The following is a 115,343-nucleotide window of genomic DNA, read 5'->3' as shown; positions in this document are numbered from 1 at the left end:
CTGGGCTCGTTCGCCCGCGGTTTCGTGGACGACCCGAGCGCCTACGATCCGGCCGACTACCCGCACCTGGGCCAGGCCCATCTGCTGGCGGAGCATCAGCGCCGGGTGGACGAGGGGGCGTTCGAAGCCGGTCTGCGCGCCCTGGTGGACGGGCTCGCGCTGCACCACCCGGAACTCGTACCGCCGCACGGCCGGGGCGCGCCGTCGCAGTGACGCCCGCCCCGTGGTGCCCGGCCCCGCCGGCCCCCGGAATCCAGCGATCCGCATTCCCGGGCGACACCTCTTGCCTGCACTCCAATCAGTAGATGTAAAGTGCATCCGTCCCTGACCAGCAGGGACCTGACGCGTGGTACGGAGGCGGCGTGCGCGAACTCGGCACAGCCCATGACAACCGGTTCACGGCGCGTGGCGCGCGCTTCGCCGTCCAGGTCCTGCGCGGCCAGGCCCAGGTCGACTTCCTGCCGAGCGCGCTGACCGGTCTGGTGTTCGCCGTCGCGCTGTTCGCGTCGGGCTGGGAGTACGGCCTCTACGGGCTGGCCGGCACCGCCGTCGGTACCGCCACCGCCGCCCTGCTGGGCGTGGACCGGGACCGGGTCACCTCGGGGCTCGAAGGGTTCAACGCCTGTCTGGTATCGGTCGGCTTCGCGGTGTTCCTCGGCGCCGATCAGGTCTCCACCGTGGTGCTGGCCCTCGCCGGCAGCGCGGTGGTCACGATCGTCACCGGCGGCACGGCGCGCATCATGGCCACCTGGGAGCTGCCGACCTTCACGCTGCCGTTCTGCCTGATGGCGAGCGCGATGACGATCGCCGCGCCCGGATTCGAGCGGGTCTGGCACCACAGTGCCGGGCTGGCCGAGCTGACCCGCCCCGCGGGCGGGTCCACCGCGCTCGGCTGGACCGATCTGTGGCACGCCTTCTTCGCCAACTTCGGCGAGATCTTCTTCATGCCGCAGTGGTACGTCGGCCTGATCTTCCTGGCCGGCATCTTCCTCGCCAGCCGCCGGGTGGGTGTGATGGCCTGCCTCGGCAGCGCCGTCGGCATCCTCACCGCCTGGGCCCTCGGCGCGCCCGCCGAGCAGATCGCCTCGGGCACGATGGGCTACAACGCGGTGCTGGTCGCGATGGGGCTGTGCGGGGTCTTCCTCGTCGCGGACGCCTGGAGCCTGGGGTACGCGCTGGTCGGCGCGGCCGCCGCGACCGCCCTGACGTCGGCGATGGGCGCTCTCTTCGCCCCGTCCGGCGGCCACACCTTCACCTGGCCGTTCGTCCTCGTCGCGGCGGTCTTCCTGGCCGCGGCCCCGGCCTTCCCCCGGCTGCGCCGGGTGGGCGCGGCCGACCCGGCGGACACCGCGGCGGACACCCCGCACCACGCCGCCGAGGCCGGCGCCCCGGGCGAGGACACCTCGGCTCCCGGCAGCACGGAACCGGACCGGGCCGCCGGCCGGCCGCGGCACCGGCCGACCGTCCCGGCCTCGTAGCCCGTCCGGCCCGCCCGGCTCCCCGTCCGGCCCGTCCCGCTCCCCGTTGCCGCCGTCCGAGAACGGCCGGATCTCACCTTCCGCACACGATCGGCTCGTGACCTCAGAAGACGATCAGCGCGCGCCCGCCCCGGCCCGCCAGCATCGCCTCGAACGCGGCCGGGATGCCCTCCAGCCCGATGCGGTCGGTGACCAGCGCGCCGAGATCGAACGCGCCGGAGCGGACATGTCCGGCGATCACCGGGAGGTCCCGCGCGGGGTCGCTGTTGCCGTAGACGCAGCCGGAGAGCGTACGGCCGAAGTAGAAGAGCTCCAGCGCGTGGAAGGTCACCTGCTGCTCCTGGCCGCCGATCCCGACGACGGTGGTGCGTCCGCCGCGCCGGGTGGACGACCAGGCCGTCCGGATCGTGTCGGCGCGGCCCACGCACTCCACCGCGACATCGACGCCGTGGCCGCCGGTGAGCTCGCGGACGCGCTTGGCGGTGCGGTCGCCGGAGAGCACGAACTCGGTGGCGCCGGCGGCGCGGGCCAGCTCCTCCTTCTCCGGTGAGACGTCCACCGCCACGATCGGGCCCGCCCCCGCGATCCGCGCCGCCTGGAGCGTGGCCAGCCCGACCCCGCCGGCCCCGTAGACCGCGACGGACTCCCCCGCCCGCACCCGGGCGCTGTGGTGGACCGCGCCCCAGCCGGTGAGCACCGCGCAGCCGAGCAGTGCCGCGTCGGTGAGCGGCACCCCGGCGGGCAGCGGCAGCACGGCGTGCGCGGGCACCACGGTCTCCTCGGCGAAGGCGGCGGTGCCCACGCCGGGGTAGAGCGCGCTGCCGTCGGCGGCGAGGGTGGCGTACGGAACGTTCGCGGCGGCCCCGGAGCGGTCGCACAGCCAGGGCTCCGCCAGCCCGCAGAAGTGGCAGTCGCCGCAGGCCGGTGCCCAGTTGAGGACGACCTGGTCGCCGGGGGCCACCGTCGCCACCTCCGGGCCGACGGCGGTGACGGTGCCCGCACCCTCGTGACCGAGGACGGCCGGGGCGGGCTGGCGCAGGGTGCCGTTGGACAGCGACAGATCCGAGTGGCAGACACCGGCGGCGGCGAGGCGGACGCGGACCTGGCCGGGCCCCGGCTCCGGCAGTTCGATCTCGGCGATCCGGAGCGGGGCATTGACGGCGGGCAGTACGACGGCGCGGACCACGGAAGGGATCTCCTCGGTGTGGCGGACGGAAGGGTGACGAACGGCGCGGAAGGGCTGGGCGCGGGCGGGGCAGGCGCGCCCTCCCGCCCGCGCCCGCCCCGCTCAGAACTGGAGCGACTTGGTCTGTAGGTACTCGGTCAGGCCGTGCCGGCCCAGCTCGCGGCCGACCCCGGACTGCTTGTAACCGCCGAACGGGGCGAGGGGGTTGAAGCCGCCGCCGTTGATGTCGACCTGCCCGGCGTCCAGCCGGCGGGCGAAGGCGACCGCCGTGGCCTCGTCACCGGCCCAGACCGCGCCCGCGAGTCCGTAGACGGTGCCGTTGGCGATCCGGGCGGCGTCCGCCTCGTCCTCGTACCGCAGGAGTGACAGCACCGGGCCGAAGATCTCCTCCTGGGCGATGGTCATCTCCGGGGTGACCTCCGCGAAGACGGTCGGGGTGACGTAGTAGCCCGCCTCCAGGGGCGCCTGCGGGCCGCCCGCCACGATCTTCGCGCCCTCGGCGACGCCCTGCTCGATGTAGCCGCGCACCCGGTCCCGCTGCCGGGCGCTGACGAGCGGGCCGATCCGCTCCCCGGGGACGTACTTGGCGGCGGCGGTGGCGGCGAGTTCGACGGCCTCGGCGTACTGGTCGGTGTGGACCAGCATCCGGGTCCACGCGCTGCACGTCTGGCCGGAGTTGGCCATCACGTTGGCGACGCCGACGGCCACCGCCCTGGCGAGATCCGCGCCGGGCAGGATGACATTGGCGGATTTGCCGCCGAGTTCCAGGGCCACCCGCTTGACGGCGGCGCCCGCGATCGCGCCGATCTTCTTGCCGACGGCCGTCGAGCCGGTGAAGGAGACCAGGTCCACGCCCGGGTGCTCGGCGAGCGCCTGCCCGGCGACCGGGCCGAGGCCGGTGACGAGGTTGAAGACACCGGCCGGGATCCCGGCCGCGTCCACGCACTCGGCGAACAGCTGGGCCACCAGCGGGGTGTCCTCGGCGGGCTTGAGCACGACCGTGCAGCCCGCCGCGAGCGCCGGGGCGACCTTGGCGACGATCTGGTGCAGCGGGTAGTTCCAGGGCGTGATCGCGCCCACCACGCCGACCGGTTCGTGCAGCACGGTGGAGTTGCCGATCCGCTCCTCGAAGGGGTAAGAGGCGGCCAGTTCCGCGTACGAGCCGCAGACCGCGACCGGCATCCCGACCTGCACCTTCGTGCTGAACGCGAGGGGCGCGCCCAGTTCGGCGGTGACGGTCTCGGCCAGCTCCTCGCCGCGCGCCGCGAGCTGGTCGCGCAGCGCGGTCAGCCGGGCGGCGCGCTCGGCCGGCGCGGTGGCGGCCCAGCCCGGCAGGGCGGCGCGGGCGGCCCGTACGGCGGCGTCCACATCCGGTGCGGAACCGGCCGGGACGGCGGCGATGACCCGCCCGTCGGCCGGGTTGACGACATCGATCGTGCCGCTCCCCTCGGCGGGCCGCCAGGTTCCGTCGATGTACATCGCGTCATGCTGCTTCACGTCGTGGTCCTCCCGGGGCCGCTGTGGTCGAGCGTCCCCAAACTAGCACCGGTAGTTTTCCGTCGCCGGAAACCTCGGCAATTCCCTCGGCCCGCCCGGAGGCGGGGTGTCGGGCGCCTTCCGCACGGCCCGGCGTCTCGCCCGCCGGGCCCCGGCGACATCTCTCTCCCTCCCCCGGACGGCACCGCCGTACCCACGAACCGCCGGCCCTCCCGCCGCCGGCCCCACGGCCGCTTCTTCGCCCCGGCGGCTCCCGCCCCGGCGGCTCCCACGGCGGCCGACGGATGCCGAAGGCGGTGCGCGGCCGGCCGCGGCCCGGCGCCGCCCGCTTCCCCCGGGGCCGCCGCCCGCCCCTTTCCCGCCCGGCGGCGGGTCGGCGGGCCGGTGCGGTGCGGGCGGCGCACAGTGGACCGGACCGGCCAGGAGCGGGAGTGGGGCACGGCGATCCGGCCACGGCGGCCGGGAGTTTCCGTTGACGGACCCCGGCAGCAATCCTAAGGTCCTCCATAGGATTCCTTGAGCGGCGGGAGCGCGCGATGACAGGCACGGGCAACGAGCGGGCGGGGAAGACGGCCGAGGGGCCGGCGTACTCCCCGGGATTCGGCAACGAGCACAGTTCGGAGGCGGTGCCCGGCGCGCTGCCCCTGGGCCGCAACTCCCCGCAGCGCGCCCCGCTGGGCCTGTACGCGGAGCAGCTCAGCGGCAGCGCGTTCACCGAGCCGCGCGGCCACAACCGCCGCTCCTGGCTCTACCGCATCCGCCCCTCGGCCGCGCACCCGCCGTTCGTCCGTGCCGGGCAGGGCGCGCTCCGCTCGGCGCCGTTCACCGACTGCGTCCCCGACCCCAACCGGCTGCGCTGGAACCCGCTCCCCGAGCCGGCCGGTCCGGTCGACTTCCTGGACGGTCTGTGGACGCTGGGCGGCAACGGCGACGCCACCCAGCGCACCGGGATGGCCGTCCACCTCTACTACGCCAACGACTCGATGTCCGAGCGGGTGTTCAGCGACGCGGACGGCGAGCTGCTGATCGTGCCGGAGCACGGCGGGCTGCTGCTGCGCACCGAGTTCGGCCTGCTGCGGGCCCTGCCGGGCGAGGTGGCGCTGATTCCGCGCGGGGTGCGCTTCCGCGTCGAGCTGTTGGACGCGACCGCCCGCGGCTATGTCTGCGAGAACTACGGCCGGCCCTTCCAGCTCCCCGATCTCGGCCCGATCGGCGCCAACGGCCTGGCCAACGCCCGGGACTTCCGCGCCCCGGTCGCCGCCTACGAGGACATCGAGGGCCCGTTCGAGGTCGTCAACAAGTTCTGCGGGCACCTCTGGAAGGCGGTCTACGACCACTCGCCGCTGGATGTCGTCGCCTGGCACGGCAACCACGTCCCGTACGTCTACGACCTGCACCGCTTCAACGTCATCGGGTCGATCAGCTACGACCACCCGGACCCGTCAATCTTCACCGTCCTCACCTCCCCGTCGGACACCCCGGGGCTGGCGGGTGTGGACTTCGTGGTCTTCGCGCCGCGCTGGCTGGTCGGCGAGGACACCTTCCGGCCGCCGTACTTCCACCGCAACGTGATGACCGAGTACATGGGGCTGATCGAGGGCGCCTACGACGCGAAGACGGCCGGTCCGGGGGGCTTCGTACCGGGCGGCGGTTCACTGCACAACATGATGTCGGCGCACGGCCCCGACCGGGAGACCTTCGATCGCGCCAGTGCGGCCGAGCTGGCACCGCAGAAGATCACGGACGGTCTGGCCTTCATGTTCGAGACCCGCTGGCCGCTGACGCTCACCGAGCAGGCCCGTGACGCCGGACACCTGCAACACGGCTATGACGACGTATGGCAGGGTCTCCAGCGCCACTTCCGCCCGTGACTCCGGGGACCCCTCTGTGACGACCTTCGCTCCCGACTCGCTCGCCCTGAACCGCAAGCTGCCGCTGTGGTACCAGGTTTCGCAGTCACTGCGCGCCTCCATACTGGGCCGCTCCCCCGAGGCCCCGCTGCGGCTGCCCACCGAGGAGACGCTCGCCACGCACTACGGCGTGAGCGTGCTGACCATGCGCCAGGCCCTCAAGGAACTGGAGACCGAGGGGCTGATCAGCCGGCACCGGCGCCGCGGCACCTTCATCGAACCGGACGCGCGGCGCGGCGCTCCGGTGCGGCTGCTCGGTTCCGTGGACGCGATCGTGGCCCAGCAGTCCGGGATGAGCAGCGTCCTGCTGGCGCACGGGAGCTGCGCCCCGCCGACCGAGCTGGCCGAGTACTTCCCGGGCTGCCCGGAGGTCGCCCGCTTCCGCCGGCTGCGCAGCGACGAGAAGACCGGCGAGCCGACCAACCACGCGTGCAACTACGTACGGCCCGACGTCGCCGCCCGTATCGACCCGGCGGATCTGGCGCGCTGGCCGATGACGAAGGTGCTGCGGGACGCGGTGGGCGTGCGGATCAGCCGGATCACCGACACCGTCGAGGCGCGGCTGGCCGATCCGGAGACCGCCCGGCTGCTCCAGGTCCCGCTGGTCAGCCCGATCCTGCACCACACGGGCATCACCTACGACGAGGAGGGCCGGGTGGTCGACGTGGCCCGTATCCACTACCGCGGCGACCGTTTCTCCTTCACGGTCACCCTGGACGCGCACTGAGGGCGGCCGGCGCGGACGGCACACCGGACGGGGGCCGGGCCGCCGCGCCGGCCGCACCCGGTTCAGATGCGCTCCAGGCTCCGGCCCGTGCTGCGCGGCCCCAGCAGCACCACGTCCAGGCACAGCAGCACCATCAGCACCGCGGAACCGGCGAAGACCGCGACCGCTCCGAAGCGGGCCAGCACCGCCAGCGCGAGGAACGGCAGCACCACCGAGGTGAGCCTGGAGAGCGAGTAGGCGATCCCGATGGCGCTGCTGCGCACGCCGGTCGGGAAGATCTCGGTCTGGTAGACGTGGAAGGTGTTGGAGAAGACGTTGCTGCACAGCGTCAGCGCGAAGCCGGAGCCGACGATGAGCCAGGGGGCGTCGGCGAGACCGAAGACGAGGCCGCAGGCGGCGATGGCGAGCGCCGCGGCGGCGATCAGCGTACGGCGCTCGATCCGGTCGATGAGCGGGACGGACAGCGCCGAGCCGATCGGATAGCCGCAGAAGCTCAGCGCCGCGTAGAGCAGCGAATCGGTGACGGTGTGTCCCTTCGCCGTGAGCACCACCGGCGCCAGCGACCCGAAGCCGTAGTAGCCGACGGTCTGGAGCACCTGGAAGACGCACCACATGACGGTGCGCCGCCGGTGGTCGCCGCGGAGCAGCGCGCCGAGCGGCACCTTCCGCTCCGGCGGGGTCCCGGCCGCCGGGACCAGCGGCAGGCTGCCGCCGGTCTCGTGCGCCACCCTCGCCTCGATGTCCGCCACGATCCGCTCGGCCTCGGCCTCGCGCCCCTGCACCATCAGCCAGCGGGGCGACTCGGGTAACTGACGCCGTATCAGCTGGAGGAAACCGGCCCCCAGCCCGCCCGCCACCAGCAGCCAGCGCCAGCCGTCGACGCCCAGCAGCTGATGCGCGGCCACCAGCCGGGCGCCGAGCAGTGCGACGACCGGTACGCCGAGGAAGCCGAAGGTGTACGCCCAGGCGATGTAGCGGCCGCGTACCGCGCGCGGCAGGAACTCCGCGAGATAGGTGTCCACCAGGACGAGTTCGGCGCCGAGCCCGATCCCCGACAGGAAGCGCAGCGCGAGCAGCCACGGCAGATTCGGGGCGAAGGCGCAGAGCAGCGAGCACCCTGCGTACGCGCCCAGGTTCACCAGGAACATCCGGCGCCGCCCCACCCGGTCGGCGAGCACCGACAGCACGTTCGCGCCGACGAACATGCCGAGGAACGCGGCGGCGATCACCCAGGCTCTGGCGGTGTGACCGAGCTGCCACCGTTCGGCGAGGGCGGCCCCGAGCACCCCGCCGAGGAAGACCTCGTACAGGTCGAAGAAGGAGCCGATGCCGACGATGAGGGTGATCTTGCGGTGCCACCGGGACACCGGCAGCCGGTCGAGCCGGGCGGCGGTGAACGCGCCGGCGACAGTGGTGTCCGTCAAGTCGGTCCCCCCTGGGCAGGTCCCGGCGCGCGGGGCGCGGTGGCGTGCGCAGCGCGCTCGCCGGGCGTACGGCGAGGACCGTACTCCGCCAAGATCGGACCCGGTAGACCGCCGTCGCACGCCCGTCCCCGGACGCCCGTGGCCGGTGCCGGGCCCGGCCACGGTGTCCGGCCGGTGGATACGATGCCGGGGTCAACCGAACGGTCCGGGAGGGGCTCCGCGTGACGGCGAAGCAGGACGCGCCACGGCTGTCCGATCTGCTGCCGTGGTCCGTGGCGCCACTGCGGCCCGGCCGTTCCTGGGTCATGGGGCCGGACCCGGCGGTACTGCGGGCCCGTTGGAACGCCCTGGCGGGCGCCGCGGACCCGGCGGCCCGCGAGCGGCTGTTCCGGCCGTCCCGGGCCCGGACCCTGCACTCCGCCGTCGGGCAGCTGCCCGGACAGCCGACGCCCACCGGGCGGCTGTCCCGGGCGGCGGGACCGTGCCCCGAGCCGGTGCGGCTGCTGCACGGCCCCTTCGACCAGCAGTGGCTGCTGCCCGACCACCGGCTGCTCGACACCGCGCGGCCGGAGCTGTGGCGGGTGGCCGGCGCCCGGCAGCTGTTCGCGGTCGCATGGGGTCCGGCGCCGCAGCTCCCGGGCCCCGCGGTGGTGTGCTCCGCGGTGCTGCCGGACGGGCGTTCGCCGGCCGGCCGCCCGGGGCGGATCCATCCGCTCTACCGGCGGCCGGGCGGCCGGGAGCCGAATCTCGCGCCGGGCCTGCGGGCGCTCCTCACCCGGCGGCTCGGCCGCCCGGCCGCGCCCACGGACGTCCTCGCCTGGATCACCGCGAGCGCCCGCCACTCCCCCGACGGCTGCCTGGTGCCGCTCACCGCCGACCCCGCGGTCTGGGACGCCGGTGTCGCGCTCGGCGAGCGGCTGCTGTGGCTGCACACCCGGGGCGCGTACGCACCCGGTGGCGGCCCCGGCGGCGAACGGCCGCGGCTGCCGGGCGGCCGCCGCCCGTACGTGCGGGCCGCACTGCCCTCCCGCGGCCTGCCGGGGACCCTCGCGTACGACCCGGCCGAGGAGGCGCTGCTGCTCGGCAGTGGCCGGATCTCACCGGTTCCACCCGGTGCCTGGGAGTTCCACGCGGGCGGGGTCCGTGTCCTGACGTCGTGGTTCGAGCAGCGCACCGCCGCGGGCCCGGAACCGGCCGAGGCCGGTTCGCTGGCCGCGCTGCGCCCCGCGGCGTGGCCGCAGGAGTGGACCTCGGAGCTGCTCGAACTGATCACGGTGCTGGCGCTGCTGGCCGAACTGGAGCCGCGCCGGGAGGAGCTGGCGCGCCGGACGGCGGACGGGCCCCGGCTGGACGCGGCCGGGCTACGGGCCGCCGGCGTCCTTCCGCCGCCTCCCACCGCGCGCCGCCCGGCGTCCGTGCTCGACCATCACGAGGAGGGCCCGGAGGGGCAGTTCACCCTGCTGTGAGGCGCTGGCGGCCCGGGGAGGTACGGCCCCGGGGTGCGCGGCCGTACGGCGCCCGGCGCCACGGCCGGGCGGCGGGCCGGGGAACTGCTCGCGCCGCGCGCCGGCTGAGGCCGCGGACCGGCCGTCGCGTGGCCCGCTCCGGCGGGACGCACCGCCGACCGGACCGGGCCACGGGCCTGCGCACCGATCCGCCGGCGCGCTTCCTGGACGAGCCGGCCACCGGTCCGGCCCCGGGTCACGCGGCGCACGGCCGGAAACGCAGGAAAACCACCCGTCACAACAGGACGGGTGGTGCGGATGGGGCGCCGACCGGGTGGGACGGGCGGCGGAACGGGCCGTGCGCCGTACGACGGGCGGGGATTCCTGCCCCGGCGAACACACCGACGCGCTGCCGACGCCCCGGGCCTGACGAGCGGTCGGATCGCAGCGCTGCGCCGGGGCGGTGTGGTCGCCCGAGGTGCCGCGTCAGGGACGCGTCAGCTGTGCCCGCCGAGCAGCGATCGCCGCAGCCTGCGCAGCGGGGCGAACAACAGCACCTTGGCACCGCGGCTCGTCGTGCGTGAGCGGTCACGCGTGGTGAGCTCCCGCATCAGTGACGTCGCGCCCTCCGCCTCCCGCTGCGGGACGGCGGGACCGCCCAGCACCGCGAGATGGCGGTCCAGCCGCGCGCTGGACGCGCTGCTTCCGCAGCTGACGGCAGGGACTCGCGCCCTGCGCATTGCTATCTGTTCCATGACTCTCCCCACCCTTACGAGGGCACCCGGCCCCGGGCAGGGTAACCCTATCTCCCCCGGAGGACACGTGCGCAGACCGGTCGACGGCATCACCTGCCCCGCCTCGGCGTTGACGAATACCGACGAAACGCCGCGTACAGGGCTGTGACCAGGCCGAGTTGATGCCCCGTCGGACACCACAGCGGCGCCGGGACGCACGAGGAGGGCCGGCACCCCGCGGGCCCTCCTCGCCGTCCCGAGGTGCGGCGGCTTACGCGGCGGAGGAGAGCGTGGGCAGGTAGCCCTTGGCCTGGCCGGTGGCGGTGGGGTGGTAGGACTCGTCGACGGGCAGGGTCACGCTGTGCAGCCAGGGGTCGCCCGAGCACAGCTCATGTCCGGAGAAATGGGTGTTGACGTCGGCGAAGCCGAAACCGTGGTCGGCGGCGCGCTTGGCGGTGACACCGTTGATCTCGTCGGCCGCCCCGTTGATGGCGCTGCGGGACTTCTCGGAGAGGCCGGCGAGGCAGCTGCCGCCGACCTTGTAGAAGTGCGGATAGCCCAGGACCACGACGTGCGCGGCCGGGGCCTTCTGGCTGATGGCGTTGTACACCCCGTCGAGCTGACCGGGCAGCGTGTTCTTGACATAGCTGACGGCCTGGGCGACGCGCGCCAGACACGTGCTCTCGGAGTTGAGCGCACAGGTGGACATGGTGTCGGCGAACCCGGCGTCGTTGCCGCCGATGGTGATGCTCACCAGACCGGTGGAGGAGCTGAGCGGCGCCAGCTGACCGTTGATGACATCACCCGTACGGGCGCCGGAGCAGGCGGTCGATTGATAGGAGGACGGCGAGTTCGCGGCGGCCCACAGGGCCGAATACGCCTTGGTGCTGCGTTTGCAGGAGCCGCTGGAGCTGTCGTAGCTGCCGGCCCCCACACCCGCCGAATAGGAGTCTCCGAGGGCTACATAGCCGGTGGGGGCGGCTTGTTGGGCGGCCGCGGTCGCCACCGGACCGGTGAGGACGAGCGCGGCGGCGGCGAAGAAGGCGGACGTCATGGCCGCAAGTCGGGGCAGTCTCATAGAACCTCCCATAGCAGGAACTCGGCCTCACATGTAGTAGCAGCAGGGCCAGGCAACGGGAAGTGTCCATGCCAAAGATCAGCGAGAGTTCACGGCACATCTGCGGACCCGTGAAGATCTTCACCGCCGGACCATTGCGCGCGGTGACATGCATATGGCATTGCCTCAGAATCCTTGCTGCGCCCCCGACGCCACCCCCGAACCAGGTGACGGGCGGTCAACGGAACCCTCCGTACCGCCTGCTGCGTACACCCCCGGGCGACGCATCGCCCGCGGCCCTCCGCCGCACCCGGCACCGGGCCGCCGCTGCCCGGATTCGCGTCTTGACGGGGGTCGGGCGCTGCGCGACATTGAGGCCCGGCATCCGGCGCTTACAGGGGGCAAGCGGCCAATGCAGACCACGGCCATCAACGACAGCGGCTCGCGCGACGGGCCGCCACCCGGTCACCGGCCACCCGATGACCGGCACTCAGACGTACGGCGGTCCGACGGGCATCCGACCGGCGGCCACCGGTGGACCGGAGCGGTGCCGCTCCGCGCGGGCGCGGCGGTCGGCGTCGGCGCGGTGGGGGCCGTACTGGCGTTCGCCGACCTCGCCTCGCCGCTGCGCGCGCCGTTCACGCTCTTCTTCCTCCTGCTGGCACCGGCCACCGCGATCGGCGCGGCGCTGGGCCGGCTGGATCCGCTCGGCCGCGCCGTCGTCGCGGGAGCCGGCGCGCTCGCCGCCGATCTGCTGGTGGCCGAGGCCATGCTCGCGCTGCATCTGTGGTCGGTGCGCGGCGGAGTGGTCGCGGTGGCGGTCCTCAGCGGTACCGCGCTGCTGCTGACGGCCCTGCGCCGACGGGCCGGCCGGGCCCGCCGAAGCCGGACACCCTGACGTGGACATCGCCGTATGCCGCCCCGGCGAGCTGACCGCGGCCGACCGGACCGCCTGGACCGCCGTCCAGTCCCAGGCACGGGCGCTGGGGTCGCCGCAGCTGGCGAACCCCTTTCTCGCCCCCGAGTTCGCGCTGGCCGTCGGCCGGTGCCGGCGCGGTGTGCGGCTGGCGGTGATCCGGGAGGACGGCGCCCCGACGGCGTTCCTGCCCTTCCAGCGCTCGGCGCTGGGCGTGGGGCGCGCCATCGGCCTCGGCATCTCCGACGCCCAGGGGCTGGTGCACCGGCCCGGCTTCCAGTGGGACGCCCAGGAGCTGCTGCGCGCCTGCGGACTGTCGGTGCTGGAGTTCGACCACCTGGTGGACGGCCAGAAGCCCTTCGACTGCGGGGCGCTGATCGCGCACCCCTCCCCCGTCATCGACGTGGACCGGGGCTTCGCCGCGTATCTGGAGCAACTGCGCGGCCGGTCCCCGAAGTTCCTCCGCACCACCCTCGCCAAGGAGCGCCGGCTCGGCCGCGACCTCGGCCCGGTGCGCTATGTCCACGACGAGCGCGATCCGGCGGTGCTGCGCACCCTCATCGGCTGGAAGTCCGCGCAGTACCGCAGGACGGGGCGCCGCGACCGGTTCGCGCACCCCTGGATCGTCCGGCTGGTGGAGCAACTCTTCCACACCCGTACCGAGGCTTTCGCCGGTCTGCTGTCGGTGCTGTACGCCGGTGAGCGGCCGGTCGCGGCGCACTTCGGGCTGCGCTCGGAGTCCGTACTGGCCTGCTGGTTCCCCGCGTACGACCCGCGGTACGCGAAGTTCTCGCCGGGCCTGGTGCTGCATCTGCGGATGGCCGAGGCGGCGGCCGCGGCCTCGATGGCCTACCTCGATCTGGGGCGCGGCGCGAAGGACTACAAGAACTCTTTCAAGACCCGGGAACTCCCGGTGTCCGAGGGCTGGGTGGCGCGACGCCATCCGGTGGCGCTGGGGCACCGGGCGCGGCGCGCTCCGGTGCGGGCGCTGCGCGACACCGTGCTGGCCCGGCCGGAGCTCTTCGAGCCGGCCGATCGCCTGCTCAAACGTATGGGCCAGTTCCGGTCGGGCCGGTGAGCCGCTCATCGGCGCGTACCGGCCAATAACATGGAAAGAGATTTGGAGTCCGTCATCTTGCCTTAGAGTCGCCGTTATCCATATCGTCATGCATTCACTCATCCACTCGCATCGGGCGATCATTACCGAGCGCTCTTGGGGAGAGCCGAAGCCAGCACGATGAATATCCGGTGCGAGGCACGGCGGGGGGTCTTGGTGCACCCGGAATTCGCTTATTGATCGCCGTTCACCGATGACCGGGACACGAGCCGCGCAACCGGTGACACGCTTGCCGGCCAGCTCTGTTCGCATGGCGGTCCAGGCCGTCCCGAATGGGGTGCGAACCCCCCTTTCGAACCGGATACACAGCAGGACCGCCCGGGGGTGGGCGGCCCACCGGACGGGAGGGAATTCAACCCATGAGCTCGTTCCTTCGCCCCGTCGGCGCGGTTCGACCGCCGCAGACACTACTGCCCGGCCACGCCGTCTACCGGCCCGTTTCCTCCTATCTCGCCATCGCACCGCCGGTCAGCGTCGTCATACCGGCGATGAATGAGGCGGAGAATCTCCCGTACGTCTTCACGACCCTGCCGGACTGGATTCATGAAGTGATCCTGGTCGACGGGAATTCGACCGATGACACGGTCCGGGTCGCCCGTGAGCTGTGGCCCTCCGTCGTCGTCGTGCGGCAGCGCGGCAAAGGCAAGGGCGATGCGCTGATCGCCGGATTCGCGGCCTGCACCGGCGACATCATCGTGATGATCGACGCCGATGGATCGGCCGACGGCCGCGAGATCGTCAGCTATGTGTCGGCGCTGGTCTCCGGGGCCGATGTCGCCAAGGGCTCACGCTTCGCCAACGGCGGCGGCACGGACGATATGACGCCGGTCCGCAGGCTCGGCAACCGGGTGCTGACCACCGTCGTCAACGTCAAGTTCGGCGCCCGCTACACCGATCTGTGTTACGGCTACAACGCGTTCTGGCGGCGCTGCCTGGCCCAGATCTCCCTGGACTGCGCCGGGTTCGAGGTCGAGACGCTGCTGAACATCCGGGTGGTCAAGGCCGGGCTGCGGGTGCAGGAGATCCCCAGCCACGAGTACCACCGCATCCACGGCGTCAGCAAGCTGCGGGCGGTGCACGACGGTTTACGGGTCCTGCGGGTGATCCTGCGGGAGCGCGGCACCCGGCGGAGACGGACCGCCCGGCGCGGGCCGGGCACCGGAGACACGCGGTGACCGGCCCGGCCCTGCCGGACCGCGGCGGACCGGGCCGTACCGGGGCGGACCGCACCGGGGCCGGTATCCGGATCTCCGTCGTGATCTGCGTCCACACCGAGGACCGCTGGGACGAGCTGCTCGCCGCCGTGGCCTCGGTGCGCGAGCAGTCCCGGCCCGCCCACGAAGTGCTGCTCGTGGTCGACCATCACACCGCTCTGCTGGACCGGCTGCACCGGCACTTCGGGACCGCGGGCGCCCCCGCGCCCCCGATCCCGTCAACTCCCCTGCGGATCATGGCCAATTCAGGGCCCCGGGGACTGTCCGCCGGGCGCAACACCGGTATCGCGGCGGCGCGCGGCGAGGTGATCGCCTTCCTCGACGACGACGCGGTGGCCGAGCGGGACTGGCTGCGGTACTTCGCCGAGGGGTACGCGGACCCGGCGGTGCTGGCGGTCGGCGGGCGCACCGAACCGGCCTGGGCGGCGGGCCGCCGGCCCGCCTGGTTCCCCGCCGAGTTCGACTGGGTGGTGGGCTGTACGTACCGGGGTCTGCCGCCGGGCAGGGTGCGGGTCCGCAACGTACTGGGCGGCAACGCCTCGTTCCGCAGGTCGGTGTTCGAGGCCGTCGGCGGCTTCGCGCACGGTATCGGCCGGACCGCCGGCGGGCGGCCGCTGGGCGGCGAGGAGACGGACCTGTGCATCCGGCTCGCCCGCGCCCTGCCGGACGCGGTGCTGCTGATCGACGACCGGGCGGTGATCCACCACCGGGTACCGGCCGCCCGGCAGCGCTTCGGCTACTTCGGCAGCCGGGCGTACGCGGAGGGCCTGTCCAAGGCGCTGGTGACGCGGCGCGTCGGGACCCGGGCCGGGCTGGCGGCCGAACGGCGCCAGCTGACCCGGGTGCTGCCCGCGGGGGTGCTGCGCGGGGTGCGGGACGCACTGCTGGGCCGGGTGGGCGGCGCCGGCCGGGCGGGCGCGATCGTGGCGGGCACGGCGGCCGCGGCGGGCGGCTATCTGGTGGGGACGGTACGGGTACGCCTCAGGGGCGCGCCGACAGCTTCTGACGGTCCGGGCGGCCCGGACGGCGGCCCGGACGGCGCCTCGGAGTCCGCCACCGCCACCGCTGCCGCTGGCGTCTCCGCCTCCGGGTGCGCGGGGGCGACCGCATGAGCGGCCCGTCCCCCGTACCGGTCCTGATGTATCACGCGGTCACCGGGACGCCCGCGCCCGCCGTACGGGAACTGTCCGTGACGCCCGCGGCGTTCACCGGGCAGCTCGCGGTGCTGGCCGACCGTGGCTTCACGCCGCTGACCACGGCCGCACTCGCGGCGGCCTGGCGGGACGGCGGCCCGCTGCCCGCCAAGCCGGTGCTGATCACCTTCGACGACGGATACGAGGGCGTGCACCGGCACGCGCTGCCCGCCCTCGTCCGGCACGGCTTCCCGGCCACCCTCTTCGTCACCACGGGCTGGCTGCGCGGCCCGTACGGCACCGGGGGCGGCCCGGACACCATGCTCGACTGGGACCAGGTGCGCCGGCTGGCCGCGGCCGGTGTGGAGATCGGCGGACACAGCCACCGCCATCCGCCGCTGGACGGGCTCACCGACGACCGGCTGCGGCGGGAGGTGCTGCGCTGCAAGGAGATCGTCACCGCCGAGACCGGCGTGGCCCCGGAGTCCTTCGCGTATCCCTACGGCCACTCCAGCCGGCGGGTGCGGCAGCTGGTCCGCGGGCTGGGCTTCCGGCAGGCGCTCGCGGTGCGCAACGCGCTCGCGGACCGCCGCCAGGGGCCGTACGCGCTGGCCCGGCTGACGGTGCGGCGCGGCACCGGCCCCGAGGAGTTCGCGCGGCTCGTGGAAGGCCACGGCATCACCCGCGCGTTCGCCCGGGACCGGGCGCTCACCAAGGGGTACGCGGTGGTGCGCCGGACCCGGCAGGCGGCCCGGCGGATGAGACCTGACGGACGACGAGACCCGAGGGACGGCAACTGACCACGTATATCGGGCAGTTCAGACCCGGTGGCCGCGACGGACCGGGTCCGCCGGCGGCGGGAGGAAGGACGGCCTGGCCCGTGCCCGACACGACCGCCCGGACCGCGGCGCGCACCGGACCGGGACCGGGGACCGTCGCCCCGTCCCGCCGGCCGCCCCCGGCGGGACGGGGCGACGGCGGTCCGTTGTTCCGCAACGCCTACGCGCTGATGCTCAACACCGGTGTCTCCGGGCTGCTCGGGCTGGGGTTCTGGCTGGTCGCGGCCCGTTACTACACGGAGGCCGCGGTCGGCCAGGGCTCGGCGGCCATCGCCGCGATGAAGCTGCTGGCGGGGCTGACGGCGGTGACGCTGACCGGCGCACTGGCCCGTTTCCTCCCTGTCGCGGGGCGCGCCACCGGCCGGCTGGTCTTCCGCACCTACGCGGGCGGTTCGGCCGTGGTGGCCGTCGCCGCGACCGTCTTTCTGCTCACCCTCGACCTGTGGGGCCCCTCCTACGGCTTTCTGCACGGCCCGCTGAACGGCCTCGGCTTCATCCTGGCCGTCGCCGCCTGGTCACTGCTCACCCTCCAGGACGGGGTGCTGACGGGGCTGCGCAGCGCGCTGTGGGTACCGGCCGGCAACCTCGCCTTCTCGGCGGTGAAGCTGGGGCTGCTGGTGGTGTGCGCCGCCGCGCTGCCCACCGCCGGGGTCTTCGTCTCCTGGGTGGCGGCCATCGCGGTGTCCGTCCTGCCGCTCGGCTGGCTGGTGTTCCGGCGGCTGATCCCCCGGCACATCCGGGCGACGGACCGGACCACCCGGCCGCCGTCCCTCCGGGAGATGGGCCGCTTCCTGGCGGGCGACTACACCGGGTCGCTGTTCTCGCTCGCGGTCGTCTACCTCGTACCGGTGCTGGTCGCCTCGCAGGTCAGCGCGGTGGACAACGCGTACTTCTACATCACCACCACCATCGGCGGCACGGTGAACCTGCTCGCCGTCAACATGGGCGCCTCGCTGACCGTCGAAGGGGCGCACGATCCGGCGCGGCTCGCCCAGCACACCCGGGCCGCGCTGCGGCGGATGGCCCGCATCATGATCCCGGTCTGCTGCCTGCTGTTCGTCCTCGCGCCGTACGTCCTCGGTGTCTTCGGGGCCGGCTACGCGGACGCGGCGACGCCACTGCTGCGCTGGCTCGCGGTGGGGGCGGCGCTACGCGTGGTGCTGGAGGTCTACTTCGCGGTACTGCGCGCACAGAGCCGCACCTCGGGACTGGCGTACCTCCAGGGGTTGTTGTGCGTCCTGGTGCTGGGGCTGACACTGCTCCTGCTGCCGCGGATGGGGCTGACGGGGGCCGGCGTCGCCGAGATCTCCAGCCTCGCGCTGGTCGTCTCCCTCGCCGCCCGCCGGCTCCACCGGGTTCTGCGCGGCCACCAGTCCCCGCCCCTCACCCGGGCCCCGGCGGACAGCCTCGCCCCGGACGGCGATCTCGCGGACCTGGCCGTCTACGGCGACCGCGGCGACGCCGTCGGGGCGTACCGGTGGACGGGCAGCACCACGGAGGCGGATGGGGAGGCGGATGACGACGCCCCTGCGGATACGGATACGGACGCGGTCACCGGCGTGCGCACGAGCGCGGGGGCGGAGACAGGGACGGGCACGGGGACAGATACGGGCACGGACACCGTACGGCCGCCCCGGCGCCGGGCGGTTCCGTCCTGGGCCGAGACCGCCGCCGACCCGCCCGCCCCCGGTCCCACCCGCCCCCGCGGCCCCTCCCCCGTCCCCCTCTCCGTCCGCCTCCGGCGCCGTCCCGATCTCGCGGTCTGGGGGCTGCTGGCCGTCGCGCTCACGCTGTTCTGGCTGCCGCTGCGCGGCATGGGAGACGCCGACCTGGACCGGATGAACGGACTCGGCCTGGTCTCCGTGCTGCCCCCGGCGACCCTGGCCGGTGCCGCCCTGCTCGTCACGGCGTACGGCTGCGCCCTGTGGCTGGTCCGGCCGCGGCGCGTCCTGCTGGCCGCCGTACTGCTGCTGACGGTGGTGGCGCTGCACGCGCTGCCCGCCGTCCTGGAGACCGAACCGCGCTTCGCGACGGCCTGGCAGCATCTGGGTTTCCTGGACCAGCTCGGCAGAACGGGCGTCGCGGCGCCGGATCTGGACGCCCGCTGGAGCTGGCCGGGGTTCTTCGCCATGGCGCAGTTCCTCGCCCAGGCGTGCGGGGTCACCGACTTCACCGAGGTCCTCCGCTGGTGGCCGCTGACTCTTGAACTCCTCTGTCTGGCCCCGCTGTTCCTGCTGCTGACGGCGGTACGCGCGAGCTGGCGGGCGAAATGGTGCGCGGCCTGGCTGTTCGCACTGTGCGGCTGGGTGGGCCAGGACTATTTCTCCCCGCAGGGTTTCACCTACCTCCTGTACCTCGCGTTCACGGCGATCCTGCTGGTGTGGTTCCGCACGCCGCACCCGCCGTCCGGTACGCCGCACCGGTTGTCCGGGACGCCGCACCCGCCGTCCGGCGGTCGGCAGCCCGGCGAGGCGGCGGTGGCGCCGGCCGGGCGGGGGCCGCGCGCGGTGCTGCTGGCCGTGCTGATCGCGCTGTTCGCGGCGTCGGTGGCGGGTCATCAGCTGACCCCGTTCGTGATGCTCGGCGTCCTGACCGTGCTGGTCCTGGCCCGCCGCTCCAGCTTGCGCGGGCTGCCGCTGCTGCTCGGTGTCATGGTGGCGGCCTGGCTGGGGTTCCTGGCCGAGCCGTACTGGTCGGGCCACTTCGACGAGCTGTTCGGGGGGCTCGGCGGCTTCGGCGGCAACGTCGCCTCCTCCGTCACGGACCGGATCGGCGGCGGCGACGACACCCACAAGCTCGTGCTGTACACCCGGGTGGCGCTGGCCGGCGGGGTGCTCGCGCTGGCCGGCTGGGGAGTGCTGCGCCGACGGCTCGCGGGCTTCACCGAACGTGCGCTGCCGGTACTGGCCTGCGTCCCGTTCCTGGCCTTCGGGATGCAGTCCTACGGCGGCGAGATGGCCCTGCGCGTCTTCCTGTTCGCGCTGCCCGGCGCCTGTGTGCTGGCGGCGCTGGCGCTCTTCCCGCACGGTACGGACGCCCGCCGGGGCCTGGGCCCGCTCGCCGCGCTGCTGGCGGGCCTGATCCTCACCGGCGGCTTCCTCGTCGCCCGCTGGGGCAACGAACAGTTCGAACGGATCCGGCCGGGCGAGGTCGCCGCGATGGAGTACGTCTACGCTCATGACCGGCCCACGGCGCGGCTGCTGTGGTTCAGCGACGACCCCGTCAACAGCGTCACCCCCGCGATGCCCTGGGGCGCCAAGGACATGGCCCGGGTGCGGTACCAGCCGGTCCTGGCCCCGCGCGACCCGGCCCGCCTCGACCCGGTCGTCACGGCGCTGCGGGACGCCGGACCGCAGTCGTACCTCGTCGTCAGCCACGGCCAGTCGGAGGCGCTGCGACTGAACGCGGGCTACCGCGACCACTGGGAACGGCGGCTGCGCACCTCCCTGGACCGGCGGCCCGAGCTGCGCCGGGTGCTGTCCAACGCGCACGCGGCGGTGTACGAGCTGACGCGACGGCCGCCCGGCGAGGTCCCGCAGCCGCGGCCTGGCCCGGCCGGGCCGCGGGTGACCTGGACGCCGTGGACGGTGGCCGGCGCGTCGGCCGCGGTGCCGCTGATCCTGCTGCTGACCGCCCGTGAGGTGCTACGGGTGGCGGCCGTGCCGGGCACCCGCCGGGGGCGGTGGCTGCGCGGCTCGTTCTGGTGCGCGATGCCGCTGCTGGCGGTCTTGCTGGCGTCGCTGGTGCAGCGGTTCCTGACGCTGTCGTGAACCGCTGCACCGGCGGTGCGGTGAACTGCTGCTGTGCACTGCTGCCGCCTCGGACGGACAACCACCTGACCGCCGCCTCACCGCCGCTCGATCCAGCGCACCCCGTAGCCCGCCAGCGGCACGGCCCGCCCGTCGACCGTCGCCGTGATGCGGCGGTCCGTGGTGTTGACGACCAGCGTCGTGCGGCCGTCGGCGAGGGCACGGACCCGCGCGCGGTCGTCCGCCGCGAGCGCGGGTTCGCGCGGCCGGGTGCCGGGCGGGAAGGCGCGCGCGAACCGCGACAGCAGCTCCATCATCGGCAACGCCCCTCCGCCGTCCGCCAGTTCGGTGCTGCGCCAGAGGCAGCCGGGACAGTCGGCACCCTCGTTCTGCGGGTTCCAGTAGAAGCCGCTGGTGGCACCGCCGGCCGCCATCTCGATGAGGGCCGCCGCCTGCACGGCGGTGCGTTCACGCTCGCTCCAGCCGCTCCGGTCGTCGGCGGCGTCGGCGATCTCGACGTACCACTCGGCCCACCACAGCGGCAGCCCGGTCTCCTTGCGCAGCCGGCGCCCCACATCGGCGAACTTCCGGGTGGCGGCGAACGGGTCCGGTGCGTAGCGGTCGTCCTTGCTGTAACTGGAGCCGTCGACGACGACGAAGTCCGCGCCCGCCTTGTGCCGGTTCCAGTACCGGAAGGCGTCGAGGGTGCGCTGATCGACACTGCCCCAGGGGCCCTTCAGCGCGGAGGGGTAGGTCTCGTCACCCGGAACATGGCTGTCCATCACCAGATAGGGCCCGCCCACCTGATTGGCCGGGTTCGCCTTTTTCAGTTCCCGGTGGACCAGGTTGTACAGGCGGGTGTATCCCTCGCTGTCCCAGCGTCCGCGGGAATCGTCGAAGAATCCCTTGAATTCGTTCCAGACGACGAAGTGCCGCACGTCCGGATAGCGCCGGGCGATCTTCCCGGCGAGCGCCGCGAAGTCCGCGTAATGCTCCGGCGTGGGGGCCTTCTCCAGCGCGCTCCAGTCGGTGCGGCCGGCCGGCCCGCCCTTCATCCAGTCCGGCGAGCAGCACAGCGTCAGTACGGGGGTGCCGCCGGTGCGGCGGATCAGCGCGATACGACGGTCCAGATCGGTGAAGTCGTAACGGCCGGGGCTCGGTTCGGGGTTCCGGGCGCCCCAGCCCATGATGTGCTGGTTCTGCGGCATCGGGTCGGCGGACAGCAGCCTGGCGGCCCGCCCGGTGGCCCGGTCCGTGCCCCGGTCCGCGCTGTACTGGGTGTGGGTGAAACCCCAGCCGACGGCGGCCTTCGCCGCGCCGGACGGCGGCGGTGGGGGCACGTCCGGCGACCGTCCGCACCCCGCCAGCAGCACCGCCGACACCACCACCCCGGCCACGGCCACCAGGGCGGCCCAGCGGCGCACCGGCCAACTCCCCCGCTTCGCCCGGCCCCTCTCCGCTCCGTCACCCCCCGGACGTCCCTGACATGCCCCGGCCCGACGTCCCTGACGCCCCTGACGCCCCTGACGTCCTCGATGTGCCCCACCATGGCGTCGCACAACAGGCAACAGTAGCCAGCCGGCCGGCCGCCCGGTACACCCGGTTTCTTCGTCACGGGTGGCTTCCGGTGCGGGGAGAACGCCGGAATATCGCGGGTACGCGGGATATTCCGTGTACGTGGCGGGGCCGGGTGGCAGATCATGACCGCATGAGTGCCGATCACGTCCAGCCGACCGCCGCCGAGGAGTCCCTCCCGATCCGTCTGACCCTGGACGACAACGATTCCCCCTCCGATGTCCTCGACGCGCTCTTTCTGGGGCGGTTCGCCAGCGGCGAGCAGCCGTACTCCCGTACCCGGTCCCTGGAGCGGGTGAGGGCCGGTCTGACGCTGCTGCCGCCCGGCGCCCGCGTCCTGCGCTCCGCGCGCGGCGACGGCCGCAGTGCCACCCTCGCGGAGGGCGACGGTTTCACGCTCCTGATCTCCCGCTGGAACCGCGGCGCCGATGTGACGGTCACCGCCGTCAGCGACGAACTGGCCGAGAAGGTGCTGGCCCATTCCGCGGACGGCGCGGAGGACGAACCGGAGCCACGGCCGGAGAACGTCTCCATGGGCTTCTGGTACTTCTCCCCGCGCCGCGGCCCGCACCGTACGTCCCGGCAGATCTCGGCCGGCAGCTGGGAGGAGGTCCGGCCCAACTACACCGCGCCGGTGGCCGACGCGATGGACGGGCTGATGAAGGTCGCCCCGGAGGAGATCGCCGGACGGCTCCTGCTGCTGCACGGCCCGCCCGGTACGGGCAAGACCTCCGCACTGCGGACCCTCGCCCGCTCGTGGCGGGACTGGTGCCAGGTGGACTGCGTACTGGACCCGGAACGGCTCTTCAACGACGTCGGGTACCTGATGGACATCGCCATCGGCGAGGAGGACGACGACACCGGCAAGGGCCGGTGGCGGCTGCTGCTCCTGGAGGACTGCGACGAACTGATCCGCGGGGAGGCCAAGCACACCGCCGGGCAGGCGCTGTCCCGGCTGCTCAATCTGACGGACGGGCTGCTGGGCCAGGGCCGCAACGTCCTGGTGGGGGTCACCACCAACGAGGACCTGGAACGGCTGCACCCCGCGGTGGTCCGGCCGGGCCGCTGCCTCGCCCGTATCGAGGTCGGCCCGCTCAGCCGCCCGGAAGCGGTCAACTGGCTGGGCACGGAGGAGGGCATCGGACGCGAGGGAGCCTCCCTCGCCGAGCTGTACGCCCTGCGCCGCGGCACCCGCCCCGCATCCGTCCCGTCCCCGTCCCCGGACTCCGACGCCGGCCTGTACCTGTAGGGCGGCGTCCGGGGACAGCCGGGTCCTACCGCGCCGAGGGCGGCCTCGCCCGGTTCGCGCCGGGCCGGCCGCTCAGGCGAAAGCGCCCTCGTCACCGGTCCCCCCGGCCGACGGCAGCCGCGCGACCAGTCCGGCTCCGGTTTCGCTGTCCGCCACGCGGAGGGAGCCGCCGTGGCGGATGGCGATGTCGCGGGCGAGGGTGAGGCCGAGGCCCGAGCCGCCGGCGTCCCGGGTGCGGGCGTCGTCGAGGCGGGCGAAGCGGTCGAAGACGCGTTCGCGGTCCGGGGCGGGGAGGCTGACCAGGGGCGGGCTCGGCGCCGCCCTCACCGCGGAGTCGGTGTTCGTCGCGCTGCTCGGTGCGGTGTGCGGTCTGCTCCTCGGTACCGGCTCGGCGTGGCTGTTCATGCGGGTGGCGTCGACCGCCGCCGAACCGGTGCCGTTCACGCTGCCGTGAGGCCGGCTCGGGGTGCTGCTGGGGGCCGCGGTGCTGGCGGCGCCGCTCGCCGCCCCGGTACCGGCCCGCCGCGCGGCGCGGGGTCCGCTCACGCCCGGGATGACGGCGCAGTGACGAGCCGGCCGGGCGACGGGCGCGGCCCCCGGTCCGCCGGTTCGCCGCCTCACCGGTGAGGTGAGCGGGTGCCGGGCGGACGGTGCGGGTCCCCGCGTCCGGTGGGCGCGGGGCCCGGTCACCGCATCCCGCCCGGGTGGCACCGCCTGAGTGGGCAAAAAGGGGGCGGGTTAGCATATGAGCGCCGCCTAGCTCGAAAGATAAATCTGTGACTGTCAATGAGGACTCGTTCACCAATTGGAAGAACCGCGAGGAGATCGCGGAGTCGATGATCCCGATCATCGGGAAGCTGCACCGTGAGCGGGACGTCACGGTCCTGCTGCACAGCCGCTCCCTGGTGAACAAGTCGGTGGTCAGCATCCTCAAGTGCCACCGCTTCGCCCGGCAGATCGCCGGTGAGGAGCTCTCGGTCACCGAGACGCTGCCGTTCCTCCAGGCCCTCACCACGCTCGATCTGGGCCCGTCCCAGATCGACATCGGCATGCTCGCCGCGACGTACAAGGCCGACGACCGCGGTCTGTCGGTCGCGGAGTTCACCGCCGGGGCCGTCGCCGGCGCCACGGGCGCCAACAAGACCGAGCGCCGTGAGCCGCGCGACGTCGTCCTCTACGGGTTCGGCCGCATCGGCCGCCTCCTCGCCCGCCTGCTCATCGAGAAGGCCGGCTCCGGCAACGGCCTGCGGCTGCGCGCCATCGTCGTCCGCAAGGGCGCCGGCCAGGACCTCGTCAAGCGCGCCTCGCTGCTGCGCCGGGACTCCATCCACGGCCAGTTCCAGGGCACGATCACCGTCGACGAGGCGAACGGCATGATCATCGCCAACGGCAACGAGATCAAGGTGATCTACTCCGACGATCCGACGTCGGTGGACTACCCGGCGTACGGCATCAAGGACGCCATCCTCATCGACAACACCGGCAAGTGGCGCGACCGTGAGGGCCTGTCGAAGCACCTGGGCCCCGGTATCGCCAAGGTCGTGCTGACCGCGCCGGGCAAGGGCGACGTCCCCAATGTCGTCCACGGCGTCAACCACGACATGATCAAGCCGGACGAGCAGATCCTGTCCTGCGCGTCCTGCACCACCAACGCGATCGTCCCGCCGCTGAAGGCGATGGCGGACGAGTACGGCGTTCTGCGCGGCCACGTGGAGACCGTCCACTCGTTCACCAACGACCAGAACCTGCTGGACAACTACCACAATTCCGACCGCCGCGGCCGCTCGGCGCCGCTCAACATGGTCATCACCGAGACCGGTGCCGCCTCCGCCGTCGCCAAGGCACTGCCCGACCTCAAGGCACCGATCACCGGCAGCTCGATCCGCGTCCCGGTGCCGGACGTCTCCATCGCGATCCTCAGCCTGCGGCTCGCCCGCGAGACCACCCGCGAGGAGGTCCTCGACTACCTCCGCAATGTGTCGCTGACCTCGCCGCTCAAGCGCCAGATCGACTTCATCAGCGCCCCCGACGCGGTCTCCAGCGACTTCATCGGCTCGCGCCACGCCTCCATCGTCGACGCCGGCGCCACCAAGGTCGACGGCGACAACGCGATCCTCTACCTCTGGTACGACAACGAGTTCGGCTACTCCTGCCAGGTCATCCGCGTCGTCCAGCACGTCTCCGGGGTGGAGTACCCGACCTACCCGACCCCGGTGGTCTGACCCCGGTCGCCCGGCCCCGGTGCTCCGAACCCGGTGCTCCGAACCCGGTGGTCGGGCCCCGGCGGGCCGTCCGGCTGACGGCGCCCACCGGCGATCACCCGCTGGAAGCCCGCGCCCCTCGACCGCCCCTGGGCAGGGGCTCTCCCGGGGCGCGGCGCCCACCCCCGTACGGTACGCACGCACCGCTGCCGTGCGGCCACGCCGCCCCCGCCCGGCCGACCCGGCCTCCGGATGTGTCCACGCAGCTCGGCGCCCCGGTGTCCGGCGGTCGGGCGCGTCGATACGTGACCCCGACCTCCCACCGCCGCGGTGGTGACCGGACGGCTCCTGAACGGCCTGTCACCTCCCCGAGCGCTACGACGCTGAGGAGTTCCCGGAGTGGATGCACCTGACCTGCCGGGCCATGGCGTCGGCCGCGGTCCCGCCGGTGGCCGACGACGGCCAGGCCCACCACGACCGCAGCTTCCACGGGGCGGCGGACAATCGGGGCGACGGCGCGTGGTTGCCGGGGGTGACCCGGGGAGTCGTGCCGTCGGACAGCGAGCGGCTGCTTGACGACATCTCCTGGGACGAGACCGGCAACGGCAAACCCGGCCACAGCCACGGCGCGCTGTACGAGGAGCTGCCCGTCGGGCTCGGCCACCGGCTCCCCAAGTTCTGGACCAGGGAGTTCATCGAGGGCGTCGACTTCCTCAACAAGGGTTTCTCCGCCCGGCGTTCCGGCCGACGATCGCGGAATTCCCGGTGCGCAGATTCCCGGAGATCGTCGGCGTGAACATGCGCTGCGAGTTCCACGGTCCGGGCACCGCCGGCATCTCGAAGGCCGACGGTCCGACCGACCTCGGGTACGACACGAGCTCCCCCCGACCGCATATCGCCGACGACGACGTCGAGACGGGTCATTCGGCCACATCCCGGGACGCGGTCGTGTCCCTCATGGCGGAAGCGGCACGCCTTGGCGTCTCCGGCCTCGTCCGGGAACGGGTCAGGCGAGGTGCCACCGCGATGCGCACGGCCTACGTTGTGCTGATGCAGGGGCGCCTCAAGATCGTTCCGACGCAGGTGCCGACTCGTCTCCTCAACGCCAACGGCAGGTGATCCATGTCAACCGATACCGCGAGCACGATCCGTAACGTTCTCCAGAGGGAGTGCCCAGGGGTCCACGTCACGTCGGTCCGCCCGCTCGACAAGGGCTACACGAGCAAGCAGTGGGTGGCCGCCACCGATGAGGGCCGGCTGCTGGTCAAGGTGCCGCAGCGCGACCTGGACCCCGAGCATCTGCGGCGGCTCGTCGCCGGCGCGCGGGTGGCGGCCGAGCACGGCATCCCTGTGGTGCGGTATCGGCGGCTGGTGCCGCACGAACCGGCCGTGAACGGCCCGTTGCTCATCCAGGAGTACCAGGAGGGCGAGGCGGCGGGTGACGTGTGGGATTCCCTCGACGGGGACCAGCGGATGGTGCTGCTCCAGGACCTCGGCGACATCATCGGGCGGCTGCACGCCATCGTGGGACCCCACTTCGGGGACGTGCTGGGCGGCGCGAGGGCCTCGTCGCTGCGGGAGTCGGTCGAGGCCGAGGTGGCGGCGCTGCTCCCGCAGGCCGAGCTCGGTCGGATCGGTGACCCCGACACCCTCCGGTCCGCGATCGGCGCCGCCGTGGCGCGGCTGGAGAACTCGGCGAACGTCCCGGCCTTCACCCACGGTGACCTGTGGCTGCCGAACTTCCTGGTGCGCAACGGGCGGATCAGCTGCGTCCTCGACTTCGAACATGCCACGTACGCGGAGAGGTTCCGGGACTTCGGCAAGCTCGACGAGCACATCTTCGACGCGTTCCCGGCCGGCCGCGATGTCTTCCTCAAGTCGTACGACGCGGCGTGTCCGCTGCCGGACGACTGGGAGCGGCGGGTCGATCTCGGACATCTGCTGCACGCGCTGAACATGCACGTCTACTTCCTGCGCTGGAGCCCGCAGTGGGCGCCGCAGTACGCCCAGCAGGCCAAGAAGTGGCTCGCGAGCAATTCGTGAGCCCGGCCGCCGGTAGGGCCCCTCGGTCCGGACAGCGGAAGGAGTCCATGCACATGAATTCCGCGCGTGCGTTCATACTGCGCATGCCATGGAAGGTTCCCTGGAGGACGCCCTTCGGGGACGAGCCCCACGGTGCTCGTCCGGCCGGCCAGCGGTGAGGTGACCGGGTGGGGCGAGGCGGCCCCGGGTACCTGGCCGCTGTTCTGCGGGGAGTGGGGGCAGTCGGCATTCGCGCTGGTACGCGACTGCATACTGCCCCGCCCCGCCGGGGCGACCGTCGACGACGCAGCTCAGCCGGCCGAACTCTTCGCGGAGATCCGGGAGAACACCTTCGCCAAGGCCGCGGTCGAGACGGCCTGGTGGGCGCTGCGCGGCGGCGTCGAGCAGCGCCCGCTCAGCTCCTACGTCGGTGGGACCCGCTCGACGGTGCGGGCGGGCGCCGGCTTCGACATCCACGCCGGCACGGCACGGACGAACACGAGGGCAGCCCCCGGGACGCCGTACCGGAAAGCGCAGAGTGACCGGAATGAGGCTTCCGGGTTCTTCCTCCCGCCAGGGAGCTGCACGAGAAGTTCGGGTTCGTGCACCGCGAACCGTTCACCGGCTCCTCCCCATCAGCCATAGTCGCAGGTCAGTGTGCCCTTCCCCGGGGCTTGAGCCGCACCGGCGGCAGTTCCGGCGCGAGCAGCCGTGTGCCGTCGTAACCGTGCACGGCGCCGAAGCGGTCACCGTCGTTCCACGCGGCGCGGGCCTCGGCGATCTCGGCGTGGCTGCGGCCGACGAAGTTCCACCACATCACGATGGACTCCTCGAACGGCTCGCCGCCGAGGAGCAGCAGGCTGCTGTCGGTGTCGGCGCGCAGCGGGAGTTCGCCGCGTCCGCAGCCGAGGTAGAGGAGCGCGCCGGGGGCCAGGCGGACCCCGTCGACCTCGCATGCGCCGGAGATGGCCAGTGCCGCGTACTCGAAGTCCGGTTCGACCGGCAGCCGGGTGTCCGTCCCCGCGGCGAGGGCGATATCGGCGCCGACGAGCGGGGAGTAGGTGGTGCCGGGCGAGGTGGCGCCGGCCAGTTCGCCGAGGATGACGGTGGCCGACAGTCCGCCGCCACCGGTGATCACCGGCAGCTCGGTGTGGTGCTCGAAGGCCGGGGCGACATGGCGGTGTTCGGCCGGGAGCGCCACCCACAGCTGGGCGCCGTGCAGCAGCGGCGTATGGGCACGGGGGGATTCCTCGGAGTGCGCGATGGCCCGTCCCGACGTCATCAGGCCCAGCTCGCGCGGGCGCACCGTCTGGAGGCTGCCCAGGCTGTCGCGGTGCAGCACCTCGCCCGCGCGCAGCCAGCTGACGGTCTGGAGGCCCATATGCGGATGCGGCGGCACCTGCATACCGGGTTCGTCGGCGATGTCGTCGGGGCCGTAGTGGTCGACGAAGCACCAGGCGCCGACCATGCGCCGGCCGAGGTTGGGCAGCAGGCGCCGCACGACGGTGCTCTCGCCGAGGGGCACCTGTTTGCCCGGCTGAAGGTCGCGGACCGGACCCGTACGGCGGTTCCCGCCGCAGAGGTTGGACACGGGCTGGAGATCGAGGTTGCTCATGCCGTCACGATAGGTGCGGTCACGCGTGCAGCTCGCGCAGACGTACGGACAGGCAGGTCACACAGCCCTCCAGTTTCTCGAACTCGCCGATGTCCACCGGCACCGGGCGGTATCCGAGGTCGGCGAAGAGTGCCGCGGTCTTCGGTGCGCTGGCGGCCATCAGCAGTTTGCCGTCGCCGAGCAGTACGACATGCGCGCCGGACTCCTCCGGTACGGGCAGGAAGCGCGGGAAGACGGCCGGGTCGTCGACCAGTGGCGGGTAGCCGATGACGGTGCCGTCCGGCAGGGCGGTCACCGCGGACTTCAGATGCAGCACCCGGCTGACCGGCACGGCGACCACCGTGGCGCCCAACGGCTCGAAGGCGGAGCGGAGTTGGCGGATGCCCTCGGCGTTGGTACGGCCGCCGCGGCCGACGTGGACGGTGTCGCCGGTCTTCAGGACGTCGCCGCCGTCGAGTGTGCCGGGGGCGCGGATCTCGTGGACGGAATAGCCGAACGCCCCGGCCGCGGCGCGTGCGGCGCGCGTCTCGGGCCTGCGGGACTCCGCGCCGGGCCGGGTGATCAGCGCGACATCGCGGTACACGACCATGGTGTCCTCGACGAAGACCGCGTCCGGGCAGTCGTCGGCCGGGGGTACCTCGGTGGGCTGCCAGCCGTGGTCGCGCAGCGCCTGGACGTACGCCTCCCACTGGCGCAGCGCGAGCGCCGGGTCCACCGGCCGCCGGTCGATATGGGTGACCAGCCCCTCGGCGAGGCGGGGTCCCGGACGGCGGACTAGGGCCTGCTGGCTGGGCATACGTCTCCTTCGGTCGCGCGGCCGGTGTGGCGGTGGCCGGGGTGGCGAGGTGCGGGGTGCTGACGTACGGGGGTGCTGACGTGCGGGGTGGCGGTGCGCGGTAGGGGGCGGGGCCGCTCAGGTGCCCGTTCTCCGGGGGCCGCTCAGGTGTCCGTTTCGTACGTCGCGCGCAGGGCCTCCTCGACGGCGGCGAGGGCGGCCCGCCGGTCCAGGCCGAGGCGGTGGGCGCGGCGGGCGTATCCCGCTGCGGCCGCGGCGGCCTCCTTGTCCGCGGCGTCACCGGCGGCCGCGATGAAGCTGCCGTTGCGGCCCCTGGTCTCGATCACCCCGTCGGACTCCAGGGCCCGGTAGGACTTGGCGACGGTGTTGGCGGCCAGCCCGAGTTCCTCGGCGAGGCCGCGGACGGTCGGCAGTTTGTGGCCGACCGGCAGGCGGCCGTCCCGGGCCTGGTCCGCGATCTGGGTGCGGACCTGCTCGAACGGCGCGTCGGCCGCCGCCGGATCGATGCTGATCTTCAGGTTCTGCGGGGACACGGCGGGCGCTCCTGGTGCTGGTGGTGGCGGGTCGGGTGCGCGGTTTTGTCGCATCCATTGTGCGCCAGGAGCGCCCGCCGTGCCGATACCGGTCCGTATGCCCTGCGGAGTTACCGGGGATACCGGTGTCACCGGGGTCACCGGTGTTACCGGTGTTACCGGTGTTACCGGTGTTACCGGTGTTACCGGGGATACCGGGGATACCGGTGCTACACCTCCAGGGTCGTCCCGGTCGTCCGCAGCCAGCTGTCCACGCCGAGGACCAGCTCGGCGCCCGGCCGGATGTCCGTCGTCGCGCCGTCCGCGGTGGCCTCCGCGACGGCCGTGGCGTTCAGCAGCGGCCGGGCCGGTGCGCCGGGGTCGGCGGCCAGTTCCTTCAGTTCGGCGCGGAGCGCCTCGCCGTAACGCGGGTCCTGGGTGCTGGGGTAGGGGCTCTTGACCCGGTCGGCGACCAGGTCGGGCAGCACATCGCGGACGGCGGCGCGCAGCAGCGACTTCTCGCGGCCGTCGAAGGTCTTCATCGACCAGGGGGTGTTGAAGACGTATTCGACGAGGCGGTGGTCGCAGAACGGCACCCGGACCTCCAGGCCGACGGCCATGCTGGCCCGGTCCTTGCGGTCCAGCAGGACCTGGACGAAGCGGGTCAGGTGCAGGTAGCTGATCTCGCGCATCCGGCGCTGGAGTCCGGTGTCGCTGTCCAGGTAGGGCACCTCGGCGAGCGCCTCGCGGTAGCGGCGGTTCTCGTAGCCGGGCAGGTCGAGCTTGGCGAGCAGCCCCTCGTCCAGCAGCGCCTCGCGGGTGGCGTTGCCGCCGGAGAACCGGCCGGAGAGGCCCGCCGCGATCCAGGGGAAGGTGTCGGCGTTGACGGACGCCGGGTCGTGGAACCAGCGGTAGCCGCCGAAGACCTCGTCCGCGGACTCGCCGGACAGCGCGACGGTCGACTGCTCGCGGACCGCCTTGAACAGGAGGTAGAGGGAGGTGTCGCCGTCGCCGAAACCGTTGGGCAGGTCGCGGGCGGCCAGGACGGCGGCGCGGTGGCCGCGGTCCATCAGGGCGGCGGTGTCCAGGACGATGTCGTGGTGGTCGGAGCGGACGTGCTCGGCCAGGGCGTGCGCGTACGGCCCGTCGGGGGTGCCGCGCAGGTCGTCAGCCTTGAAGTTCTCGGTGTAGCCGGTGAAGTCGACGGCGAACGAGCGCACCGGGCCACTGCCCTGGGCGGCCAGCGCGCGGGCGGACAGCGCGGTGATGGCGGACGAGTCCAGGCCGCCGGAGAGCAGGGTGCACAGCGGCACATCGGCGATCAGCTGGCGGGCGACGATGTCGTCCAGCAGTTCGCGGACGCGCGCGATGGTGGTGTCGAGGTCGTCGGTGTGCTCACGGGCCTCCAGCGCCCAGTAGCGCTTGACGCTCACCCCGCCGCGGCCGACCCGGACGATATGGCCGGGGCGCACCTCGTGCATGCCCTTGTAGACGGCGTGGCCGGGGGTCTTGGTGAAGGTGATCAGCTCGGCGAGGCCCTCGGTGTCGACGGTGGGGTGCACCGAGGGGTGGGCGAGTATCGCCTTGGGTTCGGAGCCGAAGAGGGCGCCGTCGGGGGTGGGGTAGTAGTAGAGCGGCTTGATGCCCATCCGGTCGCGGATCAGCAGGAGTTCCTCGGTCCGCGGGTCCCAGAGGGCGAAGGCGTACATGCCGTTGAGCCGTTCGACGAACGCCTCACCCCACTGGAGGTAGGCGTGCAGCACGACCTCGGTGTCGCTGCTGGTGCGGAAGGCGTGGCCCAGGGACTCCAGCTCGCTCCGCAGTTCACGGTAGTTGTAGACCTCACCGCTGTACGTGGTGACGATCAGGGTGCGGCCGTCGTGCTCGACGGTCATGGGCTGTTTGCCGCCGTCGATGTCGATGACGGCGAGGCGCCGGTGGCCGAACGCGGCGTGCCGGTCGAGCCAGACGCCGCCGGCATCCGGGCCCCGGCAGGCCATCGTCTCGGTCATCGTCTCAAGGGTGCGGCGCTCTGTGGTGAGGTCTCGGTCGTAGGAAATCCATCCGGTAATTCCGCACATGCTGGCGGCTCCTCTTCGGTCGGCGGCAGGCCACCGCATACCGGCGGCGGCTCGCGGCGATCACCGTACGCCCGGATAGTTGCACCTGCCACCTAAACCGGTGGAGCACCGTCCGGAATGAGCCACCCGGACGGCGGCGTCAGAAGCGGCAGGGAGAGCAGCGGGGAAGCGGTACGGAAAGGGGAGGCGCCGGGGCATGCGGGGGGCGTACTGTCCGCGGCCATGATGCCCGCCATACGCGAGTTCCGCCCTGCCGACGCCAAGGCCGTCGCCGACCTGCGGCGCGCCGCGCTGCCGTTCCTGATCTCCACTCCGCAGGGCGTCGCCTGGCAGGTCGCCACCGCTCCGGCGGCACAGTGCCTGCGGCTGTTCGTCGCCGAGCTGGACGGCCGGATCGTGGGCGCGGTCCACAGCGGTCTGGTGCACGAGCACAGCGTCCCAGGCCGGGCGGCGGCGACGCCGGTGGTCCATCCGGACCAACGGGGGCGGGGCGTGGGCGGCGCGCTGCTGACCGCGGCCGAGAAACATCTGGCCGCGGCCGGCGCCACCCGGCTCTTCGCCTGGGCGACGGACGAGCCGGGCGCCCTGGCCTTCGCGGCGCACCGTGGCTACCGCCGCACCCGTCCGGCCAGTTTTCTCCGGCTCGATCTCGCGGGCGCCCGCCTGCCGCCGCTCCCCGGCCGGCTGCCGCCGGGCGTCCGGCTGTGCACCGGTGCGGACTTCGGCGCCGACCCCTACCCGCTGTTCGCGGTGGACGCCGAGGCGACGGCGGACGTACCGGGCGATGCCACCGGTGACGCCATGGCCTACGAGAACTGGCTGCTGCACACCTGGGAGCATCCCGACAACGACCTCGGCCTCACCACCGTGGTGACCGTCGACGGCGAGATCGCGGCCTTCACCCTCGCCACGACCGACGGTCTCGGCCGCTACTCCTCGGGCATGACCGGCACCCGCCGCGCCTTCCGGGGGCGGGGGCCGGCCCGGCTCGCCAAGACGGACTCGCTGCGCCGCGCCCGGGACGCAGGCTGCACCGAGGCGTTCACCGGCAACGACGCCGCGAACGCCCCGATGCTCGCGATCAACCACGCCCTCGGCTACCTGCCGTACGCGGCCGAATGGCGCTGCGTGCGCGAGCTCGGGAGAGGGTGACGCGGCGTCCCTCCGGCGGGACGGGGCGGGTCGCGTCCCGCCGGACGGTGCGGCGTCCCGCCGGACGGTGCGGCGCCACGCCGGACGATGCGGCGCCACGCCGGACGGCGGTTCCGGCGCCCGGCGCCCCCGCGGCCCCGTGGTGGCGGCGCCGGACCGGCCGACGGCCGGCACCTGGCCCGCACCGGTGACGACGGCCGCGGCGTCCCGCCGGCCGTCGGGGCCCGGTCGCACCGTGCCGCCCGCTCCCGGCCCGGCACGGCGTGCGCGGTCGGCTCGGCCGGGCCCCGACGGGTGCGGGTCAGCCGGACGAGCAGGTCGTCGGGGTGGCATGGGCCGGGTCGAGGGCGTTGGCCGTCTCGTGGAAGGCGACGCCGTCGGCGAGCCCGATGGCCACGTGTTCGGCAGGGTCGGACGGGCACAGGTCCTGGAGCAGGACGTTGTGGACACCGGGGCCGTCGAGGAACTGCGTCCGGTAGGGCGTGACGACCTCGTCGTACCGGGTCGCGATGACGGTGTAGCGCACGCCCGGGACGGTGTCGCCGCCCGCGTTGAGGCGGTCCAGCATGTCCGACCCGGCGATCTGGTCGGTCAGGCCGGGGGTGAGGGTGCTGAGGTACTGCCTGGCCCCGGGGAACTGGTCCAGCAGCCGGGTCAGGCCGTCCAGATCGGTGCCGTGGTTGCTGGGCGCCAGCCCGATCAGCGCGTTCACCTTGTCCGCGCCGCCGTGGAACTTCAGGTAGTCCCGCGGCATCATGCCGCCCTGCGAGTGGCCGACGATATCGGTCTTCGCCGCCCCGGTGGCGGCCAGCACCCGGTCGACGTACCCGGCGAGCTGTCGCGCCGACGCGTCCACGGCGCCGAGGCCGTGGAAGAACGGGATACCGGGCAGCCGGCCGTAGTCGAGGGAGAAGACGCAGTAGCCGCGGTCCACCAGGTAGGGCGCGAGACCGAGCCAGTTGTCCACGGCGTTGCCGAAGGTGCCGTGCACCAGGACCACCGGCCGGGGGTGCTGTGCGGAGGGCTTGCAGGAGAAGTTGTTCCAGCCGCTGCCGACGGTGGGGGTGCCGGCGGCGGCGGGCGCGGCCGTGGTGACACCGATGGCCAGGGCGAGGGCGGGGAGGACGGCGAGCAGGCGGGACCGGCGCAGCTTCATACGATGCTCCTTGCGGGTGAGGGGACTCCGAAGTGCTCGGTGAGCCGTTCACCTGCGATCCGGATCGCAAGGGTCATTACCGCTGACTGAGAGTCAAGTTACGGCTGGGTAAATGGCGTTACCAGCCATCCGGCAGTGAAGGAAGCCGCACACGATCCGCACCGGACGTCCGGGTCACGCGGCATCCGTACCGTGCTCGCGCCGGGCCCGTCCGCCGTGTCCGGGCCGTTGTCGGTGGCGTCCCGTAGAGTCGGTGACGCGTTGTCCGATAAGCCGTTCACCTGGGAAGTTCATGGCCCGGGGGGCGGTTGCCCGGGGTGGCCGACGAGGGGAGAGACCGATGGAGACGGCGGATCTGACGGGAATCACGGAGATCGCCTCCGAAGCGGAGCTGCGCGAGCTGATCGGCGAACCGAGCGCGCACGCCGCGCACAAGACCCGCCGGCGGCTGCACGACATGGACCGCCAGTGGCTGGCGCACTCCCCGTTCTGCCTGATGGCGACGTCGGACGCGGAGGGCCGCTGCGACGTCTCGCCCAAGGGCGACCCCGCGGGCTTCACCCACGTCCTGGACGACACCACCCTGGTGATCCCGGACCGCCCCGGCAACAGGCGCCTGGACGGGTTCATGAACGTCCTCGGCAATCCGCATGTCGGGCTGAGCTACCTCCTGCCGGGGCGCGGCGACACGCTGCGCGTCAACGGCCGCGCCAGGCTGCTGCGCGACGCCCCGTTCTTCGACGAGCTGATCGTCAAGGGCAACCGCCCGCGGCTCGCGCTGCTCGTCGAGGTCGAGGAGGTCTACTACCACTGCTCCAAGGCGTTCCTCCGCTCGGAACTGTGGCAACCGGAGACCTGGGAACCCGACGCGCTGCCCTCGCGGGCGCGGATCGTCAAGCGCGTCGAGGCCCAGGACGTCCCGCTGGAGGCCCTGGAGGAGCACTACGGCCCGCGGTACGGCCAGCGGCTGTACGGCTGACGGGTGGTGGCCGGTGGCTGACGGGTGGTGGCCGGTGGCTGACCGCCGGTGAGCCGGCGGCCGGGTCAGTGGTCGCCGGTCTTCGCCGCCGGGCGCACCGCACCGGTGCCGAAGCGTGCCCTGGCCCGGTCGACGGCCGCCTCGATGCGGTGCGCCTTGTCGTCGGCCGGATCGAACGTCAGCTGGTGTGCGGCGAGTTCGGCGGAGCAGAGATCCTCCGCGCGCAGCGCGACGGACCGCACCCGCGCCCGCTGCAAGCCGAGCGCGGTGTGCAGCGCGTAGGCCGCCGCGGTCAGCGCGGGTCCGTGCGCGGTCGGCTCGGCCAGCCGCCGGGTGCGGACCGTCGTGGAGCGGTCGGCGTAGCGGACGGTGAGGGTGAGCGCGCGGGCCACTTGCCCGCCCGCGCGCATCCGGACCCCGAGGTCGTCGGCGAGCGAGAGCAGTGCCCGGCGGCGCCTGGCCGGGTCCAGCTCGTCGTGGACGAAGCGGTGTTCGGCGCCCAGGGAGCGGGTGGCCGCGTTGGGGGACACCGGCGTCGGGTCGATACCGCGCGCCCGCTCGTACACCGCGCGGCCCGCCTTGGCGCCGAGGATCCGTTGCAGGGTCGCGGACGGCGCGGCGGCGATCCGCCCGACGCTGTCGAGTCCGTACGCGCACAGGAGGCGTGCGGTCGCGGGCCCGACACCCTCCAGCGCCACCGCCGGCCGGCGGGCGAGGAACGTGGCGACGGACCCGGTGTCCCCGGGGACGGCCCGGATCTCCCCGGGCGCCGCGCCCTGGGCCGCCATCCGCGCGAGCAGCGGGTTGGCGGCGACCCCGATCGTGCACCGTACGCCGTGCCACACCAGCGCACGCAGCCGCACCAGTTCGGCGATGCCCGCCGCGTCCCGGCCGAAGTACCGCAGCGCCCCGCGGACATCGGCCAGCGCGGCATCGGGCGGCAGCGCCTCGACCACCGGCGTGAACTGCGCCAGCAGCCGCAGCAGCGCCGCGTACTCCCCGGCGCTCACGGGGGTGTCGCCGGCGGCCCGGAAGCGTACGCAGAGCACACCGGCCGGCCGCGGCGCCCCGGCGGACGGCGGGGTGACCGGCGGCGCCCCGGCGGACGACGGTGCGGCGGTGCGGCCCTCGGCGGACGCCGGCACGGACGGCTCCGGAACGGACGGCTCCGGCGCGGCGGAGCGGCCCCCGGCGGACGGCGACACGGCGGACCGGCCCCCGGCAGACACCGGTGCGGACGGCTCCGGGACAGGCGGCTCCGGGACGGCGGACCGACCCTCGACGGACAGCGGGGTGACCGGCGGCGCCCCGGCGGGCGGCAGTGCGGCAGACCGGCCCTCGACGGACGGCGACACAGCGGACCGGCCCTCGGCGAACGCCGGTGCGGACGGCTCCGGGACAGGCGGCTCCGGGACGGCAGACCGACCCTCGACGGACGGCGGCACAGCGGACCGGCCTTCGGCGAACGCCGGTACGGACAGCTCCGGCACGGCAGACCGACCCCCGGCAGACGGCGACACAGCAGACCGGCCCCCGGCAGACACCGGCGCGGACAGCTCCGGGACAGGCGGCTCCGGGACGGCAGACCGGCCCTCGACAGACGACCCCGGGACGGCGGACGGCCGCGGCGCGGAGGTCATCCCGCGCTCCCTGGGCTGGAGTGCCACAACTTGCGGCCGGTGGCGGCGCGTTCGCCCGGGGGCTGGAGGTCGGCCCACGGGTGCAGTTCGTAGCCGGTCGGCAGCCGGATGGTCCGGGCCGGGGCGGCGGCCTCCCCGGCCGCACCGCCGGAAGCGCCCGCCCCCACGCCATGGCCCGCCCCGCCGGAACCGTCCGCCCCACCGGCTCCCTTCGCCGCCGCTTCCGCGGCCTCCTCTCCCCCGCCGGTCCGCCCTTCCGCCTCTCCGGTCCCGGCCGCCGCCCCGGAACCCTCGCGGTCCCCGGGCTCCGCCGGCGGTCCGGCCGCCTGGTCCGATCCTGCCGCGAGGCGGGCGGTGACCGCCTCCAGGCCGCCCTCGCGGCGCAGTTCGGCCAGTTCGGCGAGGTTCCACGCGGCGGCGCCGACCACGCTGAGGCTGCGCGGTCCGCGCCGCTGGACCGTGCCGCGCACCAGCAGCAGCCAGGAGTGGAAGACGGTGTGCGCGCAGACCTCAAGGGGGCTGGGGGGACCTCCCGGGCCGCCAGTGCCCGGAGCCGCGTCGAAGAAGGCGCAGTCGACCAGCCCCGTGCTGTCGTCAAGGGTCGTGAAGATGACCCGGCGGCCGGAGCGGATCGGCGGCGTCTGGGTGGCCGCCTTGGCCCCGGCGACCAGCACCGTCTCGCCGTGTCCGGCGTCGCGCAGCAGCCGGGCCGGCAGGGCGCCCAGCTCCGCGAGGAACTCCTGGTGATCGGCCATCAGATGCCGGGAGGCGTCCATGCCCAGGACGCCCAGTTCGGCGCTGAGCCGTTCGGTGTCGCTCAGGTCGGGCAGCCCCACCGGCTCGACCGTATCGGCCACCGTCGCCCGCCCGACGGCCCCGCCGCCGCCCGCCGTACCACCGTCCTGTCCCGGGCTTCCGGCGTCGATGGCCCGGCCGGGCAGGGTCAGCTGTCCGGCCGGCGCGCTCCGTCGGCGGTGGTGCAGTTCGGCGATGTGCAGCAGCAGGTCCCGCCGGTTCGCGCCGAAGGCGTCCAACGCGCCCACCCGGGCCAGGCGTTCGGCCACCGGGCGGCTCGGCCTGGCCCGCTGCCACAGGTCCTGGAGCGAGGTGTAGGGCTGCCCGTCCGCGATGCGCCGCGCCTCGGCCTCGCTCATCCCGTACACATCGGAGAGCGCGAGCCGCACCCCCCACACCCCGGAGCCGTCCCCGGAAGCCGCCGCGACCGGACCCGGGCCGGGCACCGGACCCGAAACCGAACCCGCATCAGACACCAGTTCGATTCGATGGGTGATCGCCGACCGGTTCACGTCCAGCGGCAGCACCGGCACCCCGCGCCGCCGCGCGTCCGCGAGCAGCAGCCGCTTCGGGTACATCCCGGGGTCGTGGGTGAGCAGCCCGGCGTAAAAGGCCGCGGGGTGGTGGGCCTTGAGCCAGGCCGACTGGTAGGTGGGCACCGCGAAGGCCACCGCGTGCGCCTTGCAGAAGCCGTACGCCCCGAACGCCTCGACGATCTCCCAGGTGCGCGCGATCACCTCGGGCGTATACCCCCGCCGCTCGGCGCGTGCCACGAACCAGGCGCGCACCTTCTCCTGCGCCTCCGGCTGCGACAGCGCGCGCCGCCGCTCGTCCGCCTCGTCCCGCGCGCAGCCCGTCATGATCCGCAGCGTCTCGATGATCTGCTCGTGGAACACCACGACCCCGTAGGTCTCGCGCAGCGGTTCCGCCAGGTCGGGGTGCGGATAGCGGACGGCTCTGCGTCCGTGCCGGGCCTCGATGAAGGGCCGCACCATATCGGCGGCGACCGGTCCCGGCCGGAACAGCGAGATATCGACCACCAGGTCGTGGAAGGTGCCGGGCTGGAGGCGTCCGACCAGGTCGCGCTGGCCGGGCGATTCGATCTGGAAGCAGCCGAGCGTCTCGGTGGAGCGGATCAGGTCGTAGGTGGCCCGGTCGTCCGGCGGCACCTGCGCCGGGTCGTCCAGGTCGAGGCGGCGCCCGGTGGCCCGGCCGATCTCGGTGACCGCGTGCGCCATCGCGGACTGCATCCGCACACCCAGCACATCGAGCTTGAGCAGCCCCAGGTCCTCGACGTCCTCCTTGTCGAACTGGGACATCACGATGGGGGTACTCCCCCGGCCGTCCCCGCCCGCGCCCTCGGGGTGGTGGGGGCCCGCACCGTGGGTGGTCGGTACGACGGGCGTACGGTCCAGCAGCGAGGCGTCCGAGAGCAGCACCCCGCACGGATGCATGGCGATACCGCGCGGCAGCGCGTCCAGCGCCTCGACCAGCTGCCACAGCCGTTCGCTCCCGGCCGCCGCCACCCCGCGCAGCTCCGGCAGTTCGGCCAGCGCCGCCCGCGCGTCCCGGGCCCGGATGTGCGGGAACGCCTTGGCGAGCCGGTCCACCTGCGCCGGGTCCATGCCCAGGGCGGCGCCCACGTCCCGTACGGCGTGCCGCACCCGGTAGGTCTCGGGCATCGAGACCGTCGCGACCCGCGCCGCGCCGAAGCGGTCGAAGATCGCGCGGTAGACCTCCAGCCGGCGGGCGGACTCGACGTCGATGTCGATGTCCGGCAGCGCCGCCCGCCGCTCGGACAGGAAGCGCTCCATCAGCAGCCCGTGGGCGACCGGGTCGGCGTGGGTGATGCCCAGGAGGTGGTTGACCAGGGAACCGGCGCCGGATCCGCGGGCCGCGACCCGGATGCCCATCTCCCGTATGTCGTCCACGACCCGGGCGACCGTCAGGAAGTACGAGGGGTAGCCGAGCCGTTCGATGGTGCGCAGCTCTTCGTGCAGCCGTGTCCAGTGCGCACGGTCGCGGTCGTAGCCGCGCAGCACCATCCCGGCGGCGCAGCGTGAGCGCAGTACCCGGGCGGCGGTGCGGTGCCCGGCGCCGACCAGCCGCGGTTCGGGGAAGTGGACGCGGCCGAGCCCGAGGTCGTCCTCCGGGTCGACCCGGCAGGCGCCCGCGGTCTCCTCGGTCATGGTGAGCAGCCGGTGGGCGAGGTCGTGCCGGAATCCGGCCGCCTCGGCGATCCGCCCGGCGGTGCGGCGCATCGCGGCGGCGTCCTTGAGCCATCGCTCGCCGGTGTCCCGGGCCTCGGGGCGGTGCCGGTCCACCGGGACCAGGCGGCGGGCGGAGTCCAGTACGTCGGCGACCGGGCCCTGGCCGGGGTCGGCATAGCGGACCGCGTTGGTCAGGACGGCGCGGATGCCCTGGTCGACGGCGAAGCCGAAGGTGCGGGCGGCCAGCCGGAGCGAGCCGGGGCCGCTGCCGTCGCGGCCGTGGTCGACAATCTCCAGGCGCAGCGCGTCGCCGTACAGCTCGCGCCAGGGGGCGACGATCCGGGCGGCCCGGTCCGGGCGCCCGGCGGCCAGCGCCCGGCCCACGTCGGAGTCCGGCCCGAGCAGCACGGTCAGCCCGTCCGCGGCGGACTCCAGGGCGTGCCACGGGAGGACCGGCCGTTCGGCCCGGTCCGCGTGCGCGGCCGAGACCAGCCGGCACAGAGCGGCCCAGCCGGCCGCACCGTCGCGGGCCAGGAAGACGGCGCGGGCCGCGGACTCGTCGAGGAAGGCGCCGCCGCGTACCGGGGTGCGCCGCCGCGCGGCGGGCATCGGCGTCGGGGGGCGCCCCGCCACGGCGAGTCCGGTGCCGAACAGCGGGCGGATACCGGCCGCGGCGGCGGCCTTGGCGAACCGGACGGCGCCGGAGAGCCCGTCCCGGTCGGTCAGCGCGAGGGCGTCCATGCCCCGTTCGGCGGCGCGCTCGGCGAGCCGCTCCGGGTGGGAGGCGCCGTAGCGCAGGGAGAACCCCGAAGCGGTGTGCAGATGCGTGAACCCTGACATCCACACCTCCTGCGCTCATCCGCCCCCTGACCGGTCCCGGGTTCCGTGCCGGTCCCGGTCCCTCGCTTCGGCCCCGGGCCCCTCGTTTCCTTTTCCACCATAACCCTTGCTCGAACATTCGTACGAACACGAAGAGAGGTGCTCCGGCTCGCCGCCGTCGGCCGGCCCGCCCGATCTGCGCGATCCCACTGCCTGCCGGAAGATATGGGGACGAAGGATCACGGCGTGATCCCGGTCCCGGCCCAGCACGTACCCGGCGGGCCCCGGCGTGATCCCGGCACGGATGTGGCGAGGAGCGGCGCATGGCCACGATGGACGACGGCACCCGCACCACCTTCCTCGGGGAGGTGAAGAGCGCGGTGACGACACGGGCCGCGCTGCTGGTGATCGGCGTACTGGGCCTGATGGCCGCGTTCATCACGTCGTACACCGGCGCGTTCCACCACCCGAAACCGACCGACGTACCGCTCGCCGTGGTCGCCCCCGCGCAGGTCAGCGGGGAATTGGTGCAGAAACTGGACCAGTTGCCCGGCTCCCCCCTGGCTGCGCGCGCGGTCTCCTCCGAGGCGGCCGCGGTGCGCCTGCTCAAGAACCGGGAGATCGATGCCGCGCTGATCGTCGAGGTGCCCGGCAGCACCGACCGGCTGCTCGTCGCGAGCGGGGGTGGCGCCTCGCTGTCGCAGGCGGTCGAGGCGGTCGTCGGCGCGGCCGAGAAGGCCCGGCAGCGCACCGTGCGCACGGTGGACGTGGCGCCCGCGGGGCACGGCGACAGCCGCAGCCTGTCGTCCTTCTACCTCGTCGTGGGCTGGTGTGTCGGCGGCTATCTGTGCGCCGCGATCCTGGCGATCAGCGCCGGGGCGCGCCCCGCCAACGGGCAGCGGGCGGTCATCAGGCTGGCCGTACTCGCGCTCTACGCGGTCGCCGCGGGCCTGGCCGGTGCGATCATCGTCGGCCCGGTGCTCGACGCGCTGCCCGGCAGTCTCTTCGGGCTGTGGGGGCTCGGCGCCCTGACCGTCTTCGCCGTGGGGGCCACGACCCTGGCCTTCCAGGGGCTGTTGGGCATCATCGGCATCGGCCTGGCGATCCTGGTGATCGTGGTGCTGGGCAATCCGAGCGCGGGCGGCGCCTATCCGTATCCGCTGCTGCCGCCGTTCTGGCGGGCGATCGGGCCCGCGCTGCCGCCGGGCGCGGGCACCTGGGCGGCGCGCTCCCTCGCGTACTTCCGGGGCAACGCGATGACCGGACCGCTGCTGGTGCTCTCCGCCTGGGCGGCGGGCGGCGCCCTGCTCACCCTCGCGCTCGCGGAGTTCCGTTCGAGGCGCGACCGGAAGCAGCGGCCGGCCCCGGCACAGGCCCCGGCCGGCTGACCGCCCGCCCTGGCCGACCGACGGACGCGGAACGGGTACGACACCCCGCGGGGCGCGCTCACCCGCGCACCCCGCGTGCCCGCGCGTTCCGCCGTCACCGCCGCGTCGCCGCGTTCACATATGCGTGCCGCCGTCGATCCGGATCTCCGTACCGGTGATGAACGCGCCGTCCTGCGAGGCGAGCATCGCGATGACTCCGGCGACGGTCTCCGGGCCCGCGAACCCCTCGCCGACGGCCGGCAGCAGCTTGCCGAACAGGCTCAGGTCGGCGTCCTCGGGCAGGCCCGGGTCGAGGGTCATCCCGGACCGTATGGAGCCCGGTGCCACACAGACCGCGCGCAGCCCCTGCTTGGCGTACTCGCTCGCGATGGCGTGCGTGAGGGACTGGATTCCGCCCTTGCTCGCCGCGTACGCCGCCATGTACGGGTGCGCGAACGAGGCGGAGGTGGAGCTGAAGTTGACCACGACCGGTGACCGGCCGGCCAGCAGGGCGGGCAGCGCCTCCCGGATCATCAGGAAGGTGCCGGTCAGATTGACCGAGATGATCTTGTTGAAGAAGTCCAGGCCGGTCTCGTGGGTGTGCGAGGCGCGCAGGATGCCGGCCGCGTTGACCAGGACGTCCAGGCCACCGAGTCCGGACACCGCGGCCGCGACGCCGGTCCGGACCGCCGCCTCGTCGGAGATATCCAGCACCGCGGTCACCAGCCGGTCGCCGCCGCCGTCCGCGGCGGCGCGCTCGGCGGTGGCCCGCAGGCCCGCCGCGTCGATGTCCGCCGCCACCACCCGGCCGCCCTCGGCGAGGATCCGGTGGACGGTGGCCTGTCCGATGCCCGAGCCGGCCCCGGTGATCAGTACGCGGCGTCCGTCAAAGCGCTCCATGGCGCTGCTCCCTTTCCCTGGGTACGTGCGCCCTCTCCGGGCGCATTCGTCCGCACAGTACGCCAACATGGCACGTTGTGCCATATTCGCGTGACGTGCCGAGATACAGCCACGCTCCGTAAGCTGGGCCCATGCCCACCGCGCCCCGCACCGCACCCCCCACGCGCCCCGCCCGCCTCTCCCTCACCGAGCGGCGCAAGGCCGAGACCCAGCTGGAGATCGCCCGCACCGCGGCGGCCCTGTTCGCCGAGCGCGGCGTCGGGGTCACCGCCGAGGAGATCGCGCGCGCCGCGGGCGTCGCACCGCGCACCTTCTACCGCTACTTCCGCACCAAGGAGGACGCGGTGGCGCCGCTGCTCGCCGCCGGGGTGCGGCGGTGGATCGACGATCTGGCGGGGCCGGCGGCCGGGCCGCACCCGCCGCCCGTGCGCGAGGCGCTGGAGCGGGCGGCGCGGCGGGCACTGACCCCGGCCGGACCGGAGGCCGAGGAGGCGCTGCGCTGGACCCGCGGGCTGCTGCGCGCGATGCCCGGTGATCCGGCGCTGCGCGCGGTCTGGCACCGCGTGCACCACGAGTCCGAGGAGGCACTGATCCCGGTCCTGGCGCGGCTGACCGACGCCGGCCCGCCGGCGGTACGGCTCGCCGCGGCCGCCGCGAACACCGCGCTGCGGGTCGCGGTGGAGGTGTGGGCCGCCGGTGACGAGCCGGCGGACGGCCCTCAGGGGCCCGCGGAGCTGGTGACGCGCGGTATGCGGGCCCTGACGGCGGGGCTGCCGGAGCTGGACGGCCGGCGGACGGAACCGGCCACGCGGCGGGACTGAACCGGCCGGCGGAGGGACGCGGCACACCGGGCCGCCCCGGCATACCGCGCGAGGGCCGCCCGGTACCGGGTACCGGGCGGCCCTCGCGCACGGGGTCGTCACGCCCCGCACGGCGGTCTCACTTCTCTCCGGCCACGTCCTCCGTCGTGCCGTAGTACGCCTGCTTCATCAGCCGCTGCATGTCGTCGGTCATCGGCATCCGCGGGTTGGCGGGCGCGCACTGGTCGGCGTAGGCGTTCATGGCCTGCTGCGGGAGGGCCGCGAGGAACTCCTGCTCGTCGACGCCCTGCTCCTGGAAGGAGGCGGGGATGCCGCACCGGGTGCGCAGGTCCTCGACGGCGCGGGCGTAGGACTCCACGCCTTCCTCCGGGGTCGCGGCGGGCAGGCCCAGCATCTTCGCGATCTCCTGGAACCGCTCCGGAGCGCGGTAGACCTCCGCCTTCGGCCAGGGGGTGGCCTTGCCGGTGAGCTGTCCGTTGTGCCGGATGACGTGCGGCAGGAGGAGGGCGTTGGTCCGGCCGTGGGCGACGTGGAAAGTGTTGCCCAGGGTGTGCGCCATGGCGTGGACCATGCCGAGGAAGGCGTTGGCGAAGGCCATACCGGCCACCGTCGAGGCGTTGTGCATCTTCTCCCGGGCCTCGGGGTCCTCGGCGCCGTGCACGACGCAGCGCTCCAGGTTCTCGAAGATCAGCTTGATGGCCTGGAGGCAGAGGCCGTCGGTGTAGTCGTTGGAGTAGACCGAGACGTACGCCTCGGTGGCGTGGGTCAGGGCGTCGAAGCCCGAGTCCGCGGTGACGGTCGCCGGGAGGTTCATCGGCAGCACCGGGTCGACGATGGCGACGTTCGGCGTGAGCGCGTAGTCCGCCAGCGGGTACTTCTGGGCGGCCGCGGGGTCGGAGATGACGGCGAAGGGGGTGACCTCCGAGCCGGTGCCCGAGGTGGTCGGGATGGCGACCAGCCGGGCCTTCTCGCCCAGTGAGGGGAACTTGAAGGCGCGCTTGCGGATGTCGAAGAACTTCTCCTTGGTGTCGGCGAACTCGACCTCGGGACGCTCGTACATCAGCCACATGATCTTGGCCGCGTCCATCGCCGAGCCGCCGCCGAGCGCGATGATGGTGTCCGGCCCGAAGTCGCGCAGCCGCGCGGCGCCCGCCTGGACGGTGGACAGCTCCGGGTTGGGCTCGACGTTGTCGATGACCTGGAGGACGACGGCCGAGGCGCGGCCCTGGAGGATGTCCGTCACCTTCTGGACGAAGCCGAGGGCCGACATGGTCTTGTCGGTGACGATCGAGACCCGCTTGAGGCCGTCCATCTCACCGAGGTAGCGCAGCGAGTTGCGCTCGAAGTAGATCTTCGGCGGGACCTTGAACCACTGCATGTTGTTGTTGCGCCGTCCGATTCGCTTGACGTTGACGAGATTGACCGCGGTGACGTTCCCGGCGACGGAGTTGTGCCCGTACGAACCGCAGCCGAGGGTGAGCGAGGGCAGGAAGGCGTTGTAGACATCGCCGATGCCGCCGAAGGTCGAGGGCGAGTTGACGATCACCCGGATCGCCTTGACGCGCTTGCCGAACTCCTCGGCCAGCTCCTCGCTCCCGGTGTGGATCGCGGCGCTGTGCCCCAGTCCGCCCAACTCGACCATCCGTGCGGCGAGTTCGATTCCCAGCTCGGTGGAGTCGGCGCGCAGGCAGGCCAGGATCGGCGAGAGCTTCTCGCGAGTCAGCGGCTCGCCCTCGCCCACCTCGGCGCACTCCGCGACGAGGACCGAGGTGCCCTCCGGGACGGTGAAACCGGCCTGTTCGGCGATCCACTGCGGGGACTTGCCGACGACCGCGGCGTTCAGCTTGGCGCCGGCGCAGTTGTTGGCGAAGGCCGTGGTGCCGAAGACGTACTCCTCCAGCATGGTCTTCTCGGCCGGGGCGAGGACATACGCGCCGAGCCTGCGCAGCTCCGCGAGGCCCTGGTCGTAGATCTCCCGGTCGAGGATGACGGCCTGCTCGGAGGCGCAGACCATGCCGTTGTCGAACGCCTTGGAGAGCACGATGTCGTGGATGGCGCGGGCCAGTTCCGCGCTCTTGTGGACGTAGGCGGGGACGTTGCCCGCGCCGACGCCGAGGGCCGGCTTGCCGCACGAGTAGGCCGCCTTGACCATGGCGTTGCCGCCGGTGGCGAGGATCGTGGAGACACCGTCGTGGTGCATCAGGCTGTCGGTGGCCGCCATCGACGGCTCCTCGATCCACTGCACACAGTGCTCGGGGGCACCCGCCGCGAGCGCCGCGTCCCGGACGATCCGGGCCGCCTCGGCGCTGCACTTCTGGGCGGAGGGGTGGAAGGCGAAGATGACCGGATTGCGGGTCTTGAGGGCGATCAGCGCCTTGAAAACGGTCGTCGAGGTGGGGTTGGTGACCGGGGTCATCGCACAGATCACGCCGACCGGTTCGGCGATCTCGGTGATGCCGTTCAGCTCGTCGCGGCGGATCACACCGGCGGTCTTGAGGCCCGCCATCGAGTTGGTGACGTGCTCACAGGCGAAGAGGTTCTTCACCGCCTTGTCCTCGAACAGGCCACGGCCGGTCTCCGCCACCGCCTGACGGGCGAGCTCACCGTGCGCGGCGAGCGCCGCGAGCGATGCCTTCATGACGATGTGGTCGACCTGCTCCTGGGTGAACTCCTCGAACTGGCCGAGGGCCTTCAGCGCCCCCTGGACAAGGCCATCGACCGCTTCCACTGCGGGGGTCGGTGCGGTGTTCTCCGTGGCCTGCATGGCAGGTCCTCCTTGGCTGGACCGGTTTCCTGATGTCTCCATCAGACCTCCGCCCAGACCTGCGAAGTGTCCGCGAATGCCCCCTTTTTCGCGGACCAAAGTCCCTTCAAGATCGGAACGAGACCGTCAATATGCCGTCTGACCTGCAAGAACGGGGGAGGACCTAAGACCCTTGAGGGCTCGTGAAAACTTTCACAAGTTTCGCGGGCGCAGGGCATCCGCTAGCGGCATAGGCCGACCCTGACGCCCAGGCCCCGCCTTCGGGCCAATCGGCGGAGATCGAATCCCTCCCGAACGATCGGTCGGCGGCCGGATTCACTCCTTTCCGGGCCGCCCGGCACCTCGCCGGGGTCGCCGTCGGCACCGCATCCCCGCTGGCCGCACACGGTGTCCGCACTGCTTCCCCACACTTCCCCCGCATTCGTTCACGCCATTACCCACTGCTTTCACCTATCGACTCAAAGCGATCGGCCGGGGTGCGTTCACTGTGCGCTTGGGCCAGACTCCCGTCCGGTATCTGCACCTTCGAGCAAGGGAGTGTTCGTCATGCGGTACATCACCGGCGGAATCGCGCTCGGCGCGGCACTGGTTTTCGGTGCCCTCGCCACCACCGCACCGGCCACCGCCGCACCCACCGCACCCACCACCGCACCGGCGCAGTCGGCGCGGACCACCGGGCTCTACGCCCCGACGGCGCTGGTACTGACCGTCGGCCAGGGCGAGAGCCGCGCGACCGCCACGGTGCAGCGCGCGGTGACGCTCAGCTGCGCGCCGGCGGCGAGCGGCAGCCACCCGGACCCCAAGGCCGCCTGCGCCCAGCTGCGTTCGGTGTCCGGCGACTTCACCGAGGTGACCGAGGCCGGGACGGGCCGGGTGTGTACCAAGGAGTGGGCCCCCATCGTGGTCACCGCGGACGGCGTCTGGCAGGGCAGCCGGGTGTCCTACACGTACACCTTCGCCAACTCCTGCGCGATGACGGACGGCAAGGGCTCGGTCTTCGAGTTCTGACCGCTCCCCGCCAGGCACCGGATTCCAGGTCCCCGGACGCCGGACGGCGGCGTCCGGGGATCGTCGGGCAGGGGGCCGACGGGCCGGGGGCCGGGAGTGGCCGCCGGTGGACGGACGACGGACGGAGGTGCCACCGGTGAACGGACGACAGACGGCGGGACCGCCGGTGAACGGACGACGGACGGACAGCCGGCGGGAGGTGAGCACCGGCAGGCACCGGCCCCCGGATGTCGAGCAGGTCCGGGGGCCGGTGCCGGTGCCGTACGGGCCGGGGCCCGGCGGCACGGTGCGGTGCGGGTCAGCCGATCTGCGCGCCGTAGGCCGCCAGGGCCGCCGGAACCGGCTGGAAGAAGGTCTCGCCGCCCGACGAGCAGTCGCCGCTGCCGCCGGAGGTGAGGCCGAGCGCGGTGCCGCCGTCGAAGAGCGCGCCGCCGCTGTCACCGGGCTCGGCGCAGACATCGGTCTGGATCAGACCGTTGACCGTGCCCTCCTGGTAGTTGACGGTGGCGTTCAGCGCCTTGACGGTGCCGTCGTGCACCTGGCTGGTGCTGCCGCTGCGGGTCACGTGCTCGCCCACCGTGGCGTCCCCGGCCTGGGTGATCTGCTGGGTGCTGCCGTTGTAGAGGTCCACCTCGCTCGGGTGCGGGGTGCTCGCCGTGTACTTGGCGATGGAGTAGTCGTTGCCGGGGAACTTGGACTGGTCGGTGGTCGCGATCTCCGAGCCGCCCTGCTGGTCGGACCAGCTCTGCACGGCGTTGCCGCAGTGGCCGGCCGTCAGGAAGTACGGCTGGCCGTCCTTGACGACGTTGAAGCCGAGCGAGCAGCGGGCGGTGCTCCCCCAGATCGCGTCGCCGCCGGCGATGAGGGTCTTGAACTCGCCCTTGCTCTGGCGGAGTTCGGCCTTGTCGCCGAGGGTGCCCACCACCTTGGTGAGCTGGTTCAGCTCGGCGCCCCGGACCGTGCGGTCGGCGGTCACCACGACCTTGTTGCTCCGCGGGTCGACCGACCAGGCCGTACCGGGGATCGTCGCCTTCGTCGTCAGCGTCCGGCGGGCCGTGTCGAGCTGGGCGAGCGTGTGCTTGACGAGTCTCGCCTCCGCCCCCTTGGCCCGGACGGCCTTGGCAGCCGTCTCGTCCACGACGTTGACCACGAGCTTCTGGGCCTTGGCGTCATAGAACGAGCCGGCCGTGCCGGTCTTGAACTGGGCCGCCAGCGTGGTCGCCGCGGCGGGGGTCAGCCGGTCCGCGGTGGGGGCCGTCGCCGCCTGGGCGCTGGCCATGGTGAGAGTGGCGGTGGCGGCCAGGGCCAGCGCGCCCGCGCCGCCCAGGACAGCGCGCCGCTTGGGTATGCGTCGGTGCTTCAAGTCAGAGCCTCCCGTGGGGGGATGGGCCCGCTCTGTGGGGAGATACGGACCCGGAGAGTGTGGGGAACTCGGGACACGGACGGGTCCGCCCCGCGTCACAGCACCTCGGGGAGTCGCGTCCATGCCAACGTGCGGACCGAGTATTCCCACCGCTCCACTCGCGCACAAGACCGAATTCCGGTCTCAAGCAAGGGAGTTGATCGTTCCGCCGGACCGCGGACACAGCGTGGTCCGCGCACGTCGCACCCGATCACGGACAGCGATGACCACAGGGGGCACCCACGGGCACGCAGGGGGTAAGGACTACACCTGTCCGGAAACCACCCGCCACATCCGGCCCCCGCGAATCCCCCACCACTCCCCCGGTTCCGTCTACGACCACGGCCCACCGTCCGGCCCCGGACGGCGTGATCGCCGTATCCGCCCACTTCAACGGCCCCGAAGCCCTCTCGGACCCCAGCCGCGGGACAGCGGTCCGCGATGCCCGGACTGTGGGTTCGGTGCTGTCGTCCTCAGCTCTGGTGACGAGTGCGGCAGCCTCCCGACCGAGGCACGTCATCTCGTGCGCCGCCCCCTCCGGACGGGCACACCCCTGCTTCGCCACAGAGAGTCACTTATCAGGAGCCAACCGGTCGGTCCCGGGGTGGGGACGGCAACACCCTTGTCCCGGTGCACCGACGGCGTGGTGGATCGCGGAGGCGACGTCGTGAGCGACGTGGGTGGGCCGGCCGCGGTGGTGGTGGAGGCAACGCCGCCGTCGGGCGCAGGTCCTGGAGGCGAAGCGGGCGTGGCGGCGGCCGAGCGCCGCATGAATCACACGCTGTCCCCCGGTTCCGTGATGTCGAGCGGTGGCAGCTGCGACAGCTCGGCGCCGGCGGCGGTCATGGCGGCGGCGCAGCAGGAGTTGCCGAGGGCGGCCGTCATGGCGGCGGCGATCTCACCGCGTGCAGCCGTGAGTTCCAGCGCCGGCCCGACAACGCCGCCGCGCCGGGCGAACGCGGCGGCGTTGTCGGGCCGGCCTGCGAGAACGCCCATGCCCAGGACGGACGTTGCGCCCCGCACCGCGTCGAGCAGGGGTGCCCGGCCTCCGTACGTCACGAACAGGTCGGCACAGCGCAGGAGCGCGGGCTGCGGGGTCGGTCCGCTCGACGACCTTGATGCAGGGGTCCGCGCTCCGCAGGTCCTCCGCGAGGCCGCCCGCGGACACGATCGCATCGCAGCCGATTCCGGCCGAACGGCTCGGCGCCGCCTCAGGACCGTGCCGGGGAACGGGCGGAGCCCGCGCTCCACACCCGCGTCCACCGCTGACCGCTGATACCGCTGATACCGCACGGGCCTACGGCAGGTCCTTCGGCAGGTCCTCCGCCTCGGGGAGCTTCTCCAGCTCGGGCGAGAGTACGCCGCCGTCGCCGCTCGTGGTGACTTCGACGCCCTCAACGGCCTCCACAGCCTCGACGGCCTCCCGCGACGCGACCGGCGGCTGCCACTGCTGCTCCACCGGGACCCGCTCCTGGGCCTGGTCCTGGATCTGGGCCCGGTCCTGCTCCTGGCCCCCGGCCGGGGCCTGGGTCCGGGCCGCCGCCTCGGCCTGGGCCGTCTGCGCCTGGGCCTGGAGTCCGGAGCGTTCCAGGAAGCGCAGCAGCTCCACCGGGAACGGCAGCACGAGGGTGGAGTTCTTCTCGGCGGCGACCGCCACCACGGTCTGCAACAGCCGCAGCTGGAGCGCCGCGGGCTGGCCGGACATCGCCTGGGCCGCCTCGGCCAGTTTCTTCGACGCCTGCAACTCGGCGTCCGCGTTGATGACCCGGGCGCGCCGGTCCCGGGTCGCCTCCGCCTGGCGCGCCATCGACCGCTTCATCGTCTCCGGCAGCGAGACGTCCTTGATCTCCACCCGGTCGATCTGTACGCCCCAGCCCAGCGCCGGGCTGTCGATCATCACCGCGAGGCCCTGATTGAGCTTCTCGCGGTTGGAGAGCAGATCGTCCAGATCGCTCTTGCCGATGATCGAGCGCAGCGAGGTCTGGGCGACCTGGGAGACCGCGAAGCGGTAGTCCTCGACCTCGATGACCGCGTCGGCGGCGTCCACGACCTTGAAGTAGACCACCGCGTCCACCCGGACCGTGACGTTGTCGCGGGTGATGCCCTCCTGGGCGGGCACCGGCATCGTGACGATCTGCATATTGACCTTACGCATCCGGTCGAAGCCCGGAACGATCATGGTGAATCCCGGCCCGCGCACCTCGGACGCCAGCCGCCCCAGCCGGAGCACCACACCACGCTCGTACTGCTTGACCACGCGCGCCGCGGCCATGAGGTAGACCGCGCCCGCCGAGGCCAGCGCCACTCCGGCCGTCACCAGTTCTCCGACCATCACGGCCCCCAGACATTAGCCGTCTGCCGCCCGAGTCACACTCTTTATCATGGTATGCCCGGGTCGGTGAGCGGGCGAGAGCCGTGCCGGGCACGGGGCCCGGTCGTCCCACACCCACGGCCGACGACACCGGCCCGCCCGTGATCCTTCCGACGACCGCAACGGGGCTCCCGGCCTCGCCCCCACCCGCGCCCTCGTCCCCGTTCCTGATCCCGCCCGCCGAGCACACGACAGGGCCCCCGTCCGCCGACGAACGGGGGCCCCGCCACTGCCGGACTGCGACGTGACCGCATCACCAGGTCACCAGGTCACCGGCAGATCGACACCAGGCCGGCGCCGGACCGGCAGCGGACCGGCGGCGGACCGGAATCAGTAGACGCTCACGCCGTAAGCGCTGAGCGCCTCCGTGACCGGCTGGAAGAACGTCGTGCCGCCGGAGGTGCAGTCACCGCTGCCGCCGGAGGTCAGGCCCAGGGCGGTGGTCCCGGAGTAGAGCGGGCCGCCGCTGTCGCCGGGTTCGGCGCAGACGGTGGTCTGGATCAGACCGGAGACGATGTCGCCGTTGCCGTAGTTGACCGTGGCGTTGAGCCCGGTGACCCGGCCGCTGTGGATGCCGGTGGTGGAGCCGCGGCGGGTGACCGTCTGGCCGACCGACGGGGTGCCGGCGCTGGTGATGTCCTGGCTGCCGACCGTCCCCTCATGGCTGACGGAGGAGGTGTACTTCACGATGCCGTAGTCGTTGCCGGGGAAGCTGGATCCGGTCGTCGGGCCGATGCTCGTGGCGTGCGCCGCGTCGGTGTACCAGGGCGGGTTGCCCTGGGTGCAGTGACCGGCCGTCAGGAAGTAGTAGGTGCTGCCGCTGCGGACGTTGAAGCCGAGCGAGCAGCGCCAGCTGGGGGCGTAGATGGCGTCGCCGCCGGAGATGAGTGTGCGCAGGGTGCCCGCGGTGCGCTGGATCCGTACGGCGCCCGCGTTGCCGCCCGCGGCCTGTTCGATCTTGGTGATCTGCTCCTGGGAGACGGTGCGGTCGGCCGTGACGACGAGGGTGTGGGACTTCTGGTCGACGATCCAGGCGGTGCCGGGGACATCCGCGGCGCGTACCGCGTTACCGGCGGCGGAGAGCTGGGCGGCGCTGAATGTCTTGGTGGGGGACGGGTCCTGGGCGTTGGCGGTCGGGATGGCGACGGCTCCGAGGGCCACCAGTCCGGACGCCACGGCGAGCAGCCGGATGCGTCTGGTCACGCCGCTGCGGGGGGTGGTGCGCTCGTTCCTCACGTGATTCCTCCGAGGGGATCGATGGGCCGCCGGTGGGCGGCCCGTGAGGCGCAGCCGAAGGGCATCCGGGATTCCGCACGTGACATTTTCCGCATGCCCCTGACAAGCGCTGAGCGGGAGTCTCGGGGACGTCACCCCCTGTGCGCAAGAGGGCCACGCCCGTAAACCCGGCCGGGCACCCGGATGTACGCGCCCGGATGTACGCACCACACACCCGCCGGGGTGCGGCGGCGCCCCCGGCGGATGGTGGACCGGATCAGCGGGTGCGGAGGTCACGCTCCCCGGCCCGCAGCGCGAACGGCAGGGTGTTGCCGGGCGGCGGGAAGGGGCAGATGAAGTGGTCGGCGAAGGCGCAGGGCGGCAGCACGACACGGTTGAGGTCGACGGTGACGGTGCCGTCCTCGGCGGGCGCCGGGGGCCGCAGGAAGCGGAAGCGGTAGCTCTCGCCGCCGCTGGTGGTGTCGGCGAACACCGCCCACAGGGAGCCGTCGGCCTCGACCGCGGCCTGCACGGTGTGCTCGTCGCCGTCCAGCGTGAAGGCCAGTTCACCGGCCAGGCCGAGGCCGCGCCGCTGTCCGTCGGCGTTGGGCACCCGGACGGTGCGCCCCTGCGGATACGGGCGGAAGAGGCCGGGCCGCACCCAGCGGGCGTCGTACGCGTAGACCTCGATCCCGGCGAACGCGCGGCGGGCCGCGGCGTCCGGGTCGTAGTCGCGTACCGCCCACAGCCCCTCGCGGCGCAGCACCGGCAGGCGCCGCTCCCCCCACGCCACCCGGGCCCGCTCCGCCGCGCCGTCCTGGCCGAGCCGGACCTCGCCGGCCGGCGGTGCGCCGTCGACGGTGAGCCGGTCGCCCGCGCCGGTCCGCAGTACGACCTGGTCGCCGTCCTCGGTCCAGCGGCCCGGCAGCCCCTCGATACGGCCGTCGGGATGGTCGGCGAGCCAGTGGGTGCCGGTCAGGGCGAGCGGTCCGTACGGCCGGGAGACCTTCGCGGCGCGCCACTCGCGCCAGTCCTGCCACTCCTGCTGTGCTGCTCGTGTGCCGGTGCTCATGGCGGTCAGCCCTTCTCGGCCGGGCGTACGGGATCCGGCAGTCCCAGATGGGAGCGCAGGGTCCGGCCGCGGTATTCCGTGCGGAACGCGCCGCGCTCCTGGAGGAGCGGTACGACGCGGTCGACGAAGTCGTCCAGGCCGCCGGGCGTCAGATGCGGGACGAGGATGAACCCGTCGGCGGCGTCGGTGCGCACGAAGGCGTCCATCTCCTCCGCGACGGCCGCCGGTGTACCGATGAAGGACTGCCGGCCGGTGGTCTCGATGACGGTTTCGCGCAGGGACAGGCCCTTGGCCCGGGAGAGCGCCCGCCACCGGTCGGCGACGGCCTTCGGGTCGCCGAGCCTGACGCGGCCCTGCGCCAGCTCGCTGCCGGGGTCCGGGTCGATGTCGGGCAGCGGGCCGTCGGGGTCGTAGGAGGACAGGTCGATGCCCCAGATCTGCTCCGCGGCGAGCAGCGCGTTCTGTGGCGAGACCTGCTGACGGCGGATCTCGGCGGCGTGCTCCTGGGCCTCGGCCGCGGTGTCGCCGAGGACGACGGTGACGCCCGGCATGATCTTGAGGTCGTCGGGCCGCCGGCCGTACGCCGCGAGCCGGCCCTTGACGTCGGCGTAGAAGGCGCGGCCGGCCTCCGGTCCGCTGTGCCGGGTGAAGATGACATCGGCGGCCGAGGCGGCGAACTCCCGGCCCTCGGACGAGTCCCCGGCCTGGATGACGACCGGGTGGCCCTGGGGGCTGCGGGGGACGGTGAACTCGCCGTGGATGTCGAAGTGCCGGCCGTGGTGCGCGAACGGCCGGGGCACTCCGCCGTCCGTCCAGGAGTCCCACAACTCCCGTGCGGTGGCGACGAATTCGGCGGCCCGGGTGTAGCGGTCGGCGCGGTCGAGATAGCCGCCGCGGCGGAAGTTCTCGCCGGTGAACGCGTCGGAGGTGGTGACGGCGTTCCAGGCGGCCCGGCCGCCGCTGAGGTGGTCGAGGGAGGCCAGCCGGCGGGCGAGTTCATAGGGCTCGTTGAAGGTGGTGTTCACGGTGGCGGCCAGGCCCAGCCGGTCGGTGACCGCCGCCAGGGCGTTCAGCACGGTGATCGACTCGGGCCTGCCGAGCACGTCGAGGTCGTGGATACGGCCCTTGTGCTCGCGCAGCCGCAGCCCCTCGGCGAGGAAGAAGAAGTCGAACAGGCCGCGCTCGGCGGTGTGGGCGAGGTGTTCGAACGAGGAGAAGGCGATCTGGCTCTTCGACCGGTCATCGGCCCAGACGGTGGTGTTGTTGACGCCGGGGAAGTGCGCCGCCAGGTGCATCTGTTTGCGGCCGTGCGGGGGCGTGGCGGTGCGGCCGTACGGAGAGGTGGTGGTGCGGCCGTACGGGGGCGCGGCGGTGCGGCCGGGTCCGGTGGATGCCGGTCCGCCGGAGGCCGGACCACTGGGCGTCGGTCCACTGGGCGTCGGTCCGCCGGGAGCCGGTCCGCCGGGAGTCGGTCCGCTGGGGGTCGGGCTCATCACGATGCCTCCCGGGCGAGGGCGTAGCGGTTGGCGGGGCGCGGCAGGCCGAGGTGCTCGCGCAGCGTGGCACCGGGGTAGAAGCGGCGCAGCAGGCAGCGGTGCTGGAGCACCGGGACGGTGCCGTCGACGAGCAGGGCGAGGTCGCGCCCGGGGTCCGCGGGCCGCAGGTGGAAGCCGTCGGCGGCGCCGTCCGCGTACCAGTCGCCGAGCAGCTCGGCGAGCCCGACGGCATCGCCCGAGCAGTACAGCTCGACCGGCAGCGAGGCGAGGACGACCAGCCGGCCGGGGTCGCGGCCGTGCGCGCGGGCGAGGTCGCGCAGTTCGGCGCGGACGGCGCCGGCGGTCTGCGGGTCCGCGGCCCGGACCAGCACGACATCGGCGTACGCGGCGGCCACCTCCCGTACGGCCCGTTCGGCGCCGGTCGCCTCCCCCGTCACGTCCACGACCGTCACGGGGTGGCCCTGCGGCGGCCGGGGGACGGTGGAGGGACCGCGGACGGAGAAGTGCGTACCGGCGAAGTCGACGTAGTGCAGTCTGTCCCGGTCGACGAAGCGGCCGGTGGCCCGGTCGCGGATCTCGGCGCCGTCCTCCCAGCTGTCCCACAACCGGGCGGCGACCTCGGCGGCCTCGCCCGCCTCCCGCCACGCCGCGGCGGGCGGCTCGGCGGCCCGGCGGCCGAAGAGGGCGGCCTCGGCCTCGGTGGTGGACACCTCGGCATGCCAGCCGGCCCGGCCGCGGCTGACCCAGTCCAGGGTGCTGACGGCGGTGGAGACGTGGAACGGCTCGGTGTGAGTGGTGGTGACGGTCGGGACCAGGCCGATCCGCTCGGTCGCGGGGGCGACGCGGGCCAGTACGGCGAGCGCGTCGAGGCCCGGCCGGGTCAGGCTGTCGCCGAGGGTGACGAAATCGAGGACGCCGCGTTCGGCGAGCCGCGCCAGGCGGACGAAATGCGCCGCGTCATAGCGGTCGGTACGGTCCGGCCGGTCCGCACCGGCGGCCGGCTGCGGGCGCTCCAGCGCGACGGACAGGTGGAGGGGGCGGGGGGATACGGACATCGGTGAGCCTTCCGTGCGCCGGGTCAGTTCGCTGTCTTGGGCAGGCCGGGCGGGTTGATCCGCGAGGTCTTCAGGGCCTCGCCGCCGAGCCCCCAGCGCGCCAGCACCTTGCCGTACCGGCCGTCGTCGATGACCTTCCGGAGCGCGGCGGCACAGGCACCGACCAGGCCGCCGCCCTTCTTCGTGGTGGCGGCGATCTCGCCCTGGAGGCCGCGGCCGCCGCCGGAGAAGGTCCCGGCGACCTCGGTCAGGCCCGCGGTGCCGACGTGGTAGGCGACGGACGGGTTCGGTCCGAAGTAGCCGTCGATCCGGCCCGATTGCAGGGCGAGGTAGGTGTCGGAGCTCTTCTGGAAGTACTTGATGTCGACCGGTTCGCGGCCGGCCCGCTCGTTCTCCTCGCTCCACTCGACGAGGATCTTCTCCTGGTTGGTGCCGGAGCCGACCGCGACGGTGCGGCCCGCGACGTCCTTGGCGCCGCGCACCCGCCAGCCGCTGCCCTTCTTCGTCTCCATCGCCAGCTCGTCCAGCCGGTAGGTCGCGAAGTCGTACTTCTCCTTGCGCTCCTCGGTGACGGTGACGTTGGAGAAGACCGCGTCGAGTTTGCCGCTGTCCAGGCCGACGAAGAGGTTCTCCCAGGACAGCGGCGTGAACTCGGCCTTCAGGCCGAGGGTGTCGGCGACGAGGGTGGCGAGGTCCTCCTCGACGCCGATGAGGGTCCGGTCGTCGGAGGCGTAGAAGGTCAGCGGCGGCGAGCTTTCGGCGCCCACGCCGATGCGCAGCACACCGGCGTCCCGGACCCGGGCGGGCACCAGGGCGGCGAGCGCCGGGTCCCGCTGCCCGCGGACGCGGTGCTGGTCGGGGCCCGTATTGATCTTCGCCCCCGGGGGGCCCGCGGCGACGCTCCCGGTCCCCACGTCACCGCTGCCGCAGGCGGTGAGCAGGACGGATCCGGCGGCGAGCGCGAGGGCGGCGGTCAGAGTGCGGCGGTTCAACTCGGGGCTCCTGGGGATGAGGGGGCCGGGTACAGCGGGACGAGGGATGACCGCATGTCAGAAGACCTTGGCCAGAAAGGACTTGGTGCGCTCGTGGCGGGGGTGGTCGAGGACCTGGCCGGGCGGCCCCTGTTCGACGATCCGGCCGCCGTCCATGAAGACGACGGTGTCGGCGACCTCGCGGGCGAAGCCGATCTCATGGGTGACGACGATCATGGTGGTGCCCTGCTGTGCCAGGTCCTTGATGACCGCCAGGACCTCGCCGACCAGCTCCGGGTCGAGGGCCGAGGTCGGCTCGTCGAAGAGCAGCAGTTTGGGTTCCAGGGCGAGCGCGCGGGCGATGGCGACCCGCTGCTGCTGACCGCCGGAGAGCTGCCGCGGATAGGCGTCGGCCTTGTCGGCGAGGCCCACCCGGTCCAGCAGGGCGCGCGCGGTCGCGAGGACGTCCTTCCTCGGGCGGCGCAGCGCGGCGAGGGGCGCCTCGGTGATGTTGTCCAGGACCGTCAGATGCGGGAAGAGGTTGAAGTTCTGGAAGACGAAGCCGATATGGGTGCGCTGTCGGAGGATCTCCCGTTCGCGCAGCTCGTAGAGCTTGTCGCCGGAGCGCCGGTAGCCGACCAGCGCACCGTCCACGCTGATCCGGCCGCTGTCGACCTTCTCCAGGTGGTTGATGGTGCGCAGCAGGGTGGACTTGCCGGAGCCGGAGGGGCCCAGGACGACCGCGACCTCACCGGCGCGCACCTGGAGGTCGATACCGCGCAGCACCTCCAGCGCGCCGAAGCTCTTGTGGACGGCGTGGACCTCGACCATCGGCCGGGTTCCGGCGGACGGCGCGGGGGTGGCGGCGGCGGTGCTCATCGGGTGGCTCCCTTGGCGAAGTGACGTTCGACGTAGTGCTGGAGGACGGAGAGCATGGTGGTCAGCAGGACGTACCAGGCGGTGGCCACCATCAGCAGCGGGACGACCCGGCCGTTCCGTCCGTAGATGACCTGGACCTGGTAGAAGAGTTCGCCGATCGCCATGACGGAGACGATCGAGGTGCCCTTGAAGAGGGAGATGACCTCGTTGGCGGCGTTCGGCAGGATCGCGCGCATCGCCTGGGGCAGCACGATGCGGCGCAGCTGCCGCAGCCTGGGGATGCCCAGCGCGGCCGCGGCCTCCAGCTGGCCGCCGTCCACGGCCAGTACTCCGCCGCGCACGATCTCCGCGGCGTACGCGGCCTGGTGCAGGGCGAGGCCGAGTACCGCCGCGCTCATCGCGCCGACCAGGCCCATGGTGTCGAAGGAGAAGAAGCCGGGGCCGAAGGGGATGCCGAAGTCCAGGCGCTTGTAGAGGTAGGCGAGGTTGAACCAGAACAGCAGCTGGACGATGAGCGGGATGGAGCGGAAGGCCCAGATGTAGCCGAAGGCGACGGCCTTGAGGAAGGGGCTCGCGGACAGCCGCATGAAGGCCAGCACGATCCCGAGGGCGAAGCCGAGGACGGTGCCGTAGACGGTGAGCTGGAGGGTGACCCAGACCGCGCGGACGACGGTCTCCGCGGTGAAGAACTGCGCGAACACCCCCCATTCCCAGGCCGGGTTGGTGAGCAGACCGTGCGCGAACTGGGCGAGCAGCACGGCCGTCACCACGATGGCCGCCCAGCGCCAGGGGTGGCGTACGGGGACGACCTTCAGCGCCGCCGGGTCGTCGGCCGCCGGCGGCCCGGTCGGCCGTGGGGCGGTCCGGTCGAGGGGTGGATCACTGGTCAGCGGCATGGGAGTCCTCGGGGGTGGGTGCGGTGCGGACGGCGGCGGGGACCGGCGGGGCGGGGTGGGGGCCGGCGGCGGGTGGTGGGGTCCGGTCCCGCAGGAAGGTGAGCAGTGCCCGCGCGGTCGCGTCGTTCTGCCGGAAGGCGGGGGCATTGGTACGGGGGCGGGCGAAGGCGCCGCCGGAGCGGGCGTCGGTGTACGGGCCGAGGGCGAAGCGGCGGGGGTGCGGGCGGCCCGCCCGGTCCAGGATCCGGCCGTCGGCGGCGGCCACGGCCAGCAGTCCGGCGGCCGTGGACGCGGCGCCTTCGGCGTGCAGTCCGCGCAGCAGGGCGTCCCGGGTGCGCTCGACCGTCGGTTCCGGCAGCCGCGCCTCCACCAGCGCGCGGGCCTCGACCGACGCCCCCGGCACGCTGGGGCTCTCGGCGCGGAAGACCCCGCGCCGTTCGTCGGCGGTGACGGTGGTGTCCGCGCCGAGGAAGCGCACCACCCCGGCCCGGGAGAGCGCGAGCAGCTGGCGCAGCCGGGGGCCGGGCGGTCCGGAGGCGAGGTAGCTGAAGAAGCCGTGCCACCAGGGGCCGCGGTCGCCGATGCGGATCAGTTGCCCGTACACCGACAGCAGGGCGTGGAAGACCGCCAGGTCGGGGCTGTACGCGGGGTCGTGGCGGCGGGCGAGATCGGCCTCGATATAGCCGCGCAGCCCGTTTTGCAGGGCCTCGGCGTCGGGGTGGCGGACCCCGGCCAGCGGATGGTCCAGGGCGGCCAGGTCGAGGCGGTCGGCGGGGTCCGGGACCGCGGCGCCGACCAGCGCCTGGAGTTCGGCGCTGCCCGGGTCGGCGGCGGCGTACTTCTCCTCGAAGTCGGGCCAGTTGACGCGGGTGCGCTCCGGATGGGCGGTGAACAGCCGGTGGTAGTGGGCGAAGCCCAGTTCCTTGTCGATCAGCGGCCGGACCTCGCGCTCGAAGTCGATACCGCCGGGCCGGGCGAGCAGCGCGTCGAGTTGCGCGGGCCCGAAGAAGCGGGGCAGCGGCGGCCGTTCGCCGTGCAGCTCGTAGCCGATCTTGGAGTGGTAGGGCACCCCGCGCCGCGACCCGACGTGCAGGACGGGTTCACGCCCCGAGGCCCGGTAGGTCAGCTCACCGCCGGCGCCGGTCGTGTAGGTGCCGCCACGCCCCTCGGTGAGCAGCACCATCAGGTCGACGAAGGCCAGCCCGAAGCCGCGGACGAGCACCGGCTCGCCGGGGCGCAGCGCGGTGAGATCGCTGTCGGCGGTGAAGGCGGGCGGCAGATGGGTCAGCCCGTGCCGGGCGGCGAAGGCGGTCAGCGCCCGCTGCTCGGGCGGCGGGGTGGACTCCAGATGGCCGAGGGTGAGCACGACGAGGTCGGCGACGAGCGGCGTGGGGCACCCCGCCAGCCACACCTGTTGCCGCCCATCGCGCGCTCCGGCGAGGCGTACGGCGGTGCGCCGGTGTTCGTGGACGGCGATCCGCGGGGGCAGCGCGGCCACCGACCGCTCGTACACCCAGCTCAGATACGCGCTCTGCAACCGCCGGGCGGCGAAGTCCTGCGGTCCCAGGGCCGCGAGGTCCGCGGCGAGGCCGGGTGCGACGCGGATCTCGCCGTCGCGCACCGCGCGGGCCCAGGCGGCGAGCGAGGGGCCGGGCCGCACCGGGCCCTCCTGCCGCACGGTCTCGTCGGTGAACATGGTGACGTCCTCGGCCAGGGAGTTCATCCACAGCAGCGGGGACTGGTCGTGGCGCCAGATGCGGCCGCCGCCGGGCGGATGCGGATCGACGAGATGCAGGTCCAGCGGCCGGTCGCCGTAGAGTCCGGCGGCGTTGGCGGCGATGCGCTCGACCAGTCCGGTGCCGCGCGGCCCGGCTCCCACGATCACCACGGAGGGCCTCATCGGGCACCGCCGCGCGCGTAGTGCCGCTCGACGTAGTGCTGGCCGACGCTGAGCACCGAGGTGACCACGACGTACCAGATGGTGGCGACCAGCAGCAGCGGGATGACCTGGTAGGTGCGGTGGTAGACCAGCTGGACGGAGTAGAGCAGGTCCTGTACGGCGATCACGCTGACGATGGAGGTGCCCTTGAGGGTGCCGATCAGCATGTTGCCGGCCGGTGGCACGATCGCGCGCATCGCCTGCGGCAGCACGATGCGGCGCAGCCGCCGCCAGGCGCCGAGCCCGAGCGCCTGGGCGGCCTCCAGCTGGCCCTTCTCGACGGAGAGGAGGCCGCCGCGGACGACCTCGGCGGCGTACGCGGCCTCGTGCAGGGTGAGGCCGATGATGGCGATGGTGACCGGGCCGAGCAGGTTCACGGTCTTGACGGTGAGGAGTTCCGGGCCGAACGGGATGCCGAGGCCGAGCTGCGGATAGAGCGCGCCGATGTTGAACCAGAACAGCAGCTGGACCAGGATCGGCATCGAGCGGAAGAGCCAGATGTATCCCCAACTGACGCTCCGCAGCACCTTGTTGGACGACATCCGCAGCACTGCCAGCAGGGTGCCCAGCACAAAGCCGAGCGCCGTCACCAGCACGGTCAGCCACAGCGTGAGCCCGAGGCCGCGCAGTACGGCGGTGGTGGTGAAGTACTCGCCGACGACGCCCCACTGGAAGGCGTCGTTGCGGACGAGGGAGTTGACGGCCATGGCGAGCAGCAGCAGCACCACGGCGGCGGCGGTCCACTGGCCGGTGCGGCGCACGGGGACGACCTGGAGAGCGTCCGCGGCGGGTGGTGCGCCGGGAGGGTCGAGGGGGCGGTGATCCGGTGACGCGGACGGATCGGTCAACACTGCGTCGTTCACAGGCATGCGCGAAGGCTCCGTGGATTCAATGATCTGACACGGGAGTTGAGCGCCTTCACACAGGCGGAACGGGTCGCGCCCCTCAGCACGACCGCCCCTTGAGGCTATGAGGGGCAGGCTATGGGGTGAACACGCCTCGTTGTCAATGTCGTCCACACTGTGAGCGATGGATCACTGCGCGGTTGACGTGGAAACGGATGCCTGTTCCACTTGGTCGCATGTATGCATGGCAGCGGCTGGTCACCCGCGACCACATCGACCTCGGTCGCGTGTGGTCGTCGTCCTGTTGAGCTGACGCCCTGCCCTGAAGCCCGCCGCCGATAAGGCCGGGCCGTTTCGCGGTTCTCCCCTCCCGTCACCGCGCGCCTTCACACTTCGCGCCGCCACTCGGCGCACCCCTCCCCTCGCCTGTCCCGGAACCCGGGCGCCCCGGCGTCCCCCGGTTCCTCCTGTCCACCCTGTCCACCCTGTCCACGGCTGTTTCCGCCTCCCCGCCTCCCCGCCTCCGCGGTTCGCTGTGCACCGTTTCTCCGTTTCTCCGTTTCTCTGTTTTCCCGTTTCCCCGTTCCGCCAGCACGCTCGAAGAAGGGCGCGGTATGCGCTTCGGCGTCTTGACCTTGACCGACCACGCCCCGGACACACCGTCCGGGCGCCGCTTCCTCCCGCACCCACCCGATCCATGCGCGCCCGGTCCGTACGGATCCACCCCGCGCGCAGGCCACCGCCCGGTCGCCGGACTCGCCGCACCCGCCCGGGAGTTGGGCTCCTCCACGGCTGCTGCCGGGGCGGTCCGGTGACCGGCGCGCCCCGGCCGCCGCGCACGGCCGCCCCGACCGTTCTGCACACCACCGTCACCGATCCGCTCGCCCGCCCGCTGCTGGACGAACTCACCCACGAGTACCGCACCCGGTACGAGAAGCCCGTCGATCTGAGCCTGGAGTACCCGCCCGAGGAGTTCACTCCGCCGCGGGGCGCGTTCCTGCTGCTCCTGGCGGACGGCGGTCCGGTCGCCGGCGGCGCGTACCGCCGCTACGACGCGCACACCGCCGAGTTCAAACGGATCTGGACGCACTCCGCGCACCGCCGCCGCGGCCTGGCCCGGCGGGTGCTGGACGTTCTGGAACGGGACGCCGCCGACCGCGGCTACACCCGTGTCTACCTCACGACCGGCCCCCGCCAGCCCGAGGCCAAGGGGCTCTATCTCGCCGCGGGCTACCGCCCGTTGTTCGACCCGTCCGCCGATCCGGAGACGATCGGCCCGCTGCCGTTCGAGAAGCACCTGGAGATCCCCCGCCCATGACCGCCACCACGCCCCGCGGCCGGGCGGCGCGCGCCCCGCGGCCCCGTGCCACCGCGTTGCGCACCGCCGCCCTCCTCGCCACCGCCGTCCTGGCGCTCACCGCCTGCGGCTCGGGCGGTGCGGCGGCCGGCCCGGCGGGGCCGGCCGCCGCCGACGCCGAGGTCCCGACGACGGACGTGGTCTCCGGCGTCACGAAGGACCCGGCCGCCGCGAAACTGCTGCCCGCGGACGTCCGCGCCCGGGGCACCCTCGCCCTCGCCACCAGCGTCGGCACCCCGCCGGGCGCCACCTATCTCTCCGACGGCACGACCGTGGCCGGCCAGGACATCGACTTCGCGGACGCGGTCGGCAAGGTCCTCGGCCTGAAGCTCACCCGCGAGGTGGCGAGCTTCGAGGCGATCCTGCCCGCCCTCGACAGCGGCAAGTACGACCTGGGCACCGGCAACTTCGGCGTCACCGAGGAGCGCCGCAGGACCATCGACTTCGTCACGTACATCAACGACGGCCAGGGCTTCGCGGTCCGCGCGGACAGCCCGCTGAAGAAGGTCACCGCACTGCCGCAGCTGTGCGGCCTGACCGTCGCCACCGGCGCCGGCACCACCTTCGAGGCGACGCTGGAGGACAACCGGCACCGGTGCCGGGACGCCGGAAAGCCGCCGTACGACGTCAAGACCTACGCCGACCAGGGCGCACTGTGGATCTCGCTGCAACAGGGGCGCAGCGATGTGGTGATGAGCACCATCAACGGGCTGCGCTACGCCGTGCGACAGCAGCAGGGCCTGCGGTTCCTCAACGAGTTCAAGCGGCTGGACGTCGGCTTCGCGTTCAAGAAGGGCTCCCCGCTGGCGCCCGCCGTCCAGGCCGCGGTCAACCGGCTGAAGACGGACGGCACCTACGACCGGATCCTGAGGAAGTGGGGCACCGGCGCCTCGGCCGTCACCACCTCGCGGATCAGCCCGCCGGAAATCCGCTGACCCCGGTCCGGGCGGCCCGTCCGGACCGGTCCCGCTCCCGCGCGCCGCGCACCGCCACCGCCGGTACGCACCGACCGTCACACCCGTCGTACTGTCAGTTCGCCACGGGGGCGCGTGCGCTGACACCACGCCACCCACTTTGCACCAGATGTGTCACGAACCCCCCGTGCGGCGGGTATCCGCTTGGCGCTCCGTCCGCATCATGAACGACCATAGGGAGACGAAACACAGAAACCGCGGGTGAGAGGAGGCGTCCATGGGATCGGTGCGCAGGGCGAGTGCCTGGCTTGGACTCGTCGACGACAACGATGACGAGCGCTATTACGACGACGACTACGCCGAGGGCTCCGGGTCCGGGTCCACGGACTCGACCGGCAGTTCCTGGGTGACCGACCCACGGGTCCGGGTGACCGACGAGGCGGCCCAGGACCAAGGCACCCGTATCGCCACGGTCACCCCGGACGGCTTCCGGGACGCCCGCGGTATCGGTGAGCTGTTCCGGGAGGGCGTCCCGGTGATCGTCAACCTGACGGCCATGGAGTCCGCCGACGCCAAGCGCGTGGTGGATTTCGTCGCCGGGCTGACCTTCGGGCTGCGCGGTTCGATCGAGCGGGTCGCCCCCCGGGTGTTCCTGCTCACCCCCCCGGACTACAAGGTGCTCAGCGGCGAAGCCGCCGGTCACCGCAGGACCGGCGGCTTCTTCAACCAGAACTGAGGCAGGGCCGCTCACCGGAGGCCGGCCGTCGGCCCGCGCCCGGCGCCATCGCTCAGCGGAAGGCGTCGAGACCGGTGAGCGCCTTGCCCAGTACCAGCTGGTGCATCTCGACGGTGCCCTCGTAGGTGAGCACCGATTCCAGATTCGTCGCATGCCGCATGACGGGATATTCGAGCGAGATCCCGTTGGCGCCCAGGATCGTCCGGGCGGTGCGGCAGATCTCGATCGCCTCGCGGACGTTGTTCAGCTTGCCGAAGCTGATCTGCTCCGGGCGCAGTCTCCCGGCGTCCAGGCGCCGCCCCAGATGGTGGGCGAGCAGGATTCCCTTGTGCAGTTCGACCGCCATGTCGGCGAGCTTGGCCTGGGTGAGCTGGAAGCCGCCGATGGGCTTGCCGAACTGCTCACGCGTCCCGGCGTACTCCAGCGCCGCCTCGAAACAGGACCGCGCCGCACCCATCGCGCCCCACACGATCCCGTAGCGGGCGTGGCTCAGACAGTGCAGCGGGCCGCGCAGCCCGGTGACCTCCGGCAGTACCGCGTCGGCCGGCAGCCGCACCTCGTCCAGGACGAGTTCGCTGGTGACCGAGGCGCGCAGGGACCATTTGTGGGTGATCTCGGGGGCCGAGAACCCCGGGGTGCCGGTGGGTACGACGAAGCCGCGGATGCCGTCGTCGGTCCGGGCCCACACCACCGCGACACCGGCCACCGAGCCGTTGGTGATCCACATCTTGCGCCCGGTCAGCACCCAGTCGGTGCCGTCCTTCCTGGCGTAGGTGCGCATCCCGGCGGGGTCGGAGCCGTGGTCGGGCTCGGTCAGCCCGAAGCAGCCGATGACCTCGCCGGCCGCCATCTTCGGCAGCCACTCCTGCTTCTGTTCCTCGGAGCCGAAGCGCCAGATCGCGTACATGGCGAGCGACCCCTGCACGGAGACCAGCGAGCGGATGCCGGAGTCGGCGGCCTCCAGCTCCAGGCAGGCCAGGCCGTACTGGACGGCGGAGGCGCCCGCGCAGCCGTAGCCGGTCAGGGACATGCCGAGCGCGCCCAGGGAGCCCAGCTCCCGGGCCAGTTCGCGGATGCCGGGGAGTTCGCCGCGCTCGTACCAGTCGGCGATATGCGGCAGGACACGGTCGGCGGCCCACTGACGGACGGTGCCGCGGACGGCGCGGTCCTCGTCGGTGAGCAGGTCGTCGAGGCCCAGCGGGTCACTGGGGTCGAACGGCGGAAGCGTCGAGGGCGGCTGTGCGGGCATGGCGGGGCCTCCGGCGAGTTCGGCGCACATAAAACTAGCAGTGGTAGTTGGCGTGCGTCCGACGGTACGGCCCCCGGCGCCGTCCGGGCAAGGGTCACCACCGCGCGGCGGGGCGCGGCGGACCCGGGGGGGGGGACGGAAAGGAAGGAGCGGAACGGCCGTCAGCGGCCGGAGCCCGCCGGGGCGGGTTCGCTGTCGCAGCCGGCGCCCGTGGCGGTGTCGCCCTCGGCCCGCTCCGCGGAGTCCGCGGCCCGGCGCGGCAGCCGCAGCGCGATGGCCGCACCGACCAGCAGCAGCAGAGCGCTGCTGACGAGGGTGATGTGCAGCCCGCGGACGAAGGACTCCCGGGCGGCCTCGCGCAGCGCGGCCCTGGCCGATTCGCCGAGCCCCGCCGCCACCTTGTACGCCTCGCCGAGCGAATGCGACGCCGCGGCGGAGGACCGCTCGGGGACGCCGTCGACATGGGAGAGGCCCGGGGCGTAGGCGGCGTTCATCACGCTGCCGAGCAGCGCGACACCGATGCCGGCGCCGAGCTGGTAGGAGGTCTCCCCGATGGCCGCGGCGCCGCCGGCCTGGGCGGCGGGCGCCTCGCTGAGCATCGACTCGTAGGCACCGAAGAGGGTGCTCTGGAAGCCGAAGCCGAGCAGCACGAAGCCGAGGGAGAGCAGCCAGACGCGGTCCTGGTCGTTCATCGCGGTCAGACAGAGCACCGCGAGGGCGGTGAGGACGAACCCGAGGGAGACCATCGCCCGCGGGCCGACGGCCTGGAGCACCCGCGAGCCGGCGAGCCCGGCGGCCATCGCGGCGAAGACCAGCGGCAGCATCCGCAGCCCCGTCTCCAGCGGGCTCAGTCCGAGGACGAGCTGGAGGTACTGGACGGCGATCAGCTGGAGACCGACGAGCGCGAGCATCGCCAGCACGATGCAGCCGACGGAGGTACCGAACGCGGGGCGGACGAAGAGCCGCACATCGAGCAGCGGATGCTCGCGCCTGCGCTGGCGGCGGACGAAGAGGATCAGCAGCAGGGTGCCGACGACGATGGGGCCGAGCGTGGTGAGGCCGAGGACGTCCGTACCGCTGCCGATCCGCTTCACGCCGAGGACGATGCCCAGCACACCCAGCGCCGCGATGACCGCGCCGACCACGTCCCAGGGGCCGTTGCGCTCGCCCCGCGACTCCGGCAGCAGCCAGCGCCCTACCAGGAACATGACAGCCATCATCGGAATGTTGATGAGGAAGACCGAGCCCCACCAGAAGTTCTCGACGAGGAAACCGCCGAGGACCGGGCCGATGGCGGCGCCGACCGCGGCCACCGCGCTCCATACGCCGATCGCGACCGCGCGCTCCCGCCGGTCGGGGAAGACCTGGCGCAGAATCGACAGCGTCGCGGGCATGATCATCGCGCCGCCGATGCCGAGCAGCGCACGGGCCGCCATCAGGATCTGCGGATTCGGGGCCAGCGCCGCGGCGGCCGAGGCCAGCGCGAACAGGCCGTAGCCGAGGAGCAGTATGCGCCGGCGGCCGACGCGGTCGCCGAGCGTGCCGAAGAGAATCAGCAACGACGCCGCTATCAGCGGATAGACGTCCACGATCCAGAGCAGCTCCACCGGGCCGGGACGCAGGTCCTCGGTGACGGAGGGCACGGCCACGTACAGGATCGTGGTGTCCAGTGCGACGAAGAGCAGGCTGACGCAGAGCACGATCAGCACGGTCCAGCGGTTCACGCCGCCGCCGGGAAGCCGGGGAACACCAGCCGTCCGTCCACTGCCGGACGCGGTCGTCCCGGACATGCACGTACCTCCTGTCATGCTCTCGCGGCCACTGATCAGGGCACGAAAACGCCCCGGGGGAACCGGCGGCACGGGCGAGTTGAGACGTCAGACTACGCGAGTCCCCAGGGGCACCGCGTGGCTCACCTCACGATGAGACGCGCATCGCAGGGCTCCGCGTTCCCCCACCGGCCCTCGCCACGCGCCCTTCGGCCACCTGGATAATCGACCGGATGAACGATCCTGCCTCCACGGCCGCCCCCGGCCGGACCTCACCGTGGCCCGCCGTACGGGCCGCGCTGCGCCGCGCCGCACCTGCCCTGGCGGTGTACGCGGCGATCCGGCTGCTGGGCCTCGTCGTGCTCGCCGTCTGGTCGGCGGCGAACGGCAAGGACTGGCACACGCTGCTCACCGCCCGCTGGGACTCGCTCTGGTACACCCGGGTCGCCGAGCAGGGCTACGGCTACACCGTCCAGCTGGCCAACGGCGACGTCCACTCCAACCTGGCGTTCTTCCCGCTGCTCCCGTGGCTGGAACGCGGTCTGTCCGCGATCTCGCCGCTGTCCGCCGCCGACGCCGGGATGGTGGTGGCCTGGCTGACGTCGCTCGCCGCGGCCTGGGCGCTGTACGCGACCGGCGAGCGGCTGCACTCCCCGCGCGCGGGAGTGGCCCTGGCGGCGCTGTGGGCTGCGCTGCCGGTCGGGATCGTGCAGTCGATGGCGTATTCGGAGTCCCTGTTCACCGCCCTCGCCGCCTGGGCTGTGTACTCCGTGCTGACCGGCCGCTGGGTGGCGGCCGGTGTGCTGGCCTCGCTGGCCGGGCTGACCCGGCCGGTGGGCGCCGCGGTCGTCGCCGCCGTCTGGATCAGCGCCGCGGTGACCCTGTGGCGCGAGCGAGCCGACGGCGCCGGGCTGCGCGCGGCCCTCCGGGACCGGCACCGCGGCCTGATACCGGGCGTCGTGCTCGCACCGCTCGGCTTCTGCGGCTACTTCCTGTGGGTCGCGGCCCGGCAGGGCAGCCTCACCGGCTATCTGGACGTCCAGGCCGGCTGGCACAACGGCTTCGACGGCGGTATCGCCTTCGGCTCGTTCCTCTGGCACCTGCTGTCGGGGCCCGCCTTCCCGGCCGGGCTCGGACTGCTCGTCGGCGTCGCGCTGGTGATCTGGCTGTACGTGCGCGGCGTACGGCAGGGCCAGCCGCTGCCGCTGGTGGTCTACGGCGGCATCGTCCTGCTGCTCGCGCTGACCGCCAAGGGCTACTTCGGGTCCAAGCCGCGGCTGATGATGCCGGCCTATCCGCTGCTGCTGCCGCTCGCGGTGGGACTGGCGCGGTGGCGTCCGGTGCGGTCCTGGCTGGTCGTCGGCGTGGTCGCGGTGGGCTCGGCGGTGTACGGGGCGTTCTGGCTGAACGGTTCGGGCCCTCCGTGACCGGGAGATTCCCCTCCGTGAGCGCCAGGCCCCGGGAAACCGCTCGCGACACCCGTGCGAATCGGAGATAAAATCCGCCCACGGAAAAGCAGATAAAGCACTGGCGGCGCGACGCCCGAGCGCTCCGATGGGAATCCAAAACGTTCATAATTCCCTTCCGAATCCGTGTGCCGAAGACACGGTTGAGACACATTCCACATCACATCGTCATTACAAAGCTCACAGTTTGACCAAGCAGCTACATCACACGCGGTAACGTCGATTGAGTGCGTACCGATGACAAGCTCGACCAGATGGAGGAGCGCCCGACCGACCGCGCCCGACCACGCATGACCCGGACCCGCCTGTGGCTGTTCGGGGGCACGCTGGCGGTGTACTTCGCGATCGTCGTCGGAGTGCTGGCCAACACATGGCTGGTCACGTTCGACTGGCAGCTCATGTTCTTCCGGCCGTACAAGCAGTGGCCGCAGATCCACGAGTTCCTGGACTACTTCGTCGTCCTGGGGCAGCGCGGACCCACCGCGGTGGCGGTGGCGGCCTGGCTGGGCTGGCGCTGCTGGCGGCAGCGCAACCTCCACCCGCTGCTGGTGCTGGGCGCCTCGCTGCTGCTGCTGAACATGACGGTGGGCGCCGCCAAGCTCGGCATGGGCCGGCTCGGCCCGCACTACGCGACGACGGTCGGCGCCAACGAGATGTGGCTGGGCGGCGATATATTTCCGTCGGGTCACACCGCGAACGCCGTGGTCACCTGGGGCGTGCTGGCCTATCTGGCGACCACGCCGCTGCGCCGCCGGACGCTGTCGGTGATCGCCGCACTGGGCGCGCTCGGCGTCGGCATGACCACCGTCTACCTCGGTACGCACTGGGTCAGCGACGTCCTGCTCGGCTGGGCCGCCGGTCTGCTGGTACTGCTCGCGCTGCCGTGGCTGGAGCCCGCGATGACCCTGGCGGAGGACCGTCTGATGGGTCTGCTGCTGCGGCTGTGGCTGCGGCGCCCCGAGTCGCTGCGCGGCCCGCTGCCGGCCGGTCTACCGGCACCCGTCTCGCGGCAGCGTGTCGCCCCGGACGGCGAGGTGCTCGTCCGCGAGACCGTCGGCGCCGGTGCGGGCGGCCGTGGCGGTGCCGCCCGCACCCCGGACGGCCGCCCGCACCACCCGCCCCGGCCGCACACCACCCGCGCGGAGCGTTCACCGGTCACCCCGGCGGGCAGCAGACGGCCGCCGCACGCGGACCGCGTCCCGCGCACCACGCCGCTGAGCCCGACATCCGGGCGCGGCCGCAACGGGACCGGCTGACCGCCCCTGACCGCGGGACCGGTACGCACACCCGCTTCCCCGCACCGAAGGCCCCGGCCGCTCCCACTCGGGAGCGGCCGGGGCCTTCGCCGTGCACCGCCGTCGTCAGCCCTTCCAGCAGCGGTGCACCCGGCCGTCCCGGACCTCGAAATTGAGCCGGCCCCCCAGGTACTCCATGGTGATCACCGTGCCCGGTGCCAGCGAGCGGACCGTCTTCCAGCCTCGCGCGCGGGCCCGGTCCTCGGCGTCCTGCCGGGCCAGACCGACATACGCCTCGATGTCGTCCTCGGGTTCGTTCAGGGAGTGCGGTACGGGTGCCATGGCAGCCACCGTAGGCGGCCGCGCCGACGCGCGGAAGTCCCTTCCCTCCCATACGACGATGACCTCCCGGTCCGCCATTGGTCACACTTGTGTCACAGCTAAGGTTCCTGCGTTTGCCGGAACTTCCCTCACCCATACGAGCCATCCGGTGCCGCAACCGGGTGGAAAATGAAGTCGGCGGAATTCCGTCTTGATCAAACCCGAAACGAGTTGTCATCACCCCGGGCAGCAACGGATGGCGTTCGGAAAACAATCCGTCGCCGGCCCGGGACTTCCGTTACCCGAAGCCCTTTATCGGCCGTCCGGTAATTGGCCAACGACACACATCCCACACACATTTTCCGCACATCACCCCCCACAGGGGCGGACCGGGCGCGCCGGGCACGACGGTGCGTTCGCCGCCTTGGCGCGCAGCGGACAGCGGTGCGCGTCGAGCCCTTCCAGCGCCCCGGCGGACGGACCGGATACGCCGCCGCCCCTGCCGCCGAGGCAGCGCGGCGGCACCGTCGCCCGCCGTGCGGCGAGCGCACGTGGCGGCGCCCCCGGAGACGTACCCGGCGAGGTCCTTGGCGGGTTTCTCGGCATGCGGGGTGCGCAGCGCGGGCCGGGTGGCCGAGTGCGGGCGGTCCGGTCCGCACGGGAGGTACGCCGGTCCGCGCGGTCCACGTCCGGGACGGGGTGGACGCACCGGGGCGGAACGGAGGCAGCCGAGCCCGCGCAGGCGGTCGGCGTCCCGGCGGACCGGCCGGGCGCTCCGGGGCGACGCGAGGCTCCCGGCCGTCACCGTCGGCCTCGGTCCCCCGCCCGCCGTCAGCCCGCGGCCGGCCGGGCCGGGCCCGCGACCCGTATCGCCAGGTCGTTGTCGTACGTGAAGTAAGGGCCGACGGTGAACTCGCCCGCGGCGGCCGGCACCGGCAGCGCCGGGTAACTGACGGCCCGCTTCTTGTCCGGGAGGTCGTCCAGGAGACGGGCGATGCGGACCGGCCGCGCTCCCTCGGCGGGCCGCAGCCACAGGTCCCACGGCTCGTCGCCGCCCGTCCAGCGGGCGGCCAGTTCCTCGTACGGCAGGGTGAAGGTGAAGTCCGGGCCCTCGACGGTCAGCGGGACGGTGACGATGGCCGGACCGGCGCCACCGGGCGCGCCGTCCGGCGCCGGGGTACGCCGTGCGCGTGCCTCGGCCCGCGCACCGGCGGCCGGGGCTGCGCCGTACAGCCGGCCGGAGACCGTCAGGCCCTCGGGCACCACCAGGATGTCGCCGGCCTCGGCATGCGGACCGCGCAGCCAGCTGCGCAGCGCGAGATTGCCGAACCTGGTCGCGTACGGGATGCGCACACCGAGCCGGCCGATGCCCGCCAGCGGCCGGCGGTCCACCAGCGACCGCAGGTCGTTGACGCCCGGCAGCAGACGCCGCGGCTCGCGGCCGTCGCCCAGGTCCGCGTAGGCGTGCCAGCGGCCCTCGGCGAGCGCGACGGTGCTGGGCAGTACGGCGCGCAGCCGGCCCGAGCCGTTCGGTCCGAGCGGCAGCCGCACCTCGTCGTCCGCGCCGTCACCGCCGCGCAACCGCAGCACCAGCGCCGCGCTCCAGCCGGTATCGGCGTCCTCAGGCGCGGTCAGGTCGAAGGTGAGTCCGCCCGCGGAGTCCGCGATGCAGTCGGCCCGCAGCTCCCCCGGCACCGGCGCTTCGCGCCCCTCCCGGCCGGCCGCCGGTCCGCCGCCCGTGAGCCCCGGCCCGGTGCCGTCCGGCCCGGTGGCCTCCGGAACGTCCGGCCCCAGGCCGCCGTCCCCGGGCTCGTCGGCCTCGGCTCCGGCCGCGGGCAGCCACGTCGACGCGTTCATACCGTCCGCACCCCTCTCACCGCGGCACCGGCCGCGTCCTCGGTGGCGTATGCGCCGCTCCACAGGGCTCCCCGGGCGCGCCACGGGTCGCCGCCCCGCCCGCGGCCGGGAGACGGGGCCGCGCCGCCGTGGGCGGGGCCGCTCTCCCGGAGGTCCGGGAGCCGCCGCGGGCCGGGGACCGGCGCGGCGCGGTGGCGCCGTACGGGGACGGTCCCGGCGCCGTGCCGCGCGGCCCCGGTACGGGCCGGGGTGCGGGCCGTACGGAGCGTTTCCCCGACGCCGTGGGCGTGGTGAATCAGGAGTGAGATGTGCATCCGTCCCGTGTCCCTGCTCTTCCGGTCGTGCCTGGCCGCTCCTGTCCCCGCGGCTCGCCGCCGGCCCTCGGTGGCGTCACGCGTCCACCTGCTGAACGTCAGGACCGCGGGCGAGGGTTCCGGGTTGAGGGCTTTCGCCAAGTTGTGCCGCGAAAGTTAGGGCATCGGTAGGCGAACCGGGCAACCTTGTGGCCGTGTGAGGCGTCCGGCCAGCAGCCCTACCAGGGCCGGCAGGCGCCCGGGAGGAAGGCGAGGCCGCCGCACACCGGGGCACCGCCCCGGAGGGCCGGGGCGGTGACGCGGGTTCCGGCCGCCGCGGTCCCGCCGGGTGGGCCGCCGCGCCGTGCGGCATAGGTCGTACCGCTCAGCCCGTAGTGCCCGGCGCAGCCGGGCCAGGCGGTCCAGCCCTGGTCGGCCAGCACCTTCTCCGCGATCTCGGTCTGCTGACCGCGGGTGGCGAGGTCGGCGCGCGGCGCGTGGACGAGGCCCCCGTAGCGCTCCCAGGTGGGCTGCCCGAACTGGAGGCCGCCGTAGTAGCCGTTACCGGTGTTGATGTGCCAGTCACCGCCGCTCTCGCACTCGGCGATGCAGCCCCACGGCCATCCGTCGACGGCGCAGGCGTGCGCGGCCGGGCCGTCGCCGTCACCGCGCGGGCCGGCGGCCGCGGCGCCGCCCGGCAGCCACAGGGCCAGCGCGGCGGCCGCCCCGGCGAGCAGCCCGGCGGCGGCCGCGCGGCGCCGCGGCACCGCGGGGGCGGAGCGCGGCGGCGCCGGGGAGTCGGCAGTCAGGAACGGCATGACCGACGTGAACAGCATGACCGGTCACGTTAGGCAGCCGTACGGCGCGGACCGGCGGCGCCGCGCGCGGGGTGCGGCCGGCCCACCCGCTCCGGTGTACGCGGCACCGCCACCTGCGCCAGGTTTTGCGCAGAAATTGACGGTGCGTGATCGGTTCCGGGACGCCTTTCCACCGATTCCCCTTGGGCGCCGAATGGTTCGATTCCGTTCCCGTCCACGCGTGACCCCTGCCCGAGGTCACCCGTTGTTGTTCTACGAGCCGGGAGACCGCCCGGCCGCCGCTCAGAAAACGAGGAGCCACCCGTGCCGCGCATGCTCGACGTCAGTGACGACGTTCGCGCCGAGATCGGCGATGAAGAGGCCGACCGACTGCTGGCCGGTAACGGCGCCCCCGGCAGCTACGACTGCACCTCCTGCCGCACCCCGGGCGACAGTGAGCAGGAGCGCACCAGCACCGTCCTGTTCGTGGGCGAGGAGACCGCGGTGCTCGCGTTCGCGCACGCGACATGCATTCCCTCGCAGGTCGTCCCGGTGTCGGAGGAGCAGCTCCAGGGAGCCGTGCGCTCCATCACCGGCGAGGACGCCACCCCCCACACCGCCGGTGCGGCGCCCGCGCCGAGCGCACCGATCCCCACCGGCGACCGCCAGGCGACCCTCGGTATCACCTGCGGCCTGGTCCTCATCGAGAGCGAGCTGCGCCCCGCGCTCGTCGTCGAGCCCAACGGCCCGATCGCCCGCCCCGGTTCGGTGAGCCTGGACGACGACTTCCTTCCCCTCCTCCTGGAGCAGGGCTTCCACGCGGTGAAGGACATGAACGAACTGCCGCTGCTGAATCCGGGCTGGTCCGCGCTGCTGGCCATGGGCAAACTGCACGCCGTCCTCCAGCCGGGCTCGGCCGGCAGCCAGTCCGCGTGGTGGCAGGCCCATCAGCCGCTGGCTGTCTCCGACGGCTGGCGCGCCGCCGCGAACAAGGCGCAGAGCGTGCTGATGTACGCCGCGCCGGCGGGCACCATCGGGCACCAGCCGCGGGAGGACCTGATGCGACAGGCGCTGGAGCAGGCGGCCGCGCAGGGGGTCCTGGTCGCCGCGATGATGCCGCTGGCCGGCACCTGACCGGTCCGGCGCACCGCCTGACCGGCACACCGCACGCGGGGGCAGCACCGCCTGATACGGCGGTCCTGCCCCCGCGTGCAGCTATTTCCGCCCGAAAAGCCGCATCCCGACGGCATCGGGATCGTTTGCACATACGTGCACACATACGACGCCTCTTCGCGTGCCCCGTATCCTCCCCCGATTCCTGGTATGCGCCCACCGCATGACCCAGGGGCGCACACCGCGCTCGGTTCGGCGACGCCGATCTACGACGCGCTGTACGCCGAGTACCGCCGCTCCTTCCGGGCGCTGCCCGGGGACCGTACGGACGAGCCACCGGGCCCGGAGCTGCTCGGCGGCCACCGGAACTGGGGCCGGACGACGGCGTCGTCGGGCCACTGGGAGGTCGTGGCCCGGCAGCCGTACCACTTCCGGGGCCATGCCCCGGCGGCGCTGCCACCGGGGCCGCGCGACTCCCGGTCGCACGGGCGCTGAGCGCCCGCCGCGGCCGGGCCGCCGCTACTTCTTCCGGCCGCGCTTCTCGCGCACCCGCACGGAGAGGTGGATCGGCGTCCCCTCGAAGCCGAACTCCTCGCGCAGCCGCCGCTCGATGAAGCGCCGGTAGCCGGCCTCCAGGAACCCCGAGGCGAAGAGCACGAAGCGCGGCGGCTTGGTGCCGGCCTGGGTGCCGAAGAGGATGCGGGGCTGCTTGCCGCCGCGGATCGGGTGCGGGTGGGAGGCGACGATCTCGCCGAGGAAGGCGTTCAGCCGCCCGGTCGGGATACGGGTCTCCCACCCGGCCAGCGCGGTCTCGATCGCCGGGACCAGCTTCTCCATGTGCCGCCCGGTGCGCGCGGAGACGTTCACCCGCATCGCCCACGGGATCTGCACGAGGTCGCGCTCGATCTCCCGCTCCAGGTAGAAGCGGCGCTCCTCGTCGAGGTTGTCCCACTTGTTGTACGCGATGACCAGGGCGCGCCCGGCCTCCACGGCCATCGTGATGATCCGCTGGTCCTGGACGCTGATGGAATCGCTGGCGTCGATCAGGACGACCGCGACCTCGGCCTTTTCCACGGCCGCCGCGGTGCGCAGCGAGGCGTAGTAGTCGGCGCCCTCCTGGAGGTGGACCCGGCGGCGGATACCGGCGGTGTCCACGAACTTCCAGGTCTTGCCGCCGAGTTCGATCAGCTCGTCGACCGGGTCGCGGGTGGTGCCGGCCAGCTCGTTGACGACCACCCGCTCCTCGCCCGCGACCTTGTTGAGCAGCGACGACTTGCCGACGTTCGGACGGCCGATCAGCGCGATCCGGCGGGGGCCGCCGAGTGCGGCGCCGAAGGTCTGCGCGGGCGCCTCGGGCAGCGCCTCCAGGACGGCGTCCAGCATGTCGCCCGTACCGCGGCCGTGCAGCGCCGAGACCGGGTGCGGCTCGCCGAGGCCCAGCGACCACAGCGCGGTGGCGTCGGCCTCGCCGGAGAGGCCGTCGACCTTGTTGGCGACCAGGACGACGGGCTTGCCGGAGCGGCGCAGCAGCTTGACGACGGCCTCGTCGGTGTCGGTGGCGCCGACCTTGGAGTCCACGACGAAGACGACCGCGTCCGCGGCCTCGATGGCGAATTCGGCCTGGAGGGCGACGGACGCGTCGATGCCGAGGACGTCCTGCTCCCAGCCGCCGGTGTCCACGACCTTGAAACGGCGGCCGTTCCAGTCGGCCTCGTAGGTGACGCGGTCGCGGGTGACGCCCGGCTTGTCCTCGACGACCGCCTCACGGCGGCCGATGATGCGGTTCACCAGGGTCGACTTGCCGACGTTGGGGCGGCCGACGACGGCGAGGACAGGCAGCGGTCCGTGCCCCGCCGCGGCGATGTCGTCCTCGACCTCCTCGGGGTCGAAGCCTTCCTCCGCGGCGAGCTGCATGAACTCCGCGTACTCGGCGTCGCCAAGCGCACCGTGCTCGTCGCCGGTGTGGATCTGGTCGTTCATGAAGTCCGTTCCTCGCCCTACTGAAATGTGCGGCTGGCGCCGCGTGGCTTCGTCATCGGTGGGCCGCCCGCGGGCGGCCCACTACTCAAGTGTCGGTCAGCGCCCGGTCAGGCGCCTGGCCGCCGCCAGGTGGGCGGTCAGCCGCTCCTGGATCCGCACGGTCGCCTCGTCCAGCGCCTTGCGGGTGCGCCGCCCACTGCCGTCGCCCGCCTCGAAGCCGTCACCGAAGACGACGTCGACGCGGCCGCGCAGCGGCGGCACGGCCGGGGTGAGCCGGCTCTTGCGGTCCGTACTGCCGAGCACCGCGACCGGGACGACCGGGGCCCCGGAACGCACCCCGAAGTAGGCGAGGCCGGCCCGCAGGGACGCGAAATCCCCCTCGCCGCGCGTGCCTTCCGGGAAGATGCCCAGCACTCCGCCGGCCGCCAGCACCCCGAGCGCGTCGGTGATCGCCTTGCGGTCGGTGGTGTCGCGGTCCACCTTCAGCTGCCCGATGCCGCGCAGGAACGGGTCCAGCGGGCCGACGAAGGCTTCCTTTTTGATCAGGAAGTGCACCGGCCGCGGCGCGGTGCCCATCAGCATCGGGCCGTCGAGGGCGTGCGCGTGATTGACCGCGAGGATCACGGGGCCCGCGGACGGCACCCGCCAGGCGCCCAGCACCCGGGGCTTCCAGAGCCCGTACATCAGGCCGATGCCGATCCGGCGGCCGACCGCGGCGCCCGCCGGGCTCGGTGCCGTACCGCGTCCGGTCACCGGGTGACCTGCCCGGCCCGTTCGGCACAGGCACCCTCGATGAGGGTGACCACGCACTCGATGACCTGGTCCAGCGTCAGGTCGGTGGTGTCCACCTCGACGGCGTCGGCCGCCTTGGCCAGCGGAGAGGTCTTCCGGGAGGAGTCGGCGGCGTCCCGCTTGATCAGCGCCTCGCGGGTGGCGGCCAGGTCGCCGGCCTCCTTGCCCTTGAGTTCGCCGCTGCGGCGGGCCGCCCGCGCCTCGGCCGAGGCGGTCAGGAAGACCTTGAGGTCGGCGTCGGGCAGGACGGTGCTGCCGATGTCCCGGCCCTCCACGACGATGCCCTGCGGCGCCTCGGCGGCGATACCGCGCTGGAGGTCGGTGATCAGGGTGCGCACCTCGGGGACGGCGCTGACGGCGCTGACCGCGGCGGTGACCTCCTGGGTCCGGATGGGGCCCGCGGCGTCCAGGCCGTCCACCGAGATCGTCGGGGCGGCCGGGTCGGTGCCGGAGACGATCACGGGCTTGGCGGAGGCGTCGGCCACCGCGATCGCGTCGTTCACGTCGATGCCGTTGGAGAGCATCCACCAGGTGATGGCGCGGTACTGGGCGCCGGTGTCCAGGTAGCCGAGGCCGAGCTTGGCCGCCACGGCCCTGGACGTGCTGGATTTGCCCGTGCCGGCAGGTCCGTCGATGGCGACGATCACTGCGGCCGGGGCGGTCCGGGCGGCGGTTTCCACGGTGACGAACACCTTTCTCGTACACAGGGCGGCGGGCTGAGGCCATACAGACCTCGCACAAGGTTACTGGCTCACCCGCGCCCCGCCGTCCATGGTGTCACTGCCGGATGGACCAGCCCCGTTCGCGCAGCTCCGCGGTGAGCACCGGCACCGCCTGCGGTTCGACCATGAGCTGGATGAAGCCCGCCTGCTGACCGGTGGCGTGCTCGATACGGACATCTTCGATGTTGACCGCGGCGCGGCCGGCGTCGGCGAAGATCCTGGCCAGCTCGCCCGGCTGGTCGCCGATGTAGACGGCGACGTTCTCGTACACGGCCGGGGCGGTGCCGTGCTTGCCCGGCACCCGCTCGCGGCCTGCGTTGCCGCGCCGCAGCACGTCCTCGATACCGTCGGCGCCGGCCCCGCGCGCTTCCTTGTCGTCGCTCTCCAGGGCGCGCAGCGCCCGTACGGTCCCGTCCAGGTCGGCGGCGACCTCGGCGAGCACATCGGCGACCGGGCCGGGGTTGGCGGACAGGATGTCGAGCCACATCGCCGGGTCGGAGGCGGCGATCCGGGTCACATCCCGGATGCCCTGGCCGCACAGCCGTACGGCGGTCTCGTCGGCGCCCTTGAGACGGGCGGCGACGATGCTGGAGAGCAGCTGCGGGGTGTGCGAGACCAGGGCCACGGCGCGGTCGTGGGCGTCCGCGTCCATCACCACCGGGACGGCACCGCAGAGCGCCACCAGCTCCAGGGCGAGGTTCAGCACCTCGGTGTCGCCGTCGCGGGGCGGGGTCAGCACCCACGGCCGGCCCTCGAAGAGGTCGGCGGCCGCGGCCAGTGGTCCCGAGCGCTCCTTGCCGGCCATCGGGTGCGTACCGAGGTAGCGGGACAGGTCGCAGCCCGCCGCCTCCAGCTCGCGGCGCGGGCCGCCCTTGACGCTCGCGACGTCGAGGTAGGCGCGCGCCACGCCGCGCCGTATGGCCTCGGTGAGCGCCGTCGCGACATGGGCGGGCGGCACGGCGACGATGACCAGATCGACCGGGCCCGGAGGCGCTTCGGCGATGCCCGCGCCGAGCGCGGCGGCCGTCCGGGCCTGGGCCTGGTCGTGGTCCTCCAGGAACACCTGCACACCCCGCGCGTGCAGCGCGAGCGCGGCCGAGGTGCCGATCAGGCCCGTTCCGATGACGAGGGCGGTCCTCACTGCGCGATGTCCTTCCGCAGCGCCCCGGCGGCGCCGAGGTAGACGTGGGCGATCCCGGTCTTGGACAGACCGGTCTCGACATGGGCGAGCACCCGCACCACACGCTCCATGGCGCCGGTGACGTCCAGCTCCTGGGCGCAGATCAGCGGGACGTCCGTGATGCCCAGGCCGCGCGCGGCGGCGGCCGGGAAGTCGCTGTGCAGATCCGGGGTGGCGGTGAACCACACGCTGATCAGGTCGTCGGGGACGAGGCTGTTGCGCTCCAGGATGGCGGTGAGCAGCTCCGCGACCCGCTCCCGCATGTGCTCCGCGTCGTCCCGCTCCAGCTGGACGGCCCCGCGGACCGCTCGTACCGCCACGTCACTGCTCCCTGCGTTGTGTACCGCTTCCGACGTGCCCCCGCACGCACGGTCAAGCGTATCCAGGAGCACCGACAGCCGTGCGCGGCGCCCGCCCGCCCCGCCCCGTGCCGCACCGGAACCGGGTGGCGGCCACCGTCCCGTCCGCCGTCGACTCGCCATGGCCCCAGGTCACCCCCTCCTGGTCGCCGAGCACACCGGCGGTGCGTGTGGGGCGAGCACGGGGGGCTGCCGTGGGCTGGAGGTTCCGCGGGTCGACGCGTTCCGGCGCCCGGCGAACGGAACGCCGCGGGCCCGGACGCCGGGTGGACAACGCCACCCGGCTCCGGTGATCAGGTCCCGTACGGCGACCGGGCCTCCCGTACGCGGCCGGAAAGGGCGGCCCGGAGGCCGCGCCCTCCTAGAGCTCGACCTCGCGCATCAGCATGCCGACCTCGGTGTTGGTCATCCGGCGCAGCCAGCCGGACTTCTGGTCGCCCAGGGCGATCGGGCCGAAGCTCGTCCGGACGAGCTTGTCGACCGGGAAACCTGCCTCGTCGAGCATCCGGCGCACGATGTGCTTGCGGCCCTCGTGGAGGGTGACCTCGACGAGGTAGTTCTTGCCGGTGTTCTCCACGACCCGGAAGTGGTCGGCGCGGGCGTAGCCGTCCTCCAGCTGGATGCCGTCCTTGAGCTGCTTGCCCAGGTCGCGCGGGAGCGGGCCCTGGATCGCGGCGAGGTAGGTCTTCTTGACGCCGTAGCGCGGGTGCGTCAGACGGTGGGCCAGTTCACCGTGGTTGGTGAGCAGGATGATGCCCTCGGTCTCGGTGTCCAGCCGGCCGACGTGGAACAGCCGCGTCTCGCGGTTGGTGACGTAGTCGCCCAGGCACTGGCGGCCGTCCGGGTCCTCCATCGTGGAGACGACACCGGCCGGCTTGTTCAGCGCGAAGAAGAGGTACGACTGGGTGGCGACGGTCAGGCCGTCGACCTTGATCTCGTCCTTCTCCGGGTCGACCCGGACACCCTGCTCCCTGACGATCTGGCCGTTGACCTCGACCCGCGCCTGCTCGATCAGCTCCTCGCAGGCCCGCCGCGAGCCCATACCGGCCCTGGCCAGCACCTTCTGGAGCCGCTCGCCCTCCTGGTCACCGAAGGTCTTGGGGGTCTTGAGCTGCGGCTTGTCGTGGCGGGCGCGGTTGCGCTCCTCCACCTGGGCGTCGTACTCACGGGGCCGCGCCGGGGCCTGGCCGCGGCCGCGCCCCGCCCCGCTCCGGCCGCCGGGGCCGGACTTCGCACCCGTACGGGGGCCGCCCTTGGCGCCGCCGCGGGCCGCCGCGCCCCGGCTGCCGCCCTTCGGCGCGCCCTTGCGCTCGTCGTCACGGCCCGCGCCGCCCTGGCCGCCGGATCCACCCACGTCGTAGCGGCGCTCCTCGGGACGGGGCCGGCCCGCGCGCTTCTGCTGGTCGTCGCGGCCCCCCGTGCCCGAACGCCGGCGGTCACCGCCGGCGCCCGCGCCTCCGTTGTTCCGGTTTCCGCTGTTCCTGCCGCTGCTTCGCATCAATGATCCGTCTGAGAGTCGCCGCTGTCGTCTACGTCGAACGACGGGATACCTTCCGGGGAGTCACCCTCGACCGCGTCCGCCTCCGGGAGGAACGGTGCGAGCTCCGGGAGCTCGTCCAGGCCGCGCAGGCCCATCCGCTCCAGAAAGTAATTCGTCGTCCTGTACAGGATCGCACCTGTTTCAGGTTCCGTCCCCGCCTCCGCCACCAGACCGCGCTGGAGGAGGGTGCGCATCACGCCGTCGCAGTTCACGCCGCGTACGGCCGAAATCCGGGAACGGCTGACCGGCTGACGGTACGCGACCACGGCCAGAGTCTCCAACGCGGCCTGCGTGAGCCGGGCCTGCTGCCCGTCCAGGACGAAGCTCTCCACCGCGTCCGCGTACGCGGCCCGGGAGAAGAACCGCCAGCCGCCGGCCACCAGCCGCAGGTCGAAACCGCGGCCCTCGCGGCCGTACTCGTCGGACAGCTCACGCAGGGCCAGCGCGACGGCACGGCGGGGCCGCTGCAAGACCCTGGCCAGGTGCTCCTCGGTCGCGGGCTCGTCGACGACCATGAGGACCGCCTCCAGGGCGGGCTTCAGCGCCAGCTCCGCGACGCCCAGCGCCCCGGCGGGCGCCGCCGCGGCCCGCTCCTGCGGACCGTGCCCCGCGCCGTGCCCCGCGCTGAGCTGGGCGCCGCTCGCCGCCCGGCCGTACGTATCGGCCATATCAGTCGTAGCCGTCACGGAGGCGGCACCCGTTCCGGACGTGTCGTCTCCGTACGTGTCGTCGCGCTCGCCTGCCTCGTGCCCGCCGGTCACCTGCGCTCCGCCTCCGTTCCGTTCTCGTGCTCTGCTGCTCTTTCCGCCTCAGCCTCCTCAGCCGGCTGAGGCGACTCGTCCGGCTCAGCCGACTCTTCCGCCTCGTCCGGCATCGGTGCCTCGGCCGTCTCCGCCGTCTGCGCCGCGGTGGCGCGCGCGTCCGGTTTCTGGCCGAACTCGTCGGTGACGACGGGCTCGGCATCCGCCGTACCCGTCCAGCGGACCGTCAGCGGCCCCAGGGCCTCCTCCTGGTCCAGCGCCACCACGCGCTCCCGGTAGAGCTCCAGCAGCGCCAGGAAACGGGCCACGACGGTGAGGGTGTCCGGCGCGTCCGCGACCAGTTCCCCGAAGCCGGCCTCGCCCGCCTCCCGCAGCCGCGCCACCACCACCTCGGCCTGCTCCCGCACGCTCACCAGCGGCGCGTGGATGTGGTCGAGGTGGACCTGCGGCCTGGCCTTGGGCCGTATCGCCCGCACCGCCAGTTCGGCGAACCCCGCCGCCCCGATGCTGATGACGACCTCGGGCAGCAGCTCGGCGAGGTGCGGCTCCAGCCCGACCGTACGGGGGAAGCGGCGCGCCTCGTCGGCCAGCCGCCCGCTGAAGATGTCCGCGATCCGTTTGTACGCGCGGTACTGGAGCAGCCGGGCGAAGAGCAGGTCGCGGGCCTCCAGCAGGGCCAGATCCGCCTCGTCCTCGACCTCGGCGGCGGGCAGCAGCCGGGCCGCCTTCAGGTCCAGCAGCGTCGCCGCGACGACCAGGAACTCGGTGGTCTGGTCCAGGTCCCAGTCCGGCCCCATGGCGCGGATGTGCGCCATGAATTCGTCCGTCACCTGCGACAGCGCGACCTCGGTGACGTCCATCTTGTGCCGGGAGATCAGCTGGAGGAGCAGGTCGAAGGGGCCCTCGAAGTTGTCCAGCCGGACGGTGAACCGGCCGTCGTCGCCCTCGGGGGGCGGTGCGTCCGCCGCCGGGGGCGCGTCCGGCAGCCGTGCTCCGTCCGGTGCCGGTGCCCGCGGCTCGTCCGGGCCACGGGGAGGTGCCGCCGACGGCCCGCCCCCGGAGGCGGGCGGCTCGGCGGGCCGAACAGGATCCGGTTCGCCGTCCGGCCCGCGGCCTAGGGTGCGCCGCGGCGCGCGGAGAGAGCGGGCGTCGTCGTTGGTCGTCGGCATCGCGGTCCATGGTGCTGCGGTCCCCGCGCCGGGGCGACGGGCTGGTCACGGGCGGGATTCCCCGCGGCTCCGCCAGGGATGCCCCGCCGAAGAGGCAGGCTATCCCGCCGGTCCGCACCGCCGGGGACGCCGCACGGCCGGGGTCCCCGGCGGAGCGGCGGAGCCGGCTAACGCCCGCGCAGCCGCCGTACGAGGATGCTGGCGTCGCCGCGCGACTCCAGGTCGGCGAGGACGACGGCCACCGCCTCGCGGACGATCCGGCCGCGGTCGACGGCGAGGCCGTGCTCACCGCGCAGCACCAGGCGCGCGTGTTCGAGGTCCATGAGCTCCTCGGCGGAGACATAGACGGTGATCTTCTCGTCGTGCCGCTCCCGGCCACTGGGGCGCCGGTTGGCCCCGCGGCCGCCGCGCCGACGGCCCGGTCCGCCCGCCTGAGCGGCCGTCCCGGTCGCCTCTTGACCGGTCTGGCCGGTCGGACCGTTCTGGCTGGTCTGGCCGTTCTGGCCGGGTGTCCCGGCGGACTGGCCCGCCTGGTGGCGGTGGCCCTTGGGGCCTCCCGGTTCCGCCTCGCGGCCGCTGTGCTCGGCCGGGGCGGTGGCCGGGGCGTCCGTACCCGCACCCGGTCCGCCGTCGGTGGCCGGCGGGGTACCGGCCTCCGGCTGCCGCAGCCGGACGCCGGTGGACGCCTCCGGCGCGTCCACGGCCGGGCCGGCCTCGCCGGCCGGCGCGGGCACCCGGGGCGCCTCGCCGTTGGCCGCGGAGCCGTTCACCGCGCGGCGGGGAGACGAGGACTGGAGCCCCATCCCCCCGGTGGTGCGGAACAGTTCGTCGGCTCCCGGCAGACTCACTCGGCGTGACACCGGGCGAGCACCTCCCTGGCGAGCTGACGGTAGGCGGCGGCACCGACGGAGTTGGAGGCGTACGTGGTGATCGGCTCGCCCGCGACGGTGGTCTCGGGGAAGCGGACCGTACGCCCGATGACGGTGTGGTAGACGTGATCGTCGAAGGCTTCCACGACGCGTGCCAGGACCTCACGGCTGTGCACGGTGCGGGAGTCGTACATCGTCGCCAGGATGCCGTCCAGTTCCAGTTCGGGGTTGAGCCGCTCCTGGACCTTCTCGATCGTCTCGGTGAGCAGCGCCACTCCGCGCAGCGCGAAGAACTCGCACTCCAGGGGAACGATGACCTTGTGAGCCGCGGTCAGGGCGTTGACGGTGAGCAGACCGAGCGAGGGCTGGCAGTCGATGACGATGTAGTCGTAGTCGGCCAGCAGCGGCTTGAGCGCCCGCTGCAACGTCGACTCGCGCGCGACCTCACTGACCAGCTGTACCTCCGCCGCCGACAAGTCGATATTGCTGGGCAGCAGGTCCATGTTGGGGACCGCGGTCTTCAGCAGCACCTCGTCGGCCGACATGCCCCGCTCCATGAGCAGGTTGTAGACCGTCAGGTCCAGCTCCATCGGGTTGACCCCGAGGCCGACCGAGAGCGCGCCCTGCGGGTCGAAGTCGACGAGCAGCACGCGTCGTCCGTATTCGGCGAGGGCGGCGCCCAGGTTGATGGTCGAGGTGGTCTTGCCGACCCCGCCCTTCTGGTTGCACATCGCGATGATCTTGGCGGGGCCGTGGTCCGTCAGCGGTCCCGGGATCGGGAAGTACGGGAGCGGGCGCCCGGTCGGGCCGACCCGTTCGCGGCGCTGGCGCGCAGCGTCCGGCGCGAGCGTCGCCGCGTATTCGGGGTCCGGCTCGTACTCCGCGTCCGGGTCGTAGAAGTGCCCCTCGGGCAGGTCGTCGTAGTCGGCGAGTCGGGCGCGTTCTCCACTGCCCCGGTCGCCGGCCGTGGCGTTCACGTGATGGCCGTCCATGCTGTGGTGGGCTGTCGTGGTCATGCCCTGACGGGCTGCGAAGGTGTGGACTGCGACGGAGCCGACAGCCTCCGGCCCCGAGGGACCTGGGCCCCGTCCAACCGCTCCTGGCCGGCCACCTCCGGGAGTAAATGTCGACTCATTCACAAGTCGTCTTACCTCCTTGGATGTGACCAGGAAACTTATCGATAGGTCAGCGTGGCACCATGCCGACGGTTGGCGACTCTATGGCGTGTCGGGCATCCGCAGCAACACAATCCACCGGACCCGGCGCGATGTGTCGGTAACGGAACCCCGCAATGTCAAGGGTGCAAGCGGCATGAGCCCGATGTTTCGAGGGCACGCGAAGCGGTTAAAGGGTTACGTTCACGGCGAGTTGGGAGCCGGTAGTCCGACGACGGGGTCTCGGCGTGTCGCACACGCGACCGGCCGGGCCTTGTCGACAAGGCCCGGCCGGTGGTACAGCGTTGACGTGCGCGCTTGACGCGTCAGCCGAGCAGCGTGCGCAATTCGATCGATTCCAGACCGTGCGCCTCGGCGACGGAGGTGTAGACCACCTTGCCGTCGTGCGTGTTCAGGCCCTTGGCCAGGGCGGGGTCACGGCGCAGCGCCTCGACCCAGCCGCGGTTCGCCAGCTCCACGATGTAGGGCAGCGTCGCGTTGGTGAGCGCGTAGGTGGAGGTGTTCGGGACCGCGCCGGGCATGTTGGCGACGCAGTAGAAGACCGAGTTGTGGACCGGGAAGGTCGGCTCGGCGTGCGTCGTGGGGCGGGAGTCCTCGAAGCAGCCGCCCTGGTCGATCGCAATGTCGACAAGGACACTTCCGGGCTTCATCTTGGCGACCAGCTCGTTGGTGACCAGCTTGGGGGCCTTGGCGCCGGGGATCAGGACGGCACCGACGACGAGGTCGGCCTCGACGACGGCCTTCTCCAGCTCGTAGGCGTTGGAGACGATCGTCTGCACCTTGGTGCCGAAGATCTTGTCCGCCTCGCGGAGCTTGTTGATGTCCTTGTCGAGCAGCGTGACGTGGAAGCCGAGGCCCACGGCGATCTGCACGGCGTTCCAGCCGGAGACGCCGCCGCCGATGACGACGGCCTTGCCCGCGGAGACACCGGGGACGCCGCCGGGCAGCACCCCGCGGCCGCCGGCCTGGCGCATCAGGTGGTACGCGCCGACCTGCGGGGCGATCCGGCCCGCGACCTCGGACATCGGGGCGAGCAGCGGCAGCTGGCGGCCGGCCGTCTCGACGGTCTCGTAGGCGATGGCGGTGGTACCGGAGGCCAGCAGCGCGTCCGTGCACTCCCGGGAGGCCGCGAGGTGCAGGTAGGTGAAGAGGGTCTGGTCCTTGCGGAGGCGGTGGTACTCCTCGGCGATCGGCTCCTTGACCTTCAGCAGCAGGTCGGCGGTGGCCCAGACCTCGTCGGCGGTGTCCAGGATGCCGGCACCGGCCGCGGCGTACTCCTCGTTCGTGATGGACGAGCCGAGACCGGCGTCCTTCTCGACGAAGACCTGGTGGCCGTGGCGGACGAGCTCGTGCACTCCGGCGGGCGTGATAGCCACCCGGAACTCGTTGTTCTTGACCTCGCGGGGGATGCCGACCTTCACGTCGATCACGGTCCTTGGAAGAGAGCTTGCAGGAGAAATTATCCCTCATGCCAGGCATGGGGAACCGACCGCGGAGAACGCGGCGGATCCAGTCTATTGAAGGATCTCCTGTTGTCTAGCCTTGCAAAGCCATAAATCTCGTGAGGCGTACTACCGATTTCGTAGGTCACTCCGGGTGATCTTCGAGGAGCCGCTCCCCCACGGCCCGGTGGAGCCGTGCGGCTGCTGGGTCGCCGAGCCGTTCGAGGGTGTCCGCAATCCGCAGTTGCAACGCCGCTTCCAGCCTCCCGTCGCCCGCGTTCCGGGCGAGGTGCACCGCCTCGCGACAGGTCCGCAGCGCCTCTTCGGGCCGGCCCGCGTACTCCTGCACCCGCGCCGCCTCACCGGCCGCCCGCGCCTGACCTACGAGATCCCCGAGCCTGCGGTACGTGCCGGCGGCGGCCCGCCACTCCCTGAGCGCCTCGCCCCACCGCCCCGCGTAGGTGTGCGCGCCGCCGATCCGGCCGTGCAGCCGTGCCGCGTCCGCGCTCTCACCGCGGGTGAGCCGCAGCTCCAGCGCCCGCCCGTACCAGTCGGCGGCCCGCTGCCAGTCGCCCAGCTCGCCGTACGTACCGCCCAGCGACTCCAGCGCCCGGCCGGTGGCCACCGGGTCCTTGACGGAACGGGCCACCGCCAGCGCGGCCCGGTAACGGGTGAGCGCGTCCGTGGTCCGCCCGGCCTGGCCGTCCAGGTCCGCGAGGTTGAGCAGGGCGGCGGCCTTCTCGTGCGGCAGACCGCGCCGTTCGGCGACCTCCAGGACGAGCCCGTGCAGGACGTAGAGGTCCGGCGCGGCCGCCGCGCCCCGGTGCACGAGCAGCGTCCTGGTCAGCGCGGCCATCAACCGCCGGTCCAGGGTGTCGAGTTCACCGTCCGCGACGGCGATCCGGGCCGCGTCGAGCAGCGCCGCGCGGCGGCCGCGCAGCCACTCGGCGGCGGACTCCCGGGAGGCGAAGCGCAGCGAGCGCGGCAGCCCGGCCGTCTTCTGCCGGACGGCGGAATCGGCCGGCTCGCCCATCGCCCGGCAGGACAGGAGCAGCCGGACGGTCCGCTCCAGCATCCGGGCGCGGGCCAGCTGCACATCGGCGGGCCGCTCGTGCTCCTGGAGCAGCGCCCGCACCGTCGCCTCCAGGCAGCCGGGCAGCCGGTAGCGGGGGTGTGACGCGGTCTCGGCGGTCCGGGCCGCGGCCGGTCCGTCGTCCTGCGGGGCCGGGCCCGTCGCGGCGCCCTCCGCCCGCAGCAGGCCCAGCGTGGCGAAGTCGCGCAGCGCCGCCCCGGCCGCGGCGACCGAGCAGCCGGCCAGCGCGGACGCGAGGTGCGCGTCCACCAGGCCGGCCGGCGCCAGGGTGATCAGCCGCAGTATCCGGGCGGCCGGCGGCGGCAGTGCCTCGTAGGCCAGCCGGAAGGCGCGGTGCAGCGGACGGGCGCCGGTGGACAGGTCCGGCGGCAGCTCGATGGCGCGCAGCGCCTTGCGCAGGTCGGAGAGCGACGCCCGGGGGCGGGCCGCGAGCCAGCCGCCGGCCAGCTCCAGTGCGGCGGGCCGGCCGCCGCACTCCTCGGCGACGGATTCCGCGGTGCGCGGATCCACGGCGATCCGGGTCGGTCCCGCGTAACGGCCGAGGATGGCGACCGCGGCGGCGCTGTCCAGACCGCCGAGGGCGCACGGCCGCACGTCCGGGACGCCGGTCAGCGGTCCGTGGGAGACCACCACGACCAGGGAGCCCGAGGCGTCCGGGATCAGTGGTCCCACCTGGTCGCCGCCCGGTGCGTCGTCGAGCAGCACCAGGGCGCGGCGGCCGGCGAGCGCGCCGCGCAGCAGCTCGGTCAGCTCGTCCTCGGCGGCGCCCGGCGGGGCGTCGGTGCCGAGCGCGGTGAGCAGTTCGCGGGCGGTGTCGTCGGTGGGGACCGGTGCGCCGCCGGGTCCGGTCAGCACGGCCCGTACGACCCCGTCGGGGTAGTCGTCCGCGAGCCGGCGGAGCAGTTCCTCGGCGAGGGCGGTACGGCCCGATCCGGGGACGCCGGCGATCAGCAGGACCCGGCTGCGGGTGCCTTTGCGGCCGGAAAGGGTGTCGAGGCCGGCGCGTTCGATATCGGCGTGGAGCGCCTTGAGTTCGCGGTCGCGGCCGGCGAACCGCGCCGCCGGAAGCTCACCGAGAGCCACGGGGGCGGTACGCCCGGCGGCGGCGCGGCGGCTCGGGTGGCGCGGCGCGAGGCCGTCCCGGCCGGGCCCCGCGGTCCGGCGGCCGGGTGCCGTGGGGGCTGCGTTCTCCGCTGCTCCGGGCGGGCGGTGTCCGCCGCCCACCGCCTGATCCGTCACGGGCCACTCTCCCGTCCAGCTGCGCCTGCGAGCCCGCCGCGGCCGCGGACGGGAACGCGACCGAGCGTAGTTCACCGCCGGTCACGCCCCGTGCGGAGCACGGCGGTTGGGTCACCCGACCGGAACAGCCGATGATCCGACCGACGGCGGCGGGGGCGGTGCCGCGCCCCGGCACCGCCCCGTACCGGACCGGTGACTCAGGACGCGAAGGGCCGGGCCGGCCACGGCGCGTCGGCCGGCCGCAGGGCGTCCGGGCCCGCGTCGCCCCGGGCCGCGGTGAGCGCGAGGACACCCACGACGAGGCAGTTGTTGTGCAGTTCGCCGGCGAGCGCGCCACGGACCAGATCGGCGAGCGGCACCCGCGCCAGCTCCATGTCGGCCTCCTCCTCGGAGACCTCGAACCGTTCCCCCTCGGCCTCGGACAGCTCCCGGGCGAGGAAGATCCGGACGGCCTCGTCGCAGCCGCCGGGGGTGGTGTAGACGTCGGTCAGCACCCGCCAGTCCGCCGCCTTGACGTGCGCCTCCTCGTACAGCTCGCGCTCCGCGGCGTGCAGCGGGTTCTCGCCGGGGACGTCCAGCAGCCCGGCGGGGATCTCCCACAGCTTGTGGCGTACGGGGTGGCGGTACTGGCGCAGGACCAGCACCCGGTCCGCGTCGTCCAGGGCGAGGATGGCCACCGAGCCGGGGTGGACCTGGTAGTCACGCGTGACGGTGGAGCCGTCCGGCATGACGACCTCGTCGGTGCGCACACTGGTCTTCTTGCCGGTGAACGGCATCGTGGTCGCGGTGACCGGCCATTCCTCGGGCGTGTCCTTGATGACCATGCGCGTCCTCCTGTTTGAGCCTGTACCCGCTGCTCGTGCTCGTACCGATACGGAAAACCGGGGTACGGACCTGGGAAGAGGCCCGTACCCCGGCAACCGTATCCGTCGTGCCGTGCCCTACTTGGCGGTGCCCGGCTTGCGCACCGTCTCCTGCCGCTGCACGGCCGCCTTCACCAGGCCGGCGAAGAGCGGGTGCGGGCGGGTGGGACGGGACCGCAGCTCCGGGTGCGCCTGGGTGGCGACCAGGTAGGGGTGCGTCTCGCGCGGGTACTCGACGTACTCGACGAGCTTGTTGTCCGGGGAGGTGCCGGAGAACAGCAGCCCGGCCTTCTTCTCCAGCTCGCCGCGGTAGGTGTTGTTGACCTCGTAGCGGTGGCGGTGGCGCTCCTCCACGTAGGGCAGACCGTCGTAGACCTCGCGCACGATCGAGCCCTCGGCGAGCTTGGCCGGGTACATGCCGAGCCGCATCGTGCCGCCCATATCGCCCTCACCGGCGACGATGTCCATCTGCTCGGCCATCGTGGAGATGACCGGGTCGGCCGCCGCCGGGTCGAACTCGGTGGAGTTCGCGCCCTCGATGCCGGCCAGGTTGCGGGCCGCCTCGATGACCACGCACTGGAGGCCCAGGCAGAGGCCGAGCAGCGGGATGCGGTTCTCGCGGGCGTAGGTGATGGCGCCGACCTTGCCGTCCACACCGCGGTCGCCGAAGCCGCCCGGGATGCAGACCGCGTCGCAGTCGGCGAGCTGTCCGGCGGCCCCGGCCGGCGTCTTGCAGTCGTCGGAGGTGACCCACTTCACCTTCACGCGGGCCTTGTTCGCGAAGCCGCCGGCCCGCAGCGCCTCGGTGACCGAGAGGTAGGCGTCCGGCAGGTCGATGTACTTGCCGACCAGCGCGACCTTGACCTCGTGGTCGGGGTTGTGGACGCGGTCCAGCAGGTCCGCCCACTGGGTCCAGTCCACATCGCGGAAGGGCAGGTCCAGCTTCCGGACGACGTACGCGTCCAGGCCCTCGGCGTGCACGACCTTGGGGATGTCGTAGATGGACGGGGCGTCGGGGCACGCGATGACCGCGGCCTCGTCGACATCGCACATCAGCGAGATCTTGCGCTTGATCGCGGTGGGGACCTCGCGGTCGGCGCGCAGCACGATCGCGTCGGGCTGGATACCGATGTTGCGCAGCGCCGCGACCGAGTGCTGGGTCGGCTTGGTCTTCAGCTCACCGGACGGGCCGATGTAGGGAAGCAGCGAGATGTGCACGACGAAGACGTTGTCCCGGCCGACCTCGTGGCGGACCTGGCGGACCGTCTCCAGGAAGGGCAGCGACTCGATGTCGCCGACCGTGCCGCCGACCTCGGTGATGACGACATCGACGTCGTCGGTCGCCATCCGCCGGATGCGGTGCTTGATCTCGTTGGTGATGTGCGGGATGACCTGCACGGTGTCGCCGAGGTACTCGCCGCGCCGCTCCTTGGCGATCACGGTGGAGTAGACCTGGCCGGTGGTGACGTTCGCGCTGCCGTCGAGGTCGACGTCCAGGAAGCGCTCGTAGTGGCCGATGTCCAGGTCGGTCTCGGCCCCGTCGTTCGTGACGAAGACCTCACCGTGCTGGAACGGGTTCATCGTCCCGGGGTCGACGTTGAGGTACGGGTCGAGCTTCTGCATCGTGACCCGCAGACCGCGCGCCTTGAGGAGGGCACCCAGGCTGGAGGCGGTGAGCCCCTTGCCGAGCGAGGAGGCGACGCCCCCCGTGACGAAGAGGTGCTTGGTCGTCGTGGATTTGGGCGGCATGGCCAAGAGGGAGCTCCCGTGGTCGCGAGGTGAGAGGTGCGAGGCGGCGCTGGTCCCGGAGGTTTCAGGGGGTGCCGTCGCTGCGGTCGGGGGTGCCGTGACATCTGCCTGGTCCCACCGGTCCACGGGGTACCAGGCTAACAGCGACCGGCCATGGTCGCTCCCGGCGACGCTCTCGGCGGCCGGCGTGACGGAGGCCACCCGATCGGACCACCTCACTCCTCGCGAGCGTCGCGCGGATCACCCGCGTGCGTCGTATCCTGCTCGGACACTCGCAACGAGCCGTCCGGTAAGGCACCACCCCCGCCCGATTTCCGGTCCCGCTGCTCGGCGAAGTTTCATGGGCAGGACGGATAGAAACGTCCCATGGGGGGCGTCACTCCAGTTCGACGGGAGAGGCACGTGGCCGGGCGCATCGAGGACTACGCACTCATCGGCGATATGCAGACCGCCGCTCTAGTGTGCCGGGACGGCACGGTCGACTGGCTGTGTCTGCCCCGCTTCGACTCACCGGCGGTCTTCGCGGGACTGCTGGGCACAGAGGAGCACGGATTCTGGCGGATGGGGCCCGCGCACGGCCCCGCGGAACAGCCGAAACCGGCCGACCGCCGCCGGTACAAGGGCGATTCGCTGGTACTGGAATCCGAGTGGGACACCCCGCGCGGCACGGTACGGGTGATCGACTTCATGCCGCCGCGGGACGGCGCACCCCAGGTGGTCCGCATCGTGGAGGGCGTCAGCGGACGCGTCCCGATGCGCTCCGCGCTGCGGATGCGGTTCTCGTACGGCTGGGTCGTGCCGTGGGTCCACAAGGTCGACGGCCGTACGGTCGCGGTCGCGGGGCCGGACTCGGTCTGGCTGGACACCACCGTGGAGACCCATGGCGAGAACCTGACGACGTACTCCGACTTCACGGTGGGGCCGGGCGAGCGGATCGCGTTCACGATCAGCTGGCAGCCCTCGCACCACAAGCCGCCGGCCCTGGCGGATCCGGAGGGATCGCTGGAGGCCACCGAGGTCTTCTGGCGCGAGTGGGTCGACCAGTGCACGTACCACGGCCCGTACCGCGACGCGGTGGTGCGTTCGCTGATCACGCTCAAGGCGCTGACGTACGCGCCGACCGGCGGGATCGTGGCGGCGCCGACGACCTCGCTGCCGGAGTGCCTGGGCGGGGTGCGCAACTGGGACTACCGCTTCACCTGGCTGCGGGACGCCGCGATCACCCTGTCGTCGCTGCTGCGCACCGGCTACCGCGAGGAGGCGCGGGCCTGGCGCGAGTGGCTGCTGCGGGCGGTGGCCGGCGATCCGGAGAACCTCCAGATCATGTACGGCATCGCCGGTGAAAGGGAGTTGGGCGAGAACGAGCTCAACTGGCTTCCCGGGTACGAGAATTCACAGCCGGTGCGGGTCGGCAACGGCGCCGCGGGCCAGCTCCAGCTGGATGTGTACGGCGAGGTCATCGAGGCGCTGCACCTGGCGCACATGACCGGCCTGGCCCGTAACGACTACGCCTCCGTGCTCCAGCTGAAGCTGATCAGCTGGGTGGAGAAGCACTGGGACGAGCCGGACGAGGGCATCTGGGAAGTCCGCGGCCCGCGCCGCCACTTCGTACACTCCAAGGTGATGACCTGGGTCGCGGTGGACCGTACGGTCAAGCTGATCGAGTCCGGGGACGTGGACGGTCCGCTGGAGCGGTGGAAGGACCTGCGCGAGACGATCCACCGGGATGTGTGCGAGAAGGGGTACGACAAGGAGCGCAACACCTTCACCCAGTCCTACGGCTCGCAGGAACTCGACGCCTCGCTGCTGCTGATCCCGCAGATGGGCTTTCTGCCGCCGGACGACAAGCGCGTCATCGGCACCATCGAGGCGATCCAGCGCGAGCTGGGCACCGAGGACGGCTTCATCCTGCGCTACCCGACGTCCGGCGACGGCCTCGGGGTCGACGGCCTCGAAGGCGACGAAGGGGCCTTCCTGGCCTGCTCGTTCTGGCTCGCCGACGATCTGGCGATGATCGGGCGGGTGGAGGAGGCCCGCAAGCTCTTCGAGCGGCTGCTCGCCCTCCGCAACGACCTCGGTCTGCTGGCGGAGGAGTGGGACCCGAAGCTGAAGCGGCAGGTGGGCAACTTCCCGCAGGCGTTCAGTCACGTTCCGCTGATCGACACGGCCCTGCGGCTGACCGCGAGCGGGGCGTACAGCGGCGGATAGCCGCCGGGCGCCCGGCGGGGGCGGGAACGCGCGGGGCCCGGCGCGGGCTCCCGTGCCCCGCTCCGCGGGACCGCCGGGCGGGCCCGGCCGTCCGGGGTCCGGCCCGGTCGGCGCCTCCCCCGCCACAGTTCGGACCGAGCGGCTCCGGACGCGCGCTGCGGGTACCGTTCGACGCCATGGGGCCGGAAGCGAAGATCGAAGCCGAGATCACGGTGCGCAGGGCGCTGGAGCTGCCCGCGCTCCGGCGCGGTCTGCCGGAGGTGCTGGCCGGTGCGGACCGGCTGGACCGCGCGGTGCGCTGGGTGCACGCCGGGGAGGTCCCGCACATCGCCTCGCTGCTCAAGGGCGGTGAGCTGCTGCTGACCACCGGCCTCGGCCTGGGCGCCCGGCCCTCCGAACAGCGCGCCTTCATCCGCAAGCTCGCCGACCGCGAGATCGCCGCGCTCGTCGTGGAGCTCGGATCGCGTTTCGAATCGCTGCCCTCGGCGCTGATCGACAGCGCGCGGGAGTGCGGGCTGCCGCTGATCCAGCTGCACCGCGAGGTCCCGTACGTCACGGTGACCGAGGAGATCCACACCGAGATCATCAACAGCCACTACGCGCTGCTGCGCCGCGCCGACGAGGTGCTGCGCCGCTGTACGGACGTCCTGCTGCGCGGCGGCGGTGCCCCCGAGGTGCTCCGGCTGCTGGCCGCGTTCACCGGCAATCCGCTCTGTCTGGAGGCGCCCGACGGCAGCCCGCTGTACGCCGCGGGACCGGAGGGCGCGGACGGCGACGGCGGCCCCGCGGACGCCGATCCCCTGCTGGCCTGGGAGGGCCTGCGCGACACCGGCGTACGCATCGACGTCCCCGGCGGCGGCCACGGCCCCGACGCCGTCCGCGCCCGGCTGGTCCTGCTGCCCGTCAACTCCCCGCTGGCGCCGGTGCACCGGATCGCCGCGGAACGCGCCGCCGGTCTCCTCGCCGTCGTCATGTTGCAGTCCCGCCAGGAGGAGGTACTCGCCGCCCGGGGCCGCGGCGACTTCCTCGCCGATCTGGCAGAGGGCCGGATCGCCGCGGCCGAGGCCCCCGGACAGGCCCGGCTGCTGGGTTTCCGCCCCGGCGGCGACCCCGTGCTCCCGGTGGTGATGCGGCTGCCGTCCGGTCTGCCCTACCCCGGCAGCTGGGCCCTCCTCGCCCAGGCCCTGCGCGAGGAGCTCGCCGCCCCCGGGGTGCCCGTTCTGCTCGGCGTGCGTCCGGTGGAGGGACGGGTGCCGATGCTCGTATCGCTGCGCGCGGGCCAGGACCGCCACGCGCTCGCCGACCGGATCGCCGAGGCGCTGCGCGCGGGAGTCGTCCGCGCGGGGCTCGACCGGCCCGCCGCGTACCGCCCGGTGGTCGTCGTCGGTACGGCGGGCGACTGGGCCGCGGCCGGCCCCGGACTGCGGCACGCGGCGGAGGCGGCGGCCGCGGCCCAGGGCCTGCCCGAACAGCCCTGGTACGACGCGCGCCGCCTGGACATCGAGCTGCTGCTGTGGCGGATGCGCGAACACGGCGAACTGGGCGTGCTCGCCGACTTCGTGGACCGTGCCATCGGCCCGTTGCTCGCGCACGACCGCGGTGCCCGCCAGCCCCTCCTGCCGACACTTGAGGCGTATCTGGCGAGCGCGGGCCGCAAGGCCGAGACGGCCCGCGACCTCAATGTGAACCGGCAGACGCTCTACGACCGCCTGGCGCGGATCGCGCAGCTGCTGGGCACGGACCTGGACGACCCGCAGACGGTGCTGGGCCTGCGCCTCGCGCTGCGCGCCCGTCGCCATACGGACCGGCCGTAGCGGGGCGGGCCGGGTGCCGTACCCGGTCGGCGGCAGGGATCGGGCCGGGCCGTCGGTGCCGCCCGCTCCGTGGGGGCGACGGAATCCGTCGGCCGGACCAGGACGCCTGGGTGTGGGCGCCTAACCGGAGCGGACCGGCTGGGTCAGCTCGTCGTAGACGCCGAGGATCTGCGCGACGGTGTCGTCCTCGCTCGGCCAGCCGCCCGCCTGGGCGCGGCCCGCTTCGGCGAGCGCGGCCCTGCGTACGGGGTCGGCGAGCAGGCCGAGGACGGTACGGGCCAGGGCCGCGGCATCGCCGTAGCGGACCAGTTCCGCGGCCCGGCCGACCAGTTCACGGGTGCCGCCGGTGTCGGTGGCGACCAGCGGTACCCCGGCCCGCAGCGCCTCCTGGGCGATCAGGGAGCGGGCCTCCCAGCGGCTGGGCAGCACCACCAGGTCCGCGGCGGCGAGGAGTTCGGGCACGTCGTCGCGGCGGCCGAGCAGCTGGGCGGGCAGCTGCTCGGCCTCGATGCGGCGCTGCAACGTGGCCCGCTGCTCGCCCTCTCCCGCGATGACGAGCAGCGGCCGCGGGTCCAGCACGCACCAGGCGCGCGCGGCGTCCAGCAGCACATCGTGGCCCTGGTGCGGGTCGAGGCGGCCGACCACGAGGAGTAACGGGCGGTCCACCGCGCCGAGTTCGGCCCGCTTCTTGTGGCGCGTCAGGTCGTGCCCGTCGGGCTCGGACGGCGCGGTGGCGGGCCGGGGGCGGGGAATCGCGACCGGCGCCAGGCGGGCGTCACGTGCGCCCCGCTCCCGCGCCCGGTCCACGAGATCGGAGCAGGCCCCCAGGACGACGGCGGCGGCCCGCGCCACCCGCCGCTCCATCAGCCGCACCAGCCCGGCCCGCGCGCCCTCGGGGTGCGACTTGGTGTGCCAGGAGATGACGAGGGGAACCCGCCCGCCCCGGGGGCCGCGCAGTCCGTGCAGCGCCAGCGACGCGCGCAGTCCGGCCCGCAGTCCATGGGCGTGCACGAGGTCGGCGTCCCAGCAGGCGCTGCGCAACGAGGCCACGCCCACCGGGTCGGTACGTGGCGTGATCTGCGCGAACCGTGCGCCCGTCCCCGCGAAGTCGTAGACCGCCTCGGTGTCCGGCGTGGCGCAGACGGTCACCCGTACACCGCGCGCCACCAGGCCGGCGGCCAGCGACCGGACGTGCGCGGCGCTGCCGGCGCCGCCGTGCCCCAGTACCTGGACCGTACGCAGCGGCGACTGCCCGAGGGGCGGGGTCGGGGTGCTGGTCACGTGGTCGGGGCTCCTGGGTCGGCGGACGGGACACGGACCGTGCCGGTGCGCCGGTCCGAATGCAGCGAGGCGCTGCGGGGCGGTGCGGCCGCGGTGCCCAGGAGCGGACGGGCCGCGATCCGGCGGGCGGCGCCGAACGCACCGCGCCCAGGATGCCAGCCCCGCGGCGTCAATTCGGCACCGTGCGCCCGCCGTTCCGGTGGGAAGTCTCACCCTCACCAGCACAGGATCACCCACATGGGTGATAAATCGGCCACCCAGATGACCGTTCAGTTGAATTTCGGCCACTCGTTCGAGGGGCGCCGGTCTCCTGACGGGCGGCGGCCGAGGGACGTCGCCCGTCCCGGGGCGGCCGACGGGCACCGCTCCCCCGCCTCGCCCCGCGGGTCCACCGCCCCGGGCGGGCGGCCGGCGGCGGGGGTCAGAACGCGGCGGCCGCCCGGCTGGCGCGGTCGCCCGCGGCGGCCGCGGCGATCAGGCCGACGGCGTGGACGGCCAGCCCCGTGCGGCCGTTCCCGGTGACGATGGCGAGACCGAGCGCCGCGCCGAGGGCATGCGCCCCGCAGTCCCCGAGCATCGTGCGCTCCCCGAGGTCGTCCGCGAGGACGGCGGCCGCGGCCCCCATGGGTACGGCGGACAGCGGACCGGCCGGTCCGCGGCGCAGCAGCCCCGGAGCACCGATGGCCAGGACGGCACCGGCCGCGCGCCCCGGCCGGACGTCCAGGAGGTTCACCAGATGGGCCGAGCCCGCGATCACCACACCTGCCAGCACCTTGTCCACCGGGCGGGCGGTGAGGAGCGCGCCCGCGGCGAGCCCCGCGGCGCCGATCCCGAACAGTTTCACGGCCCCGCTGGTCACCTCGCCGTGGCGCAGCGCCGAGAGGTGCGCCCGGAATCCGCGCCGGGGATCGCCGGCGCCGTACACGTCGTCGTACGCGCCGCAGCCGCCGGCGGCCAGCACGGCCAGGGCCGCCGCGCCCCGGGCCCCGGCGGGCAGGCCGGGCACGGTGGCGGCGGCGAGCGCCGTCCCCGTGGCCGACGCGAGCCCCGCGTGCAGGTGCACGGTCCGGCCCGCGTAGTTCGTCCGCTCCCACCGGCCGGCACCGCCGGGCGGTCGGCGCCGCAGCGCCCCGTACGCGGCCCGCGTCGCACCGGCTGCCCCGATCAGCGCCCGGATCCGGCCCGGCACCCTGTCACCTGCCACCGTCATCTCACTCCCCTCATCCGGCACCGTGCCGCGTTCGGCTCCCGTCACCTCAGGAGGCGGGATCTCCGCGGCCCGCCGTGCTCCGGACGCCGGCCTCGGGCAGTGGTGCGCCGGCGGGCGGAGCCGGGGCCACGGGCGGCGGCGTGAAAAGACCGGCCCGGTGGCCGCGCGCCGCCTACCGCCCCGTGCGGGCCGTCTCCAGCAGTTCCTCGGCGTGTGCCCGTGCCGTCTCGGAGTCCTCCTGGCCGGCCAGCATCCGGGAGAGTTCGCGGACCCGCTCCTCGCCCTCCAGGACCGTCACGCCGCTGCTGGTGACCGAGCCGTCGTTCGTCTTCTCCACCAGAAGCTGCCGGTCCGCGAACGCCGCGACCTGCGGAAGGTGCGTGACGACCACGACCTGCGCCGACTTCGCGAGCCTGGCCAGGCGGCGGCCGACCTCGACGGCCGCCTTGCCGCCGACGCCCGCGTCGACCTCGTCGAAGAGGTAGGTCGGTACGGGGTCGGTACCGGCGAAGACCACCTCGACGGCGAGCATCACCCGGGAGAGCTCACCGCCGGACGCCCCCTTGGCGATCGGCCGGGGCGGTGCGCCGGGGTGCGGGGCCAGGAGGAGTTCGACCTCGTCGGCGCCGGCCGGGCCGTAGGCGACCGCGCGGCCGCCGACCTCGATGCCGTCGGCCTCCTCCGCCACCTCGGTCTGCCGGATCTCGACGCTCACCCGGGCGTGCGGCATGGCCAGTTCGGCCAGTTCCGCGGTGACCGCGGCGGCGAACCGCTCCGCCGACGCGGTGCGGGCGTCGGTCAACGCCTGTGCCAGCTCGCCCAGTTCGGCGCGGAGGGCGTCCCGTTCCTCGGTCAGTTCGCCGATCCGGTCGTCGTCGCCGTCCAGTTCGGCCAGCCGCGCCGAGCTCTCCTCGGCCCAGGCGAGCACGGCCGCGATGTCCTGGCCGTATTTGCGGGTCAGATGGGTCAGGGCGGCGCGGCGCTCCTCGACCGCGGCGAGCCGCAGCGGATCGGCGTCCAGACCGTCCGCGTAACTGGCCAGTTCCCCCGCCACGTCCGCCATCAAGATGCCGATCTCGCCCAGCCGCTCGGCCAGCGTGGCCAGCTCCTGGTCGTGGCCGCGTACGGCCTCCAGCACACGGTGGGCGCCCGCGACCAAGGTGGTGGCGTCGACGCCCTCGGGGTCCTCGGGGTTGCCCGCCAGCGCGGCGTGCGCGGCGGTCGCGGCGGAGGCGAGGGCTTCCGCGTGGCCGAGCCGCTCGGCCTCGGCGGCCAGCTCGGCGTCCTCCCCGGGCACCGGCTCGGCGGCGGCGATCTCGTCGAGACCGAACCGCAGCAGATCGGCTTCCTGGGAGCGTTCGCGGGCCCGCGTCGTCAGCTCGGCCAGCTCGGTGGCGACGGCGCGCAGCCGGCGGTGGGCGGCCGTGTACTTGACGAGCGGGACGGCGACCGCGTCCCCGGCGTAGCGGTCCAGGGACTGGCGCTGGCGGGCCGGCCGCAGCAGGCCCTGCTGATCGGTCTGGCCGTGGACGGCGACCAGGTCGTCGGCCAACTCCCCCAGCAGGCCGACCGGTACGGACCGGCCGCCCAGATGGGCGCGGGAACGGCCCTCCGCGGAGACGGTACGGCTGATCAACAGCACGCCGTCGTCCAGCTCCGCACCGGCCTCCTCGGCCCGGACCGCCGCCGGGGTCCGGGGGCCGATGCCGAGACGGCCCTCCACGACGGCCGACTTGGCGCCGATCCGCACCAGGGCGGGGTCCGCGCGCCCGCCGAGCAGCAGGCCGAGACTGGTGACGACCATGGTCTTGCCCGCGCCCGTCTCACCCGTCACCGCCGTGAAGCCCGGGGACAGCTCGACAACGGCGTCGTCAATGACGCCCAGGGACCGGATCCGCATCTCCTCCAACACGGATACGACCTTACGAGGTCCCGGGGCCGCACCGCGACGCCTGCCCCCTCTCCCGTCCCCCCGCCCCTGCGGAAAACCCCACCGAAAATTGGGTGAGTTCCGCATGGCGCGGCACCGCGGCCACCCGGCACCCTGATCACAGAACGTGACGAGAGGGGTACTCATGGCCGACGAATCGGCGTGGGCGACGGCGTACGGCCACCGCCCCGCCTGCGGGGAGGCGGACGGGACGGTCACAGCGCCGGGAGCGGGGCCGTCGGACTTCCGGCGCGGTCCGCACGCTGCCGCGCGGCCACCGCGGACCCTGGCCCGTCCCCCTCCTCACCAGCGGCGGCACCGCTAGGGCACCGCTAGTGCGGCGCGCCCCGCCACCCCGCCACCGGGAGGGCGAACTTGGCGACCAGACGATCCGTGAAGGAGGCATGATGCAGCCGAGCGAGGCGTACGGGAACGGCGCCGCGCCGTACCTCGACCCGTGCGCCGGCCGGGAGTTCCACGCTCCGGCGGCCGTCGCACCAGAGCACCCCGTGCGGGGTCTTGGGCTGGACCTCGACCGCCAGCACCGAATGCGGCGAGGTCACCAGCGGCTTGGCGAACAGCGCGTGGGCGCTGATCGGGACCATCAGCAGCGCCTCGACCTCGGGCCAGACCACCGGTCCGCCCGCCGAGAAGGCGTACGCGGTCGAGCCGGTCGGCGTCGCGCAGACCACCCCGTCGCCGCCGAAGCGCGAGACGGGCCGGCCGTCGACCTCGGTGACGACCTCCAGCATCCGCTCCCGCGCGGCCTTCTCGACCGACGCCTCGTTCAGCGCCCAGTCGGTGTGCACGATGCTGCCGTTGTTCCGGACGAGCACATCGAGCGTCATCCGCTCCTCGACCTCGTAGGTACGGGTGACGACCCGGTCGACGACCTTGTCCAGATCGTCGCGTTCGGCCTCCGCCAGGAAGCCGACCCGGCCGAGGTTGACGCCGAGCATCGGCACCCCGGAGGTCCGGGCGAAGTCCGCGCCGCGCAGCAGGGTGCCGTCCCCGCCGAGGACGACCAGCAGTTCGCAGCCCTCGGCCGCCCGCTGCTCGGACGCGACCAGTTCGACCGACGGCGGCAGCGGCAGGTCCGCGGCCTCCTCCGCCAGCACGCGCACCCCGATCCCGTTGCGCAGCAGGCCCTGGACGACGCGTTCGGCGCTGCGGATGGCCGCCGGGCGGCCGGTGTGCGCGAGCAGGAACACGGTCCGCGCCGCGCCGCTCTTCTCGTGTGCTGCGCTGCCTTCAACTGCCTGGGTAGTGGTCAACGAGGCCCCTCCGCCACTGCACGGTCGACATCCGCCGGGTCGAGTGCAGGCGCCCCGGCGCGCAGCCACAGAAAGTACTCGACATTCCCGGAAGGTCCAGGCAGTGGGCTCGCGGTCACGCCAAGAACACCGAGACCCAGTTCGGCCGCCCGGCCCGCGACGGCGCGCACCGCCTCGGCGCGCAGCTCCGGGCTGCGCACCACCCCGCCGCTGCCCAGCCGTTCCCTGCCCACCTCGAACTGCGGCTTGACCATCAGCACCAGATCCGCGTCGGGCGCCGCACAGCCGACGAGCGCCGGCAGCACGAGACCCAGCGGGATGAAGGAGAGATCACCGACGACGAGGTCGACGGGCACCGAGTCGATCTGTTCGAGCGTCAGTTCGCGTACGTTGGTGCGGTCCTTCACGGTGACCCGGTCGTCGCTCTGGAGGGACCAGGCGAGCTGTCCGTAGCCGACGTCGACGGCCACGACATGGCCGGCGCCGGCCCGCAGCAGGACGTCGGTGAAACCGCCGGTCGAGGCGCCCGCGTCCAGCGCCCGCCGGCCCGCGATCTCCAGGCCGAGCGGGACGAAGGCGGCGAACGCGCCGGCGAGCTTGTGGCCGCCGCGTGAGACGTAGTCGGGGGCGCTCTCGTCCGCGCGGACGACCACGGCCGCGCTGGTCTCCACCTGGGTGGCCGGTTTGGCCGCGGTCATCCCGCCGACGGTCACCCGTCCCGCGGCGATCAGCTGGCTCGCGTGCTCGCGCGAGCGGGCCAGCTTGCGGCGCACCAGCTCCGCGTCGAGTCGGCGTCGTGCCACTCCTGCCACCTGTGGTTCAGCTCCTGTTGTCGTGCGTCGTCGTGCCGGGCGTCGCCTTGCCGGGCGTCGTCGCGGAAGGCGCGGGCGGTCCGGGGTGCTGGTCGAGGGCGGCCAGCACGTCCCGCAGCCCACGGTGCACATTTTCGTACACCTGGAGGTGCCCGCTCACGGCGAGGCGGTCGGCGTCGGCGAGACGGCGCAGCCGGTCGTCGACCGCGGCGTCGCCGGTCGGGGTGATCCCGACTCCCAGCGGCTGCGGCCCCCCGGGCTCGGCGGGCCGGAGGGACTCGGCGCTTCCGGCAGGCCCGGCGGGCTCGGCGACCGCGGTTCCGGTGCCCGTGGGTGCCTCCGGCTCCGGGCCCGACGTCGGTTCTTCCATGCTCCAGACGCTACCGCGAAGTACCCCGTCGACGACGAACGGGCCGCCCGCGACCTGGCGTATCGTCGCTCCCGATGGCAACCCTCGACCAGTGCCGCGCCGCTCTCGACCGGCTGGCCCAGAACCTGTCCTCGGCGGACGGCAGCGTCCGCAGCGCCGCCGCGCTCGACCGCTCGCTCAGCTGCCGCATCACGGACCTGGACGTCACCTTCCTCGGGCGCCTGGCCGACGGCACCGTCCAGGACCTGACGAGCGTCCCCGGCCCGCCGCCGCACAAGGCCGAGATCCGGCTGTCGATGGCCGGGGACGATCTGGTCGCACTCGTCGACGGCCGGCTCAACTTCGCGAAGGCGTGGGGCACCGGCCGCGTCAAACTGGAGGCCGGCCTGCGCGACCTGCTGCGCCTCAGGACACTGCTGTAGTCGGCGCCGCGAGCTACCGCTGTCGTGGCTACTGCTGTCGTGGTTGCCGTCACGGTTCCTAGCGTGGTGCGCCTCGTGGCTGCTGTCGCGGTGGCCGCCGGGGTCACGCCGTCAGGCGCTGCCGGTCCGTAGCCGGTCCGGCCCCCGACCCCTAGCCGGTCCGGCCCGACCCCTGGCCGGTCTGCCCGGCCCGTTACCGGTCCGCCCGGTCGGCACTCCGGGGCAGCCCATCGCCCCCGCGGCCTCGCCGCCCCAACCCACCGGGGACACACCACCGAGCCCCCACCGCCGGAATCAGACCACCTGCGTCACACCACTCGCATCAGACCACCCGCATCAAACCACCCGCATCAAACCACCCGCGTCACACCGCCGTCGTCGCAGCCGCGGCCCGGTCCCCGCAGCCCGCGCCGGACGCGTCGCCGGACCCCACGGCCCCGGCCGCCGCACCACCCCCGCCTTCGACACCGTCCACGGCGACCACGCCCGCCGCCTTCTCGCCCGCCCCGGGCGCGCCACCCGCCACGGAGCTGCCCCGGTCTCCCGCGCCCCCGCCCTTACGGGGTTTGCGGGCCGCGGGGATGATCAGCGGGGTGCCGGTCTCCGGGTCGTCGATGACCTGGCAGCCGAGCCCGAAGACCTGTCCCACGAGCTCCGCCGTGACGATGTCCGAGGGCACGCCCTCGGCGATGACGGCGCCGTCCTTCATGGCGATGAGGTGGGTCGCGTAACGGGCGGCGTGGTTGAGGTCGTGCAGTACGGCGACGAGCGTGCGGCCCTGTTCCTCGTGCAGTTCCGCGCACAGGTCGAGCACCTCTATCTGGTGCTGGATGTCCAGGTATGTCGTGGGCTCGTCCAGGAGGAGCAGCGGCGTCTGCTGGGCCAGCGCCATCGCGATCCACACCCGCTGCCGCTGCCCGCCGGAGAGTTCGTCGACGTAGCGGTCGGCCAGTTCGCCGACGCCGGTCGCGGCCATCGACTCCCGGACGATCCGCTCGTCCTCGCCCGACCACTGGCGCAGCAGGCCCTGGTGCGGATAGCGGCCCCGGGCCACCAGGTCGGACACGGTGATCCCGTCCGGGGCGATCGAGGACTGCGGCAGCAGCCCCAGCGTCCGGGCGACCTTCTTGGCCGGGAGCGAGGAGATGACCGAGCCGTCCAGCAGGACCGACCCCGCGGTCGGCTTGAGCATCCGGGAAAGCGCGCGCAGCAGCGTGGACTTGCCGCAGGCGTTCGGGCCGACGATGACCGTGAAGGAGCGGTCGGGGATGGCGACCGAGAGATTCTCGGCGATGACCCGCTGGTCGTAGGCGAGGGTGACGTTCTCGGCCGTGAGACGGCTCACTTCAGCGCTCCTGGGGTTCGTCGTGTCATTGCTGTGGTCCGGCTGGTCCGGCATACGCAGCGCGGGCCGCCCGGTTTCCGCCGGTCCGCCGGAGGTCCGGCCAGAATCCGACGCCACCGGCGGGCCGGTGGCCGTGGCGGCAGCCGTGGTCGTGGCCCCGGCCATGGCCGTCCGGAGCGCGCCCGCCGAAGCCGCCGTCGCCCCCATCGGATTCGCCCCGTCCGCCCCGTCCACCGCGTGCGCGCGCTCCGTCGTATGCATCACGTCCGTCACATCCGTCATGTCCGTCACACCCGTCCGGCCCTGCGCTCGGTGGCCAGCAGCCACAGCAGATAGCCGCCGCCGAGGACTCCGGTCAGCACGCCGACCGGGAGCTGGTCGGCGCCGAAGAGCCGCTGTGCGGACCAGTCCGCGGCGACCAGCAGCGCGGCGCCCATCAGGGCGGACGGCAGCAGGTTGGCGCCGGGCGAGCGGGTCAGCCGCCGGACCAGCTGCGGTGCGGTGAGCGCCACGAAGGAGATCGGGCCGGCCGCCGCGGTGGCCGAGGCGACGAGCAGGACGGCGGCCAGCAGCGCGATACCGCGGACCCGGTCGACCCGTACGCCCAGCGCCCACGCGGCGTCGTCGCCCATCTCCAGCATCCGCAGCGGACGTCCGTAGCAGAGCACCAGCGGGACGAGGACGGCGCAGACGGCGGCCAGCGGCCAGACCTGGTCCCAGCCCCGGCCGTTGAGCGAACCGGTCATCCAGATGGTGGCCCGGGTCGCCTCGACGATGTTCGCCTTGGTCATGAGGTAGAGCACGAGGGCGTAGAGCATCGCGGCGGCGCCGATGCCGACGAGGACGAAGCGGTAGCCGTGGATGCCCCGTTTCCAGGCGAGCAGGAAGATGGCGGCGCCGGTGACCACGCCGCCGACGACCGCACCGGCGGCGACCGCGAAGGGCCCGCCCTGGAAGTAGACGATGACCGTCAGCGCGCCGACCGCCGAACCCTGGCCGAAGCCGAGGACATCGGGACTGCCCAGCGGGTTGCGCGAGACGGTCTGGAAGACGGCGCCGGCGATCCCGAACGCGGCGCCGACCAGCAGTCCGACCAGGACGCGCGGCAGCCGCAGGTCGCGGACGATGAATTCCTGGCCGGCGGTGCCGCCGCCGGTCAGCGTGCCGACCACCTCGGCCGGCGTCATCGGGTAGTCGCCCGAGCCGATCAGCGCGATGCCCGTCGCCAGCGCCACGGCCAGCAGCAGGAGGCCGACGAGGACGGCGCGTACGTCCAGCCGCAGCGAGAGCCCGCCCGGGGTGCGGACCGGCAGCACCCGCCGGGGCGCCCTCGCCGACTGCCGGCCAGGAGCCCTCCTGCCGGGTGCGCCGGACCGCTCGGGCCGCGCACCGGCGCGCGGCTCGGCACGCGCGCCGGGCGCCGCGGCGTCCCCGCGGCCGCCGCCGGCCGCGGACTTCGTGCCCTGCTCGGGCTTCACGGGCGAGATCACAGCTGGGACATCCTCCGGCGCCGTACGAGACAGATGAAGACCGGACCGCCGATGACGGCCGTGACGATGCCGACCTGGAGCTCACCGGGCCGGGCCACGACCCGGCCGAGGATGTCCGCGCCGAGCAGCAGGACCGGCGAGAGCACCGCGGAGTACGGCAGGATCCAGCGCATATCGGGTCCGGTGACGGCCCGTACGGCATGCGGCACCATCAGGCCGACATAGACGATCGGGCCGCAGACGGCGGTCGCCCCGCCGCACAGCAGCGTGACGGCGACCATCGACAGCACCCGGGTACGGGTCAGCCGGGCGCCCAGCGCCTTCGCCTGGTCGTCGCCGAGCGCGACGGCGTTCAGCGGCCGGGCGATCAGCAGCGCGAGGACGGCGCCCACCGCCAGGAACGGCGCGATCCCGGTGACCGTCTCCATGGTGGCGGCGGCCAGCGAACCGACTGTCCAGAAGCGCATCTTGTCCAGCGCCGCGGTGTCCATGAGGTTGACGGCGTTGATGTAGCCGACGAGGACGGCGGTCAGCGCGGTGCCGGCCAGGGCGAGCCGTACGGGCGTGGCGTTACGGGTGCCGCCGAGGACGTACACCGCGACGGAGACCACCGCGGCACCGGCGAAGGCGAACCACACATAGCCGGTGAGCGAGGTGACGCCGAAGAAGCTGATGGCGGAGACGACCGCGGCCGAGGCACCGGCGTTGACACCGAGAACCCCGGGGTCCGCGAGGGGGTTTCGGGTCAGCGCCTGCATGACCGTACCGGCCAGTCCGAGGGCGGCGCCGACGATCAGGCCGAGGAGGGTGCGCGGGAGGCGCACATCGCGGACGACCACATCGGTATCGGAACCGGAGTAGTGGAACAGCCCGTGCCACACCTGGTCGAGAGGTACCTGCTTGGCGCCAACGGCTATGCCGAGAACGGTGATGACGGCCAGCACGGCCACGGCGGCGAGCAGCCCCGCGGGACGCGTGAGGTGCCGCCGTCGTGGTGCCGCAGGGGCCACGGGGGCCGGGGCCACCGCTGCTTCGGGGGGACTGTCAACCAACACGAAAGTTAGGTTAGCCTACCCTCAAAACAGGCTGCCACGTCCGTATCGGCACGACCGCGTCAGAGAGAAGCACCACCACCATGAACACCCCCCGAAGCGTTACTCCGACCCGTCGCGGCATCCTGGCCGCGGGCGGCGCCCTCGGCATCGGCGCCCTGCTCGCCGCATGCGGCGGCGACAAGAGCTCGGGGGGCGCCAAGAGCGGCGCGAAGAGCAGCGCCTGGTCCTTCACCGACGACCGCAAGGTCACGGTCTCCCTCAAGAACGTGCCGCAGCGCATCGTCGCCTTCACCGGCACCGCGGCCGCGCTGCACGACTTCGGCATCGACGACCAGATCGTCGGCGTCTTCGGCCCGACCAAGCTCAAGGACGGCACGGCCGACCCGCAGGCGGGCGACCTCGACGTCGACAAGGTCACCATCATCGGCAACGCCTACAACCAGTTCAACGTCGAGAAGTACGCGGGCCTCAGCCCCGATCTGCTGGTCACCAACATGTACGAGCCGGGCGCCCTGTGGTTCGTACCGGACGACAGCAAGGACAAGATCACACAGCTCGCCAAGAGCGTCGCCCTCACGTCCTCCCGGGTACCGCTCGTCAAGATCATCGAGCGGTACGCGGAGCTGGCGCGGTCGCTCGGCGCCGACCTGAAGGCCAAGCAGGTCACCGACGCCAAGGCCCGCTTCGAGAAGGCGGCGGAGTCACTGCGCAAGGCCGCCGCGTCCCACCGGGTCAGGGTGCTGGCCTGCTCCGGCAGTCCGGACCTCTTCTACGCCTCCAACCCCGGCGTCAATGCCGACCTGATGTACTACAAGTCCCTCGGCGTGGACCTGATCGTCCCCGACCACCTGGACAAGGGCGGCTACTTCGAGAGCCTGAGCTGGGAGAACGCCGACAAGTACAAGGCCGACGTGCTGATGCTCGACAGCCGCACCGCCACCCTCCAGCCCAAGGACCTGACCGCCAAGCCGTCCTGGGCCAAGCTGCCCGCCGTCAAGGCCGGCCAGATCACCCCCTGGTCGAGCGAGCCGCGCTTCTCGTACGCGGGCGCGGCCCCGCTCGTCGAGGCCCTCGCCAAGGCCGTCGAGAACGCCAGGAAGGTCAGCTGACGTACGGCCGCGGTGGATCGCCGTCCGCACGGCGCACGACCGCGATCCGCCGCGGCGCACCGTCCCCGCACCACGCCCGCACACCGAAGCGCGCCCCGCGCCGCACATCCGCCACCGACCAGCCGCAGCACGGTTCCGGGAGGTTCCCCGTATGACCACGACCGCCGTACCCGCCACCGCCCCCTTCCGCTTCTTCGATGTGCGCGTCGTCCGCACCCGGCGGCTGAGCACCTCCATGGTCCGGATCACCTTCGGCGGCGAACACCTCGCCGAACTGGCGTCCGGCGGCCGTGACCAGCGCTTCAAGCTCTTTCTCCCCCGGCCCCACCAGGACGTGCCGGTCCTCGACGACACCGGCGACGACTGGTTCGCCGCCTGGCGGGCACAGGATCCGGCCGAGCGCGCGGTGATGCGCACCTACACGATCCGGGAACAGCGCCCCGCGTCACGGGAGTTCGACGTCGACTTCGTGCTGCACGGCACCGGGGGCGCGGCCGGTGCCCCGGCGGCCGGACCGGCCGGCCACTGGGCGGCGCACGCCCGGCCCGGCGACCGGGTGTCCGTACTCGGCCCGGCCGTCGAGGACAACGGCGGCGTCGACTTCCGGCCGCCGGCCGGCACCGACTGGGTCCTGCTCACCGGCGACGAGACGGCGCTGCCCGCCGTGGCCGGCATCCTGTCCTGGCTCTCCCCCGGTACCCGCGCCAAGGTCTGGCTGGAGGTCGCCCACGAGGACGGCCGGCAGCCCCTGCCCACCCTCGCCGACGCCGACATCACCTGGATCGTCACGGACGCCGCGACCGCGGCCGGCGGTGCGCCGGTACTCGACTCGCTGCGCACCGCCGAACTGCCCGAGGGCACGCCGTACGCCTGGATCGCCGGCGAGGCCGGGACCGTCAAGGCGCTGCGCCGTCACCTCGTCGGCGAGCGCGGTATGGACCGCCGGGCCGTCAAGTTCACCGGTTACTGGCGCCGCGGCGCCACCGAGGAGGACCTGATCGCGGAACTGACGGCGGGCACGGCGCCGGCCGACCAGGACTGACCCGCCGACGCCGGCACCGGACCACACCGGCACCACCACCGCGACGGCCCCGCGCACCGGAACCCGAGCACCGCGCGGGGCCGTTCGTCCGACGTGGCGCGCACCGCCCGCCCGGCCGGTGCGCGCCACCGAAGGGCCCGGCAACCCGCCGGGCCCTTCACTCACCTCCCGATACGGGCCAGCGCCTTCCCCGCGTCGGCCGCGCAACTGCCGTGCCCCGCCGCCGTCCAGGCCGCCGCGCACAGCGCCCGCAGCCCGTCCAGCGGGGCGCCGTCGCCGTCCAGGACGAGCGCGTCGCCGCTCAGCGCGGCCGTCCAGCCGCCGCACCGGAAACCGCCGTCCACCGCGCTCACGGCCGGCTGCGGCCCCAGTATCCCGCGCAGGTCGGCGTCCACGTAGGTGGGCCGGTGCTGCGGCGGGGCGGCCAGCAGCTCCGCCGCGGTGGTGACTCCGGTGAGCACCAGCAGCGAGTCGACCGCGCCGTTGTAGGCGCCCTCGATGTCCGTATCGAGCCGGTCCCCGACCACCAGCGGCCGCTTCGCACCGGTCCGCAGCACCGTCTCGCGGTGCATCGGCGGCTGCGGCTTCCCCGCCACCTGCGGCGTCCCGCCCGCGGCGATCCGCACCACCTCCACCAACGCGCCATTGCCCGGGGCGATCCCGCGCTCCCGGGGGATGGTCAGATCGGTGTTGGACGCGAACCACGGCACCCCGCGCTGCACCGCGTACGCGGCCTCCGCCAGCTGCCGCCAGTCCACCCCGGGGTCGTAGCCCTGCACCACGGCCGCCGGGTCGTCGTCCACGGAAGCGACGGGTTCCAGCCCGCGCTCGCGCAGCGCCACCAGCAGCCCCTCACCGCCGACGGCCAGCACCCGCGCGCCGGGCGGCACCTGCTCGGAGATCAGCCGGGCCACCGCCTGCGCCGAAGTGATCACGTCCGCCGGCCCGGTCGGCAGCCCGAAACCGGTGAGCTGGCTCGCGACCGTCTGCGGGGTCCTGGCCGCGTTGTTGGTCACATAGGCGAGGTGCATACCGCCGTCCCGCGCCGCGGCCAGCGACTCCACGGCGTGCGCGATGACATGTCCGCCCTGGTAGACAACCCCGTCCAGATCCAGCAGCGCCGTGTCGTACGCCTCGCTCAGCGCACGCTCACACCCACCGGGCCGTTCGCGAACCTGCTCACTCATGCCGTCTCGCTCCTCACACACACCGGCACCCGTACGAACCGTCGTTCCCACGACTGCCGCTTCCCGCGCCCCGCGGCCTGCCCTCGGCCGCCTCGCGCACACGGATATTTCCAGCCACACAGTGGCTGTCCCTCGATCATCCCTCACCGGACAAGCGGCTTAGCATTCTCCAATGACCTGTACCGACGGCCTCCGCCTCCTCCCCTTCCGCGGACTGCGTTACGCCCCGGACCGCGTCAGCAGCCTCACCGCCGTGACCTCACCCCCCTATGACGTCGTGGTCCGGCCCGACGGCGTACGCCACCTGGAGACGGCCGACCCGTACAACATCGTCCGGCTGATCCTCCCGCAGGCCGCGGACCCCGCCGCCCGCCACCGCCAGGCCGCCGACACCCTCCGCCGCTGGCGCGCCGAAGGCGTCCTGACCCCGGACCCCGAGCCGGCGCTCTACGTCTACGAGCAGCGCAGCGGCGATGTGCTGCAACGCGGGCTGATCGGCGCGCTGCGCCTGGACGGGCCGGTACTGCCGCACGAGGACGTCATCCCCGAGGTGGTCGAGGACCGCGCCGCCCTGATGCGGGCGGCGGCGGCCAACTTCGAGCCGTTGCTGCTCTCGTTCCGCGGCCAGGGCACCGCGACCGGCGCCACCGCCGTCATCGAGCGCACCGTGCACCGCACACCACTGCTCGCCACCACCACCGACGACGGCTTCGCGCACCGCCTGTGGGCCGTCACCGACCCCGGCGACCTCGCGGCCATCGACAGCGACCTCGCCCGCCGGCGAGCCCTGATCGCCGACGGGCACCACCGCTGGGCGACCTACCACCGGCTGTACGAGCAGCAGGCCGACGCCTCGTCCGCGTCACCGTGGGCGTCCGGACTGGTCCTGCTGGTCGACACCGCCCGCTACCCCCTCCAGGTCCGCGCCATCCACCGCGTACTGCCCCATCTGCCGCCGGCCAAGGCGCTGGCCGGTCTGGCGGGCGCGTTCCGGGTCCGGCCGCTGCCGGGCGAGCTGCCGGCCGCCCTCGCGGCGCTGGCGGAGACGCCGGGCAACGCCTTCGTGCTCTCCGGCGGCCCGGACTCCTTCCACCTCCTGGACCGGCCCGATCCGGAACTGCTGAACCGGACGGTCCGCCGGGACCGGCCCGAGGCATGGCGGCAGCTGGACGCCACCGTGCTGCACTCCGTCCTGCTGGACGCGGTCTGGCAGATCCCCGACCACCCCTCGGACATCAGCTATCTGCATCACACCGAGGCCGCCGTCGAACAGGCCGCCCGGCACGGCGGTACGGCCGTCCTGATGCGCGCCACGTCCGAAGAAACGGTCCGTCAACTCGCCGAGCAGGGCGTGACGATGCCGCGGAAGTCCACTTCCTTCGGCCCCAAGCCCGCCACCGGCCTCATCCTGCGCACCCTGGACGACGACGTGCACTGAACCGGACCGCGTCAGCCCCTTCCCGGACACCGGCCACCGGGCACCGGGCACCGGGCACCGGGCACCGCCCGCCAATACGTCAAGTCCGCCGACGCGTTCGCCCGCCCCCACCGCAACCGCCTCCGCGGCCGCACAACAACCAGCAGACGACCGCCCCACAAACCCCGTCGACACCGTCGGCTCATCCCGTCCCCCCGCCACCACCACCCAACGCATCTCCAAACGGCGGAGGGCGGGACCCCCTTGGGATCCCGCCCTCCGTCATCTCACCGCACCGAGCACGGCCGCAGGTACTCAGCCCTTCTCAGGACGCTTCTCCTCGCGGACCTCATCGGCATCCGTGTCCTCGACGACGACCTCATCGGTCACGTCATCAGCGCCCGCGTCGGCCGACGCGACGGACTCACCCGAAGCCTCGCCACCGTCCGCATCAGCATCCGCATCAGCCTTGGGAGCCTCACCGGCCTCATCCGCCTCGTCGGCAGTACCGGCCTCCTCCGCGACGTCGGCCTCATCAGCCTCTTCCGCGCCTTCCAGCACGTCGGTGAACTCCACACCGTCCAGCTCCGCAAGCCGGTCCGAAGCATCCGTCGTACCGTTCTGGTCGGCCTCCAGCGCCTTGGCGAACCAGTCGCGGGCCTCGCCCTCGCGCCCGACCTCCAGCAGCGCGTCCGCGTACGCGTACCGCAGCCGCGCGGTCCACGGGTGAACAGCGCTCGACGCGAGCTCGGGGCTCTGCAACGTCACGACCGCCGCGTCCGCCTGGCCCATGTCCCGACGGGCACCGGCCGCGACCAGCCGCATCTCGACCTGTCCGGCCCGGTCCAGCCGCTTCACCTCGGGCTCGCCGGCCATCGCCATCGCCTTCTCCGGCCGGCCCAGCCCGCGCTCACAGTCCGCCATGACGGGCCACAGCTCCACGCTGCCGGTCATCCGCCGCGCCGCCCGGAACTCGGCCAGCGCCTCGCTGTAGTTGCCGACCGCGTACGCCGCGAAGCCCGCGGCCTCACGCACCGCCGCGACCCTGGACGCCAGCCGCAGCGCCACCCGCGAGTACCCGTACGCCTGCTCCGGGTCCTCGTCCAGCAGCTTCGCCACCATCACCAGGTTCCTGGCGACGTCCTCGGCAAGCGTCTTCGGCAGGCTCAGCAACTCCTGCCGCACATCCTTGTCGATCTCCTCACCGGTGACGTCCTCCGGAATCGGCAGCCGCCTGATCGGCTCCCGGTCACGGTCCCGACGGTCATCCCGTCGATCGTCCCGACGGTCATCCCGCCCACGACCGGCCCCGTACGGCCGACGCCCCCGGTCGTCATCCCGCCGGAACCCACCGCGGTCATCGCCCCGATCGTCCCGCCGGAACCCACCCCGGTCACCGCCGCGGTCATCCCTACGGTCGCCCCCACGGAACCCACCGCGGTCACCGCCACGGTCGTCACGGCGGAACCCACCGCGGTCGCCACCGCGATCATCCCGCCGGTCATCCCGACGGAACCCGCCACGGTCATCCCGCCCACCGGAACCACCGCCGTAACCGCCACCGGGACGACCCCCACGGTCATCCTCACGACGCGGCCCACGCGGCCGGTCGTCCTGACGGAAGCCGCCACGGTCGCCCCCACGGTCGTCCCGCCGGAACCCGCCACGGTCGCCGCCGGAAGGCCGGTCATCACGACGGAACGCCGGACGATCACCACCACGATCATCACGACGGAACCCACCGCGCTCACCACCACGGTCATCACGGCGATCGTCACGGCGGAAGCCGCCACGGTCGCCACCGCGATCATCCCGCCGGTCATCCCGACGGAACCCGCCACGGTCATCCCGCCCACCGGAACCACCGCCGTAACCGCCACCGGGACGACCCCCACGGTCATCCTCACGACGCGGCCCACGCGGCCGCTCATCACGACGATCACCACCACGGAACCCACCGCGGTCGCCACCGGAAGGCCGGTCATCACGACGGAACGCCGGACGCTCACCACCACGGTCATCGCGACGGAACCCGCCGCCCCGCTCATCTTCACGACGAGGTCCACGCGGCCGGTCGTCCTGACGGAAGCCGCCGCGGTCGCCCCCACGGTCGTCCCGCCGGAAACCACCGCGGTCGCCACCGGAAGGCCGGTCATCACGACGGAACGCCGGACGCTCACCACCACGATCATCACGACGGAACCCACCGCGCTCACCACCACGGTCATCACGGCGATCGTCACGGCGGAAGCCGCCACGGTCGCCACCGCGATCATCCCGCCGGAACCCGCCACGGTCATCCCGCCCACCGGAACCACCGCTGTAACCGCCACCGGGACGACCCCCACGGTCATCCTCACGACGCGGCCCACGCGGCCGCTCATCACGACGATCACCACCACGGCTGTCATCACGCCGGAACCCGCCACGGTCACCGCCCGAAGGCCGGTCATCACGACGGAAGCCCCCACGGTCGCCACCGCGGCTGTCACGGCCCGCATAGCCGCCACCGCCGCCGGCCGGGCGGCCGCCACGGTCGTTGTCACGACGCGGCCCCCGGTCGTCACGCCGGAAACCACCGCGGTCACCGTCATCGCGCCGCTGAGGCCGGCGCTCCGAACGATCGTCGGAAGAGTTGGTGGACATCGACGTGACTCCTGTCTTCGGTACTGCATTCATTCTGACGCACCGACGACTTCGGCGCGCTTCGGCAAAACAAAAAGGACCCTTGGTCCCAGCGTGAACGCTGGGACCAAGGGTCCTTGAAAGATTGTTCGGCGGCGTCCTACTCTCCCACAGAGTCCCCTCTGCAGTACCATCGGCGCTGAAAGGCTTAGCTTCCGGGTTCGAAATGTAACCGGGCGTTTCCCTAACGCAATGACCACCGAAACCCTATCGGGTTCTAGCGAACAAGCACACTTTTTAGTTAAGAGTGAAACTTGGTTCAACCGACAATTGCGACTGTTCGCAACCCGGGAACCACACAGTGGACGCGAGCAACTGAGGACAAGCCCTCGGCCTATTAGTACCAGTCAACTCCAACCGTTACCGGTCTTCCATATCTGGCCTATCAACCCAGTCGTCTACTGGGAGCCTTACCCCATCAAG

The 115,343-nt window shown here is 73.2% G+C and carries 94 protein-coding genes, 2 rRNA genes and 1 pseudogene (1 of these 97 running past the window's edge); 35 read left to right on the top strand and 62 right to left on the bottom strand.

What is annotated here, in order from left to right; translation table 11 throughout:
- Positions 1-213, top strand: partial view of a TetR/AcrR family transcriptional regulator gene (locus ACLJWH_RS25670; RefSeq protein ID WP_411144107.1) — the end only. Its footprint begins 450 nt before the window's first position; 213 of the gene's 663 nt are visible here — the last part of the coding sequence; the start codon falls outside the window, past its left edge; the stop codon is at positions 211-213.
- A gap of 149 nt (positions 214-362) precedes the next feature.
- Positions 363-1,478: an urea transporter gene (locus ACLJWH_RS25665; protein ID WP_411144106.1), complete on the top strand. Its 1,116-nt coding sequence runs from the start codon at positions 363-365 to the stop codon at positions 1,476-1,478.
- A 103-nt stretch (positions 1,479-1,581) separates the two neighbouring features.
- Here ACLJWH_RS25665 and ACLJWH_RS25660 read toward each other — a convergent pair whose 3' ends face one another.
- Together ACLJWH_RS25660 and ACLJWH_RS25655 are read right to left on the bottom strand one after the other, a co-directional pair.
- A complete protein-coding gene (locus ACLJWH_RS25660; protein ID WP_411144105.1) occupies positions 1,582-2,664 on the bottom strand; it encodes a Zn-dependent alcohol dehydrogenase in 1,083 nt (360 codons plus the stop codon).
- Positions 2,665-2,766: 102 nt separating this feature from the next.
- Positions 2,767-4,161 (bottom strand): aldehyde dehydrogenase family protein, encoded by a 1,395-nt coding sequence (locus ACLJWH_RS25655; RefSeq protein WP_411144104.1) that lies wholly within the window; start codon positions 4,159-4,161, stop codon positions 2,767-2,769.
- A gap of 536 nt (positions 4,162-4,697) precedes the next feature.
- Here ACLJWH_RS25655 and hmgA point away from each other — a divergent pair.
- Positions 4,698-6,032, top strand: a complete 1,335-nt coding sequence (gene hmgA, locus ACLJWH_RS25650; RefSeq protein WP_411144103.1) for a homogentisate 1,2-dioxygenase — start codon at positions 4,698-4,700, stop codon at positions 6,030-6,032.
- Positions 6,033-6,048: 16 nt separating this feature from the next.
- Entirely contained in the window at positions 6,049-6,798 is a 750-nt protein-coding gene (locus ACLJWH_RS25645; protein WP_411144102.1) for a GntR family transcriptional regulator, read from the top strand.
- 62 nt (positions 6,799-6,860) lie between these two features.
- Here ACLJWH_RS25645 and ACLJWH_RS25640 read toward each other — a convergent pair whose 3' ends face one another.
- The gene (locus tag ACLJWH_RS25640; RefSeq protein WP_411144101.1) at positions 6,861-8,222 is read right to left on the bottom strand and encodes an MFS transporter; all 1,362 of its coding nucleotides are present in this window, start codon (positions 8,220-8,222) and stop codon (positions 6,861-6,863) included.
- 221 nt (positions 8,223-8,443) lie between these two features.
- Here ACLJWH_RS25640 and ACLJWH_RS25635 point away from each other — a divergent pair, with 221 nt between their 5' ends.
- On the top strand, positions 8,444-9,688 hold the full coding sequence (locus ACLJWH_RS25635) for a type ISP restriction/modification enzyme (RefSeq protein WP_411144100.1): 1,245 nt from the start codon (positions 8,444-8,446) through the stop codon (positions 9,686-9,688).
- A 476-nt stretch (positions 9,689-10,164) separates the two neighbouring features.
- Here the strand turns inward: ACLJWH_RS25635 and ACLJWH_RS25630 are convergent, their stop codons facing one another.
- Both ACLJWH_RS25630 and ACLJWH_RS25625 read right to left on the bottom strand, forming a co-directional pair.
- Entirely contained in the window at positions 10,165-10,422 is a 258-nt protein-coding gene (locus tag ACLJWH_RS25630) for a hypothetical protein (protein WP_094794542.1), read from the bottom strand.
- A 250-nt stretch (positions 10,423-10,672) separates the two neighbouring features.
- On the bottom strand, positions 10,673-11,479 hold the full coding sequence (locus ACLJWH_RS25625) for an SGNH/GDSL hydrolase family protein (protein ID WP_411144099.1): 807 nt from the start codon (positions 11,477-11,479) through the stop codon (positions 10,673-10,675).
- Between the two features lie 391 nt (positions 11,480-11,870).
- Between ACLJWH_RS25625 and ACLJWH_RS25620 the strand changes: the two genes are divergently transcribed.
- The 6 genes from ACLJWH_RS25620 (at position 11,871) to ACLJWH_RS25595 (ending at position 20,447) form a co-directional block, all read left to right on the top strand.
- Entirely contained in the window at positions 11,871-12,356 is a 486-nt protein-coding gene (locus ACLJWH_RS25620) for a hypothetical protein (protein ID WP_411144098.1), read from the top strand.
- A gap of 1 nt (position 12,357) precedes the next feature.
- Complete coding sequence (locus tag ACLJWH_RS25615) at positions 12,358-13,452, top strand: GNAT family N-acetyltransferase (protein ID WP_411144097.1); 1,095 nt, start codon at positions 12,358-12,360, stop codon at positions 13,450-13,452.
- Between the two features lie 398 nt (positions 13,453-13,850).
- Positions 13,851-14,666, top strand: coding sequence for a glycosyltransferase family 2 protein (locus ACLJWH_RS25610; protein ID WP_411144096.1), 816 nt, complete (start codon positions 13,851-13,853; stop codon positions 14,664-14,666).
- An 80-nt stretch (positions 14,667-14,746) separates the two neighbouring features.
- Positions 14,747-15,817, top strand: a complete 1,071-nt coding sequence (locus ACLJWH_RS25605; RefSeq protein WP_411144238.1) for a glycosyltransferase family 2 protein — start codon at positions 14,747-14,749, stop codon at positions 15,815-15,817.
- A complete protein-coding gene (locus tag ACLJWH_RS25600; protein ID WP_411144095.1) occupies positions 15,814-16,638 on the top strand; it encodes a polysaccharide deacetylase family protein in 825 nt (274 codons plus the stop codon). Before ACLJWH_RS25605 ends, ACLJWH_RS25600 begins: the two co-directional genes overlap by 4 nt.
- An 80-nt stretch (positions 16,639-16,718) precedes the next feature.
- Complete coding sequence (locus ACLJWH_RS25595; RefSeq protein ID WP_411144094.1) at positions 16,719-20,447, top strand: polysaccharide biosynthesis C-terminal domain-containing protein; 3,729 nt, start codon at positions 16,719-16,721, stop codon at positions 20,445-20,447.
- Positions 20,448-20,524: 77 nt separating this feature from the next.
- Here ACLJWH_RS25595 and ACLJWH_RS25590 read toward each other — a convergent pair whose 3' ends face one another.
- Positions 20,525-21,850, bottom strand: coding sequence for a xylan 1,4-beta-xylosidase (locus ACLJWH_RS25590; RefSeq protein ID WP_411144093.1), 1,326 nt, complete (start codon positions 21,848-21,850; stop codon positions 20,525-20,527).
- 284 nt (positions 21,851-22,134) lie between these two features.
- Between ACLJWH_RS25590 and ACLJWH_RS25585 the strand changes: the two genes are divergently transcribed.
- Positions 22,135-23,250 (top strand): DUF5925 domain-containing protein, encoded by a 1,116-nt coding sequence (locus ACLJWH_RS25585; RefSeq protein WP_411144092.1) that lies wholly within the window; start codon positions 22,135-22,137, stop codon positions 23,248-23,250.
- A 72-nt stretch (positions 23,251-23,322) separates the two neighbouring features.
- Here ACLJWH_RS25585 and ACLJWH_RS25580 read toward each other — a convergent pair whose 3' ends face one another.
- Entirely contained in the window at positions 23,323-23,796 is a 474-nt protein-coding gene (locus ACLJWH_RS25580) for an ATP-binding protein (RefSeq protein WP_411144091.1), read from the bottom strand.
- Positions 23,797-24,026: 230 nt separating this feature from the next.
- On the opposite strand from ACLJWH_RS25580, the gene ACLJWH_RS25575 reads away from it, so the two are divergent.
- The 5 genes from ACLJWH_RS25575 to ACLJWH_RS25555 all read left to right on the top strand — a co-directional run bounded on the left by ACLJWH_RS25575 (position 24,027) and on the right by ACLJWH_RS25555 (position 28,118).
- Complete coding sequence (locus ACLJWH_RS25575) at positions 24,027-25,472, top strand: glyceraldehyde-3-phosphate dehydrogenase (RefSeq protein WP_411144090.1); 1,446 nt, start codon at positions 24,027-24,029, stop codon at positions 25,470-25,472.
- Positions 25,473-25,854: 382 nt separating this feature from the next.
- Positions 25,855-26,247, top strand: coding sequence for a hypothetical protein (locus tag ACLJWH_RS25570; protein WP_411144089.1), 393 nt, complete (start codon positions 25,855-25,857; stop codon positions 26,245-26,247).
- Positions 26,217-26,570, top strand: coding sequence for a hypothetical protein (locus ACLJWH_RS25565; protein WP_411144088.1), 354 nt, complete (start codon positions 26,217-26,219; stop codon positions 26,568-26,570). The genes ACLJWH_RS25570 and ACLJWH_RS25565 overlap by 31 nt, the downstream gene beginning before the upstream one ends.
- 3 nt (positions 26,571-26,573) lie before the next feature.
- The gene (locus ACLJWH_RS25560; RefSeq protein WP_411144087.1) at positions 26,574-27,494 is read left to right on the top strand and encodes a phosphotransferase family protein; all 921 of its coding nucleotides are present in this window, start codon (positions 26,574-26,576) and stop codon (positions 27,492-27,494) included.
- A gap of 132 nt (positions 27,495-27,626) precedes the next feature.
- Positions 27,627-28,118 (top strand): hypothetical protein, encoded by a 492-nt coding sequence (locus ACLJWH_RS25555; protein ID WP_411144086.1) that lies wholly within the window; start codon positions 27,627-27,629, stop codon positions 28,116-28,118.
- A gap of 7 nt (positions 28,119-28,125) precedes the next feature.
- Here ACLJWH_RS25555 and ACLJWH_RS25550 read toward each other — a convergent pair whose 3' ends face one another.
- The 4 genes from ACLJWH_RS25550 to asnB all read right to left on the bottom strand — a co-directional run bounded on the left by ACLJWH_RS25550 (position 28,126) and on the right by asnB (position 32,477).
- The gene (locus ACLJWH_RS25550) at positions 28,126-29,088 is read right to left on the bottom strand and encodes a pirin family protein (protein ID WP_411144085.1); all 963 of its coding nucleotides are present in this window, start codon (positions 29,086-29,088) and stop codon (positions 28,126-28,128) included.
- A gap of 19 nt (positions 29,089-29,107) precedes the next feature.
- The gene (ddaH, locus tag ACLJWH_RS25545) at positions 29,108-29,884 is read right to left on the bottom strand and encodes a dimethylargininase (protein WP_411144084.1); all 777 of its coding nucleotides are present in this window, start codon (positions 29,882-29,884) and stop codon (positions 29,108-29,110) included.
- Between the two features lie 143 nt (positions 29,885-30,027).
- Positions 30,028-30,417 carry a GntR family transcriptional regulator gene (locus ACLJWH_RS25540; RefSeq protein WP_411144083.1) on the bottom strand — a complete coding sequence of 130 codons (390 nt, stop codon included), beginning with the start codon at positions 30,415-30,417 and terminating at the stop codon, positions 30,028-30,030.
- A 209-nt stretch (positions 30,418-30,626) separates the two neighbouring features.
- Complete coding sequence (gene asnB / locus ACLJWH_RS25535) at positions 30,627-32,477, bottom strand: asparagine synthase (glutamine-hydrolyzing) (RefSeq protein WP_411144082.1); 1,851 nt, start codon at positions 32,475-32,477, stop codon at positions 30,627-30,629.
- Positions 32,478-32,699: 222 nt separating this feature from the next.
- Here asnB and ACLJWH_RS25530 point away from each other — a divergent pair, with 222 nt between their 5' ends.
- A complete protein-coding gene (locus ACLJWH_RS25530) occupies positions 32,700-33,629 on the top strand; it encodes a GNAT family N-acetyltransferase (RefSeq protein WP_411144081.1) in 930 nt (309 codons plus the stop codon).
- 301 nt (positions 33,630-33,930) lie between these two features.
- Here the strand turns inward: ACLJWH_RS25530 and ACLJWH_RS25525 are convergent, their stop codons facing one another.
- Positions 33,931-34,785 carry an esterase/lipase family protein gene (locus ACLJWH_RS25525; protein ID WP_411144080.1) on the bottom strand — a complete coding sequence of 285 codons (855 nt, stop codon included), beginning with the start codon at positions 34,783-34,785 and terminating at the stop codon, positions 33,931-33,933.
- 340 nt (positions 34,786-35,125) lie between these two features.
- Here ACLJWH_RS25525 and ACLJWH_RS25520 point away from each other — a divergent pair, with 340 nt between their 5' ends.
- On the top strand, positions 35,126-35,764 hold the full coding sequence (locus ACLJWH_RS25520; RefSeq protein ID WP_411144079.1) for a pyridoxamine 5'-phosphate oxidase family protein: 639 nt from the start codon (positions 35,126-35,128) through the stop codon (positions 35,762-35,764).
- A 65-nt stretch (positions 35,765-35,829) separates the two neighbouring features.
- Here the strand turns inward: ACLJWH_RS25520 and ACLJWH_RS25515 are convergent, their stop codons facing one another.
- Both ACLJWH_RS25515 and ACLJWH_RS25510 read right to left on the bottom strand, forming a co-directional pair.
- On the bottom strand, positions 35,830-36,909 hold the full coding sequence (locus tag ACLJWH_RS25515) for a DNA polymerase thumb domain-containing protein (protein ID WP_411144078.1): 1,080 nt from the start codon (positions 36,907-36,909) through the stop codon (positions 35,830-35,832).
- A gap of 491 nt (positions 36,910-37,400) precedes the next feature.
- Entirely contained in the window at positions 37,401-41,249 is a 3,849-nt protein-coding gene (locus ACLJWH_RS25510) for a DNA polymerase III subunit alpha (RefSeq protein WP_411144077.1), read from the bottom strand.
- A gap of 302 nt (positions 41,250-41,551) precedes the next feature.
- Between ACLJWH_RS25510 and ACLJWH_RS25505 the strand changes: the two genes are divergently transcribed.
- A complete protein-coding gene (locus ACLJWH_RS25505) occupies positions 41,552-42,616 on the top strand; it encodes a DUF3533 domain-containing protein (protein WP_411144076.1) in 1,065 nt (354 codons plus the stop codon).
- A gap of 114 nt (positions 42,617-42,730) precedes the next feature.
- On the opposite strand, the gene ACLJWH_RS25500 is transcribed toward ACLJWH_RS25505, so the two are convergent.
- Complete coding sequence (locus ACLJWH_RS25500) at positions 42,731-43,495, bottom strand: SDR family NAD(P)-dependent oxidoreductase (protein WP_411144075.1); 765 nt, start codon at positions 43,493-43,495, stop codon at positions 42,731-42,733.
- Between the two features lie 131 nt (positions 43,496-43,626).
- Here ACLJWH_RS25500 and ACLJWH_RS25495 point away from each other — a divergent pair, with 131 nt between their 5' ends.
- Positions 43,627-44,316 carry a TetR/AcrR family transcriptional regulator gene (locus ACLJWH_RS25495; protein WP_411144074.1) on the top strand — a complete coding sequence of 230 codons (690 nt, stop codon included), beginning with the start codon at positions 43,627-43,629 and terminating at the stop codon, positions 44,314-44,316.
- Positions 44,317-44,434: 118 nt separating this feature from the next.
- On the opposite strand, the gene adhE is transcribed toward ACLJWH_RS25495, so the two are convergent.
- Entirely contained in the window at positions 44,435-47,080 is a 2,646-nt protein-coding gene (gene adhE / locus ACLJWH_RS25490; protein ID WP_411144073.1) for a bifunctional acetaldehyde-CoA/alcohol dehydrogenase, read from the bottom strand.
- A 546-nt stretch (positions 47,081-47,626) separates the two neighbouring features.
- Here adhE and ACLJWH_RS25485 point away from each other — a divergent pair.
- Entirely contained in the window at positions 47,627-48,088 is a 462-nt protein-coding gene (locus ACLJWH_RS25485; RefSeq protein ID WP_411144072.1) for a subtilase-type protease inhibitor, read from the top strand.
- Positions 48,089-48,386: 298 nt separating this feature from the next.
- Here ACLJWH_RS25485 and ACLJWH_RS25480 read toward each other — a convergent pair whose 3' ends face one another.
- The 12 genes from ACLJWH_RS25480 to ACLJWH_RS25425 all read right to left on the bottom strand — a co-directional run bounded on the left by ACLJWH_RS25480 (position 48,387) and on the right by ACLJWH_RS25425 (position 62,253).
- A complete protein-coding gene (locus ACLJWH_RS25480; RefSeq protein WP_411144071.1) occupies positions 48,387-49,451 on the bottom strand; it encodes a S1 family peptidase in 1,065 nt (354 codons plus the stop codon).
- A gap of 813 nt (positions 49,452-50,264) precedes the next feature.
- A complete protein-coding gene (locus ACLJWH_RS25475; RefSeq protein WP_411144070.1) occupies positions 50,265-50,549 on the bottom strand; it encodes a hypothetical protein in 285 nt (94 codons plus the stop codon).
- 238 nt (positions 50,550-50,787) lie between these two features.
- Positions 50,788-51,822: a slipin family protein gene (locus ACLJWH_RS25470; protein ID WP_411144069.1), complete on the bottom strand. Its 1,035-nt coding sequence runs from the start codon at positions 51,820-51,822 to the stop codon at positions 50,788-50,790.
- A 369-nt stretch (positions 51,823-52,191) separates the two neighbouring features.
- A complete protein-coding gene (locus ACLJWH_RS25465) occupies positions 52,192-53,097 on the bottom strand; it encodes a S1 family peptidase (RefSeq protein ID WP_411144068.1) in 906 nt (301 codons plus the stop codon).
- A 256-nt stretch (positions 53,098-53,353) separates the two neighbouring features.
- Entirely contained in the window at positions 53,354-54,148 is a 795-nt protein-coding gene (locus ACLJWH_RS25460; RefSeq protein WP_411144067.1) for a DUF1684 domain-containing protein, read from the bottom strand.
- A gap of 5 nt (positions 54,149-54,153) precedes the next feature.
- Positions 54,154-55,443, bottom strand: a complete 1,290-nt coding sequence (locus ACLJWH_RS25455) for an NtaA/DmoA family FMN-dependent monooxygenase (protein WP_411144237.1) — start codon at positions 55,441-55,443, stop codon at positions 54,154-54,156.
- 197 nt (positions 55,444-55,640) lie between these two features.
- On the bottom strand, positions 55,641-56,699 hold the full coding sequence (locus ACLJWH_RS25450; protein ID WP_411144066.1) for an LLM class flavin-dependent oxidoreductase: 1,059 nt from the start codon (positions 56,697-56,699) through the stop codon (positions 55,641-55,643).
- A gap of 23 nt (positions 56,700-56,722) precedes the next feature.
- Positions 56,723-57,691 carry an ABC transporter substrate-binding protein gene (locus ACLJWH_RS25445; RefSeq protein WP_411144065.1) on the bottom strand — a complete coding sequence of 323 codons (969 nt, stop codon included), beginning with the start codon at positions 57,689-57,691 and terminating at the stop codon, positions 56,723-56,725.
- A gap of 57 nt (positions 57,692-57,748) precedes the next feature.
- On the bottom strand, positions 57,749-58,549 hold the full coding sequence (locus ACLJWH_RS25440) for an amino acid ABC transporter ATP-binding protein (RefSeq protein ID WP_411144064.1): 801 nt from the start codon (positions 58,547-58,549) through the stop codon (positions 57,749-57,751).
- Positions 58,546-59,445, bottom strand: coding sequence for an amino acid ABC transporter permease (locus tag ACLJWH_RS25435; RefSeq protein ID WP_411144063.1), 900 nt, complete (start codon positions 59,443-59,445; stop codon positions 58,546-58,548). Before ACLJWH_RS25435 ends, ACLJWH_RS25440 begins: the two co-directional genes overlap by 4 nt.
- On the bottom strand, positions 59,429-61,345 hold the full coding sequence (locus tag ACLJWH_RS25430; RefSeq protein WP_411144062.1) for an FAD/NAD(P)-binding protein: 1,917 nt from the start codon (positions 61,343-61,345) through the stop codon (positions 59,429-59,431). The genes ACLJWH_RS25435 and ACLJWH_RS25430 overlap by 17 nt, the downstream gene beginning before the upstream one ends.
- Entirely contained in the window at positions 61,342-62,253 is a 912-nt protein-coding gene (locus ACLJWH_RS25425; RefSeq protein ID WP_411144061.1) for an amino acid ABC transporter permease, read from the bottom strand. The genes ACLJWH_RS25430 and ACLJWH_RS25425 overlap by 4 nt, the downstream gene beginning before the upstream one ends.
- A gap of 787 nt (positions 62,254-63,040) precedes the next feature.
- Between ACLJWH_RS25425 and ACLJWH_RS25420 the strand changes: the two genes are divergently transcribed.
- From ACLJWH_RS25420 to ACLJWH_RS25410, 3 genes are all read left to right on the top strand, one after another.
- Complete coding sequence (locus ACLJWH_RS25420; protein ID WP_367430325.1) at positions 63,041-63,547, top strand: GNAT family N-acetyltransferase; 507 nt, start codon at positions 63,041-63,043, stop codon at positions 63,545-63,547.
- Positions 63,544-64,521 (top strand): ABC transporter substrate-binding protein, encoded by a 978-nt coding sequence (locus ACLJWH_RS25415; protein WP_411144060.1) that lies wholly within the window; start codon positions 63,544-63,546, stop codon positions 64,519-64,521. Before ACLJWH_RS25420 ends, ACLJWH_RS25415 begins: the two co-directional genes overlap by 4 nt.
- A 256-nt stretch (positions 64,522-64,777) precedes the next feature.
- Complete coding sequence (locus tag ACLJWH_RS25410) at positions 64,778-65,236, top strand: cell division protein SepF (protein ID WP_411144059.1); 459 nt, start codon at positions 64,778-64,780, stop codon at positions 65,234-65,236.
- A gap of 52 nt (positions 65,237-65,288) precedes the next feature.
- On the opposite strand, the gene ACLJWH_RS25405 is transcribed toward ACLJWH_RS25410, so the two are convergent.
- Positions 65,289-66,485 carry an acyl-CoA dehydrogenase family protein gene (locus ACLJWH_RS25405; RefSeq protein WP_411144058.1) on the bottom strand — a complete coding sequence of 399 codons (1,197 nt, stop codon included), beginning with the start codon at positions 66,483-66,485 and terminating at the stop codon, positions 65,289-65,291.
- A 161-nt stretch (positions 66,486-66,646) separates the two neighbouring features.
- Entirely contained in the window at positions 66,647-68,275 is a 1,629-nt protein-coding gene (locus ACLJWH_RS25400; protein WP_411144057.1) for an MFS transporter, read from the bottom strand.
- A 212-nt stretch (positions 68,276-68,487) separates the two neighbouring features.
- Here ACLJWH_RS25400 and ACLJWH_RS25395 point away from each other — a divergent pair, with 212 nt between their 5' ends.
- Entirely contained in the window at positions 68,488-69,681 is a 1,194-nt protein-coding gene (locus tag ACLJWH_RS25395) for a mannosyltransferase family protein (protein WP_411144056.1), read from the top strand.
- A gap of 266 nt (positions 69,682-69,947) precedes the next feature.
- Complete coding sequence (locus ACLJWH_RS25390; protein ID WP_411144055.1) at positions 69,948-70,976, top strand: phosphatase PAP2 family protein; 1,029 nt, start codon at positions 69,948-69,950, stop codon at positions 70,974-70,976.
- Positions 70,977-71,081: 105 nt separating this feature from the next.
- Here ACLJWH_RS25390 and ACLJWH_RS25385 read toward each other — a convergent pair whose 3' ends face one another.
- The 4 genes from ACLJWH_RS25385 to ACLJWH_RS25370 form a co-directional block, all read right to left on the bottom strand.
- Positions 71,082-71,297, bottom strand: a complete 216-nt coding sequence (locus tag ACLJWH_RS25385; protein WP_411144054.1) for an I78 family peptidase inhibitor — start codon at positions 71,295-71,297, stop codon at positions 71,082-71,084.
- A gap of 810 nt (positions 71,298-72,107) precedes the next feature.
- The gene (locus tag ACLJWH_RS25380) at positions 72,108-73,133 is read right to left on the bottom strand and encodes a hypothetical protein (protein ID WP_411144053.1); all 1,026 of its coding nucleotides are present in this window, start codon (positions 73,131-73,133) and stop codon (positions 72,108-72,110) included.
- Positions 73,130-73,447: a hypothetical protein gene (locus tag ACLJWH_RS25375; protein ID WP_411144052.1), complete on the bottom strand. Its 318-nt coding sequence runs from the start codon at positions 73,445-73,447 to the stop codon at positions 73,130-73,132. Before ACLJWH_RS25375 ends, ACLJWH_RS25380 begins: the two co-directional genes overlap by 4 nt.
- Before the next feature lie 218 nt (positions 73,448-73,665).
- Positions 73,666-74,262 (bottom strand): transglycosylase family protein, encoded by a 597-nt coding sequence (locus ACLJWH_RS25370; protein WP_411144051.1) that lies wholly within the window; start codon positions 74,260-74,262, stop codon positions 73,666-73,668.
- A 285-nt stretch (positions 74,263-74,547) separates the two neighbouring features.
- Between ACLJWH_RS25370 and ACLJWH_RS25365 the strand changes: the two genes are divergently transcribed.
- Complete coding sequence (locus ACLJWH_RS25365; protein WP_411144050.1) at positions 74,548-75,357, top strand: hypothetical protein; 810 nt, start codon at positions 74,548-74,550, stop codon at positions 75,355-75,357.
- Between the two features lie 189 nt (positions 75,358-75,546).
- A complete protein-coding gene (locus tag ACLJWH_RS25360; RefSeq protein ID WP_411144049.1) occupies positions 75,547-75,831 on the top strand; it encodes a hypothetical protein in 285 nt (94 codons plus the stop codon).
- Between the two features lie 24 nt (positions 75,832-75,855).
- Here the strand turns inward: ACLJWH_RS25360 and der are convergent, their stop codons facing one another.
- The 14 genes from der to ACLJWH_RS25290 form a co-directional block, all read right to left on the bottom strand.
- On the bottom strand, positions 75,856-77,316 hold the full coding sequence (gene der, locus ACLJWH_RS25355; RefSeq protein ID WP_411144048.1) for a ribosome biogenesis GTPase Der: 1,461 nt from the start codon (positions 77,314-77,316) through the stop codon (positions 75,856-75,858).
- Between the two features lie 96 nt (positions 77,317-77,412).
- Positions 77,413-78,069, bottom strand: coding sequence for a lysophospholipid acyltransferase family protein (locus ACLJWH_RS25350; RefSeq protein ID WP_411144047.1), 657 nt, complete (start codon positions 78,067-78,069; stop codon positions 77,413-77,415).
- Complete coding sequence (gene cmk, locus ACLJWH_RS25345) at positions 78,066-78,788, bottom strand: (d)CMP kinase (protein WP_411144046.1); 723 nt, start codon at positions 78,786-78,788, stop codon at positions 78,066-78,068. The genes ACLJWH_RS25350 and cmk overlap by 4 nt, the downstream gene beginning before the upstream one ends.
- 97 nt (positions 78,789-78,885) lie before the next feature.
- Positions 78,886-79,971: a prephenate dehydrogenase gene (locus tag ACLJWH_RS25340; RefSeq protein WP_411144045.1), complete on the bottom strand. Its 1,086-nt coding sequence runs from the start codon at positions 79,969-79,971 to the stop codon at positions 78,886-78,888.
- The gene (gene aroH, locus ACLJWH_RS25335; RefSeq protein ID WP_052855469.1) at positions 79,968-80,330 is read right to left on the bottom strand and encodes a chorismate mutase; all 363 of its coding nucleotides are present in this window, start codon (positions 80,328-80,330) and stop codon (positions 79,968-79,970) included. The genes ACLJWH_RS25340 and aroH overlap by 4 nt, the downstream gene beginning before the upstream one ends.
- 400 nt (positions 80,331-80,730) lie before the next feature.
- Entirely contained in the window at positions 80,731-81,867 is a 1,137-nt protein-coding gene (locus ACLJWH_RS25330) for a pseudouridine synthase (RefSeq protein ID WP_411144044.1), read from the bottom strand.
- Entirely contained in the window at positions 81,867-82,577 is a 711-nt protein-coding gene (scpB, locus tag ACLJWH_RS25325) for an SMC-Scp complex subunit ScpB (RefSeq protein WP_411144236.1), read from the bottom strand. The genes ACLJWH_RS25330 and scpB overlap by 1 nt, the downstream gene beginning before the upstream one ends.
- Before the next feature lie 89 nt (positions 82,578-82,666).
- Positions 82,667-83,839 (bottom strand): segregation/condensation protein A, encoded by a 1,173-nt coding sequence (locus tag ACLJWH_RS25320; RefSeq protein WP_411144043.1) that lies wholly within the window; start codon positions 83,837-83,839, stop codon positions 82,667-82,669.
- A gap of 167 nt (positions 83,840-84,006) precedes the next feature.
- Entirely contained in the window at positions 84,007-84,687 is a 681-nt protein-coding gene (locus tag ACLJWH_RS25315; RefSeq protein WP_411144042.1) for a hypothetical protein, read from the bottom strand.
- Positions 84,684-85,847: a ParA family protein gene (locus tag ACLJWH_RS25310; RefSeq protein WP_094794467.1), complete on the bottom strand. Its 1,164-nt coding sequence runs from the start codon at positions 85,845-85,847 to the stop codon at positions 84,684-84,686. Before ACLJWH_RS25310 ends, ACLJWH_RS25315 begins: the two co-directional genes overlap by 4 nt.
- 341 nt (positions 85,848-86,188) lie before the next feature.
- Complete coding sequence (ald, locus tag ACLJWH_RS25305) at positions 86,189-87,304, bottom strand: alanine dehydrogenase (protein WP_052855506.1); 1,116 nt, start codon at positions 87,302-87,304, stop codon at positions 86,189-86,191.
- Positions 87,305-87,470: 166 nt separating this feature from the next.
- Positions 87,471-89,657 (bottom strand): tetratricopeptide repeat protein, encoded by a 2,187-nt coding sequence (locus ACLJWH_RS25300; RefSeq protein WP_411144041.1) that lies wholly within the window; start codon positions 89,655-89,657, stop codon positions 87,471-87,473.
- 197 nt (positions 89,658-89,854) lie between these two features.
- Entirely contained in the window at positions 89,855-90,481 is a 627-nt protein-coding gene (locus tag ACLJWH_RS25295) for an NUDIX domain-containing protein (protein ID WP_411144040.1), read from the bottom strand.
- Between the two features lie 117 nt (positions 90,482-90,598).
- Positions 90,599-92,269: a CTP synthase gene (locus ACLJWH_RS25290; RefSeq protein ID WP_411144039.1), complete on the bottom strand. Its 1,671-nt coding sequence runs from the start codon at positions 92,267-92,269 to the stop codon at positions 90,599-90,601.
- Positions 92,270-92,635: 366 nt separating this feature from the next.
- On the opposite strand from ACLJWH_RS25290, the gene ACLJWH_RS25285 reads away from it, so the two are divergent.
- Entirely contained in the window at positions 92,636-94,477 is a 1,842-nt protein-coding gene (locus ACLJWH_RS25285) for a glycoside hydrolase family 15 protein (protein ID WP_411144038.1), read from the top strand.
- 176 nt (positions 94,478-94,653) lie between these two features.
- Positions 94,654-96,291: a PucR family transcriptional regulator gene (locus ACLJWH_RS25280; protein WP_411144037.1), complete on the top strand. Its 1,638-nt coding sequence runs from the start codon at positions 94,654-94,656 to the stop codon at positions 96,289-96,291.
- 120 nt (positions 96,292-96,411) lie between these two features.
- On the opposite strand, the gene ACLJWH_RS25275 is transcribed toward ACLJWH_RS25280, so the two are convergent.
- The 6 genes from ACLJWH_RS25275 to ACLJWH_RS25250 all read right to left on the bottom strand — a co-directional run bounded on the left by ACLJWH_RS25275 (position 96,412) and on the right by ACLJWH_RS25250 (position 103,168).
- The gene (locus tag ACLJWH_RS25275; RefSeq protein WP_411144036.1) at positions 96,412-97,572 is read right to left on the bottom strand and encodes a glycosyltransferase family 4 protein; all 1,161 of its coding nucleotides are present in this window, start codon (positions 97,570-97,572) and stop codon (positions 96,412-96,414) included.
- Between the two features lie 421 nt (positions 97,573-97,993).
- Complete coding sequence (locus tag ACLJWH_RS25270; RefSeq protein ID WP_411144035.1) at positions 97,994-98,782, bottom strand: hypothetical protein; 789 nt, start codon at positions 98,780-98,782, stop codon at positions 97,994-97,996.
- 172 nt (positions 98,783-98,954) lie between these two features.
- Entirely contained in the window at positions 98,955-100,682 is a 1,728-nt protein-coding gene (gene recN / locus ACLJWH_RS25265) for a DNA repair protein RecN (protein ID WP_411144235.1), read from the bottom strand.
- A gap of 362 nt (positions 100,683-101,044) precedes the next feature.
- Positions 101,045-101,986, bottom strand: a complete 942-nt coding sequence (locus tag ACLJWH_RS25260; protein WP_381682673.1) for an NAD kinase — start codon at positions 101,984-101,986, stop codon at positions 101,045-101,047.
- Positions 101,983-102,798: a TlyA family RNA methyltransferase gene (locus tag ACLJWH_RS25255; RefSeq protein WP_411144034.1), complete on the bottom strand. Its 816-nt coding sequence runs from the start codon at positions 102,796-102,798 to the stop codon at positions 101,983-101,985. Before ACLJWH_RS25255 ends, ACLJWH_RS25260 begins: the two co-directional genes overlap by 4 nt.
- A gap of 7 nt (positions 102,799-102,805) precedes the next feature.
- Positions 102,806-103,168, bottom strand: a complete 363-nt coding sequence (locus ACLJWH_RS25250; protein ID WP_411144033.1) for a hypothetical protein — start codon at positions 103,166-103,168, stop codon at positions 102,806-102,808.
- Positions 103,169-103,242: 74 nt separating this feature from the next.
- Between ACLJWH_RS25250 and ACLJWH_RS25245 the strand changes: the two genes are divergently transcribed.
- On the top strand, positions 103,243-103,590 hold the full coding sequence (locus tag ACLJWH_RS25245) for an SCP2 sterol-binding domain-containing protein (RefSeq protein WP_411144032.1): 348 nt from the start codon (positions 103,243-103,245) through the stop codon (positions 103,588-103,590).
- Between the two features lie 364 nt (positions 103,591-103,954).
- Here ACLJWH_RS25245 and ACLJWH_RS25240 read toward each other — a convergent pair whose 3' ends face one another.
- The 3 genes from ACLJWH_RS25240 to ACLJWH_RS25230 all read right to left on the bottom strand — a co-directional run bounded on the left by ACLJWH_RS25240 (position 103,955) and on the right by ACLJWH_RS25230 (position 107,480).
- Entirely contained in the window at positions 103,955-104,989 is a 1,035-nt protein-coding gene (locus tag ACLJWH_RS25240; RefSeq protein WP_411144234.1) for an ABC transporter ATP-binding protein, read from the bottom strand.
- A gap of 233 nt (positions 104,990-105,222) precedes the next feature.
- Complete coding sequence (locus tag ACLJWH_RS25235) at positions 105,223-106,251, bottom strand: FecCD family ABC transporter permease (protein ID WP_411144233.1); 1,029 nt, start codon at positions 106,249-106,251, stop codon at positions 105,223-105,225.
- Between the two features lie 170 nt (positions 106,252-106,421).
- Positions 106,422-107,480 carry a FecCD family ABC transporter permease gene (locus ACLJWH_RS25230; protein ID WP_411144031.1) on the bottom strand — a complete coding sequence of 353 codons (1,059 nt, stop codon included), beginning with the start codon at positions 107,478-107,480 and terminating at the stop codon, positions 106,422-106,424.
- Between the two features lie 80 nt (positions 107,481-107,560).
- On the opposite strand from ACLJWH_RS25230, the gene ACLJWH_RS25225 reads away from it, so the two are divergent.
- Together ACLJWH_RS25225 and ACLJWH_RS25220 are read left to right on the top strand one after the other, a co-directional pair.
- Positions 107,561-108,589 carry an ABC transporter substrate-binding protein gene (locus tag ACLJWH_RS25225; RefSeq protein WP_411144030.1) on the top strand — a complete coding sequence of 343 codons (1,029 nt, stop codon included), beginning with the start codon at positions 107,561-107,563 and terminating at the stop codon, positions 108,587-108,589.
- A gap of 151 nt (positions 108,590-108,740) precedes the next feature.
- Complete coding sequence (locus ACLJWH_RS25220) at positions 108,741-109,631, top strand: siderophore-interacting protein (RefSeq protein WP_411144029.1); 891 nt, start codon at positions 108,741-108,743, stop codon at positions 109,629-109,631.
- A gap of 161 nt (positions 109,632-109,792) precedes the next feature.
- Here ACLJWH_RS25220 and ACLJWH_RS25215 read toward each other — a convergent pair whose 3' ends face one another.
- On the bottom strand, positions 109,793-110,818 hold the full coding sequence (locus ACLJWH_RS25215; RefSeq protein WP_411144028.1) for an HAD-IIA family hydrolase: 1,026 nt from the start codon (positions 110,816-110,818) through the stop codon (positions 109,793-109,795).
- 172 nt (positions 110,819-110,990) lie between these two features.
- Here ACLJWH_RS25215 and ACLJWH_RS25210 point away from each other — a divergent pair, with 172 nt between their 5' ends.
- Positions 110,991-112,256: a DUF1015 family protein gene (locus ACLJWH_RS25210; protein WP_411144027.1), complete on the top strand. Its 1,266-nt coding sequence runs from the start codon at positions 110,991-110,993 to the stop codon at positions 112,254-112,256.
- A gap of 294 nt (positions 112,257-112,550) precedes the next feature.
- Here ACLJWH_RS25210 and ACLJWH_RS25205 read toward each other — a convergent pair whose 3' ends face one another.
- From ACLJWH_RS25205 to ACLJWH_RS25190, 4 genes and pseudogenes are all read right to left on the bottom strand, one after another.
- The gene (locus ACLJWH_RS25205; protein ID WP_411144232.1) at positions 112,551-113,420 is read right to left on the bottom strand and encodes a hypothetical protein; all 870 of its coding nucleotides are present in this window, start codon (positions 113,418-113,420) and stop codon (positions 112,551-112,553) included.
- A 336-nt stretch (positions 113,421-113,756) separates the two neighbouring features.
- Positions 113,757-114,719, bottom strand: a pseudogene (locus tag ACLJWH_RS25200) (hypothetical protein); the annotation flags it as partial.
- 288 nt (positions 114,720-115,007) lie between these two features.
- A 5S ribosomal RNA gene (gene rrf / locus ACLJWH_RS25195) occupies positions 115,008-115,124 on the bottom strand.
- 113 nt (positions 115,125-115,237) lie between these two features.
- Positions 115,238-115,343 (bottom strand): 23S ribosomal RNA (locus ACLJWH_RS25190); the annotation flags it as partial.

The sequence above is a fragment of the Streptomyces sp. x-80 genome (assembly GCF_046549095.1).
GTDB classification, from domain to species: Bacteria; Actinomycetota; Actinomycetes; order Streptomycetales; family Streptomycetaceae; genus Streptomyces; species Streptomyces celluloflavus.
Note: the sequence above shows the minus strand (reverse complement) of the source record. Positions and strands in the feature narration are given on the sequence as shown.

Excerpts from the sequence above, each read along its gene's own strand:
- ACLJWH_RS25215 (WP_411144028.1), bottom strand. The coding sequence starts at position 110,818 with ATGAGTGAGCAGGTTCGCGAACGGCCCGGTGGGTGTGAGCGTGCGCTG.
- ACLJWH_RS25360 (WP_411144049.1), top strand. The coding sequence starts at position 75,547 with ATGCGCCCACCGCATGACCCAGGGGCGCACACCGCGCTCGGTTCGGCG.
- ACLJWH_RS25455 (WP_411144237.1), bottom strand. The coding sequence starts at position 55,443 with ATGCACCTGGCGGCGCACTTCCCCGGCGTCAACAACACCACCGTCTGG.
- ACLJWH_RS25395 (WP_411144056.1), top strand. The coding sequence starts at position 68,488 with ATGAACGATCCTGCCTCCACGGCCGCCCCCGGCCGGACCTCACCGTGG.
- ACLJWH_RS25440 (WP_411144064.1), bottom strand. The coding sequence starts at position 58,549 with ATGAGCACCGCCGCCGCCACCCCCGCGCCGTCCGCCGGAACCCGGCCG.
- ACLJWH_RS25330 (WP_411144044.1), bottom strand. The coding sequence starts at position 81,867 with ATGCGAAGCAGCGGCAGGAACAGCGGAAACCGGAACAACGGAGGCGCG.
- ACLJWH_RS25450 (WP_411144066.1), bottom strand. The coding sequence starts at position 56,699 with ATGTCCGTATCCCCCCGCCCCCTCCACCTGTCCGTCGCGCTGGAGCGC.
- ddaH (WP_411144084.1), bottom strand. The coding sequence starts at position 29,884 with ATGCCCAGCCAGCAGGCCCTAGTCCGCCGTCCGGGACCCCGCCTCGCC.
- ACLJWH_RS25405 (WP_411144058.1), bottom strand. The coding sequence starts at position 66,485 with ATGCCCGCACAGCCGCCCTCGACGCTTCCGCCGTTCGACCCCAGTGAC.
- ACLJWH_RS25525 (WP_411144080.1), bottom strand. The coding sequence starts at position 34,785 with ATGAAGCTGCGCCGGTCCCGCCTGCTCGCCGTCCTCCCCGCCCTCGCC.
- ACLJWH_RS25240 (WP_411144234.1), bottom strand. The coding sequence starts at position 104,989 with ATGCCGGACCAGCCGGACCACAGCAATGACACGACGAACCCCAGGAGC.
- ACLJWH_RS25320 (WP_411144043.1), bottom strand. The coding sequence starts at position 83,839 with ATGCCGACGACCAACGACGACGCCCGCTCTCTCCGCGCGCCGCGGCGC.
- ACLJWH_RS25290 (WP_411144039.1), bottom strand. The coding sequence starts at position 92,269 with ATGCCGCCCAAATCCACGACGACCAAGCACCTCTTCGTCACGGGGGGC.
- recN (WP_411144235.1), bottom strand. The coding sequence starts at position 100,682 with ATGCGGATCCGGTCCCTGGGCGTCATTGACGACGCCGTTGTCGAGCTG.
- ACLJWH_RS25570 (WP_411144089.1), top strand. The coding sequence starts at position 25,855 with ATGCACCTGACCTGCCGGGCCATGGCGTCGGCCGCGGTCCCGCCGGTG.
- ACLJWH_RS25500 (WP_411144075.1), bottom strand. The coding sequence starts at position 43,495 with ATGGAGCGCTTTGACGGACGCCGCGTACTGATCACCGGGGCCGGCTCG.
- ACLJWH_RS25520 (WP_411144079.1), top strand. The coding sequence starts at position 35,126 with ATGGAGACGGCGGATCTGACGGGAATCACGGAGATCGCCTCCGAAGCG.
- ACLJWH_RS25585 (WP_411144092.1), top strand. The coding sequence starts at position 22,135 with ATGAGTGCCGATCACGTCCAGCCGACCGCCGCCGAGGAGTCCCTCCCG.
- ACLJWH_RS25380 (WP_411144053.1), bottom strand. The coding sequence starts at position 73,133 with ATGAACGCGTCGACGTGGCTGCCCGCGGCCGGAGCCGAGGCCGACGAG.
- ACLJWH_RS25410 (WP_411144059.1), top strand. The coding sequence starts at position 64,778 with ATGGGATCGGTGCGCAGGGCGAGTGCCTGGCTTGGACTCGTCGACGAC.
- ACLJWH_RS25280 (WP_411144037.1), top strand. The coding sequence starts at position 94,654 with ATGGGGCCGGAAGCGAAGATCGAAGCCGAGATCACGGTGCGCAGGGCG.
- ACLJWH_RS25210 (WP_411144027.1), top strand. The coding sequence starts at position 110,991 with ATGACCTGTACCGACGGCCTCCGCCTCCTCCCCTTCCGCGGACTGCGT.
- ACLJWH_RS25460 (WP_411144067.1), bottom strand. The coding sequence starts at position 54,148 with ATGAGCACCGGCACACGAGCAGCACAGCAGGAGTGGCAGGACTGGCGC.
- ACLJWH_RS25425 (WP_411144061.1), bottom strand. The coding sequence starts at position 62,253 with ATGCCTGTGAACGACGCAGTGTTGACCGATCCGTCCGCGTCACCGGAT.
- ACLJWH_RS25630 (WP_094794542.1), bottom strand. The coding sequence starts at position 10,422 with ATGGAACAGATAGCAATGCGCAGGGCGCGAGTCCCTGCCGTCAGCTGC.
- ACLJWH_RS25415 (WP_411144060.1), top strand. The coding sequence starts at position 63,544 with ATGACCGCCACCACGCCCCGCGGCCGGGCGGCGCGCGCCCCGCGGCCC.
- ACLJWH_RS25510 (WP_411144077.1), bottom strand. The coding sequence starts at position 41,249 with ATGTCAGGGTTCACGCATCTGCACACCGCTTCGGGGTTCTCCCTGCGC.
- hmgA (WP_411144103.1), top strand. The coding sequence starts at position 4,698 with ATGACAGGCACGGGCAACGAGCGGGCGGGGAAGACGGCCGAGGGGCCG.
- ACLJWH_RS25245 (WP_411144032.1), top strand. The coding sequence starts at position 103,243 with ATGGCAACCCTCGACCAGTGCCGCGCCGCTCTCGACCGGCTGGCCCAG.
- ACLJWH_RS25435 (WP_411144063.1), bottom strand. The coding sequence starts at position 59,445 with ATGCCGCTGACCAGTGATCCACCCCTCGACCGGACCGCCCCACGGCCG.
- ACLJWH_RS25370 (WP_411144051.1), bottom strand. The coding sequence starts at position 74,262 with ATGCTGTTCACGTCGGTCATGCCGTTCCTGACTGCCGACTCCCCGGCG.
- ACLJWH_RS25270 (WP_411144035.1), bottom strand. The coding sequence starts at position 98,782 with ATGACGGTGGCAGGTGACAGGGTGCCGGGCCGGATCCGGGCGCTGATC.
- ACLJWH_RS25530 (WP_411144081.1), top strand. The coding sequence starts at position 32,700 with ATGATGCCCGCCATACGCGAGTTCCGCCCTGCCGACGCCAAGGCCGTC.
- ACLJWH_RS25225 (WP_411144030.1), top strand. The coding sequence starts at position 107,561 with ATGAACACCCCCCGAAGCGTTACTCCGACCCGTCGCGGCATCCTGGCC.
- ACLJWH_RS25400 (WP_411144057.1), bottom strand. The coding sequence starts at position 68,275 with ATGTCCGGGACGACCGCGTCCGGCAGTGGACGGACGGCTGGTGTTCCC.
- ACLJWH_RS25285 (WP_411144038.1), top strand. The coding sequence starts at position 92,636 with ATGGGGGGCGTCACTCCAGTTCGACGGGAGAGGCACGTGGCCGGGCGC.
- ACLJWH_RS25560 (WP_411144087.1), top strand. The coding sequence starts at position 26,574 with ATGTCAACCGATACCGCGAGCACGATCCGTAACGTTCTCCAGAGGGAG.
- ACLJWH_RS25550 (WP_411144085.1), bottom strand. The coding sequence starts at position 29,088 with ATGAGCAACCTCGATCTCCAGCCCGTGTCCAACCTCTGCGGCGGGAAC.
- ACLJWH_RS25430 (WP_411144062.1), bottom strand. The coding sequence starts at position 61,345 with ATGAGGCCCTCCGTGGTGATCGTGGGAGCCGGGCCGCGCGGCACCGGA.
- der (WP_411144048.1), bottom strand. The coding sequence starts at position 77,316 with ATGAACGACCAGATCCACACCGGCGACGAGCACGGTGCGCTTGGCGAC.
- scpB (WP_411144236.1), bottom strand. The coding sequence starts at position 82,577 with ATGGCCGATACGTACGGCCGGGCGGCGAGCGGCGCCCAGCTCAGCGCG.
- ACLJWH_RS25375 (WP_411144052.1), bottom strand. The coding sequence starts at position 73,447 with ATGCACATCTCACTCCTGATTCACCACGCCCACGGCGTCGGGGAAACG.
- ACLJWH_RS25470 (WP_411144069.1), bottom strand. The coding sequence starts at position 51,822 with ATGGTCGGAGAACTGGTGACGGCCGGAGTGGCGCTGGCCTCGGCGGGC.
- ACLJWH_RS25625 (WP_411144099.1), bottom strand. The coding sequence starts at position 11,479 with ATGAGACTGCCCCGACTTGCGGCCATGACGTCCGCCTTCTTCGCCGCC.
- ACLJWH_RS25505 (WP_411144076.1), top strand. The coding sequence starts at position 41,552 with ATGGCCACGATGGACGACGGCACCCGCACCACCTTCCTCGGGGAGGTG.
- ACLJWH_RS25385 (WP_411144054.1), bottom strand. The coding sequence starts at position 71,297 with ATGGCACCCGTACCGCACTCCCTGAACGAACCCGAGGACGACATCGAG.
- ACLJWH_RS25295 (WP_411144040.1), bottom strand. The coding sequence starts at position 90,481 with ATGGTCATCAAGGACACGCCCGAGGAATGGCCGGTCACCGCGACCACG.
- ACLJWH_RS25600 (WP_411144095.1), top strand. The coding sequence starts at position 15,814 with ATGAGCGGCCCGTCCCCCGTACCGGTCCTGATGTATCACGCGGTCACC.
- ACLJWH_RS25485 (WP_411144072.1), top strand. The coding sequence starts at position 47,627 with ATGCGGTACATCACCGGCGGAATCGCGCTCGGCGCGGCACTGGTTTTC.
- ACLJWH_RS25250 (WP_411144033.1), bottom strand. The coding sequence starts at position 103,168 with ATGGAAGAACCGACGTCGGGCCCGGAGCCGGAGGCACCCACGGGCACC.
- ACLJWH_RS25495 (WP_411144074.1), top strand. The coding sequence starts at position 43,627 with ATGCCCACCGCGCCCCGCACCGCACCCCCCACGCGCCCCGCCCGCCTC.
- ACLJWH_RS25610 (WP_411144096.1), top strand. The coding sequence starts at position 13,851 with ATGAGCTCGTTCCTTCGCCCCGTCGGCGCGGTTCGACCGCCGCAGACA.
- ACLJWH_RS25220 (WP_411144029.1), top strand. The coding sequence starts at position 108,741 with ATGACCACGACCGCCGTACCCGCCACCGCCCCCTTCCGCTTCTTCGAT.
- ACLJWH_RS25620 (WP_411144098.1), top strand. The coding sequence starts at position 11,871 with ATGCAGACCACGGCCATCAACGACAGCGGCTCGCGCGACGGGCCGCCA.
- adhE (WP_411144073.1), bottom strand. The coding sequence starts at position 47,080 with ATGCAGGCCACGGAGAACACCGCACCGACCCCCGCAGTGGAAGCGGTC.
- asnB (WP_411144082.1), bottom strand. The coding sequence starts at position 32,477 with ATGTGCGGAATTACCGGATGGATTTCCTACGACCGAGACCTCACCACA.